A 114923-nucleotide genomic window follows, 5' to 3' on the forward strand; every position below is an offset into this window, starting at 1 on the left:
TTTTCAGGGTCTGCGGATCGCGGTGAATACCGAATATGAAGAGCTGTTTCAGGGCCTTATGGCCGCCGAACGTGCGCTGAAACCCGGTGGGCAGCTGGCCGTTGTCACCTTCCATTCCATCGAAGACCGGATGGTCAAACGGTTCTTTCAGTCGCGCGCGGGCAAAACAGGGCGTGCGAACCGCTATGCGCCCGAGATGGAACAGGACCAACCGCAATTCACACTGAAGACCCGCAAGGCCGTAGGGCCCGACGAACAGGAATTGCAGGAAAACCCGCGCGCGCGCTCGGCCAAGCTGCGTGTTGCGATCCGCACCGATGCTCCGGCGGGGGAAATTGAGGCCCGCGCCATTGGAATGCCTCAACTGGGGGGAAGGGCAAGATGAAGAGTGTTTTGTATGTGTTGACTGCTCTGTCCGTGTTCGGATTGGCGCTTTGGGCCTATCAGGAGAATTATCGGACCCAACAGGTGGTGAAGGAAACGCAATCCCTGCAACGCGAGATCGGCATGGCGCAGGTGCGGTTGGCGGTCTTGAACGCAGAATGGGCCTATTTGAACCGCCCCGACCGGCTGCGAGAACTGGCGGACCTGAATTTTGAACGCCTTGGTCTGTTGCCATTGCGGGCCGAACAGTTCGGGCGCGCCGATCAGATTGCCTTTGCCGAAGACCCGGACCTGCCCATCGTTGACCCGATTGAATTGCAGGCCATCACCGACATTCAGGCCTTGGGCGAGGTGCAGATCCCATGACACGCACGCCCCTTCGTCCACTGGCCCGTATCCTTGACGCCCGCGCCCGTGGCGAAAACCCAAAGGCGATCGAGCGTGAAAACATTCGCAAGCGCCACGAAGACATGAAAGACCGCGCCCGCGCCCGCGCCGAAGGGCGTCTGCTGGTGCTGGGGCTGTTCTTCTTCTGCGCATTCTCGGTGGTTGGCGTCCGCATGGGCATGTTGGCAACGTCCGAGGTGCAGGAACCACTGGCCAATGCGCCGGGGGCCGCGATTGCCATGCAACGCGCCAATATCGTCGACCGCGAAGGGCGCATTCTGGCCACCAACCTTGATACCTATTCCGTCTACGCGCAGCCGCCACTGATGATCGATCCGATTGCGGCAGCAGATCAGCTGGTCGCGATCTTCCCCGATCTGGATAAAGAGCGTCTGGTCAAGGATTTCACTGGCAAGCGCAAGTTCCTGTGGATCAAGAAACGCATTTCGCCCGAACAGAAACAGGCCGTGCACGACATTGGCGATCCCGGTATCCTGTTTGGCCCGCGCGAGATGCGCCTCTATCCCAACGGCAAGCTGGCCGCTCATATCCTCGGCGGGTCCGGCTTTGGTCGCGAGGGCGTCAGCGCCGCCGAGGTGATCGGTGTGGCCGGGGTGGAAAAGCAGTTTGACGACTATCTGCGCGACCCGGCCAACGGCAACAAGCCACTGCAACTGTCGCTGGACCTGACCATTCAGGCCGCGGTCGAACAGGTGCTCTACGGCGGTATGAAGATCATGAACGCCAAAGGCGCATCGGCGGTTCTGATGAATGCGCATACGGGCGAGGTTGTGTCCGCCGCCTCGCTACCCTCATTCGATCCTAATGATCGCCCACGCCCGCCGACCTCGGGGTTTGATCCCTCGGACAGCCCGCTGTTCAACCGCTATGTGCAGGGCGTGTACGAACTGGGTTCGGTCTTCAAGATTTTCACCGCCGCGCAGGCGGTTGAACTTGGGCTGGTAAACTCGAACACCATCATCGATACATCCGGCCCGATGAAGATCGGGCGCTTCCCGATCGGAGAGTTCAACGGCAAGAATTACGGCAAGATCAGCGTGGCGGATGTGATCGTCCACAGCTCGAACCGTGGCACCGGGCGTCTGGCGTTGCAGATCGGCGCGCAGCGCCAACAGGATTTTCTGAATGCGCTCGGCATGTTCGACCCGACCCCGTTCGAGATTGTCGAGGCCACGGGCGGTGTGCCGCTGAAGCCAAAGAAATGGGGCGAGTTGAGCACTGTGACCATTTCCTACGGCCATGGCCTGTCAACCAGCCCGATGCATCTGGCGGCGGGATATGCGGCGATTGCCAATGGCGGGCACTATGTCAGCCCGACCATCCTGCGCCAGAACGGTCCACAATATGGCCCCCGCGTGATGTCGCAGGGAACCGCGCGTCAGGCGCAGAAGATGCTGCGCAAAGTGGTGACGGATGGCACCGCCAGCTTTGGCGAGGTGAAAGGGTATGACGTGGCTGGCAAGACCGGCACGGCAGACAAGCCCAAGCCACGCGGCGGGTATTACGAAGACAAGGTCATCGCCACTTTCGCAACGCTCTTCCCGGCCTACGATCCGAAATATGTTCTGATCGTCACGCTGGATGAACCTTCAATCGTGGCTTACGGCGAAAAACGCCGCACCGCAGGCTGGACAGCAGTGCCTGTTGCTGCCGAACTTATCGGTCGCGTGGCACCTCTGCTGGGCTTGCGTCCCCGGCTTGAGCCTGAGGCGGGCGCTGCTATAACGCTGACCTCAAACTAGGCTGTCCGGCAAGAGGTGGGTCATGGGCACAAGGACAAAGAAACTCAGCCAACTGGCCCTGACCGCGCGAGGCGGGGTTAACCCCGAGATCACCGGTCTGGCCGTTGACAGCCGCGAGGTGAAAGACGGTTTCCTGTTTGCAGCTCTTCCCGGCACGCGGGTTCATGGCGGCACGTTCATTCAATACGCCCTGCGTATGGGGGCCGCCGCCATCCTGACCGATGCCGAAGGGGCGAATATCGCAACAACTGAACTTGCGGCGTCGGATGCGGCGCTGGTGGTTGTCGAAGACCCGCGTCAGGCACTGGCCGGGGCCGCCGCCCTATGGTTCGGTGCGATGCCGCAGACGATTGTCGCGGTCACGGGAACCAACGGTAAAACCTCGGTTGCCACCTTTGTGCGCCAGATCTGGACCGAACTGGGCCATGCCGCCGTCAACCTTGGGACAACCGGTGTCGAAGGGGCATGGACCGCACCGCTGGCCCATACCACTCCCGAGCCAATCACCCTGCATCGCTGTATGGCGGAAGCCGCCGAAAACGGCGTGACCCACGCCGCGATGGAGGCCTCGTCCCACGGCCTCGAACAGCGCCGCCTGGATGGCGTGCACCTGACCGCTGCCGGGTTTTCGAACTTCACGCAGGATCATCTGGATTACCACGAGACTTTTGAAGCGTATTTCGCAGCCAAGGCCGGGTTGTTCGACCGGGTTCTGCCGCAGGATGGCACGGCTGTTATCAACCTGAGCGATCCCAAGGGGTCTCGGGTCCGCCGGATCGCCGAGGCACGCAGTCAATCGGTGCTGACCGTCGGGTTGGGCGACGCCGATCTGTGCCTGATCAACCAGCGGTTCGATGCTACCGGGCAGGATCTGCGATTTGCGTGGCAGGGCCGGACCTTCCAGACCCGCCTGAACCTGATCGGAGGGTTCCAGGCCGAAAACATCCTGCTGGCCTGCGGGCTGGTGATTGCCGCGGGCGACAGCCCCGAACGGGTTTTTGAAACGCTGCCGCATCTGACCACCGTGCGCGGGCGTATGCAGCTGGCCGCAACCCGCGAAAACGGCGCGACGGTTTTTGTGGATTACGCGCACACCCCCGACGCCGTGGCCACCGCTCTCAAGGCGCTGCGTCCGCATGTGATGGGTCGTTTGATCGCCATTGTCGGCGCGGGCGGCGACCGCGATGCCACGAAACGCCCGCTGATGGGAAAGGCAGCTGCCAACCACGCAGATATGGTTTTCGTCACCGACGACAACCCACGCAGCGAAGACCCCGCCGCCATACGCGCCGCTGTCATGGCAGGTGCGCTCGAGGCAGCGGGCGACGTCAGCGTGACCGAGGTCGGCGACCGCGCCGAAGCCATTCTGCGCGGCATCGATGCCCTGCAACCCGGCGACGCACTGCTGATTGCGGGCAAGGGCCACGAAACCGGGCAGGTCGTCGGCGATCAGGTGCTGCCCTTCGATGATGCCGAACAGGCCAGCATTTCCGTCGCCGCGCTGGACGGGAGGGTCGCATGACGCTCTGGACAGCATCCGAGGCTGCTCAGGCAACGGGTGGACGGGTCACAACGGACTGGACCGCTGATGGTGTCTCCATCGACACGCGCACCCTTCAACCCGGTGATCTGTTTGTTGCGCTGAAAGCGGCGCGGGACGGGCATGAGTTCGTGGCCCAAGCGCTTGAGAAAGGCGCGGGCGCGGCTTTGGTCTCGCATATTCCCGACAACGTATCGCCAGACGCACCACTGCTGATCGTTGATGATGTGCAGGCGGCGCTCGAGGCTTTGGGGCAGGCAGCACGCGCCAGAACGAATGCACGTGTGGTAGGGGTGACCGGCAGTGTCGGTAAGACGTCGACCAAGGAAATGCTGGCCGTGATCCTTGAAACGCAAGGCAAAACCCATGCCAGCGTGGCCAGTTACAACAACCACTGGGGCGTTCCGCTGACCCTTGCACGGATGCCGCGCGACACTGAATTCGCGGTGATCGAGATTGGCATGAACCATCCGGGCGAGATTGCCCCGCTGGCCCGACAGGCCCGCCCGCATGTGGCGCTGGTTACAACCGTGGCGGCGGTGCATCTGGAAGCCTTCGAGTCAGTCGCTGGCATCGCCCATGAAAAAGCAGCGATCTTTGAAGGGCTCGAACCCGGAGGCGCGGCAATCGTCAACGCGGATATCGAGCACGCGGACATCCTGCGCCAAACGGCGCTTGGGCAGGGGGCCGGGATCGTGGATTTCGGCCAAGGCGCAACGGATTACCGGCTGACCGACGTTCAGCAGGGGGCGAACACCGTGACTGCCGAAGCTGCCGTTGGTGATCAGGTACTCCGCTTTGCGGTGAACTCTGCCGGTACGCATTTCGCCATGAACGCGCTGGGGGCCTTGGCTGCCTGCGTGGAACTGGGTGTCGATCTGGATGACGCTATCGCGGGGCTGCGTGCATGGTCCCCGGTCAAGGGGCGCGGTGTACGGGAAAGCATTCTTCTGCCCGGCGGCGGGCAGATCGAACTGCTGGATGACAGCTATAACGCCAACCCGACCTCGATGGAGGCCGCGCTGGACGTGCTCGCCGCCTCACAAGGCAAACGCCGCATCGCCTTTCTGGGCGATATGAAAGAGCTCGGCACGCAGGAAGAGGCGATGCACGCCGCCATGGCCGATGCCAATGCGATGGCGCATGTCGATCAGGTGCATTGTATCGGCCCGTTGATGCGGGCACTGCACCACGCGCTGCCTCCGGCGAAACGCGGCCTCTGGTCTGAAACCAGCACCGAGATGGCCGAACGGTTGCCTTCGCTGGTCAGGGACGGCGATACTGTGCTGGCCAAGGGCTCTCTCAGCATGGGATTGGCCTCGATTGTTGACGGTCTGCGCAAAATGGGGCAAGGGGGCGCGCTTGATGGGTGATCACGCCCATGCGCCTCGTGTGAGAAAGGTATTGTCATGCTGTACTGGTTGACCGCCCTGTCGGATGGCGGGGATTTCTGGAACCTCTTCCGGTATATCACCTTCCGCGCAGGCGGTGCCTTCATGACGGCACTGATCTTTGGGTTCATCTTCGGAAAACCGCTGATCAACGTACTGCGCAGAAAGCAGGGCAAGGGCCAGCCGATCCGCAATGATGGCCCCGAGGGGCATTTTTCCAAGGCAGGCACGCCAACAATGGGCGGTTTGCTGATTGTCGGGGCTCTTGTGACCTCGACCCTTGTCTGGGCGCGTCTGGATAACCCTTATGTCTGGATGGTGCTTTTCGTGACCCTGTCTTATGCGGCCATCGGATTCGCGGATGACTATGCCAAGGTGTCGAAACAGAACACCAAGGGCGTACCGGGGCGGATGCGCCTCGCATTGGGCGTGATTATTGCCGTGCTGGCTTCGCTTTGGGCGACGTTGCACCACCCCGAAGCGTTGCAGAACCAGCTGGCCGTGCCGGTGTTCAAGGACACGCTGGTCAATCTGGGCATCTTCTATATTCCGTTTGCGATTGTCGTGATCGTAGGGGCCGCCAACGCAGTAAACCTGACCGACGGTCTGGACGGGCTGGCCATCATGCCAGCGATGATCGCCGCCTCGACGCTGGGCGTGATTGCCTATGCGGTGGGCCGCGTCGACTTTACCGAATATCTCGACGTGCATTACGTGCCGGGCACCGGTGAGATCTTTATCTTTACCTCAGCGCTCTTTGGTGCGGGTCTGGGGTTCCTTTGGTACAACGCCCCCCCGGCGGCGGTCTTCATGGGCGACACCGGATCGCTGGCGCTGGGCGGCGCGCTGGGCGCCATTGCCGTTGCCACCAAGCACGAGCTGGTTCTGGCCGTCGTCGGCGGGCTGTTCGTGGTCGAGGCGCTGAGCGTGATCATTCAGGTCCTCTACTTCAAACGCACCGGCAAACGGGTCTTCCTGATGGCCCCGATCCATCACCATTATGAGAAAAAAGGCTGGGCCGAGCCGACCATCGTCATCCGCTTCTGGATCATCTCGCTGATCCTGGCGATGATCGGTCTTGCAACGCTGAAGGTGCGGTGACCAACCGCCGAATTGTTTTGTCAGGATGTTCCAGCGGAGGTAAGTCAACCCTGCTGCAGGAAATGGCGAAACGTGGCTACGCAACGGTTCCTGAACCTGGTCGACGTGTGGTCAGGGCCGAGCAGGATAGCGGTGGGAACGCGTTACCGTGGAATGACCCCGAGGCGTTTTGCAGAAAGGTGATCGGCACGGCTTTTGACGACATGGCCCATGCTCCAGCTGGTCTGGTTCTGTTTGACAGGTCGGCGCTGGATGCTCTGATCTGGTTCGAGCGCACGGGCACAAATCTTGAAAATGCACTGCGTGATAAGATTCTGCGGCTTGACTATGATTGCCGGGTGTTCCTGTTTCCACCATGGCCTGAAATCTATGTTCAGGACAGCGAGCGACAGCATGATCTGTCTGACGCTCTTGCGGAATATGAAGCTTTGTGCGACCGCTTACCGAAACTTGGTTTCCAGACAGTCCTTGTCCCGAAACGGCCCGTGGTCGAGCGGGCAGACTGGCTTGAAGCGCAGCTAGGCAAAGGACACATGAAATGATCCCGGTCAAAGGCTTTTCAGGGCAGAAAGTTGCGGTTCTGGGATTGGGCCGGTCCGGTCTTGCAACCGCACGCGCCTTGCGCGCAGGCGGGGCGGAACCGGTCTGCTGGGATGACAACCCCACAGCCCGCGCCAACGCCGAGGGCGAAGGGTTCTCCTGTGCCGACCTGCGCAAACAGGGGGCGTTTGACACCATTGCCACGCTCATCGTTTCACCGGGCATTCCGCATCTTTATCCCGAACCCAACCCCGTGGTTGCCGCAGCTTTGGATGCAGGCGTGCCGGTCGACAATGATATCGGCCTGTTCTTCCGCTCTTTTGCGGGGCCGGAATGGAGCAACTATGACACTCCGCCACGGGTCATCGCGGTCACCGGCTCGAACGGGAAATCCACCACCGCGGCGCTGATCCATCACATCCTGACCGAGGCCGGGCGCGAGGCGCAGTTGGCCGGAAATATAGGGCGCGGTGTTTTGGATATCGATCCGGGTGGCGATGGCTCGGTCGTGGTGCTGGAACTTTCCAGCTATCAGACGGAACTGGCCCGTGCGCTGACCCCGGATGTGGCGGTGTTCACCAACCTTTCGCCAGATCACCTGGATCGCCACGGTGGCATGGGCGGATACTTCGCGGCCAAACGAAGGTTGTTTGCCGAAGGCGGCCCGGACCGCGCGATCGTTGGCATCGATGAAACCGAAGGCGCCTTTCTGGCTGGCCAGCTGGCCGAAGGGCCGGCGGATGATCGGGTGATCCGTATCTCGGTAACGCGAAAGCTGACCGGGCCGGGATGGCAGGTCTTCGCGCGCAAGGGGTTTTTGTCGGAATACCGCAAAGGGCGGCAGGCCGGGTCTATCGACCTGCGCGCGATCAAAGGCCTTCCCGGTGCCCACAACCACCAGAACGCCTGTGCGGCTTATGCGGCCTGCCGGTCGCTGGGCCTAGCGCCGCGCGTGATCGAGGATGCGCTGCACGCGTTCCCGGGCCTGCCGCACCGCAGCCAGATCATCGCCGAGGCGGACGGGGTAACCTATGTCAACGACTCCAAGGCGACCAATGTCGATAGCGCCCTGAAGGCGCTGACTGCGTTCAAACAGATCCGCTGGATCTGTGGCGGGCTTGAGAAAGAAGGCGGCGTCGCAGCCCTGAACGCAGCAGCGGATCAAGTGATAAAAGCCTATGTCATCGGTCGTGAGGCGGCGGGCTTTGCGATGCAGCTGACGGTCGACGCGCAGGTCTGTACCACGATGGAGGCAGCAGTGGCGCATGCCATGGCGGAAGCCCAGGCGGGGGAGACCGTTCTGCTCGCTCCGGCGGCGGCAAGTTTCGATCAATATGACAATTTCGAACAGCGTGGCGACGACTTCACGGCGCAGGTGCAAAAACGGCTGTGCTAAGGCCGCACCTGCAACAGCCCGCCGGTAGATGTGGACATTTTTCAATCAGATTGACACTTTGTGGGAATTGAGGTTGCGTCACCTCCAGGTCAATAAAGAGGAAGCGGAAATGTCTGCACGCAAAATTCTCTCCATCCTTCCCGTCGTTGCGCTGGCCGGGGCCTGCGCCAATAGCGGGGCGAATTATGTTCCTATCATCGACGGGCCTGTGGGTCCGAACTACCAGTCCGATCTGGCCAATTGTCAGGCGCTGGCCCGGTCTCGCCCGACGCTGGACAGCAACACCGCGGGCGCTGCCGCCATCGGCGCGGCTGGTGCGGCGGCAACCACAGCGATTATCGACAACAGCGCCAGCGATCTGGGCCGTGCGGCGGCCGCCGGTGCTCTGGTCGGTGTGGGTGCCAGCGCGATCAGCAACACCCAGAACCAGGAAGTGATCGTGCGCAACTGCATGCGCGGTCGCGGGTATAACGTCGTCGGCTAATGCCGCGCAAAACGGAAGTGTAGGTTAAATCTTGGCGGCAATGGCAACACCTGCGGCATGGCCTGATGACCACGCCCATTGAAAGTTGTAGCCGCCCAGCCACCCGGTGACATCCACCGCTTCGCCAATCGCATAGAGGCCAGGGACATCCTTGGCCTCCATCGTTTTCGACGACAGATCATCGGTATCTATTCCGCCCAACGTCACCTCGGCGGTGCGGTACCCTTCGGTTCCCGACGGTACCAGCCGCCAGTCAGACAGGGCCGCGACCAGATCAGACAGTTTCGCGTCCGATTGATCGGCCAGATTGCCGGACATCGGGATGATTTGGCTTAAATACTCGACCAGCCGGGACGGCAGATGCCGCGCCAGTTCCGTTGTCAGCGCCTTGCGCCCTGCATTTTGCCGTTGTGCGCGCAGCAGATCGAACAGGGGCAGTTCGGGGATCAGGTTCACGCCGATCTCCTCGCCTTCGCGCCAATAGGAGGACAGCTGTAAAACGGACGGTCCGCTGAGGCCGCGATGCGTGAACAGCAGCGCTTCGTCAAAACTTGTGCGGTCATTCGACAGCCGCACGGGCAGGGAAACACCGGACAGGTCCTTGAACCGGCCATCCGAAAAGGTGAACGGCACCAGCGCCGCTCGGGTGTCGGTCACCCGCAGGCCAAACTGCCGGGCAATGTCATAGGCCAGCCCGGTCGCGCCCATCTTGGGGATGGATTTGCCCCCCGTGGCCAGCACCAGATTGGCGCAGGTCAGATGCAGGCGCTGCCCCTCACGCTCGACCTCCAGCGCGAATCCGGTGTCCTCCTTGCGCAGATCACGCAGCGCGGTCTGCACCCAAAACTCGGCGCCGGTGCGGCTCATCTCGTCCAGCAACATCTGGATGATCTGCTTCGAGGAGCCGTCGCAGAACAACTGCCCCAGCGTTTTCTCATGCCATTTGATGCCGTGCCGGTTCACCAGGTCAACAAAATCCCACTGCGTAAACCGGGCCAGCGCGGATTTGCAGAAATGCGGGTTTTGCGACAGGAAGTTGCCCGGCCCCGCATACATGTTGGTAAAATTGCACCGCCCTCCGCCCGAGATGCGGATTTTCTCGCCCGGCGCCTTGGCGTGGTCGATTACCAGCACCCGCCCACCGCAACGGGCCGCACACATCATGCCTGCCGCTCCGGCGCCCAATATGATCGTATCGAACCTCATGCACCGCCCTTGGCGTGGATTTTCGGCGATGACAAGGGTGAAACCCGGCGCACCGGGCCTGAGGCAAAGGATTTAGTTGTCAGGTGAATGATTCCCGGAAAATCGGGGCCTGCGGGCGGTGACACCCTTGCACGGGGGCCGGTTTGGGCTGGTTGTCGGGATTATGCGCGCGCGTCGCGGGGCGGGGTTGGAAGGGTGCAGATCACAGAAAACCACGCTCTGGTCCGGTCAAATTGCGGCACCGTTCAGGTTGTGCAGGGCACCTGGTCCCGCCAAATGTTGGGCCACCGAACAGGGTGGCGACTGGCTTGACCGGCTGAAACGGTGCGGGCCGGGCAACGTTCGGATACTTTTTGGAGAATCGATTTCCGGAACCAGTCAGCCGAAACTGTGTCGGGCCATCCGCTTGGTTCAAAAGTATCGGGCCGGTTCAATGCCAAAGGCTTGACCGGGATCAGCCCTCGCGCACTCCTAACGGGAAGTCTTGCCGCATCAGCCCGTCTTGCCCGCCAAGCACCAAGCGCCACAGGTGCCGGGTAAATTGGCCAAATTACACCGAAAAATATGTTCAAAAATAAAAATATGTCGACGGAAGTTCACTAAAACAATACAATAACCCTTATTATTTTGAACTTAACGCATTTTAGAAACCAAATCTCATCAGCGGGCCGATTTATGCCTCGTGATTTCCATTCAGGCCCGTGGCCCGTCCCGCGCAATGCAGCGCCATTCACACCCGTCGGCTGCATTTGCAATCGCAACACGCCTTTGATGCGTGCCAGCCTGCCTGTTTTCGGGGTGGCACATTTCAACAAGTTAAAGAGTTCCGAGACACGATCATGGGTATTAATCTGAATTTGAACAATCCAGGCGACCTTCCCAAGGCGCGGCTCAGGGCGATCCTGTTCCTTGATGCATGTGATTACTCTGCCGCCGTCCGCGAGGACGAGCTGGAAACGCTGGCCAGAATCCGCCGCGATCTGAACTGCGTCAGCGATCTGGTTAACAGCTTTCGGGGCCGGGTGACCGGCCTGACCGGTGACGGGCTGTGCGCCGTCTTTCCAAGTGCGCGTGCCGCCGTCGAAACTGCGCTGGGGATGCAGGATGTCCTGACCCATGCCCCCGACCGGTACGCCAAGGGGTATCGAATTGGGATACATCTTGGCGACACGTTCGAGGTTGACCAACAGATCATCGGTGACGCCGTGAATACGGCAGCCCGGATCGAAAGCGTCGGCTCATCCGGCGAGGTTCTGGTCTCAAGTGTTGTGCGCAATGCGCTGCGCGGACGACAGGATTTCCTGTTCAACTCGATCGGGCGGCCCAATCTCAAGAATATCGGTGCCACGCTCGAACTGTTCAAAGTGGCCCGCGCAACCATCGACGTCCCCTATGAGAAGGACGGAAAAGCACAGCCGGTTCCCGTTCCCACCAATCCAACAGCCTTCCGGTCCGAGCAGATGTCGTTCTCCGTACCGCGCCCGAATTTCGTGATAGGTCTGTTGTCTCCGGATGTCGGTGGCAGTTCCGAAACCGCGACATTCGTGTCCAACATCGTCGCGGAACAGCTGTCCAAATCCCTTACCGAAACCGAAGCGCTCGAGGTTCAGGATTACCGGGTGCCGCAGGTCGCGCTTCCAAAGGAACCACTGTCGGCTGGACCTGATCTTTTCCTTCAGTGTCGCGCTTCGACCTGTGGCAGCATGTTACAAGTGTCCGCCACCGCAATGCGGTCGGAAGACAGAAAAGTGATCTGGAGCCAGAATGTGGTGGCGGATCAGGGTGACTTTCTGGGGCAAAACTGCTCGGGACTGACATCGTTCATCAGCTATGCCACCGACGCTTTGCTGACGGCTTTGCTGAACGGGCGTCACATGCGCGATCCGGCCTCCCATCACGCGGCGAAAACCGCCGTTGCCGCCGTGCATCACCTGCTGACCATGACCGGGCCGGGGCTGGACCAGCTCGAGGCGGATATTCTGGCGGCTTACGAGCTTGATCCCAAGCCGGTCTACCTTGCGTGGCTGGCCTATGTCACGACCTTCAAGGTCGGCGAACGGTACGGAACCTGGGATGCTACACTTGAAGCGCAGGCGCGAGATCTGGCCCGCCGCGCGGTCGCGGCTGACCCGGACAACGGCACTGTTCTGGGCCTTGTCGCCCACGTGCATTCCTACGTGTTCCGAGAGTTTTCGGTGGCGCAGGATCTTGTCGACCGCGCGCTCGAGCTCAGCCCTTATCGGGCGATGAGTTGGGATTCAGCAGCCATGCTCTATTGCTACACGGATCGCCCCGCGCTGGCGGTGGAAGCCGCGCAGAAGGCACGGCTTATCGGACGGCACAGCCCGTACCGGCACCTGTTTGACGGGGCAGGATGTGTCGCCGCGCTGGTCAATGGCGAGTTCGAGAAATCCATCAGGTTCGGCGAATCCGTGATGGAGGTTCAGCCGCAGTTCAAAACCGTCATGCGCTATCTGGCTGCGGCTTACGGGCACGCAGGTGACCGGCAGCGAGGCGAGTTCGCCTTGCAGCGGCTGACCAATCTGGAACCGGACATGTCGCTGGCCTGCATCCAGCAGGACCGGTTCCCGGTGCCAACACGGTTCAGCGCGCAACTGATGGAAAGCGGCCTGTCCCGGATCGGATTGCCGCAACACGCTTGAAGTAGGGGAAAAAGTAGGGGGTTTACTTATGTCTTACGTGTCCACGCTCAATGATTTTGGCATGATGGCCCGACGTGGAGAGCTGATTTCTTGCAAGGTGGTGAAATTGATGAACCTTGCCGGAACCGGTGGTCTCGGTGCCTCACCGGGGGACAATCGAAAGGCGTTGGACAATCTCATTTACGACGCGCAGAGGGAAAGCTTCATCGATTACCTCAATGCCATTCATGATCTGGATCCCGAGTTGCTGGATATTGAAAAACTGCGCGAGCTTACCGAGTTCATGCAGAACGAAGAATTCATCGACCCCTTCAGGTCTGACAGCCGTGTAAAAGGTGCGAAAGACGAAGAGATCGGGAAACGCTCTGCCCTCGGCGCGGCGTCTGTCACGATGAGCGCATCTTCGGCATTCGCACTGAACCGAAACCGCAACAGAAACCGCAATCGGAACAGAAACCGAAACCGAAACAGAAATCGCAATCGTAACCGGAACCGCAGCGATTTTGACGTCGGCGGCAGCGATGCTTCCTTCGGCTGGCGCGAGATGCGCGATCTGTGCCGGATCGGTATGCTGCCCGCATCCGGACTGCTGGGCAAAATCTGGGAAAACATCGATCTTCTGCCGCCACCGGGCCCTGACGAAAGCATGAAGGAAACCGAATACCTGCTGATCCTGCAAGGGCGGCTAAAGTGGTCAAATCAGGCGACACGGCGCGAAGAAATCGTGGCGCAGGCTGGCTTTGGTATTGATGACTATCTCAGCCCGCTGGGCATTGACGAGCAGGGTGGCTTTGATGCGACACGTGCGCTGATGACGATCCTGCTGGAACTGACGAATGAAATCGGCCTGACCTACAAGAACCGCTTCAGCCGACCCAGACCCAATATCATCCAGCCGCTGATCCGGCCCTTTATCCCGGTGCCTTTTCATGCGGCTTACCCCTCGAACCACTCCTACCAATCCTTCGCGATTGCCGAACTGTTCTCGCGGCTGATCCCTGAACATCCGGGCACTGTCGCTTTGTTCCACCGCGCCCAGCGGATTGCTGAAAACCGCGAATGGGCTGGTCTGCACTACCCAAGCGACACAGCCGCCGGACGAAGTCTGGCCAGAAAAACCGTGGCTTACCTGACCGAGGTTCTGGACGAACTGATGGACGAAGCACAAGACGAATGGCTGGGTTAAGGATCAACGCGAGGTGACGAAATGACCGCAGGAAACGAAGACTACGCACGATATTACTATCTCTGGCATCTGGTCGCGATCAAAGCCTTGACCGTCAAGGCGCCCCCGCCCGCTGACGGAGAGACCTGCCCGGAAATCGACAGCGCGATCTGGGATTTCACAGGCCCTGCTCTGGCCGAGGCGAAGATCGCCCTGATCGACATGGGCGTGGCCCCGCATCACCCAAACCTGAAAGCGCCGGACACCGGACCGGTTCCGGCGGACAGGGTCATTCGGGACGAAGCCCTTGATCTGGCCAGCCACCCGTTCGGTGTCAAATACATCGACCGGTCGGCCGTTGGGGCAGGGGCAGAACATATCGAAGAACATGTGCAACATCTGTCGGGCATTCAGAACCCATTGGGCATTCCGGGCCTGACGTCGCAGGAACAGCGGGTGATTGCCGGATTGAGATCGGGTTTTGGCGTCAAGCGTTACATCGATGCTTATGATGATCGCTATGCCGGGCACGGCACCAGCTGTGCCGGGCTGGCCTGCGGAACCAGCTTTGCAGCGGATCAATTCGGCAATACCGGCAATATCGCGGCGTATTACGGGGTTGATCCCAAAAGCAGGGTTATTCCGATCACGACGTCGATCTCACCCAGCCCGGAAGAGTTGATTGCGGCGTTTCTTTATGCTCATGAAAAGGATGTTCATGTCATCCTGTTTCCGCGCGACATAGCGAACCCGGACCATTGGCCCGGGTATGATGACCGTCCTGCCACTGTTACCGAACCGTTCTATCCGGGTCTGGACAGGCACGAAAAGACACGCCTGCACGAGACGATGCGCGATGAACCCGACGGTGACGCGCGCGATATTTCAGTGGCGTGGTCGGCGCTCCACAAGGTCGTCGAATGGGTCAGCACGAAAATTCCGGTGGTCTGCGCGGCTGGCAATGACGGTCGAAGTGAATTGATTTACCCCGCCAGCCTGTCCGGTGATCCAGCCAACGGGATCATTTCCGTGGGGGCCGTCAACTATAATGGCTACCGGTCCGGGTATTCGAACTATTCTGCTGATCTGACCGTGTCCGCCCCCTCGGATGACGGTGAGATCTACAACCGCTATCAAATTCGTCTGGACCGTGATGCAGCCTCGGCCACTGACTTCCATCTGGAAAACCCGAAACATCACCTGAAACGCGACGGCAGTGGTGACGCGATCCCGATTGTCGAATTCGCGCCTCAACGGTTGGTGACCTTGGATGTGCCGGGCCCGCGGGGCTATGTCGAAGGCAGCCTTGCCGCGGCGGTCAAAACCCGAAAAAAGGCGGTGGACGATCCTGCCGGGCTGTATACTGAATTCGGCGGCACTTCGGGGGCTTCGGCCCTTGTTGCCGGGGCAATAGCGATGATGCAGCGAAAGTCGCCCAATGTTCTCAATGGGGTGCAGATCAAAGCCATCTTCAAGAACCTCGAAACATCTGCAACGCGTTTCGACAACACCCACTGGTATTGGTCCTCTGCCGCAGGAACCCTGCAAGCTGACGCGATCAACGGTTACACGCCGCCCCCCAGGGCCGAACTGTTCGGTGTGGCGGGGTTGCTGGATGTGCCGCTGCTGCTAAGCAAGGTCTGATGCCCACCTCCTCCCGTCCGGTGGTCGTTGTAAAACGGCTGACCGGCGATCCGGGCGTGCGGCGCGGGTCTTGGGCGGGAAATCCCGATTTGCTCCTGAACAGGCTGGCCTGATCGCCAAATTGCATGTAGACTCTCAGCCAGATCCCGAAAACGGGGCGTTAACGAGGCAGAGAGTGGCGGTATCTCATGACTGAGATGGTGTATGGCGCGGTCCAGGACCAGCGCGGAGAACCGATTCTACCGAAATGGTGGCGTACTATCGATCGCTGGACGATGTCCTGCGTTCTGATCCTGTTTACCATCGGGTTGTTGCTGGGGCTGGCCTCTTCACCGCCACTGGCCGGCCGCAACGGGTTCGACCCTTTCCATTATGTCGAGCGTCAGGCCTTGTTCGGCGGATTGGCGCTGATCGCGATGCTGCTGACTTCGATGATGTCTCCAACCTTGGTGCGGCGTCTGGCCGTTCTGGGTTTTCTGGGGGCCTTCGTCGCTCTGGTCTTCCTGCCGGTGTTTGGAACGGATTTCGGCAAGGGTGCGGTGCGTTGGTATTCGCTGGGCTTTGCCTCGCTGCAACCGTCCGAGTTTCTGAAACCCGGCTTTGTCGTCGTGGCCGCATGGCTGCTGGCGGCCTCACAGGAAATCAATGGCCCTCCGGGGCGGTTGTGGTCCTTTGCGCTCTGCATGGCCATCGTGGCCATGCTGGTGATGCAACCCGATTTCGGTCAGGCCTGCCTGATCCTGTTCGGCTGGGGCGTCATGTATTTCGTAGCCGGGGCCCCGATGCTGCTGTTGCTGGGCATGGCCGGTGTTGTCGTTCTGGGCGGGATGCTGGCCTATTCGAATTCTGAACACTTTGCCCGCCGCATCGACGGCTTTCTGAATCAAGAGGTCGATCCGACCACCCAGCTGGGCTATGCCACCAATGCCATCCGCGAGGGCGGCTTGTTCGGCGTCGGCGTGGGGGAGGGGCAGGTGAAATGGTCGCTGCCCGATGCCCATACCGATTTCATCATCGCCGTCGCGGCCGAGGAATACGGCCTGATCCTTGTCATGATCATCATTGCGCTATACGCGCTGATCGTCGTGCGCTCGCTGCTGCGGCTGATGCGCGAACGCGACATGTTCATTCGTCTGGCCGGTACCGGTCTGGCCTGCATGTTTGGCGTTCAGGCGATGATCAACATGGGTGTTGCTGTACGTCTGCTGCCGGCCAAGGGCATGACTTTGCCGTTCGTCAGCTATGGCGGCTCGTCCCTGATTGCTGGCGGTATTGCCGTTGGCATGCTGCTGGCCTTCACCCGAAACCGCCCACAGGGCGAACTAGGCGATATTCTGCGCGGACGAGGATAATGGGGAACCCTTACCTGTTGATTGCGGCTGGCGGCACCGGGGGCCATATGTTCCCCGCTCAGGCGCTGGCCGAGGCGATGCTGCACACGGGCTGGCGCGTGCGCCTGTCCACCGACCCGCGCGGTGCGCGCTATACCGGTGGCTTTCCCCATTCGACCGAAATTGTCGAGGCGTCCTCGGCCACCTTCGCCCGTGGCGGTCTGGCGGCAAAGGCGATGGTTGGCCCGATTATCGCTGGTGGTGTCACCAGCATGGTCTTCCAGATGATGCGCGACAAACCCGATGTTGTCGTGGGCTTTGGCGGTTATCCGTCGATCCCGGCGCTGGGCGCCGCGACCCTGCTGAAAATACCGCGGATGATCCATGAACAGAACGGGGTACTGGGCCGCGTGAACCAGCTGTTTGCAACCCGCGTTGCACAGGTGGCCTGCGGCGTCTGGCCGACGGATTTGCCCGAAGGCGCGCATGGCATCCACACCGGCAACCCGGTGCGTGCCGCGGTTCTGGACCGCGCCGCCGCCGGGTATATCCCGCCGGGTGATTACCCGATGTCGGTTCTGGTGATGGGCGGCTCGCAGGGTGCGCGCATCCTCAGCGATATGGTGCCCGGAGCGATTGCCGCGCTGCCCGAAGACCTCCGCGCGCATATCCGTGTCTCGCATCAGGCGCGGGATGAAGATGGCGAACGGGTCAGCGCATTTTACCAAGACCATGGTATCCGCGCCGACGTTCAGCCCTTCTTCGATGACATTCCCCGCCGCATGTCGGATGCGCAGCTGGTGATCTCGCGCTCGGGCGCGTCCAGCGTGGCCGATATCTCGGTCATCGGTCGTCCTTCGATCCTGATCCCGTTTGCTGCTGCCGCCGGGGATCATCAGACCGCCAACGCGCGCGGGCTGGTGCAGGCCGGCGGGGCCATCATGATCCCGGAAAATGCGCTTGACGTTCCCACGCTGACACAGCAAATCACCACGGTTCTTACGAACCCCGAAGCCGCACAGAAAATGGCCCATGGCGCTCTGTCGGTCGGGGCGCCCGATGCCACCCAGCGTCTGGTCGCTCTGGTCGAGCAGCTGGCGCAGAAGGAGACCACATGAACCCAGCAACCAAACTGCCGCAGGACGTAGGGCCGATCCACTTCGTGGGCATCGGCGGGATTGGCATGTCGGGTATCGCCGAGGTGCTGCTCAATCTGGGGTATCAGGTGCAGGGCTCGGACCTGAAGGCCTCGAAGATCACCGACCGGCTGGCCAGTTTGGGGGCCGAGATTTTCGTCGGCCAGCGCGCCGAAAACCTTGAAAACGCGGCCGTTGTGGTTGTCTCGACCGCGATTAAACCGGGCAACCCGGAGCTGGACCAAGCCCGCGCCCGAGGGCTGCCGGTTGTCCGCCGCGCCGACATGCTGGCCGAACTGATGCGCCTGCGCTCGAACATTGCCATTGCCGGAACACACGGCAAGACCACCACGACGACCATGATGGCCGAACTGATGGTGGCAGGCGATTTCGATCCGACCGTGATCAATGGCGGCATCATCCACGCCTATGGATCGAACGCGCGGATGGGGCAGGGCGAATGGATGGTGGTCGAAGCCGACGAGAGCGATGGCTCGTTCAACCGCCTGCCCGCAACCATTGCCATTGTCACCAATATCGACCCCGAGCATATGGAACATTGGGGTGATTTCGACAGGCTGCGCGACGGCTTTTACGAATTCGTCTCGAACCTGCCATTCTACGGTCTGGCCGTCTGCTGCACCGATCATGCCGAGGTTCAGGCCCTTGTCGGCCGCATCACCGACCGCCGTGTGCGAACCTATGGGTTCAACGCGCAGGCGGATGTGCGGGCTGTGAACCTGACCTACAAAGGTGGCGTGGCGCATTTCGACATCCATCTGCAATACGAAGACAAGATGATCGAAGGCTGCACCCTGCCGATGCCCGGCGATCACAACGTCTCAAACGCGCTGTCCGCCGCTGCCGTCGCTCGTCATCTGGGTATGAAAGCTGCGGAAATCCGCGACGCGCTGGCCAATTTCGGCGGCGTCAACCGTCGCTTTACAAAGGTCGGAGAAATCGACGGTGTCACCATCATCGACGATTACGGCCACCACCCGGTCGAAATCGCCGCCGTTCTCAAGGCCGCCCGTCAGGCGACCGAAGGTCGCGTGATCGCCGTGCATCAGCCGCACCGCTATTCGCGCCTGTCCAACCTGTTTGACGATTTCTGCACCTGTTTCAACGACGCCGATGTCGTGGCCATTGCCGAGGTTTTTGCCGCTGGCGAAGACCTGGTCGAAGGCGCGTCACGCGACGATCTGGTGCAGGGCCTGATCCGTCACGGCCACCGCCACGCCCGCGCGCTGCTGGATGAAGACGACCTTGAACGCCTCGTCCGCGAACAGGCCCGTCCCGGCGATATGGTCGTCTGCCTCGGCGCCGGTACGATCAGCGCCTGGGCCAATGGCCTGCCCGAGAGATTGCAAAGAAAACAAGCTGTTTGACGCGTCATTTGTTTGTCGCACAACTTAAAAGTGTGATATTCTGACCGCAACAGTCGCGTGTCCTCGGAGGGGCGAATGGACTATTCGATGATCTTTGCAGCGCTTTGGGTGATCTGCGCCACCATCGTGGCAATGCTGCCGATGCGGCTGCAATTCCCGCCGGGGTTTGTCCTGTTGGTCTGCGCACCAGTGCTGGTCGTATGGCTTGGATATGTCCACGGCTGGTTCTGGTCGGTCGCGGCATTTGCCGGGTTCGTGTCGATGTTCCGCAACCCCATCCGGTATTACTGGCGCAAATTGACAGGGCGCGAGGTCGCAGAATGACGTGGTCTATCGCTCTGGCAGCCCTGTGGGGCATTGCCGCCAACGTTCTTGCGCTGATCCCCAGCACCGACAACCACTGGACGCGCGCCTATATCCTGATCATCGTGGGCATTCCCATCGTCGGCTATGTCACCTATGAAAATGGCCCCTGGATCGGGCTGCTGGTGCTGGCAATGGGCATGTCCGTGCTGCGCTGGCCGGTGATTTATCTGACCCGTTGGACAAAGGTGAAAATGCAGGGCATGAAGGCGGCCAAAGAATAACCGGCCAACTTCAGGAGGTCTGTCATGGCTACAATCGCCACATTTGCCTATCTGCCGCTTGTTTCCTTCGTTCTGGGTGCCGCTGCCGGGTTTACAGCGGGCCGCTGGCTTGGCCTGCGCAGCCTTCTGTGGCTGATCGGGCTGACATCCGCGGTTGGTCTGGGGCTGATCGTCGTGCTGGCCGGTGTCGGAACGGGTGAAGAAGACAAGGCGTTCGGCCCGCTGGTCTGGTTGACTGCCGGTGTACTCCCCTTCCTTTTTGCCGCAATCATGGGCGGGGTCGGTGGGCGCAGCCTGGCGGTGCGCGCGACTACATGACTCCGCTTCCCCCTGTTCTTCCCGATGTCCGGGGCCGCCTGGCCAAAGCGCGCAACCTGTCTGACCTCACATGGCTCCGCGTTGGTGGGCCGGCGGATTACCTGTTTCAACCTGCCGATATCGAAGACTTGCAGGCCTTCCTGCGCGATCTGCCGGATGGTGTGCCGGTCTTCCCGATGGGGGTCGGCTCGAACCTCATCGTGCGCGATGGTGGCTTGCGGGCCGTGGTGATCCGGCTGGGGCGCGGGTTCAACGCCATCTCGGTTGAGGGCAATACGGTCATCGCGGGCGCTGCCGCACTGGACGCGCATGTTGCGCGCAAGGCCGCGGATGCGGGTGTGGACCTGACCTTTCTGCGCACCATCCCCGGCTCGATCGGGGGCGCGGTGCGGATGAATGCGGGCTGTTACGGCAGCTACACGGCGGACGTGCTGCGCAAGGCCACCATTGTCACCCGGCAGGGCGACCTGCGGGACCTGACGACCGAGGATCTGAACTTTCGCTATCGCCAGTCCGACCTGCCCGAAGGCGCCGTTCTGATTTCGGCCACGTTCGAAGGCCCGTCCGGCGATCCCTATGACCTTCATGCCCGAATGGAAGCGCAACTGAAGAAGCGTGACGAAACCCAGCCCACCAAGGACCGCAGCGCCGGATCGACCTTCCGCAACCCGGCCGGTTTTTCCTCGACCGGGCAGGCTGATGACGTGCATGACCTCAAGGCGTGGAAAGTGATCGACGATGCCGGAATGCGCGGCGCGACACGCGGCGGGGCACAGATGAGCCCGAAACACTCGAACTTCCTGATCAATACCGGCACCGCCACCGCTGACGACCTCGAAGGTCTGGGCGAAGAGGTGCGAAAAAAGGTTTACGAAACAAGCGGCATCACGCTAGAGTGGGAAATCATGCGGGTCGGTGATCCGCTAAAAGAATAAAGCCCCGACCGTCAGACCAAAACAGGCAAATTCAGGCGACGGATCAAAGGCATAAACGCAGTACGGACCACCACATAAGGTCCGGGGACATTGAGGCGCACATTGGGTATGTCGAGCAGGACAAACCCCAAAGTGGCGGTATTGATGGGCGGCCCCTCGGCGGAACGCGAGGTGTCTCTCAGCTCTGGGCGCGAATGCGCGGCCGCCCTTGTGGGAGAAGGTATTGAAGTGGTCGAACTGGACGCAGGTCCCGACCTCTATGCGCGCCTGTTGGATATTCAGCCGGATGTGGTTTTCAACGCCCTGCATGGCCGCTGGGGCGAGGATGGCTGCGTGCAGGGGATGCTGGAATGGATGCGGATTCCCTATACCCATTCGGGTGTTCTGGCCTCGGCCCTTGCGATGGACAAGCAACGCAGCAAGGACGTCTATCAGGCCGAAGGTCTGCCCGTTGTCCCCAGTGTGATCGTCCCGCGTGCCGAGGTGACTCGCGCCCACGTGATGGAACCGCCCTATGTAGCCAAACCCAATAACGAAGGGTCCAGCGTCGGTATCTACATTGTCCACGAAAACGCCAATGGCCCGCCGCAGCTGTCCGAAGACATGCCCGACCAGATCATGGTCGAGAAATACGTGGCCGGACGCGAGCTGACCGTGACCGTGATGGGCGACCGCGCCCTGACCGTGACCGAGATCATGACCGATGGCGGCTGGTACGACTATGACGCCAAGTACAAACCCGGCGGATCATGGCACGTGGTCCCTGCCGATATCCCACAGGACATCTTTGATCGCTGCATGGATTATGCCCTGCGCGCGCATGATGCTTTGGGCTGCAGGGGCGTTAGCCGCACCGATTTTCGCTGGGATGACAGCGCGGGTGCTGATGGTTTGTTTCTGTTGGAAACCAACACCCAGCCGGGCATGACACCCACTTCGCTGGCCCCGGAACAAGCCGCGCATCTGGGCATGACATTTGGCCAGCTCTGCGCCTGGATGGTTGAGGACGCCTCATGCAACCGTTAATCGCCAGCCGCTCTCTGGAAATCCATCGCACCAAACCCCTTGCCGGGCCGGATGCCGATTTTGCCTCGGCCGATACGGAGCCGCATGACACCCAGCCCATTCTGCGTCTGCGCGGGGCGCGGGTGTTTTCCCGCACCGCACGCCGCAGTGATCCGGCCCCGTCGCGCCTCAGCTATCGTCTTCAGCGCTGGATGCTGACACCGGGTATCCGTCTGGGCGTCAAGCTTGGCCTGCCGATCTGCGCCATTGCCGCAGCAGTTGGCGTCTATTTTGCCTCTCAGGACCGGCGCGAAGCGCTTGGTACCTATATCGCCGATATTCGCACCTCGATTCAGGAACGCCCCGAGTTCATGGTCAACCTGATGGCCATCGACGGGGCAGGCACCAGCCTGTCCGATGATATCCGCGAGGTCGTGCCTCTGGATTTTCCGATCAGTTCCTGGGATCTGGATGTCGAACAGATGCGCGACACGATCACCGGGCTCGATCCGGTGAAATCGGCAACCGTACGCATCCGTCCGGGCGGCATCCTTCAGGTCAACGTGGTCGAGCGTCAGCCCGTGATTGTCTGGCGGACGCATGACGGGCTCGAACTGCTCGACGAGACCGGCGCGCATGTCAAGGAAACCACCTCTCGCAAGGACCATGCCGACCTGCCGCTGATCGCGGGCGCGGGTGCGGATGCCCATGTGGCGCAGGCGCTCGAGATCTTTCAGACCGCCCGCAGCCTGGGCAACCGTGTGCGCGGGCTGGTGCGCGTGGGTGAACGGCGCTGGGATCTGGTCCTGGACCGTGGCCAGCGCATCATGCTGCCGACCGAACGCCCGGTGCGCGCGCTGGAACGCGTGCTTGCGGTGAACGAAGTGCAGGACCTTCTGGAACGCGACGTGGCCGTGGTCGACATGCGCCTAGGCCAGCGTCCCACCATCCGAATGACCAAAGCCGCCAGCGAAGACTGGTGGAATACAAAAGTGACAATGAGTAACGGGCAGTAACGAGCATGATGACCGATCTTTATCAGTCCCAACGCGCCATGCGTCAGATGCGGCGCCAGGCATTGCAACGCGGTGTGATCGCGATTCTGGATGTGGGCAGTTCCAAGATTGCCTGCCTCGTTCTGCGTTTCGACGGATCGGGCCGGCTGAGTGAAGATAACACCATCGGCTCAATGGCGGGGCAGACGGGGTTTCGGGTGATCGGGGCCGCAACGACACGTTCGCGCGGCGTACAGTTTGGCGAAGTCACCGCCATGCAGGAAACCGAACGCGCCATCCGCACCGCCCTGCAAGCGGCGCAGAAGATGGCCGATATCCGTGTCGATCACGTCATCGCCTGTTTCTCGGGGGCCAACCCGCGCTCTTACGGGCTGGACGCGCAGGTCGATCTGGATGGCCAACTGGTGTCCGAGGCCGAAGTGGGCCGTGTTCTGAATGCCTGCGACGTGCCGGATTACGGCGACGGGCGTGAAGTGCTGCACGCACAGCCGGTCAACTTTGCGCTCGACAACCGCTCGGGCCTGATCGACCCGCGCGGGCAGATGGGCCAAAGCCTTGCGGTCGATATGCACATGCTGACCGTCGATGCGATGGCGATCCAGAACATCGTGCGCTGTATCAAACGCTGCGATCTGGAACTCGCCGGGATTGCAAACTCGGCCTATGTCTCGGGAATTTCCGCGCTGGTCGAGGATGAGCAGGAACTGGGCGCGGCCTGTATCGACATGGGCGGCGGCACCACCAGCGTTTCGATCTTCATGAAGAAACACATGATCTATGCCGATTGCGTGCGTATGGGCGGCGATCACGTGACCGCCGATATCTCGATGGGGCTGGGCGTGCCCGCGGCAGTGGCGGAACGGATCAAGACGTTCAATGGCGGCGTTCATGCGACCGGCGCTGATGACCGTGACATGATCGATATCGGCGGCGATACCGGTGACTGGGAACACGACCGCCGCACCGTCAGCCGGGCCGAGTTGATCGGCATCATGCGCCCGCGCGTCGAGGAAATCCTTGAAGAGGTCCGCGTGCGTCTGGATGCGGCCGGGTTTGAACACATGCCAAGCCAGCAGATCGTTCTGACCGGTGGCGGCAGTCAGATCATGGGGCTGGACGGTCTGGCGACCCGCATCCTTGGTCAACGCGTGCGTCTGGGTCGCCCGCTGCGGGTGCATGGCCTGCCGCAATCGGCGACAGGTCCGGCGTTCTCGTCCTCCGTGGGGCTCAGCCTGTTTGCGGCGCACCCGCAGGACGAATGGTGGGATTTCGAAATCCCGGTCGACACCTACGCCGCGCGCCCGTTCAAGCGGGCCGTTCGGTGGTTCCGTGACAACTGGTAGCCCCCTGTGCCGGGCCGCTTTGTGTGCGGCCCTGTTGCCGGGATGGGTTTCGGCCCAGACCATCATCACGCCTGAGGCATTTCTGGATGCCGCCGTCGGCAAAACGCTCACCTTCCATGAGATTCGCAGCAACGATCTGGTCGGGACCGAGCAGTTTCTGAACCGTCACATCTCGGTCTGGCGGCAAGAGGGGCAGGGCTGTGTCTATGGGCAGATCACCACGCCAAACGGTCAGATCTGCTTTCTCTATGACAACGATCCGGATGGTATTCCCGTCTGCTGGTGGCCCTTCCTGCACGAAGGCCGTCTGATGGTGCGTCTGGCCTCGTTTGCAGATGGCGAAATCCAGGAGGTGCGCAGCATCACCGAAACCAGCCTCAACTGTCCAAGTGCACCGCTCAGTTGAAAAATCCGGTTGCAGCGCGTCGATTTATCCCTCAAGATATCCACAAGGCCCGGCAGAGGCCTCGCGGCAGGACCTGAGCAGTTTTCCGCAGTGTAAATGATGGTCGACGAAAGCGTGACGAACGGCTGAGTCCTCGCGCCGGGGTCGTCTGGCTTGTGATGGTCGCCGCTGTTTCCGCTATATCTGGCAGTACCTGCGAAATGCCGCCGGTTTCTGCCTTATTTCCTCCATATTTTGTGGTGAATCGCGATTTTTGACGTGACCTTTTCGCATCAGCCCGCTAGAATCGAGCAAGGATAGGTAAGAAAAACACCGCTTTGGCGGAACATAAATACAGGCGGACAGAGCATGACATTGAATCTTTCGATGCCCGGGCAAGACGAACTGAAGCCTCGGATTACAGTATTTGGCGTTGGCGGTGCGGGCGGTAACGCTGTCAACAACATGATTGAAAAACAGCTGGACGGCGTCGATTTTGTCGTCGCCAACACCGACGCGCAGGCGCTGCAGCAAAGCCAGTCCTCGGCGCGGGTTCAACTGGGTGTGAAGGTCACCGAAGGTCTGGGGGCAGGGGCCCGTCCGGCCGTGGGTGCCGCAGCCGCCGAAGAAAGCATCGAACAGATCGTCGACCATCTGGCAGGCGCGCATATGTGCTTTATCACTGCGGGCATGGGCGGCGGCACCGGCACCGGCGCTGCTCCGATCATCGCGCAGGCCGCACGTGAACTGGGCGTGCTGACCGTGGGTGTCGTAACCAAGCCCTTCCAGTTCGAAGGTGCCAAGCGGATGCGTCAGGCCGAGGACGGTGTTGAGGCACTGCAAAGGGTCGTCGACACGCTGATCATAATTCCGAACCAGAACCTGTTCCGCCTCGCCAATGAAAAGACTACCTTTACCGAGGCGTTCTCGATGGCCGACGATGTCCTGTATCAGGGTGTCAAAGGCGTAACCGACCTGATGGTGCGTCCGGGCCTGATCAACCTCGACTTTGCGGATGTACGCGCCGTGATGGACGAGATGGGCAAAGCCATGATGGGCACCGGTGAGGCAACTGGCGAAGATCGCGCCATCCAAGCGGCGGAAAAAGCCATTGCAAACCCGCTGCTGGACGAAATCAGCCTCAAGGGCGCCAAAGGCGTGCTGATCAACATCACCGGTTCGCACGACCTGACCCTGTTCGAACTGGACGAAGCCGCCAACCGCATCCGCGAGGAAGTGGACCCCGAAGCGAACATCATCGTCGGCTCGACGCTGGATACCGCCATGGAAGGCGGTATGCGCGTGTCGGTTGTTGCAACCGGCATCGACGCCACCGAAAAAACGGCTGACATTCCGGTCGCGCGCCGCTCGATGTCCGAGCCGCTGACCCGCACCGTTTCGGCCGAAGAATACGGTCGCGAAGAAGCGCCCGCAGCCGCCGAAATGGCAGAGCCCGCGCCGCAGATGGAAGAAAACCGCGAACCTTCGCTGTTTGAAGCCGCGGAAGAGCCCGCCCAGCCGCAGTTCCAGCCGTTCGACGAGCGGGATGAGGACGATCTGCCGCCCCCGGCCTATCAGCCGCGCGTCGCCGAATTCGAGCCGCAGCCCGAGCATGTCGAACCGACACCCGAGGCTTTTGTTGCCCCGCGCGCGCCTGTCGCAGGCACCCCGTCGCCCGAAGCGCTCCAGCGTTTGCAGGCAGCGGTTCAGAAGGTTCCCACGGCAGCTCAGCGCGCCGCAGCGCCCCGCCCGCAAGCGACGGTTTCACATCACGAACCCGAAGAACGCTCGCGGTTTGGCTTCAATCGGCTGATCGACCGGATGACCGGGCACGCCTCTGACACACCGGCCCAACCGCCGCGTCAGCAGCCCGTTTTGCGCCAGTCCGAGGCCACGGCACCGATTCACGATGAGGCCGACCCGGATCAGGATCGTATCGAAATTCCGGCCTTCCTGCGCCGCCAGGCCAACTGATCGCGGTAACAAAATCCACTCATGGGGTCGCCATTTGGCGGCCCTAATTCGTTTTAAAACAGTGGCTTACGAATAGGTAAGCAGGGTTTTGCCGATCTGTTACATACATGTTTCATTCGGTTACAAAGAGTGAGTTGAGCCTTGACGCGGGCTTCCTTAACTGAGTGTCCAACACAGCCCCAGAAGGCTGGACACCACTCGCCGAGGCCCATTTTGCAACATACGCTCAAATCTCCGGTCACGTTTAAAGGCGTCGGGCTGCACAGCGGCAAGCCTGCGACCATGATCCTGAAACCGGCTGCAGCTGGTCATGGCATCTGGTTCAAACGGACGGATATCCATCTGGGCGATGCGATGATCCCGGCGATCTATCACGTGGTCGAACGGACCCCGCTTTGCACCCGTCTGGTGAATGACGCCGGGGTGTCGGTATCCACCATCGAACATATCATGGCTGCTCTGGCCGGGTGCGGCGTTCACAACGCACTGATTGAAATCGACGGCCCCGAAGTGCCGATCATGGACGGGTCTTCGATCGATTTCGTACGCGGTATCATGGCCCGAGGCGTGCGTCGTCAGGCCAGCCCGGTGCTGGCCTATGAGGTGCTGAAGACCGTCACCGCATCGCGTGAAGGGGCCAGCGCAAGCATCGCGCCCGCGGATGGGCTGATCATCGACTTTCACATCGATTTCGAAGACAGCGCAATCGGCAGCCAGACCAAGACACTGGATATGCGCAACGGGTCGTTCGCGCGCGAACTCAGCGATTGCCGCACGTTCTGCCGCCGCATTGATGTCGAAGCCATGCGCGAAAACGGTTTAGCCCTTGGCGGTACCCTGGATAACGCCGTGGTGGTGCAGGGCAGTGAGGTGCTGACACCCGGCGGGTTCCGCCGCGCCGACGAAGCCGTGCGCCACAAGATGCTGGATGCTCTGGGTGATCTCTACCTGGCAGGCGGGCCGATTCTGGGCCATTTCACGGGCGACAAGTCGGGTCATTCGCTGACCAACACATTGCTGCGCAATCTGTTTGAAACACCCGGTGCTGTGCGTCCGGTTCTGTGCACACCGGAACAGGCCGCGCGTCTGCCGGGGCAGGGCCTGATCGTAAACGAAATTCCCGAAGTCGCCTGATCAGATCAACTCTGACGACATTTGCGCCAGATGTTGCATAAGGCGTTTTGCACCGGAATTTTCTGTGCTAGACCATGGCTCAATTCGGGGCGAACCCCCTTAAGTAAGACGACAAGGATGGGCGGTATGGTTGGCAGCAAGGCGGCAGTCAGATTCGCAGGTGCGGTTCTTCTGGCAGCAGTTTTGACGGCATGTGGAAACGCAGGCGGCCTTTTTGGCAACAAGGGCGCGGACCGGGATCAGAATCTGGAAGGGTTCACACCGGAACAGATCTATACCCGTGGCGAATACGAACTGTCGCAGAATCGCTCGGATGACGCGGCCTGGTATTTCTCCGAGGTCGAGCGTCTGTATCCCTATTCCGACTGGGCCAAGCGTGCGCTGATCATGCAGGCGTTCTCGTTCCATTCCGACAAGAACTACGAAGAAAGCCGGGCCGCGGCCCAGCGGTATATCGACTTCTATCCAACGGACGAAGATGCGGCCTATGCCCAGTATTTGCTGGCGCTCAGCTATTATGACCAGATTGACGAGGTCGGGCGCGATCAGGGGCTGACCTTTCAGGCGCTGCAATCGCTGCGCACCGTGATCGAGGTTTATCCCGACAGCGAATATGCCACCTCGGCAGTGTTGAAATTCGATCTGGCCTTTGACCATCTGGCAGGCAAAGAGATGGAGATCGGGCGCTACTACCTGCGTCAGGATCACTTTGTTGCCGCCATCAACCGCTTCCGCGTCGTGGTCGAGGATTTCCAGACCACATCCCACACCGCCGAAGCGCTCTATCGTCTGGTCGAGGCTTATCTGTCCCTCGGCCTTCTGGATGAGGCGCAAACCGCAGGTGCCATCCTTGGCTACAACTACCAATCCTCGGAATGGTATGACGATGCCTACAAGCTGCTGACCTCACGCGGGCTCCAGCTCAAGAGCCGTGGCAACAACTGGCTCAGCACGATCTATCGTCAGACCATCAAGGGTGAGTGGTTGTAATCGCCATGGCATTAGGCTTGGGACGCTGAAGACCCGATGCTGCGCGCCCTTGATATCCGCGACATGCTGATCATCGACCGGCTGGAACTCAGTTTTCAGCCGGGCCTGAATGCGTTGACCGGCGAAACCGGCGCGGGCAAATCGATCCTTCTGGATTCTCTGGGGTTTGTTCTGGGCTGGCGCGGGCGGGCCGAACTGGTGCGGCAGGGTGCGGCGCAGGGCGAGGTTGTGGCCGAGTTCGAACTTTCCCCCGATCATCCCGCACATGCGATACTGGCCGAAGCGGGCTTGCCGGGCGGGGATGAGCTGATCCTGCGCCGGATCAACACCGCCGAGGGGCGCAAGACCGCCTGGGTCAATGACCGCCGCTGCTCGGGCGATGTGCTGCGGGCGCTGTCGGAAACCCTGATCGAACTGCATGGCCAGCATGATGACCGCGGGTTGCTGAACCCGCGTGGCCACCGGGCCATGCTGGACGATTTTGCCGGGGTCTCGGACCGGCTGACATCCGTTCGTGCGGCCTGGACCGACATGTCACGCGCCCGTAAGGCTCTGGCCGAGACCGAGGCCGCTCTGGCTGCCGTCCGAAGTGAGGAAGATTTCCTGCGCCACGCGGTTGCCGAGTTGGATCAGCTTGATCCTCAGCCTGGTGAGGATGCCGAACTTGATGCCCGCCGCCGCATGATGCAGGGGGCCGAGCGTATTCGCGATGATGTCGCCCGCGCCTACGCCCTGCTGTCCGGGGACGGTGCCGAAGGGGCGATGTCCGACGCTATCCGCTGGCTGGAAGGTGTGTCCGGCAACGCAGGCGGTCAGCTGGACGAGCCGATTGCCGCGCTGGGCCGCGCGATGATTGAACTGGGCGAGGCGCAGGATGGCGTGAACGCCTGCCTTCAGGCGCTGGACTTCAACCCCTCGGAACTGGAACAGGCCGAGGAACGCCTGTTTGCCATCCGCGCACTGGCTCGCAAACACGACGTGGCCCCGGATGATCTGGGCGCGTTTGCCGACACTCTGCGCACCCGCCTCAACCAGTTGGAAGCAGGCGATGCCGACCTAGCAGACAGACGTGCCGCCGTGGACGCGGCACAAAAGGCTTATGACACTGCCGCCACCGACCTCAGCGCGGCCCGCGCAGCTGCTGCAGGGCGGCTGGACGCTGCCGTCATGGCGGAACTGGCCCCGCTCAAGATGGAACGCGCTGTGTTCCGGACCGAACTCACCCCGGCTGAACCCGGCCCCGAAGGGACCGACGCGGTGGCCTTTACCGTGGCCACCAACCCCGGCGCGCCTGCCGGGCCGCTGAACAAGATCGCGTCAGGGGGTGAACTCAGCCGCTTCCTGCTGGCGCTCAAAGTGTGCCTGTCGGGCGATGACAGCGCCCGCACGATGATCTTTGACGAGATTGACCGCGGCGTCGGCGGGGCCACTGCCGACGCGGTCGGGCGCAGGCTCGCGTCATTGGCGCAAGGCGGGCAGGTGCTGGTTGTCACCCATTCCCCGCAGGTCGCCGCCCGTGCGGCGCATCACTGGCGGGTGCAGAAACAGGTCACGGACGGGCAAACCCTGTCCACCGTCATCCCTCTGGCCCAACCCGACCGGGTGGACGAGATTGCGCGCATGGTGGCGGGCGACACCATCACGGACGAGGCCCGCGCCGCCGCCCGGGCCCTGCTGCAGGCCTGATGCGCCCGTGGCACGAAATGGCCTCACACTGTCGCTATCTCACTTTTATTAGGGTGCTCCGTGGCTTACTAAGGGTTACGTGATGATCCCCGAGGGCCAATGACCCAGTCGACCCGCACCGTTCTGCGCAACCAGCTCAATCAGGCTCTGGCCGCGATCAGGGATGCGTGGCGGGTGATGCTGCGCCGGGGACCAAGCCAGATCCAGTTCTGGTTCATCGCGCTGGTCATCGGTATCGCTGCCGGTTTCATGGCGCTTGGATTCCGCAAGGCCATCCGCGCGTTGCAGGCCTATCTCTATGACACCGACGACGTTCTGCTGCTGCACAGCCATGCCGAGAAACTGCCGTGGTTCATGATCCTGATCATCCCGATCATCGGTGGGCTGGTCGTGGGCCTGATCCTGAACCGGTTCACCAATGACGGGCGCGTCAGGTCCGTCGCTGATGTGATCGAAGGGTCCGCCATCACCGACGGGCGGGTCGAGGTCAAGGCCGGCATCGCCTCGTTCTTTGCCTCGCTGATCACGCTCAGTTCGGGCGGGTCAACGGGCCGCGAAGGCCCCGTGGTGCATATGGCCGGGGTCATCTCCACCTGGGTCAGCAACCGCATCCATGCCGACGGGATCACGGGCCGTGACCTGCTGGGCTGTGCTGTCGCAGCCGCCGTATCAGCCAGCTTCAACGCCCCCATCGCCGGGGCCCTGTTCGCGCTCGAAGTTGTGCTGCGCCACTTCGCCGTGCATGCCTTTGCCCCGATCGTCATCGCTTCGGTCGCCGGAACGGTGATCAACCGGTTGGAATATGGCGACGTTACCGAGTTCACGCTGGAAACGCCCGGATCGCTGCAATTCTATGTCGAACTTCCCGCCTTCCTGATCCTTGGCCTGATCTGCGGCTTTGTCGCGCTGCTGCTGATGCGGTCAATCTTTTTTGCTGAAGATATCGGCAGCCATATCCAGAACCGCCTGTCCATTCCGGGCTGGCTGCGCCCGGCCGTGTCCGGCGGGATGCTGGGGCTGATGGCGATCTGGTTCCCGCATATCATCGGTGTCGGCTATCAGACCACGATCCGCGCCCTGACCGGTGATCTGGTGCTGACTACCGCGATCCTGTTTGCGGTGACCAAGACAGTGGCTGTGGCGATCACCATGGGCGGGCGCATGGGGGGCGGGGTGTTTTCACCGTCCCTGATGATCGGCGCGCTGACCGGGCTGGCGTTCGGACTGATCGCCACTGGGCTGCTGCCGGATGTGTCCGGCACGCATACGCTTTACGCCTTTGCCGGAATGGGCGCCGTGGCTGCTGCGGTGCTGGGCGCCCCGATCTCGACCACTCTGATCGTCTTTGAACTGACCGGAGACTGGCAGATCGGCCTTGCCGTGATGGTGACTGTATCCATATCCACCGCATTGGCGTCGCGCCTTGTGGACCGGTCGTTCTTCCTGACCCAGCTGGAACGCCGCGATGTCCACCTGGCCGCCGGGCCGCAGGCTTATCTGCTGGCGATGCTGCGCGCCGGGGCGGTGATGCGCCCTATCGGGGATGACCGCTCAATCACTGCGGACGAGGCGCACGCCCTGATCGAACAGGGCCTGTGCGTTCAGGCCAGCGCCACGCTCGAGGCCGCGATGCCCTATTTCGACCGTGACGACATACCCTGCATTCCGGTTATCGTTCTGGAACAGGACGGGTCCGAGACACCCGTCGGCGCGCTCTACCATGTCGACGCGCTCAAGGCGTACAACCGGGCCCTCGCAGCCACCGCGGCCGAGGAACATTCATAAGGCTCCCGCGACCGGGACAAGCGCTCCCGAAGCCTCCGTTGAAACCCTGTCCGGTGCCCTTAAATCTGTTCCACCTTCACCGAGTCCACCGGATAAAACGCCAGGTATCCCTTGATCTCGGCCACGGCGGAAACCGGGTCTTCATAACTCCAGACCGCATTTTCGGTCACCGAGGATTTGTTGACGATGGAAAAATGCGTCGCATCCCCCATGCGGGCGCAATGCGTCACCTTGTCGGTCTGGTCCAGAAATGCCATGGCAACATCGCCGCGCGGAAAGTAAATCACCGGAGCTTTGTCGCCTTCGTGCAGTTCCAGCGCGTTGCTCGTTTCGCCCAGAATCGCGCCGCCCGAACGGACAGTCCATTTGCCCGGCGCTTTTTGGATCGTGATCTCAGTCATTTCTATTCCTTCCGTCGACGTATTGGGGCCTCTCCTCTGCCCGTTCTATGTAACAGGCGGGTGTCAGATCGGCGCAGTTGCGGCATCCAACCACAGTTGCGCGTCATGTCCCAGCCTTGGGCGGATTTTTTCCGCGACGTCGCGATGATAGGCGTTCAGCCAGCGGCGTTCGTCAGGCGTCAACATATCAACCATGATCAGCCTGCGGTCAATTGGCACAAATGTCAGGGTGCGCCAGCACAGCATCGCGCGTTCCGCATCGCCACCGGGCAGGGCCGGGGCTTCTTCCACAACCACAAGGTTTTCGATGCGGATGCCAAAGGCCCCTTCGCGGTAATATCCCGGCTCATTCGACAGGATCATGCCGGGTAGCAAGGGGACATGGCTGACCTTCGACAGGCGCTGAGGCCCCTCATGCACGCTCAGATAGGCCCCGACGCCGTGTCCGACACCATGGTTGAAATCCTGCCCCGCCGCCCATAGCGGCGTGCGGGCCACGCATTCGATATCGCGCCCGGCCAGCCCTGCGGGCCAGCGCAGCATCGACATGGCAATCATGCCCTTCAGCACGCGGGTGAAGCAGGTCTTTTCCTCCGCCCCGACAGAGCCGATGGCAAGCGTCCGCGTGATATCGGTGGTGCCATCCAGATATTGTCCGCCACTGTCCAGCACCAGCAGATGACCGTCCTGCAACCGGCTGTCGGTCTCGTCCGTCACGCGGTAATGCATGATCGCGCCGTTCGGACCCGTCCCGGCAATGGTATCGAACGAGATATCCTGCAACACATTGTCCCTGCGGCGGTTTTCTTCCAGCCGCGTGACCACCTGCGTCTCGGACAGGCTGCCGGGGGGCTGTGCGTCCAGCCAGCACAGGGTTTCGACCACCGCCACCGCATCGCGCAAATGCGCCTCGGCGCTGCCCGCGATTTCGGCCGGGTTCTTGCAGGCCTTGGGCAGGGCACAGGGGTCGCCGCCATCCACCATGGCATCACCCAACGCGTCCGCCACGATCTGCGGCACCGTGCTCAGGTCCACCTGTACCGCACCGTCCAGCGCTGCCACCGCGCCCAGAAACTCCGCAGGGTGGCGCACCGTCACCTTCGGGTCCAGATGATCCTGCACCTCCAACAGTTTTGCCGCAGCCATGAACAGATCGACCCGGCCATCGTCATGCAGAATCGCAAACCCGTGGGCCACCGGATTATAGGCGATATCCGACCCCCGAATGTTCAGCAGCCACATGATCGAATCCGGCAATGTAATCACAGCGGCCTTTCGTCCGGCCTGCCGCAGGTCTGCGGCCAGTCGGGTAATCTTGCTGTCAGCGGTTTCGCCCGCAAACTCGATCGGATGCGCCTTGACCGCCTGCATCGGCGGTTCAGGCTGGTCCGCCCAAATGCGGTCCACCAGATTGCCGCAGCGCACCAGTTCGATACCTGTGCCCTCAAGCTCGCCAAGCGTGGACGAGATTTGCCCTGCCGCGTGCAACCACGGATCAAAGCCCACCTTACCACCACCGGGCAACTGCGCTTTCAACCATGTACTCAGGCTGATGTCAGGCCACGGCACCGGCGTGAACACATCCGCAACCTGCGCCTTGACCTGCGTGCGATACCGCCCGTCGATGAACACACCGGCCATGCCGGTCAGCGCAGCACAGAACCCGGCCGATCCCGTAAACCCGGTCAACCAGGCCAGACGCTCATCCCGCGGGGCCACATACTCGCCCTGGTGCGCATCCGACCGTGGGATCAGAAACCCGTCCAACCCTTCGTGCACCAGCTCCGCGCGCAACGCAGCCAGACGCGGCGGCCCCTGCTCGGGCCGCGCGGTCACCTCAAAGGACTGGAACATGCTACACCTCCCTCAGCCGGGCGGTCGATATCGCCGCCTTTTCATCTTTTGGGAAATACTCCCGCCGGAGGCAAGGCCAGCCTAGCTGACCTTCTTCATCCCCATCACCCGTGCCCGCGCGCGCGGATCACTGTCGAACAGGGCCGCCAGTTGTTCCGTCATCGCACCGGCCAGCTGTTCCACATCGGTGATCGTCACCGCACGGTCGTAATACCGGGTCACATCATGACCGATGCCAATCGCCAGCAGCTCGACCATCTTGCGCTTCTCCACCATGGCAATCACATCGCGCAGGTGCTTTTCCAGATAGTTGGCGGGGTTCACGCTCAGGGTTGAATCATCAACCGGAGCCCCATCCGAAATCACCATCAGAATCTTGCGCTGCTCGCGCCGCGCGATCATCCGGCGATGCGCCCATTCCAGCGCCTCACCGTCGATGTTTTCCTTCAGCAGGCCCTCTTTCATCATCAGGCCCAGATTGGGCCGCGCCCGCCGCCACGGCGCATCGGCGCCCTTGTAGATGATGTGGCGCAGGTCGTTCAGACGGCCGGGTTGCTGCGGGCGGCCATCGTTCAGCCATGCCTCGCGCGCCTGACCGCCTTTCCACGCCCGCGTGGTAAAGCCCAATATCTCGACTTTCACATTGCAGCGTTCCAGCGTCCGCGCCAGAACATCGGCGCAGATGGCGGCGATCGAAATCGGACGCCCCCGCATCGACCCCGAATTGTCCAGCAGCAGCGTGACAACCGTATCGCGGAACTCGGTATCCTTCTCGACCTTGAAACTCAGCGGAGTGGTGGGGTTCGCGACCACTCGTGCCAATCGGCCCGCGTCCAGAATGCCTTCCTCGCGGTCGAACTCCCAGCTGCGGTTCTGCTGCGCCTGCAGCCGACGTTGCAGCTTGTTGGCCAAACGGCTCACCGCGCCTTTCAGCGGTTCAAGCTGCTGATCCAAATAGGCCCGCAGACGTTCCAGCTCGGCCGGTTCCGCCAAATCCTCAGCGGCAATCTCTTCATCATGCGTGCTCAGATAGACCTTGTAATCCGGGTCCGCTTCGGATGCGGGCGGCGGGGCAGGCGGCTCCAGCGGCGCTTCGCCATCAGGCATCTCGGCCTCGTCACCCAGCTCATCCTCGGCCATCTCGTCCATCGAGACCTGCGCCTGAGATTGATCCTGCTGCTCTTCCTGCGTCTGCTCAGGCGTCGCATCCGCGTCCTGATCGTCCTGATCATCCTGACCGGTGCTGTCGGGATCGGGTTGTTCCTCGGCGTCGTCCTCGGCCTGATCTTCCTGCTCGTCGTCCAGCTCATCAGGGTCATCACCCAACTGGTCGCCATAGCCCAGATCCTTGATCATCTGCCGCGCGAACCTGGCGAACTCCGCCTGATCCGACAGCACGTCATCAAGGTTTTCCAACACGCCACCGGCCTGTTCCTCGATGAACCCGCGCCACAGGTTCATGATATTCTCGGCCGCAGGCGGCAGATCGCGCCCGGTGGCCAGATGCCGGATCAGATATCCCGCCGCCACCGACAAGGGCGCGTCGGCAGGCTGCTTGCACTGGTCATATCCGCGCCGGATCGCCTCATGCCCGATCTTGACGTCGATATTGCTGGCGGTGCCGGGCATATCCCGCGCGCCCATCGCCTCGCAGCGCGCCGTTTCCATCGCCTCGTACAAGTCCCGCGCCATATCCCCCGGAGGCGCATAGCGCGCATGGGTTGCGTCATCATGATACCGGCGCTGCAACGCCAAAGCGTCCGCCGTGCCGCGAGCCAGCAGAACCTCTTCCCGCGTCATACGCCGAGACACCTGCGGCAGCCGCATCGACTCGCCCGACAGGCCCGATGGATCGACGGTATAAGTTACCGACAGCTCAGGATCATCAGCCATGACCTTGGTGGCCTCGGCCAAGGCCTTCTTGAACGGATCGGCAGGGTTGTCGTTTGGTTTACTCATTCAAAAAACTGCTAGGTTTTGCGTTTCTGGGTATCTTGAAGCCAGTCTCTTGCACTTGTCAAAAAGTGAGTGCGAGATCCGACCAGTTACAGGATCCTCACGGGGGCCAAACTGCTCAAGCTCCTCGCTGGATACAGGTCGTTTCCACAGGCTTTGTAGGTCTTTCCATCCAGAACGATAGTTCATTTTTGCGAGTAACGTGTGAAACGCATTTGACGCTTTGGTTTCGTTTGCGGATTGGAGACCGTTCTTGCTATTGTACGCTGCCCAATAGTGAAAAACTGACCCACAACTGAGAGCGCCGAACGCGTCTCCACCGTCATGAGAAGATATGAAGTCCTCTTCCAAATAGGCATTTGGGTAACGGTTTTCAAATCTGACCGGTGTACAGCCAGCGCATACGGTCGCAATGAGCGCAGAGGTGATGCTTGCCTTAACCAAGGCTCGCGCTCGCGGCGCTCTCCGGCAGTTCCTCGTCAAAGCAGCGCTGATAGAACTCGGCCACGGTCTGACGTTCCAACTCGTCGCACTTGTTCAGGAACGACAGGCGGAACGCATAGCCCACGTTGCGGAAGATCTCGGCATTCTGCGCCCAGTTGATCACGGTCCGCGGGCTCATGACAGTGGACAGGTCGCCATTCATGAAGGCGGTCCGGGTCAGGTCGGCCACGGTGACCATCTGGCTGACGGTCTTGCGGCCCTCGGCGGTGTTGTAATGCGGCGCCTTCGACAGCACGATCATCGTCTCGGCATCATGGCTCAGATAGTTCAGGGTTGAGACCAGCGACCAGCGGTCCATCTGCGCCTGGTTGATCTGCTGGGTGCCGTGATACAGACCCGTGGTATCGCCCAGACCCACGGTGTTTGCAGTGGCAAACAGGCGGAAACACGGGTTCGGCGTGATGATCTCGTTCTGGTCCAGCAGAGTCAGCTTGCCGTCATGTTCCAGCACGCGCTGGATCACGAACATCACGTCGGCACGGCCCGCGTCATATTCGTCGAATACGATGGCGACGGGGTTGCGCAGGGCCCAGGGCAGGATGCCCTCGTGGAATTCGGTCACCTGCTTGCCATCGCGCAGTTTGATCGCGTCCTTGCCGATCAGGTCGATCCGGCTGATATGGCTGTCCAGGTTCACGCGCACGGCGGGCCAGTTCAGACGGGCGGCGACCTGCTCGATATGGGTCGATTTGCCGGTGCCGTGATAACCCTGAATCATCACCCGGCGATTATGGGCAAAACCCGCCAGGATCGCCAATGTCGTCTCGGGGTCAAACTTGTAGGTCGGGTCGATGACGGGCACTCGGTCGGTGGCTTCGGCAAACCCTTTGACCTTCATATCCGTCTCAATGCCAAATACGTCACGGACCGAGATATCTTCGGTGGGTTTTGCGTTTACATCGATCGATCCGTCAGCCATTCGCCTTGTCCTTATCCTTTGGCCCGCATTGCCGGGTTTGAACCCGTGTGTGGTGCAACATATTGCGGGCAAGGGCAAGGGAAAGCCGCCCGCTCGGAAAGGTGAGCAGGTTTTTCTTTCAAACTGGCCCTATCGACGCGCGGGTGATCCTCAACTGCGACGGGTACAAGGCACAGATCACGCCGCGTTTCTCAATGACAGCGCGGCCTGATCGGATGCAGATGCCGAACCATGTGTCCGAAATGCTGCATGCAGGTGGGCATTCGGCAAACTATATGTTGTGGAAAGTGACCTTATCAGACATATAAAATGGTCTTATGGGGCGTTTTATAAGTGATCGGGTGTTGGTGAAACGGGAATGCCGGGTGCGGCTCCGTCTGCAATGTTGCTCTGGGTCGAGTGATCAGCAGGCGTCGATATCTGCCAACATGGCCTTGGTGACGCCAGGTGGCATTTAGCGTTCTTCTCCATACGGCCAAGACAACGGGCCAGAACGATCTCATCGTCCAGAACACGACACAATCCGCGATCATCAGCGGATCGATGGTGTCGTTTGACGGGGGCGCGACTTTCCAGCCTTACACCTATCTGGGGCAAGGAAACTACCGCGGAACCGGGGAAACCGGAGAATTCATTCAGGTCGGCGGGCAAATCTACGCCTGGGATGCCAATAACCCAACCGGTCCGATGACCACTGGCAACTGGAAAATCACCCCGAGTGATCTGAACCCGACCGATCCGCCCTGTTTTGTTTCGGGCACCCTGATCGAAACGGATCGCGGCCCGCGCCCGGTCGAAGATCTGACCGTGGGCGACCGGGTTTGCGTAGCCGGCGGGACCCCGCTGCCCATCGAATGGATCGGCAAACGAACACTCAGCGCGCAAATCCTGCGCGTCTGGCCCCAATTCAACCCGGTCTGCATCCGGCGCGATGCGTTGGGCAAGGGCCTGCCGGACAGGGATCTTTACCTCTCTCCGCAACACCGGGTTGTGCTGGGGGGCTGGCGGGCCGAGCTTTATTTTGGCGCACCAAGCGTGTTCTGCGCGGCCATTCATCTGGTCAACGATGATACCATCCGGCAAGTGACCACGGGCGAGGCGGTGACATATTATCACATCGCCTGCGCCGAACATGTGATCCTCACATCGCACGGTCTGCAAAGCGAAAGCCTGTTTCCGGGTGACATGGCGCTGAAATCACTGCATCGCGACGATGTCGAGGAACTGCGCGCGCTCTTTCCGGGGTTGCTTTCAGACGCAGGACCGCCCCCCCAAACGCGCCTAAGCTGCCTGACCGGGCGCGAGGCACGCGCGTTGCGAGACGTTTTCGCAGATTAGTCCCGCGTTGCGGAAATCGTGGCGCCACTGATAGGCGCGCGTGCCCTGACCATACCTCGCTGTTGGCCGCTATGATGCAGTAGTTGCTAATCAGGGACCAATCAAACATGGATTGACGTCTTCATCCGCCGGGGATCACACCGGCATGGCACAGGTTTCAAGACCCGCTCAACCCACCCATTGCCCAATCGGCATGGGTCTCGATAACACTGGCCACGGCCAGCGCCTTTTCCGCGATATCCTCCGGAGTGTCCTCGGCGAACGCAATGCGGGTCACCCTGTCGTGCATCGCTTCCGAGGTGTAAAACTCAAAGGCCCGCGTATTGCCGGGGCTGTTCCAGAATGCGGTAATCCAGATCGAGTCCCGCCCCGGAATACAATATGCACACCAATCGCGCCACAGACGCAGCACCAATTCGGTATCCGGGCTTGCGGCGACCTGTTCGAACAGCGACTCCAGCGGCCATCCTGCCAGGGCGAACATGCAAAGCGTATCGTCCATGCAGCCGCGTTCCCGTTCCATTTCGCGTTTCAGATATGCACGCTGGAACCGGTCCAGAACCTGCCATTCCTCGGGCGACCAGTTCTTCGGGTTGCCGGTTTCAAACCGGTTCAGGCTCACCTCCAGCCCAACGCTGGCGGGGTCTTCGTCCACGGCCAGAATCTCAAGGATCCGGGGCAGCAGGTACCCCCATGTGTCGCGGGCTATCCCCGCAGGATCACAAGCGGCAAAGAACCAGTCCTGAACGTAATGCAGGGGAAGCTCGGAAATGGGCGATGTAAAGAAATCCGCCTCAATATCGGCGTCCATGCAGCAGCCTTCGCAAACCTCGATACTGCTCGGCTTTGGATAGGCGAAAACCCTGTAGGCTTCGCTGACGATGTCAGAAAACGGATGATCCGGCGGGATCTTGGCTTTTGGCGGTTTCTGCTCTTTGCGTGCCACGGTGCTTGCATCCAACACGGTTATTTCGGGGCAGGGGCCCGTCGGTATCACTCCTGAACGCTACGAAACCCGGATCGTTGCGTAAAGCTGTGGTCGCGTGGTCAAAGCGAAAACCAAAGCTCGTCCTTGCGAAAACCACCTTTCACAAGGCGATCCGCTTTCAACACATCCGGAAACTCGTCCTCCCAGTCGCGGAACCTGTCATTTGTCACGATACGCGCCCTGCTGTCCCGCGCGGCCTGCAAGATCAGCGGATCTGCCGGCGTGCCTTTGGGCGCGACCATGACCCGCTTGGCCCGCAAGCCCAGGGCGCGGCTCAGCGCCCGGTCGTTCATGTATTCCCCTTCAACCTTGTACCCGACATTCGCATCGAACACGACGCCCGGTTTGAACCCGGCTTGCTTCAGACTGGCCAGAACCTGCCGCAACGTCGCCAGATCCGGGGCGCCGTCTTTCCAGTGCATCACGTTTGACCCGTCCACGATGATCCATGTGTTGGCCCTGCGCCAGTCGAACCAAGCCCGGATCAAAAGGATCGTACTGGCGAACACACAAAGCAGGGACAAAAGGAACAGCCAGTCCATCTCGGTCGGATAGAACTGCGCCACGACCAGCCCGAAAAGAGAGGCAAGCAACAGTAAGAAAGGCATACGCACAGTGGACGCTCCGGGAAAAGCTCTGGTTCTATACCCTGCCACTATCGCGGGAATTGAAACAGGTTTCCAGACAGCATCCTCACAATCGTTTCAAACTGTGTAAACAGCTGGCGACTGACGGTGACCTTACTTGAAATTCCGGCTGTCCTTGATCTGGTCCCAGGCCCAGACGACCTCTTGCAGCTGCTCTTCCTGCGACCGGTCGCCGCCATTCATGTCCGGATGCAGCACCTTGATCAGCTTCTTGTAAGCTTTGCGCACTTCGGCCTTGGTCCAGCTGTCATTGGCCTCCAGAATCTCGATTGCGCGGCGTTCAGTGGGGGGCAGGCGACGTCCACCTCCACCCGAGGTGCGCCCCTTGTTCTGCGTGCTGTTGGCGCCCAGTACCTGATGCGGGTCCTCAATGCCCAGACGGGCCCAGGCGCGCGCCTCCGGGTCTCCCATCGGCTTGGTCTCACGTTCCCAAACCTTGTCCTTCGAGCGTTGCGCGTTCAGCTCGGCCTCGGTGGTGCCGTCGAAGAAATTCCACTTCTGGTTATACTCGCGCACGTGCTGCTGGCAGAACCAGAAATAGTCATCCAGCACATCCGGTGCCTTGGGGGCGCGGAACTTGCCCGGCTCGTCACACCCGTCGTGATCGCAGATCCGGACCGAGGTCTCGGACGCGCCCGACATGCCCCGGCGCCCACGCGGGTTCTTTTTCTTGGCGCTGGAAACGGACATATCGAATCCGAAGGGGTCTGATTTCGCCATGCTCTATCCTCACGAACGCATCTTTTCGACTCGGAGGCAGCAGTTTAGTCTAAGCAGCCGAAAGTAGAAGAGGGGGGCGGCAAAAATTTTGCCGCTGAGCAAAAAAATGAGCGTGACCGACGAAATCCGAACCTGCCTGCAAGCCGCCTTTGACCCGCATGAACTTGACGTGATCGACGACAGCGAAAGCCATCGCGGCCATGCAGGCCACAGGGAAGGCGGCGAAAGCCATTTCAACGTCCGCATCCGCGCCGCCGCATTCGCCGGTCAATCCCGCGTCGCCCGCCACCGGGCCGTGCACAAGGCGCTGGGCGATATCGTGCCCCGCATCCACGCGCTGGCGCTGGATATCGGAACCTGACGCTGCGCCCTATTCTGCGCTCATCTGCGCGGATGGGGTCGAGGCCGAGATCGCATATTCCTCATCCGTCATGACGTCTTCGACCCCTTCGAACAGAGGCGTCGACAGGTAACGCTCGCCCGTATCCGGCAGCATCACCAGCATGACCGATCCCGGCGCTGCGGTTTCGGCCAGCTTCATCGCCACCGCAAAGGTCGACCCGCCCGAGATGCCGGTGAATATCCCCTCTTCCGAGGCAAGGCGGCGTGACCATTCAATCCCTTGCGGCCCCGGAACAGGGATCAGCTGGTCGTTATAGGCGTTGTCGATGGCTTCCTGAAGGACCCATGGAATGAAATCCGGCGTCCAGCCCTGAATCGGGTGCGGCTCAAAATTGGGGTGGCTTTCGGTGGGCTGGTGATCGTCGTTGCGCGTGTTTACATAGCCTGATGACACGATGGCGGCATTTGCCGGTTCGGTCAGGATGATTTTCGTATCGGGCCGCTCTTTGCGCAACACCCGTGATACTCCGGCGACCGTGCCACCGGTGCCATAGCCCGTCACCCAGTAATCCAGCTGCTTGCCTTCGAAATCCGCAAGGATTTCCCGCGCGGTCGTATTCTCGTGAATATCGGCATTGGCGGCAGTCTCGAACTGGCTGGCCAGAAACCACCCGTTTTCCTCGGCCAGTTCCTTGGCCTTGGTATACATGCCGAACCCCTTTTGTGCCTTGGGGGTCAGAACAACCTTCGCGCCCAGAAAGCGCATCAGCTTGCGCCGCTCGACCGAAAAGCTTTCGGCCATCGTCACAACCAGCGGATATCCCTTGGCCGCACAGACCATGGCAAGCCCGATCCCGGTATTGCCCGATGTCGCCTCGACAACCGTCTGACCGGGTTTCAGCCGCCCATCCCGTTCTGCCGCCTCGATGATATTCAGCGCCAGCCTGTCCTTGACGGACCCTGCCGGGTTGAACGCTTCGAACTTCACATAAACGGTCACATGCTCCGGCGCGATCCGGTTGATCCGGATACAGGGCGTGTCGCCGACTGTATCAAGGATGCTGTCATACAGGCGTGCCCGCCCCTGTGTCTGCCGAATACCCATTTCAAAGTCCCTCCCGGTTGTCCGGTTAACATGCCACAGATTTCGCTGGGTTGATAAGCACATATCGCGCCCGCAGCGCCAAACCTGCCCGCGGGCGGGCTGCTCAAACTGCGATGCACACCGTGTTGCAGGTGTAACCGCACGTCAAACCCTGATCCGTCTCAGGCGTCTTTCTTGTCGCCCGCGGTATCCGTGTCCTGGTCAACCTGTTCCCGGCTTTTCAACGACAAGGGCGGCTCATTCGCGTCTTCCGAAATTGGTTTCGGCGCGGCCACCACACCGGGGCCGGGGATCGGTTGGGCCAATGGGGTGTCGTCAAACTCGGGTACGTCTCCGATCACCGACGCATCGACTTCCTCGGCCACGACCCGCCGGAACACCAGCACATTGCGCCAGTTTGTGGTCGATCCGGTCAGGCCCGAGCGTTCCTCGCTGGGCAGCAGCTCGGCGCGCTGGTATTCCCAGCCGTCCTGCGCCATCTGGTTCAGAACCTGTTCGACCGAGACCGCAAAGCGGCCCTCGGCCGTTTTCACGCCCTTGGCTTTCACGCCCTTTTGCGGCGCGGGGACGACCTTGTATTCAAAAAGCTGCATCAAGTGTTCCTAAATACCTGTTCACGCCAACTTACCACGCTGACCCCCGGGTGAAAGAGCCGTCGCCCGACCGTCGGTTTTCAGCCCTGATTATTGCCGCCAGCCTGTGCCGCCTTGGTCACAACCGACAGGCACAGCTCGGTCGCCACTGCCATGTCCTGTACCGATATCCACTCCAGCGGCCCGTGAATGCACTGCATTCCGGTGAACAGGTTGGGGCAGGGGGTGCCGAACTCGGTCAGGCGCGACCCGTCGGTGCCGCCGCGGATCGGGACCGACAGCGGCTCGATCCCCAGCTCGCGGCAGGCGTCGCGCGCCAGATCAACCGGTGTCATGTCGTTTTCCAGCCAATAGCGCATGTTCCTGTACTGGTGGCTGATATCGCAGGTGATGGTCGCGCGCGGTTCCGTGGCCTGCACGGCCGCACAGACCTGCCGCACGATGTCACGTTGCGCCTCAAGGCCCTCCATCTCGAAATCGCGCAGGATCAGCTTGATTTCCATCTCGGACGACCCGCCGCTCATGTCGGTGACATGGATGAACCCGTCGCGGCCATCGGTTGTTTCCGGTGTCATGGTGGCCTGCGGCAAGGTCTGCACGATCTTTGCCGCCAGATGGGTCGCGTTCACCATCTTGTCCTTGGCCAGTCCGGGGTGGATTGATACCCCCTCGATCCGGATCACGGCACGGTCGGCCGAAAAGCTTTCATATTCGATCTCGCCCACTTCGGCACCGTCCAGAGTATATGCGAAATCCGCCCCCAGATCCTTGGGCAGCTGTTCGGTAACGCCGCGCCCGATTTCTTCATCCGGGGTAAAGGCAATGCGGATAGGCCCGTGCGGGATATCCGGGTTTTCGATCAGATGCCGGGCCATAGTCATTAGGATCGACACCCCGGCCTTGTCATCCGCGCCCAGCAGGGTGGTGCCCGATGCCGTGATCAGATCATGTCCGATCTTTTCGGCCAGATAGGGGTTCTCGTCCGGAGACAGCACCAGATCCGGGTCGTCCGGAAAGGAAATGTCGCCACCGTTATACCCCTTGATCACCCGCGGCTTGACGCCCGTTGCATTGAACTGGGGGGCCGTATCCACATGCGCAAGAAAGCCTACCGTCGGGCCGGGTGCGGTGCCGGGGATGGTCGCGACGACCACGCTGTCACCTGTCAGCGTCACATCGCTGGCGCCGATCTCGGTCAGTTCCTGCTTCAGCAGGTTCAGCATGTCGAACTGTATCTGTGTGCTCGGCGTGGTCGCCGAGGTCTCGTCGCTCTGACTGTCGATCGCCGCGTAACGCACCAGCCGATCTTCGAGTTCCTGATCAAATCTGTTCTGCATGATACCTCACCTCTCTGGGTCGGAAGAAAGGGTGCAATCACAGGCGAAGTCAAGCCGATGAGCTGACCCCATTTCTTAAGAAATCGTGGAAATCTGATTGTACAAACCTGACAATTGCCACTGGCAGGCTTGTACAAAATGTAAGGTTCAGGAACTCAGCTTCTTGCTGACCAAATCGTTAACGGCCTTCGGGTTGGCCTTGCCGCCGGTCGCTTTCATCACCTGACCCACGAACCACCCCGCCAGTTTCGGGTTCACCTTGGCCTTCTCGACCTGCGCCGGGTTGGCCGCGATGATCTCGTCCAAAGCGGCCTCGATCGCGCCGGTGTCGGTGACCTGTTTCATTCCGCGATCCTCGACGATCTGCGCCGGGTCACCGCCTTCGGTATAGACGATTTCAAACAAGTCCTTGGCGATCTTGCCCGAGATGGCATCCGAGGAAATCAGGTCGATGATCCCACCCAGCTGCGTCGGAGAAACAGGCGAGTCGGTGATATCGTGGTCTTCTTTTTTCAAGCGGCCAAACAGTTCGTTGATGACCCAGTTCGCGGCCAGCTTACCGTTGCGGCCTTTGGCGACCTCTTCGAAATAGGCGGCGCTTTCCACTTCGGCGGTCAGGACTGAGGCGTCGTAGTCGGTCAGGCCGAACGCTTCGATGAACCGCGCTTTTTTCTCGTCGGGCAGTTCCGGCAGTTTGGCCGCGATGTCATCGACCCACGCCTGTTCAATCTCCAACGGCAGCAGGTCGGGGTCTGGGAAATAGCGGTAGTCGTGCGCTTCTTCCTTGGATCGTTGGGACCGGGTCTCGTTCCTATCAGGATCGTAACCACGAGTTTCCTGTTCGACCTCGCCACCAGCCTCAACGATGCCGATCTGACGGCGGGCTTCGACCTCGATTGCCTGTTGGATAAAGCGCATCGAGTTCATGTTCTTGATCTCGCAGCGCGTGCCAAGATGCGAGAAGTCCTGCGTTTCCTGGTATTTCTCGTACGCGCCCGGCAAGCAGATCGAGACATTCACGTCCGCCCGCAGATTGCCGTTCTGCATGTTGCCATCAGAGGTGCCCAAATAGCGCAGAATCTGGCGCAGTTTGGCGATATAGGCGGCGGCCTCTTCGGGGCCACGGATGTCAGGACGGCTGACAATCTCCATCAGCGCGACACCAGTGCGATTGAAATCGATGAACGACATGTTCGGATCCATGTCGTGGATGGACTTGCCTGCGTCCTGCTCCAGATGGATGCGTTCGATCCGAACGCGGCGCGCGGTGCCGTCGCCCATTTCCACCAACACTTCGCCTTCGCCTACAATGGGGTGGTAGAGTTGCGAAATCTGATAACCCTGCGGATTGTCAGGGTAGAAATAGTTTTTGCGGTCGAAGGCTGATTTCAGGTTGATATCCGCCTTCAGACCCAAACCCGTGCGTACCGCCTGCTCAACGCAGTATTCGTTGATCACCGGCAGCATGCCTGGCATTGCGCTGTCCACAAAGGCCACGTTCGAGTTCGGCTCGGCCCCGAATTGGGTGGACGCGCCGGAAAACAGCTTGGCATTGGATGAGACCTGAGCGTGCACCTCCATCCCGATCACCAGTTCCCAATCGTGCTTGGCCCCGGCAATGGTTTTGGGTGTGGGCATTTCGTATGTCAGGTCGAGCATGGCGCGCCTCATTTCCGCAGAAGTCTAAGCCTGCGTATTAGGCCCGGCGGGGCCTAGGGGCAAGGGGGAATCCTGACGCGTTCAGTTCTTGGAAAACTGCAGACCGGACGATGTAAAGGTTACATCCTTGCCGCTGCGCAATTCATCCCGGAACAAATCCGAGATAGCGCGCAGCGCGTCGCGCTGACCGCGCGCAGCAAACCGCTCGGGCGAGTTGATGCGGACCGAGTTGTTGAACCCGTTGGCGGCATGGGCCCAGATCAGGGGGTGAAGCTCGGTCAGGTGATCGCGGATCAGCCAGTTTGCGGTGTCGCGCATCTGAGCGCGGACATTGTCTGCCTTTTCGTTCAGCCCGTGACCATTCTGAATGGTGATTGCACAATAGGCCGACAACATATTGATCATCTGCTGGTCAGGGCGCAGACCGACGATATCGCGCAATCCTTCAAGGAAATACTCGACATCGACCTGTGCGCAGGCCTCTTCGTCCAAAGCGATGGCATCGAATTGCACCCACGTATATCCACCAGCGCCCCAGATATCCTGTGTCCGGACGGCATTGCGCAAGGCCTGCAATTCCAGTTCCGCGTAGCTGCCGAACCACCGGGGTAAAAGATGGCTGCCCATCGCGCGCATGTGACGCTGATTGCGCGGATCCAGCGTGATCAGACGCTCGTACTCATCGGCAACGCGGGCGTTTGATTTGCGCTGCCCGGCCAACAGGGCACAACCGGCGGCCGCAATCAGAGGGCTGTCCGGTGCATCCGCCTTGCACTTGGGCAGGATCGCAGCGGCCCGGTCGAAATGAGCGGCACAGCGCGAACGGTGCAAGGGTGGAAGGGCCGTGTCCGTGGCGTTCCCGCGCCAGGCCCAGGCCAGGTCGATATGGGCCAGCGCCACAACGGCAGCGATCATCGGATCACCGGGGTTGTCTGACAACTCGCCTTCCAGTTCCGAAATACCACCCAGCAAATCGTAATCGGATATGGCCTTGCCGTCCGACAGCGCATGTTCCGCAGCCAGAACCACGTCAGATCTGGCCCCGAACGCCAAAAGATCGGCAATCGGCATACCATCCGACACGGCGGCACGATCCTGATCCGCCGCACGCATCTCATCGGACAATTCGGTCCAGCGATCCTGTCTGGCCAGATAGCGCCCATGTTCGATTGTTGAGTGTCCAATCAGATTGTCGCAATTCGACGTTGCAACAGGAATGTTGAGCTGCCCATGTTCAGGCAGGGCAGCAGCCAACGCGGATTTCGTTGCGCACAGATCTTCTGAGGCGTCCGTGGGATTGGATGATGGCTGGGCAAACAGCGCCCTTATCGACCGAAACATGGTAAAACTCAAAACTGTAAAAACACTTAACTGAGTCCGAATTCTGGCGCGGTCTTGGGTTCAATTCAAGTAATTTGCTTAATAAACTTTGTTTTTTGTGTCCAATGAGCCCGTAGATCACGCAGTGTTTCAGAAAACAGTGAAATGATGACGGTCTACGCGAAAACCTGCCTGTTTTAGAATGGTTTCCAGATTCCGATGCGGTGGCAGAGACTCATCTGGCAGCCGGATTCGTTTCTCGGATTTCAGGACGATGGATACGCGAACGGAAAAGTCCCACCGGGTGTCAAATCGGAAATGGTCGATATCCCGCATTGGGATATCGCCCTGCCGATTGCCCGTGAACCAGCGTACGGCATCCCGGTCCAGCTGCACGCCAGCGCTGGTATTCTGGATCACGTCCCAGATCGCGGGGAGAGTGGCAAGAGACAGCAGGCCGACAACCCACCAAGCCGCGTCGAACAGGATGACCAGCGCCAGCAGGGTCGCGTAGACACTGGCCAGAATGACCAGTGTTCGTGTGTTCCGGTTGCGGCGGGTAAAGCTGTAGGGTGTCATGTGCCGAGGATGCGGGATACCATTTCCGTCGTGTCGCGCGACAGGTTCGGTGTTTCTGCAATGCGAGAAAGCTGCGTGCGCATCTGGCCCTGACGCTCGGCGTCATACCGTTTCCAGGTCTGAAAAGCTGAACACATCCGTGCCGTGGTTTGCGGGTTCACAGGATCAAGGCGGATCAGCCAATCGGCCAGCAGGCTGTACCCGGCACCATCCGGCTGGTGGAACCCTGCGTGGTTCATCGCCAAGGCCCCCATGACAGCGCGGAACCGGTTCGGGTTCTTCCAGTTGAAATCGGGATGCCCGGTCAATGCCTTTGCCGTTTCCGGTGTCGCCTCGGGTGCGGCCATGGTCACCTGCAAGCCAAACCATTTGTCCATGACCAGCCGATCATGCTGCCATTGGTCATAGAAGGCGGTCAGTTGGGCCTCGCCCTTGCGGGCACGCAACAGGCAGGACAGGGCTGTCAGTTGCAGGGTCATGTTATCCGCTTTGGTATACACAGCGGCCGCCATTGCCCCTCCGTCCAGACGAGAGGTCAGCGCCAATGCCGCACTGCCAAGGGCGCGTTTTCCGGATTGCTGGGCATCCGGGCTGTAGGGGCCATCAACCAACGCCTCGCTGTGCAGGCGGGGCAGCAGATCCTGCACATGCTGTGCCGTGGCCTGCCGCAGCGTTTCGACCGCCGACCAGATTGCCATCGGATCGGGCGTTTGACCGTGTTCATGCAATGCCGCAGCCAGTTCGGATTGCGTCGGCAGCCCAAGCATCAAGGCGCGATAGGCCGGGTCCAGCGTGTCGTCGCGCAGCACGGCCAGCAGCCCGTCAAGGTAATCGGCGTCCGGGGTTGCCTCGTCCAAGATCATCCGCAGCAAGGTGTTTTGCGCCAGCGATCTGCCAGCCTGCCAGCGGTTGAACGGATCTGTGTCATGCGCCAGCAGAAACGCGCGTTCGGCGTTTGAATGATCGTGTTCCAGGATGACCGGTGCCGAAAAATCGCGCAGGATCGAAGCTGTGGGCCTTGTCGCAAGCCCCGTGAACTGAAAACTTTGCTCGGCCTCTGTCAGTTCCAGCACTTCGGTCGTGCGGACCTCATCCCCGTTTGGTCCCAGCAGGCCAACGGCGACCGGGATCACCTGCGGCAGTTTCTCTGCCTGACCCGGTGTGGGATCGGTGCGCTGTTTCAGTGTCAGGGTAAAGGTCCCGTCGGCCCAATCTTCAAATACGGTCAAACGCGGCGTGCCCGACTGGCTGTACCAGCGTTTAAACTGGGTCAGGTCGCGGCCTGTAGTGTCTTCGAACACTTTCAGCCAATCCTCGATCGTGCAGGCCTGCCCGTCATGGCGGTCAAAATAGAGGTCCAGCGCCTTTGCATAGGCCTCATCCCCGACCAGCCGCTTTAACATGCCGATGACTTCGGCACCTTTTTCGTAAACCGTGGCCGTGTAGAAATTGTTGATTTCCTGAAAGCTTTCGGGTCGTACCGGGTGCGAGAGCGGGCCGTTATCCTCGGGGAATTGCCGCGCGCGCAGGTCTATGGCGTCGTGTATGCGTTTCACAGGGCCCGAGCGCATGTCGGATGTGAACTGTGCATCGCGGAAGACGGTCAGGCCTTCTTTCAGACACAGCTGGAACCAGTCGCGGCAGGTGATGCGGTTGCCTGTCCAGTTGTGGAAATACTCATGCGCGATGATCGCCTCGATCCGTTCGAAATTGGCATCGGTCGAGGTTTCAGGACTGGCCAGAACAGCCGAAGAGTTAAAGATGTTCAGCCCCTTGTTTTCCATCGCGCCCATGTTGAAGTCATCGACGGCGACGATGTTGAAGACGTCCAGATCGTATTCCCGGCCATAGACATCTTCGTCCCATTTCATGGACTTCTTCAGCGCCTCCATGCCGAAGGCGCACTTGCCTTCATCCCCCGGACGCACCCACAGGTTTAACTCAACATCCCGGCCTGATCTGGTGGTGAACCGATCAGGATGGGCCACAAGATCCCCAGCGACAAGCGCAAACAGATAGGCAGGCTTGGGCCACGGGTCGGTCCATTCGGCCCATCCTTCGCCCTTGCCCGAGGGGTTGCCGTTCGACAGAAGAACCGGCAGGTCGCCATTGATGCGCACGGTAAAGGTGGACATGACATCGGGGCGATCCGGATAATATGTGATCTTGCGGAAACCTTCCGCCTCGCACTGGGTGCAATACATGCCGTTCGACATATAAAGCCCCTCCAACGCCGTGTTGTTGCCCGGATCGATCTCAACCTCGGCTTCCCAGAGGAACGGGGCGTCGGGAACACCGGCGGTCAGGCCCTTGTCCGTGACGTCAGGCGAAACTTCGGATCCGTTGATGGACGCGCGGATCAGGTTCAGATCTTCGCCGTGCAGGAAAAAGGTGCGATCGGTCGCGTCGGGATTTGGACGAAACGCGATACGCGACGTGACCCGTGTTGCATGTGCGGACAGATCGAAGGTCAGGTGTACGCTGTCCAGCAGATAACCAAACGGAGTGTAGTCTTTCAGGAAGATCGTGGTGGGGGCAGCGTCGCGCATGGGGGCCTCGCATCGGTTCGTGTCTGGCGCGACGTTAGGGGCATCGTTCCAGAGCTGCAACTGGCCCCCGCCATTCCCTTGTTGTTTTTGAAACAGCTTCCCTTCGATCCGAATAACCCTAACGCAAAGTCGAAAGTTGCCTATCGGAAACTTTCGGCCTAAGTCACTTACGCATACAATGGCACACAATCGCGGGAGAGCAGGAAGATGAGTGGCAGACAAACCCTGAGCGGGCTGCAGATCGATCCAATACTGGCAGAGTTTATCGAGACGCGGGCATTGCCGGGTACGGGTGTGTCGGCGCAGGATTTCTGGGCGGGTCTGGCGCGACTGGTGTCTGAACTGGGGCCGAAGAACCGCGCGCTTCTGGCCAAGCGCGCCGAGATTCAAGGGCGCATCGACAGCTGGCATATTGCGCGCGAGGGTCAGAGCATTGATCCCACTGACTATCGGGCTTTTCTGAAGGAAATCGGTTATTTGGTCGAGGAAGGCGACGGGTTTCAGATCGACACGACACATGTCGACCCCGAGATTGCGCTGACGCCGGGCCCGCAGCTGGTTGTGCCGATCACCAACGCGCGCTTTGCGCTGAACGCGGCGAACGCGCGATGGGGCAGCCTGTATGATGCGCTTTATGGCACCGATGCGATAGGCGATCTGCCAACAGGTGGTGGGTATGATGCGGCGCGCGGTGCGCGGGTGATAGCCTGGGCAAAAGCCTTTCTGGATGACGCCGTGCCTCTGGCTGGTGGGTCTTGGGCCAATGTGTCGGGACTGCATGTTGAAGAAGGTGTTCTTTCCCCGGCACTGGCAAACCCTGCTCAATTTGTTGGTTTCGGTGGCGCGGCAGACAAGCCGGATTTTGTGCTTCTGAAAAACAATGGTCTGCATATTCAGATCATGATCGATCCGACTGGCGCCATCGGCGCCACTGATCGCGCAGGTATCGCCGATGTCCGGCTGGAATCCGCCCTTTCAACGATTATGGACTGCGAGGACTCGGTCGCTTGTGTTGATGCGGCGGATAAGGTCGTTGCCTATGGCAACTGGCTGGGTCTGATGAAGGGTGATCTGACCGAAGACGTCACCAAGGGCGACACCACGTTTACCCGCAAGCTGGCAGAGGATCTGACTTTCACCACACCGACAGGTGAGCAGGCGACCCTGAAAGGCCGGTCGCTGATGCTGGTGCGGAATGTCGGCCACCTGATGACGAACCCGGCCGTTCTGGACGCCGAAGGGCGCGAGATTGGCGAAGGGTTGATGGACGCACTCTGCACCACTCTGATCGCAATGCATGACCTGCAACGGGATGGGGGGAACTCGGTCGAAGGGTCGGTTTATGTTGTGAAGCCCAAGATGCACGGGCCGGAAGAGGTTGCCTTTGCGGTCGAGATTTTCGACATGGTCGAAGACATTCTGGGTCTGCCGCGCAACACCGTAAAGCTGGGGATCATGGATGAGGAGCGCCGCACGTCGGTAAACCTGAAAGAGTGCATTCGCGCCGCGAAATCGCGCGTCGCCTTTATCAACACCGGTTTCCTGGACCGGACGGGGGATGAGATTCATACCTCGATGGAGGCCGGGCCGATGCTGCCCAAGGGCGACATCAAGAACACGCCCTGGATTGCGTCTTATGAAGACCGCAATGTCGATATCGGTTTGGCCTGTGGCCTGAAAGGCAAGGCGCAGATTGGCAAAGGCATGTGGGCGATGCCGGACCGGATGGGCGACATGCTTGAGGCCAAGATCGGTCACCCGCTGGCTGGTGCGACCTGCGCCTGGGTGCCGTCGCCCACAGCTGCGACGCTGCACGCCACACATTACCATAAGGTCAACGTACTGGCCCGTCAGGACGAGATCGCAGCGGCGGGTGCCCGAGGAACACTTGACGATTTGCTGACCATTCCCTTGCTGGGGGGCCGCAACCTTGGTGACGCAGAAATCTCGCGCGAGGTCGAGAATAATGCACAAGGCATTCTGGGCTATGTCGTGCGTTGGGTCGATCAGGGCGTGGGATGCTCCAAAGTCCCCGACATCAATGACATCGGGTTGATGGAAGACCGTGCGACCTGCCGAATTTCGTCTCAGGCACTGGCCAACTGGTTGCATCATGGCATTGTCGACGAAGCACAGGTGATGGCTGCGATGCAGAAAATGGCGGCTGTTGTGGACCGCCAGAATGCAAGTGATCCGGGTTATGTCCCGATGGCGCCGGGCTTTAACGGAATCGCTTTTCAGGCGGCTTGTGACCTTGTGTTCAAAGGTCGTGTGCAGCCCTCGGGCTACACCGAGCCGGTCCTGCACGCGCGCCGTCTGGAATTGAAGGCGGCCACAGCGTAAAACGAAGGGGGCGATCCGCCCCCTTTCTTCTTTCGACATGCAGACACAGGAATGCACATGGAAGTTTCCCTTCGCAAAGCCCGCACCATTATCCGCAAAGCGCTTGAGAAAGGCCGCGAGATGGAGCTTAAGCCACTTTCGGTGGTTGTTCTGGACGCAGGCGGCCACGTCATCGCGTTCGAGCGTGAGGATGATGCAGCACCGGGCCGCTTTGCGATTGCGCATGGCAAGGCATATGGCTCTGTCATGCTGGGAATGGCGGGCACGGCACAGATGCAACGGGCCGAGGCGCAAGCCTACTTTATGGCGGCGGTAAACGGAGTGTATGGCGGGCAGGTCGTACCAGTTCCGGGCGGGGTCTTGCTGCGGGGTCGAAAAGGGGACGTGATCGGTGCCGTTGGGGTAACCGGCGACACGTCAGAAAACGATGCTGCCGTTGCGATGGCGGGAATTGAGGCCGCCGGGTTGGACGGCGAGATTTAAGTCCGACCATTGAGAGCAGCTCCGTCAAAGCAATGACTTGGCGCATGTTTCCGACTTGAAGTTTTAGGCGGGGAAAACGAGCCGTGACTTGACTGATCGCGGGGGGTATTTGTGCACCCCTGAACACGTCCCTGCGCTGTCACGCAGGAGGTGTATTCTTGCACGACTGTGAAGCTGCGGTTAGCTTCCTTTTCAAGGGGATGTATAACAAGGAAAGCGGAATGTCTCGACCCGTTGTTGGTATTATCGGCAACTCATACCTCATGAACGATCAATACCCGACCCATGCAGGGGGGACGATGAATTCGGACGCTGTGGCGAACGTATCGGGATGTTTGCCGCTGCTGATCCCCGCCGATCCCCGTTATGTGTCGGTTGAGGAGTTGCTGGAGGTTTGCGACGGCTTTCTTCTGACCGGCGGTCGCCCCAATGTGCATCCCGAAGAATATGGTGAACCGGCTACCGAGGCGCATGGAGAGTTTGACCGCGCGCGTGACGCGATCACCCTGCCGCTGGTTCGGGCCTGTGTGGAACGGGGTCAGCCGTTTCTGGGCATTTGCCGCGGATTTCAAGAGGTCAACGTGGCCATGGGCGGAACACTCTATCCGGAAATTCGTGATCTGCCGGGGCGGATGAACCACCGGATGCCGCCCGATGGTACACTTGAGGAAAAATTTGCGCTGCGCCACGTGGTGAAACTGACGGAAAACGGTGTGTTCCACGACTTGTTTGGTGCGCAGGAGGTCATGACAAACACGCTGCACGGGCAGGGGATCAAGTGCATCGGACAGCGTGTGGTGATCGATGGGCATGCGCCGGACGGAACGCCCGAGGCGATCTACATCAAGGACGCGCCCGGATTTACGCTGTCCGTGCAATGGCATCCCGAATGGGATGCGATCAACGACCCGGTTTCACGCCCCTTGTTCGAAGCCTTCGGCATGGCTGTGCGGGGATGGGCGGCGGGGATTGCCTGTCAGGCAGTTCAGAAATCAGCCTGACTTGGGCACCGGACCGTGCGGGCGCGCGACGGACCGGTGCAGGGGAAGGTGAATGGCAATCAGACCAGCAGGTTGAACTGATTGACCAGCGGCAGGCTGCGCGCGCGGTTTCCCGTCAAATCAAACAGGGCGTTGCCCAGTGCGGGCATCGAGGGGGGCGTGCCGGGCTCACCAGCGCCGCCCATATGGCGGTTGGTTTCCAGAACGCGCACCTCGACTTGTGGCGCGGAATGCATGCGAAGGGCGTCATAGTCGGGGAAATTGAACTGCTCGACTTCCCCGTCGGCAAAGGTAATCTCGCCGAAACACGCGGCTGACAGGCCATACATCATGCCGCCAAACATCTGCGCCTTGACGTTTTCCGGGTCCAGCGCCAGCCCCATGTCGCAGGCGATCCAGGCCTTGTGGATGCGGATGGCACCGTTTTCGTCGACCACTTCGATAACCTGAGCCACCGGAGTGCCGAAGCTGTAGGTGAAGGCCACGCCACGGCCTACACCGTCAGGTGTTTTTCCGGTCCAGTTGGACATTTCCCTGACCGCCTCCAGACATCCTGCAGATGGGGCATGTTCGGTTCTCATCAGTTCTAGCCGGAAGTCCAGCGGGTCGCGCCCTGCGGCATGGGCCAATTCGTCCATGAAGGTCTCGTGGAAAAAGCCGTTGTGGCTGTTGCCGACCGAACGCCAGAAGCCCACCGGGACAGCCAGATCAGCGACGTGGCCGCTCATCCGGTAGTTTGGCACGGCGTAAGGCTGGTTGAAGAACCCTTCGACCAGCACTTTGTCGGGTCCGCCTCCGGGGAAGCCGGTGTAACGCTCGACCGCCTGTTGCGTGCAGGACTGCGATGCAACCTTGCCGTCAATAAGAACGGCCTTGCCGTCCTGAACAGCGCCGCGCATCCGGGCGATGGCGCCGGGGCGGAAGTAGTCGTGACGCATGTCTTCTTCGCGGCTCCAGGTTGTCTGGACCGGTGTGCCAGGCATGGCCATGGCGACCTTGGTGGCGATTTCTCCGAAATCCAGTTCGCCCCGGCGGCCAAACCCTCCCCCCAGATAGGTGGTGTGAATCTGAACAGCCTCAGTGTCCAGATTTGCGGTATTCGCAGCGCGAAAACGGATCAGCGTCGGGGCCTGATTGCCGCACCACAGTTCCAGAGCGTTTCCGGTATAGAGCGCGGTGGCATTCATCGGCTCCATCGTGGCGTGCGCCAGATAGGGCACTTGGTATTCGGCAGTGACCTCGGTTGCGCCATCCGGCGTCACGCTGACATCGCCATCATCGCGCATGGTCGAGTTCGGCGCTTCGTCAAACGCCTCGGCAATCTTTGAGAAAATGCCATCGGTATCAGGTGGATATGGCGCATCGCCCCAGTCGATCTCAACAGCCTCAACCGCCTGATTGGCCAGCCATGTGTTGTTCGCGATCACGGCAACACCTGTGCCCAGATCAACAACCTTCTCGACCCCGGGCATGGATATTGCAGCACTGTCGTCAAAGCTGTTCATCGCGCCGCCAAGTTTGGGGTTCATGCGCACGGCAGCAAATTTCATACCGGGCAGGCGAACATCGATGCCAAACTCGGCAGTGCCTGTCACTTTGCCCACCATGTCCAGTCGCGGTTGTGTCCGTCCCAGATAACGCCATTCGGACGGGTCTCGCAAAGGTACCTCGACGGGTTCCAGTCCGTCCGCTTCCACTGCAAGATCGGTATAAGCGATCTTGTCACCGTTTGGCGTGATGACATGGCCTGAAGCTGTTTTCAGATCCGAGGGGTCGATACCCAACCGATCAGCGGCGGCGCGTTTCAGCGTTTCACGGGCCGAAGCACCGGCTTGCCGCATCCTCTCGAACCCGTCCTTCATCGAGGTGGAGCCGCCTGTGACTTGCAGGCTAAGGGCCTTGCCAAGAACCCCCAGAGCTTCACCTAAGTTGTGTTGGAAGTCCGAGATGTCGTAGCCCTTGTTTGGCAGTCCCTCGCCCATCATGGCTGAGTTGTAATAGGCGGCGGCTGCTGGACCGTGCAGAACGGTGATCTGATCCAGATCGACGTCCAGTTCTTCGGCGATCAGCGCGGCCCACGTGGTTTTCACGCCCTGTCCCATCTCGGCACGGGGCGCGAACAGGGTGATGCCATTCTGATCGATCAGCACGAAGGGGTTCAGGGCCGCTTCACCTTCTTTCGGTTTCAGCGGGTTGGGGGCAGGGCGGGTGACATAATACGCGCCAAAGGCGACGCCACCGACGATCGCGGCCGAGCCGATCAGGAACGTGCGGCGGATAATTTTGCCAACAGAAGCCATCTCTTACGCCTCCTTCAACTTCGATGCTGCGTCGTGGATCGCGGCCCGGATGCGGGGGTAGGTGCCACAGCGGCACAGGTTTCCCTGCATCGCCTCATCGATCTCTGCGTCCGTGGGCGCAGGGTTTTCCGCAAGCAGGGCAGCGGCCTGCATGATCTGGCCCGACTGGCAATAGCCACATTGCGCCACCTGATGATCAGCCCAGGATTGCTGGATAGTAGCCAGTGCTTCTGGCGTGCCAACGCCTTCGATTGTGGTCACGTCACCCCAGACATCCGACAGCGCCACTTGGCACGAGCGTACCGCCTCGCCATCGATATGAACTGTACAGGCGCCGCAAGCGGCGACGCCACAGCCAAACTTGGTGCCGGTCAGGCCAACCTCATCCCTCAGAACCCAAAGCAGGGGAACATCATCCGGCAGGTCGATCTGGTGAGGAATTCCGTTAATCTTTAGGGCTGTCGCCATGGCGCACCTTTTGTAACTGTGGCAGGTTCTGACATAATGGTTGTAAAGTGTCAGTCTGTCAATTGACAAATTAAACAAAAAATGTCAGAGATTTGCGCATGAAAGATACGAGTGACGAATCCCGGCAGAAAGCGATCCTAGCATCTGCTTTTCAGGCCTTTTCCGCATACGGGTTCCGCAAGACCTCGATGGATGACATTGCGCGCGGTGCGGGGATGTCACGGCCAGCGGTTTATCTGTATTACAGGAACAAGGAAGCGATCGTTCGCAAGCTGACTGAACGACATTACGAGGAAAAGTCCGCAGCGGTGGCCGAGGCGCTGAACGGTGAAGGCTCGGTTTCGGACATTGCCAGAAAGGCGATCCACGCCCAGACCGAGGGCATGGCTGCGATTTTGGCGTCGCCGCATGGGCTTGAGATGCTGGACACGACCAAATCCATGGCCATCGACATTGTCGAACGGGGCGAAGGTGAACTAACCGCGCTTTATGCCGAATGGCTGAGGCGAGAGCAGGGTGCTGGCCGCGTTCGTCTGTTCGACACGCCTGAAGAAACGGCGAAAACACTTACGGTCACGCTGAAGGCGATCAAGCTGACTGCGTCAGACGCCGAGGAATTTGAAAGGCGCACCAACCAGTTGGCGGCCCTGATCGGGGCCGGGCTGGAAATCAGGTAACGCGCTGCCGGGTTTTGTACTCGGGCGTGTCCCAAAGCTTGTTCTGCATGACATCCGCCAGAATCCCGACTGCACGCTCGACATCGCTTTCATCGATATACAGTGGCGTGAAACCAAACCGCATTGTGTCAGGTGCTCGGAAATCTCCGACGACACCACGCGCGATCAGCGCTTGCATCGCGGCGTAGCCGTCCTTGAAGCGGAATGAAACCTGACTGCCACGCTGCTCGGGCGCGCGCGGACTGTCCAATTGCAAGTCTGGGCAGGTCGCCTCGACCTGACGAATGAAAAGCTCGGTCAATTCAATGGATTTGGCGCGCACATCCGCCATGTCGGCCATATCCCAGATGTCCATGGCCGCCGAAAGTGCGGTCATTTGGATGATCGGAGGTGTTCCCACGCGCATACGCTCAATCCCGCTTCCGGGGCGATAGTCCAGGTCAAAGGCAAAGGGCGCTTCGTGCCCCAGCCAACCAGACAGGGCCGGGCGCACACTATCTGCAAGTCGGGGCGCAACATAAATAAACGCGGGCGCACCGGGGCCGCCATTGAGGTATTTATAAGTACACCCGACTGCGAAATCTGCATTGCACCCTGCAAGGTCAACGGGGATGGCCCCTGCGGAATGCGCCAGATCCCAAACCGTCACGACACCGTTGGCGTGGGCCAGTTCCGTCAGTGCCTTCATGTCGTGCATCCGGCCCGTGCGGTAATCCACTTCGGTCAGCATCAGGACTGCGACCTCTTCGGTGATTGCATCTGCGACGTCCTGCGGGTCGACGACGCGCAGTTCGTATGCGCTCCCAAGGGATCGCAGCAGGCCATCGACCATGTACAGGTCTGACGGAAAGTTCCCATTGTCAGAAAGCACAACCTTGCGGGCCGGGTTCAGTTCAAGGGCAGAGGACACGGCCTGATAAACCTTGATCGACAGGGTATCGCCGGTCACGACGCTGCCTGGCTCGGCTCCGATCAGGCGGCCAATTCGATCTCCAAGCCCTGTGGGAAGGCCCATCCAACCGGCTTTGTTCCAGCCGGTGATCAGCATTTGCCCCCATTCCTCGGTCAGCATGTTCTGCACACGAGACGCAGCCGTTTTAGGCAGCGGGCCCAAAGAGTTGCCGTCCAGATAAATCACGCCCTCGGGCAGGTCGAACATGGCTTTGGTTGCTGCAAAATCGGTCATGAAAGCTCACTCACTTGTGTGGTCGTCTTTTGTTGCATTTGGGGTAGCCGATCCTGACATGTCTGTCTATCGATGCGACATACTGGTCTTTTGCTAATCTGGCCGAAAAACGGTAGGACGTCGGTCAGAAGCGACATATACCCGACACTGTCGTCGTTCATGAGGGCTTAGAATGCGCTGGATAGATGTACCGCCAGTTTGGTTGATCGCTTTTGCGGTGCTGGCAAGGGCACAAGCCAGATACATGGCGCTGGGCCTGTCACTTGAGAGCGGCCTGACCGACCTTCTCAGTGGCGTTCTGATCGGCGGTGGCGTTCTGATGGCCGTTCTGGCCATTGTCGAGTTTCGCCGCCATAAAACAACCGTCATTCCCCATGAGACACCGACCGCGATGGTGCAAACGGGCATCTACAAACGCAGTCGAAACCCGATCTACGTCGGAGACGTACTGATTCTTGCGGGTTTGATTCTGCGGTTTGACGCCGTGTTGTCACTGGTTTTGGTTCCGTTCTTCGTCTGGGTGCTGGAGCGCCGGTTCATCCTGCCGGAAGAAGACCGCCTGCGCCGACAATTCCGCACCGATTTCGCACGCTATGAACGCAAGACGCGGCGTTGGATCTAAAGTGGCTGATCTTGTGATGTCACGTAAAAAATGCTGCGCTTGCGAAATAATGTTGCGCAGGATACATCTTTGCTTAACAAAGAATACCGACCACCCGCTCGGACAGAGTAAAAATTAGGGGGACTGCCAGTGAAGATAGGCACGCCAAAGGAAATACTGGACGGTGAGAACCGGGTTGCAATGACGCCCGACTCGGCCGTGCAATTGCAGAAACTGGGCTATGAGTGCCTGATCGAGAAAGGCGCGGGCGCGGCTGCCGGTTTTTCGGATGCCGCATACGAGGCCGTAGGCGTTGAGGTGGTCAAGACCGCAGCGTCGCTGTGGAAGACTGCGGATATCATTGCCAAGGTTCGGATCCCGACTGAGGCCGAACTGAAACGGTTGACCAAGGGCAAGACCCTGATTTCGTTCTTCAATCCTGCGGGCAACGAAGAAGGAATGGAGCTGGCCAAATCCAAGGGCGCCAACGTGATCGCCATGGAGATGGTGCCACGCATCTCGCGCGCGCAGAAGATGGACGCGCTGTCGTCGATGGCAAATATCGCAGGCTATCGCGCCGTGATCGAGGCAGGCAACAACTTTGGCCGTTTCTTCACCGGCCAGGTGACCGCCGCCGGTAAAGTTCCTCCTGCCAAGGTGCTGATCGTTGGGGCCGGTGTGGCCGGTCTGGCCGCAATCGGGACGTCCACGTCGCTGGGCGCGATCACCTACGCGTTCGACGTGCGCCCTGAAGTGGCCGAACAGGTCGAATCGATGGGGGCTGAGTTCGTCTATCTGGACTTCGAAGAAGAGCAGCAGGACGGCGCGGCCACAGGCGGGTATGCCTCGGTCCAGTCGGAAGAATTCCGCAACGCCCAGCTGGCCAAGTTCCGCGAACTTGCGCCCGAGATGGACATCGTTATCACCACCGCACTGATCCCCAACCGTCCGGCGCCCAAGCTGTGGCTAGAGGATATGGTCAAGGCGATGAAGCCGGGTTCGGTCATCATCGACCTTGCAGCCGAGCGTGGCGGTAACGTCGAAGGCACCGTGCCGGATGAGAAAGTTGTCACCAACAATGGCGTGACCATAATCGGTTATACCGACTTCCCCAGCCGGATGGCGGCGCAATCCTCGTCGCTTTATGCAACCAACATCCGTCACATGATGACCGATCTGACGCCCGAAAAGGACGGTCAGATCAATCACAACATGGAAGACGATGTGATCCGCGGCGCGACCGTGACGCATGAAGGTGAAATCACCTTCCCGCCACCGCCGCCCAAGATTCAGGCGATTGCGGCGCAGAAAAAGCCCGAGGTCAAGGAACTGACCCCGGAAGAGAAAAAGGCGCAGGAGATTGCGGCCTTCAAGGCGCAGACCAAGCAGCAGTTCACGTTGTTGGGTGTTGGTGGCGCGCTGATGCTGCTGGTGGGGCTGGTTGCCCCGGCCAGCTTCATGCAGCATTTCATCGTCTTCGTGCTGGCCATATTCGTGGGCTTCCAGGTGATCTGGAATGTCTCGCACAGCCTGCATACGCCGCTGATGGCGATCACCAACGCGATCTCGTCGATCATCATCGTTGGGGCCTTGATGCAGATCGGATCGGGGTCGTTCCTGGTCATTCTGCTGGCGGCACTGTCTGTCTTCATGGCCGGGATCAACATCTTCGGCGGCTTCCTCGTAACCCGGCGCATGCTCGCCATGTTCCAGAAATCTTAAGGAGGCCGGGCACATGGAATTTGGCTTCACCACTGCCGCCTACGTTGTTGCGGCTGTTTTGTTCATCCTTTCCCTTGGCGGGTTGTCGAACCAGGAAAGCGCCAAGCGCGCGGTCTGGTACGGCATCGTCGGTATGGCGTTGGCGGTCTTTGCCACGCTGGTTGGCCCCGGGTCTGGCCTGTGGCTTTTGTCGATCCTGCTGATCATTGGCGGCGGTCTGATCGGTCAATACGTGGCGCAGCGCGTCCAGATGACCGAGATGCCGCAACTTGTGGCCGCGATGCATTCGCTGGTCGGTCTGGCCGCGGTGTTTGTGGGTTTCAATGCGCATTTTGAGATCGGCAACGTGGCGCAGGTCCTGGCGATTGCGGATACGGCAAAAGAGGCGGATCTGCATGATCTGGGCACCTTTGCCAAACTGATCGCCAAGAAGACACCGGCCGAGCTGGCAATCCTTCATGTAGAGCTGTTCCTGGGCATCTTTATCGGTGCGATCACCTTTACCGGTTCGGTCGTGGCCTATGGCAAGCTGGCGGGCAAAGTGACCTCGGCTGCGACAAAGCTGCCCGGTGGTCATGCGCTGAACGCAGCGGCTGCGGGTCTCTCGCTGATCTGCTTGATCTGGTATACCTCGTCCGGTGGGCTGCTGCCGCTGATCCTGATGACCCTGGCCGCGCTGTTCATTGGTTATCACCTGATCATGGGCATCGGTGGCGCGGACATGCCGGTGGTTGTGTCGATGCTGAACAGCTATTCGGGCTGGGCCGCGGCGGCTATTGGTTTCTCGCTGGGCAATGACTTGCTGATCGTGGTCGGTGCGCTGGTGGGCTCAAGCGGTGCAATCCTGTCCTACATCATGTGCAAGGCGATGAACCGTCACTTTGTCAGCGTGATTCTGGGCGGCTTTGGTGGCCCGCAGGGTGAACAGATGGCCGTTGAGGGCGAGCAGGTGGCCATCGAGGCGGATGGCGTTGCTGCAGCCCTGAACGATGCCGACAGCGTTATCATCATTCCCGGTTATGGTATGGCGGTGGCGCAGGCACAGCAATCGGTCAGTGAACTGGTCCGTAAGCTGCGCGCCAAGGGTAAAGAGGTGCGTTTTGCGATCCACCCGGTCGCGGGCCGTTTGCCGGGCCATATGAACGTGCTGCTGGCCGAGGCGAAGGTGCCCTATGATATCGTTCTGGAAATGGACGAGATCAATGACGACTTCCCGGATACGGATGTGGCCATCGTCATCGGCTCGAATGACATCGTGAACCCTGCGGCGCAGGAAGATCCCAACAGCCCGATTGCCGGTATGCCGGTTCTGGAATGCTGGAAGGCCAAGCAGGTCTTCGTGTCCAAACGCGGTCAGGGTACAGGGTATTCGGGTATCGAAAACCCGCTGTTCTTTAAGGAAAATACCCGCATGTTCTATGGCGACGCCAAAGCATCGCTGGACAAGCTGCTGCCGATGATCGATTGATCCACCGGTCTGATCCAATTGCAAAGGGCGCCTTTGGGCGCCCTTTTCTTTACTTGTACTATTGGGGGCTTTGCCCCCAAACCCCCAGGATATTTATGGCCAGATGAAGCGGGCGGGTTGTGGTATAATAGACATGCGTATTGTTGGAGCGAAGCATGGAGAAAGTGAACGGTATAGGGGGCGTATTTTTTCGGGCCAGTGATCCCGAGGCATTAAGCCGCTGGTACGAAGAACATCTGGGCGTAAACCACTATGATCCGGTGCCCTGGAAGCAACGCGAAGGGTATACGGTGTTTGCGCCGTTCGCGAAAGACACTGAGTATTTCGGAAACCCGGATCAGCAATGGATGATCAATTTTCGGGTCGACGATCTGGGCGCGATGATACAGCAGCTTGAAGCTGCCGGAATCGCTGTTGAGACCCGCCCCGACTGGGACAGTGAGATCGGAAAGTTCGCGCGGCTTCACGATCCGGAAGGAAATCCGATCGAGCTGTGGCAGCCAAATCAATGAGATAGTCGGTTTGTATACCTTTGTATTCGTGTAAGTATATGAAATAAAATAAGAATTGATGTATCCGAGTTGTGACGTATAGTGCGGACACCGCTATCGGAGCCTCGGAATGACGCCAATCGATGATCACCCGCTGCGCTATGCGCTGGCAAATGAACTTCATGCCCGCCCGTTTCCGGCCGCCGATACGCCGTGCACGGTCGCCTTTCTTGCGATCAAGAAGCCTGAAGCAGCCGTCGCTCGGGACCGCAGTCAGGATATTGCCCATCTGATCGATCTGCTTGACCGACATGGGGCGCAACATCCGCAGCCGGGGGCCACGCATTATGCCGGGCAGATAGGACGCCATTGGCTGAAATGGGAGCAGCACACTGAGTTTGTCACGTATACGGCGATTGTGCCGAACGTCAGCGGCCGTCCCTTCAACCCGGCTGATTTCGAAGTTTTTCCCCCGGATTGGCTGATGGCCAGCCCGGGCCAGAGGATCACCTCGCTGCTGATGCGGGTGGTGCCGCGCCCGGAAGATGCGGCTGTAAAGGTCGCTCTGGCTGATTGGTTCGAACCTGAAAGTCTGGCGGTGTCGCGGGTGTTGGATGCTTCGGCAATTTGCGCCAGTGATTTCCGTATCGACCCGGCTGGTCACATGCGTTTTGCTTTGTTCGTGACCGAAGGCACGGGCACGCGCCGCACAGGGCGTATCATCCAGCGGCTGTGCGAGATCGAGACATACAAGGCGATGTCGATGCTTGGCTTTGCCCGCGTCAAACAATTGGCCCCCCGGATCGAGGAACTGGATGCCCAGCTGGCGAAGCTGATGGTTGAAATGACGGATGACACCACCCCACCAGATGCGCTGTTGCCTCAATTGCTGGCCATATCGACCGAGCTCGAGACCATATCGGCCCGCAGTTCGTTCCGATTTGGGGCAACCGGCGCTTACGAGGCGCTGGTGAACCAGCGGATCGATGTCCTGCGCGAGGAAAGGTTCGAAGGCGGCCAAAGCTTTGCCGATTTCATGATGCGCCGTTATGACCCTGCGATCCGTACCGTGAAATCAACCGAACGCCGCCTGCAGGCGCTGTCTGACCGGGCGATCCGTGCGGGTGAGTTGCTGCGCACAAGGGTGGACGTCGAGCGGAGTGCACAAAATCAGGCCCTGTTGGAAAGTATGGATCGTCGGGCCGATCTTGCCTTGCGCTTGCAACACACGGTCGAGGGGCTTTCTGTGGTGGCCATCAGTTATTATGCGGTCTCACTGGTTGGCTATCTTCTGTATCCGTTGACGGCCACCGGTATAAGCAAGGGAACGCTGACGGCGGCGGCGACGATCCCGGTAGTGGCGGGCGTATGGTTCGCCGTTCGGCGCATCCGCAAACGCCTGGGGTAAGCTGCAATTGCCAATTTGCGCCCAACCTGTAGAACGGGTGGGGCGGGCAGACAGCACGAGGTTCTCTGTTGATTGGTGTTTTCTCGGCATGGCGGGCAGTTGCGGCCATGTTCATCCTGAACGGGGCCTTGTTTGGCATCTGGGCCTCGCGCATTCCGGCCGTGCGCGACCGGTTGGATTTGTCTCATGACGCGTTGGGGTACGGGTTGTTGTTCATGGCGGCCGGGGCCGTCTGTTCCTTTCCGGTCACAGGGCGGTTGACGGATCGGAATGGCGCTGTTGCGATTACCCGGATTGTGGCCGTTCTGTACACGCTGTCGCTGGTTCTGCTTGCTGTGGCTGGCGGGTTTTGGGCGCTGGCGTTTTGTTTGTTTGTTTTCGGCGCGTTCCACGGATCGATGGATGTGGCAATGAATGCCTGGGCCGCCGAAGTCGAGCAGGCTTATGACAAACCCGTAATGTCATCATTCCACGCCATGTGGAGCCTTGGGGCCGGTCTTGGCGCGCTCAGCGGATATGTGGCTGTTCAGATGGGGCTGACGGTTCTGGTGCACTTCCTAGTGGCGGGTGGCGCGGTTGTCGCCTTCGCGCTGGCCTTGTCGTGGGTGCGCTGGACGTCGAAACGGTCCGATCGGCCGCAAAGCTCGGTTTTTGCTTTGCCCTCGGGCGCGCTGATACTGGTCGGATTCGCCGCCATGTGTGGTGCATTGGGTGAAGGCGCCGTCGCAGACTGGAGCGCGATTTTCCTGCGAGACGTGTCCGGTGCGCCCGAAAGTGTTGCCGCATTGGGCTATGCCGTGTTTTCCGTGGCGATGGTTGCGTTTCGACTTGCAGGTGCTGTTGTCATCACTTGGTTTGGTCCTGCCGCCACGGCTCGGTTTGGCGGGATCTGCGCGGCACTGGGCGTTTTCGTTGTGGTTTCTTCGGTCGTGCCCTTGCCCGCATTGGCGGGGTTTGCGCTGATGGGTATAGGGTATGCGGTGATCATGCCGCTGGCGTTCAGCCGTGCAGCCAGCGATCCGCATGTGCCGCCGGGGCAAGCCATCGCGAGTGTAGCTACGCTGGGATATGGCGGGCTGTTGATTGGGCCGCCGCTGATCGGATTTTTGGCGGAACTGTTCGGCCTGCGTCTGGCGTTTGCCGTGCTGTTGCCATTGGCCGTTCTCATCGTGCTGTTGGCCGGCGCGCTGAAGCGCGCCGACTGAACTTTTTTCAGCGTCCGCGAATGCGGGGATCCAGCGCGTCGCGCAGACCATCGCCCAGATAGTTGACGCTCAGCACTGTCAGCGAGATTGCCAGACCGGGCCAGAATACACGCTCGGGGTATTGCTGAAGATAGTCGACACCATCAAACAACAGGCGGCCCCATGTCGGGAAGTCGGGCGGGAAGCCCAACCCAAGGAAGGACAGCGCGCTTTCGGTGATGATCGCCGTGGCAATCCCCAGTGTTGCCGACACCATGATTGGTGACAGAACGTTCGGCAGAATATGCCGCGTGATGATCTGACTGTTGCTGGTGCCGATGGAGCGTGCGGCCAAAACGAATTCACGTTCCTTGATGGCCAGCACGTCACCGCGCACGATCCGTGCAGTCGGCATCCATGAGGTGATGCCGATGGCGCAGACGATCAGGATGAAAATCCCGCGCTCCAGCCCAAAAGCCGCTGACAGAGGCTCGCGGAACAGAAGCATCATAACCAGCAACAACGGCAGCAAGGGCAGGGCAAGAAACAGATCGGTCAGGCGCATCAGCGGCCCATCGAGCCGTCTGAAGAATCCTGCCAGAACGCCGATGAACGAACCCAGGAACAGCGCCAGCAACATCGCGGTTATGCCAACCGAGACTGAGGTTTGACCACCCGACATCATGCGCGCAAGAATGTCGCGACCCAATTGGTCGGTGCCAAAGGGATGCGCCCAACTGGGCCCCTGATTGCGCGACCGGATATCGATCTGGGTTGGATCAATGCTCCACAGATACGGGCCCAGATAGACACCGGCAACGATGATGATAAACAGGATCGCCCCGACCATTGCGCCTTTGTGGGTCTTGAACTGATCCCAAACATCGCGCCATTGGCTGCGGGGAGGGGTGGCCAGTTCTTCCATCACGTCGGCTGTCGGCAAGGCGGTTGAAGCTGGTGCAAGTCCTTCGTCCGGGACCAGCGTATCGGTACGATCATGATCAGTCATATCGAATCCTCGGGTCCAGAATGCCATAAAGTACGTCAGCGATCAGGTTGAACAACACGATCAGTACGGCGAAAATAAAGGTCAGGGTTTGCACCATCGGCAGATCATTGGCCTGAATCGCGCCGATCAGCAACTGCCCGATTCCGTTCACCTTGAACACCTGCTCGGTGATGATGGCGCCACCAAAGATGGACGGAATACCCAGCGCGATCACGGTGACCACCGGGATCATCGAGTTTCGCAGGACGTGAACCATGACCACGGTATATTCGCTGAGACCCTTGGCGCGGGCGGTGCGAACGTAATCCTGATTGAGGTTATCCAGCATGGACGCGCGCATGAACCGGCTGAGCTGCGCGGTGATCTGCAAGGCCAGAACCATGACCGGCATGATCATCTGTTTGAGCTGCACAACAAAACTGTCCCAGCTGTTGACCACCAGCGTGGTGTCATAGATCGACGGGAACCAGCCCAACTGAACCGAAAAGATCACGATTACCAGCACGCCCGAGAAAAACGGCGGGACCGAGAAGCCGACCATTGACACGAAGGTACCCATCTGGTCGAACCAGGAATATTGGCGGTAAGCCGAGTAGATGCCGATGGGCAGCGCGATCAGGATGGCGACCACATAGGCGGTGCCGACAACCCACAAGGTCTGCGGGATACGCTGAACAACTATGTCCATGACCGGCGAGCGGGTCTGCCATGAAATCACGCGCAGGTCGCCTTCGGAGAAGGTTGTACCGAATACAGAGTCGACCAATACCTGTGGTTCTATCCAGAAGAACTGCACGATCCATTTCCAGAACCGGATATGCATCGGCTGGCCGAGGCCAAGCGCCTCGCGCATCTTCTCTTTGACTTCCGGGGGAACGGTGAGTGGAACCTGTGCCATCGGGTCGCCAGGGGCAAGCTCGAGCAGCAGGAAGATGACGAGGCTGATGAACAGCAGTGTGGGCACGGCCAACACCAGTCGTCTGATTGTAAAGTTGAGCATTCAAAGGCGCCTTTGTTGATGCGTCTTCTTGTTGGAGCGGCCTGCAAATGACCGCGCCCCGAAGATCGGGGCGCGGCTTGGCAGGTTTAACGCTTAGGACCCGGTCTTGCGGTACCAGTCCGCAACGTTCCAAAGCTCGCTGTCCCAAGTGTTCAGGATCACGCCACCCAATGTGTTGGAATGTGCAGAGACCCGTCCACGATCAACCAGCGGAACCACGACATAGCTGTCCTTGGTCAGCATATCGTTGAGTTTACGGGCAATTTCGCCACGCTTTTCAAGCTCGCCAGTGCGGCCCAGTTCGGCCACCAACTTGTCGTACTCGGCATCACAATAGCGGTTGATGTTCTCGCCCTGCCACTGGCTTTCCGGTTTGGGTGCTTTGTCGCAGGTGTGCTGCGCAAGATAGCTTTCCGGATCGGTGCCATCGAAGTTGTTGGCGTACATTTCAACGTCTGCATAGAAACGCTGGAACGTGTCCGGGCTGCCCGGGTCACCACCAAAGAAGACCGACGCGTTGATGTTGCGCAGCTCGGTTTCGACACCGATCTGGCTCCACCATTCCTTGATCAGCGCCTGGAAGTCCTGACGAACGGCGTTGGTCGAGGTTTGATAGACCAGCGACAGTCTTACACCATCCTTGGCGCGGACACCGTCAGCACCTTTCACCCAACCGGCTTCTTCCAGCATCTGGTTCGCGCCGTCGATGTCCTGTGTCAGACATTCGGTGTTGTCGCTTGCGTACAATGCCGGGGCCGGTACCAGGTTGCAGGTCGGGCGACCGGCTTGGCCGTAGCCAATCTCAACCAGCAGATCACGGTCGATTGCCATCGACAGTGCCTTGCGAACCGCCAGTTCCGACAAGGCCGGGTGCGGATGTTTTGCGGTTGAACGTTCACCTTCAGGCAGGCTGGGGGACGGATCCGTCATGTTCATTTCGATCCGTTCAACCAAGGTCCCGAACGCCGCGATCGGAGTACCCTTGCCGCCTTCTTTCATTTGCTCGATGACTTCGGGCGCCAGTTGCAGGTTCCACGCATAGTCGAATTCGCCGGTTTCCATCACAGCACGGCCAGCCGCTGTCGCATCACCGCCACCTTTGAAGGTCAGCGTGGCAAAAGCGGGCTTGTTCGGGTCACGATAGTTCGGGTTGGCCGACATGGTGATCACGTCGTTTGGCTTGAATTCGTCCACCACAAACGGGCCGGTTCCGATCGGGCCAAAGTTCTGATCTGTACATTCGGGCGCCTTGGAGCCCATGCAGTTCTGAAACTGGGCCATCTGGATAATTGGCGACTGGCCACCCATGAATGGGCCATAGGGGTTCGGCTTTGGTTCGGCAAAGTTGACCTTGATGGTCAGATCGTCGATTGCCTCGACGCTTTCGACGCCTTCAAACTTGGCAAGCTGGGCGCAACCACCTTCCGGATGCATGCAATAGTCGGCGGTGAATTTCACGTCGGCCGACGTCACGGGCGATCCATCGGACCAGACCAAACCGGATTTCAGTTTCCACGTGATCGATTTCAGATCCGACGAAACACCACCGTTTTCCACGGTCGGGATATCCTCGGCGAGATAGGCTACAAGGTTCCCGTCTTGGTCATAGCGACCGAGCGGCTCAATCACCAACGAAGCCGATTCGATATCTTTGGTGCCCGAGGACAGGTACGGGTTCAGGATCGACGGAGCCTGCCAGTAAATGATGCTGACATTGCCGTCCGATCCACGCTCGGCCATAGCCACAGGGGCCATCGCCGTGCTTGCAATCGCACCAAGCAAAAGGGTTTTGATTTTCATAAGTTACTCCCAAGTTGGACACGTTCGTGTCTCGATTATCTCCGCAAGGCCTGCGGGTTTGGCGTTGCCGCCCCAAGGTAAGGTTCTGATCAAAAAAGATAATAGCGCTAACGATTTCGGTCTGCGCCGCCTCCCCAGGTCGGTTACATGGCGTATCGAAACAGAACCTGAGAAAAATGCAAGTAGTGCCGTCGCGAAAATGTGTAATGGGTTTGACTTTTCCCGGCGGCCCGCCTTAGCGTTCGGAATTCAGAAAAAGAATACCGTCGTCAAGGGAGCGCGCGCGTGCTGGATCAGCCTATTGCACAGATTAAAAAACTGCGGGTGGAGTTTCAGACGAAGGATGGCCCCGTTGTCGGTGTTGAGGATGTCTCGTTCGAGGTCAAACCGGGTGAAACCGTTTGTATCGTTGGCGAATCGGGGTCTGGAAAATCGGTTTCGTCGCTGTCGCTGATGCGGCTGGTCGAGTTCGGTGGGGGTGAAATCGCGGGTGGTGAACTTCTGTTTGATCGCCGCGATGGGGGCGAGATGGACCTGTCCAAAGCCGATCCGGATCTGATGAAACAGATTCGCGGCAACGAGATCGGGATGATTTTTCAGGAGCCGATGACGGCGCTGAACCCAGTTTTTACCGTTGGTCGCCAGTTGACCGAAGGTCTGCGCATCCACAAGCAGATGTCGAAGTCACAGGCCGAGGACCGGGCGCTTGAGTTGTTGCGCCAGGTTCGTATCCCCGAGCCTGAGCGTCGTTTGAAACAGTACCCGCATGAGCTGTCGGGCGGGATGCGCCAACGTGTCGTCATCGCAATGGCGATGGCCTGCGAACCCCGCTTGCTGATCGCGGATGAACCCACCACGGCGCTAGACGTGACTATTCAGGCCGAGATCCTGGCCCTGATGGATCGCCTCAAGCGCGAAACCGGTACGGCGGTAATGTTCATCACCCATGACATGGCGGTTGTTGCGCAGATGGCTGACCGTGTTGTCGTCATGTATCGCGGCAACAAGGTCGAAGAGGGGACCGTCAGGGAAATCTTTGAAAACCCGCAGCATGATTACACCAAGGCGCTTTTGGCCGCAGTGCCGAAGTTGGGTGAAATGCAGGGCAAGTCGGCACCCGAACCGATGAAGTTGCTGGGTGTCGAGGGGCAGAAAATTGCACCCATCCCCGGAACCGAAGAAGTTTTGTTGACGGTAAAGAACCTGACCACGCGGTTTCCTGTCAAAGGTGGTCTTCTGCGGCGCACGATCTCGAACGTTCATGCGGTCGAGGATGTGTCATTCACACTGAACAAAGGTCAGACACTCAGCCTTGTGGGCGAATCCGGGTGCGGAAAGTCCTCGGCCGGGCGTTCGATCCTGCGGCTGGTCGAGCCGATGGCGGGCGAGGTCAATCTGGACGGTGTCGATATCATGAAGCTGGACCCGTCCGGCCTGCGCAAGGCGCGGCTGGACATGCAGATGATCTTTCAGGACCCGTTCGCCTCGCTGAACCCACAGATGCAGCTGGTCGATCAGGTTGCCGAGCCGATGCGCAACTATGGCGTGGCGTCGGGATCCGAATTGCAGGACCGCGTCGCGCAATTGTTCGACAAGGTGCAGCTGCCGCGCAGCTTCATGCGTCGTTTCCCGCATGAAATGTCCGGGGGACAGCGTCAGCGGATCGCGATTGCCCGCGCACTGGCCCTGAACCCCAAGCTGATCATCGCGGATGAGGCGGTCTCGGCCCTCGACGTGTCGGTTCAGGCGCAGGTTCTGAACCTGATGATGGAGCTGCAGTCCGATCTGGGGCTGTCCTATCTGTTCATCAGTCATGACATGGCCGTGGTTGAACGTGTCAGCCACTATGTCGGCGTTATGTATCTGGGCCGCATTGTGGAACTGGGCCCGCGTGCACGTGTGTTTGAAAACCCGCAACACCCCTATACGCAGGCGTTGATGAAGGCAGTTCCAAATGCTGACCCAAACAAGCGAAAGACTGAAAAAGACCTGAACTTCAAACCGATCCCGTCACCGATCCACCCTGTCGACTACAAACCGGAACCCTCGCAATATCAAGAGGTTGAACCGGGTCACTTTATCCTGACCACAGACAGTGGGTACTGACACGATGGCCAAGCGCCTGACGCCGCTTGAGATCATGACCAAGCTGATCTCATTCCCAACCGTGAGTCGTGACACCAACCTGCCGTTGGTCGACTGGGTGGACGAATACCTGCAAAGCCATGGGATCACGTCGCACCGCTGGCCTGATCCGGATCAGCCGCATAAGGCGGCGATCTTTGCGCATGTTGGCCCTTTGGAAGAAGGCGCAGTTGTGCTGTCCGGGCACACGGATGTCGTACCGGTTGACGGGCAACCCTGGGACACCGACCCCTTCACCGTGACCGAGGAGGACGGCAAATATTTCGGGCGCGGCACCTGTGACATGAAGGGATTTGATGCGCTTGCCATCTGGGCGCTGGTCGAGGCGCATTACGCACGTGTGAAACGACCGCTCCAACTTGCGCTGAGTTTTGATGAGGAAGTCGGGTGTACCGGGGCGCCGCCGATGATCGAGGCGATGCAGGGCGTTCTTCCCAAAGGCTCGGCGGTGGTTGTGGGCGAACCATCGATGATGCAGGCGGTGACGGGTCACAAGGGTGGGTTCGGCTTTGACACCCATATGGTCGGGTTCGAAGTTCACAGCTCGATCATGCACACAGGCGTCAACGCCATCATGGCGGCGGCCCCGTTGATCGACTGGGCCAACCAACAGAACGCGCGAAACATGGCGGCGCAACCCAGTACCGTTGCTGCCGTGTTCGATCCACCCTGGACAACCTGCCACGTCGGTATGATTGAAGGCGGAACAGCCCATAACATTACCGCCAAAGACTGCCGGTTCATGATGGATTTCCGGACTGTGCCCGATGAAACGCAGGCCCAATGGCGCGATGCCTATTTCGAACAGGTTCGGCACATTGAGGCTCAGATGCAGGCCGTTCACCCGGATACCCGCATCGAACTGACTGAAAACTTCGCGATTCCGGGGTTGATCCCGGAAGAGGATGGTGAAGCCGAAGCTCTGGTGCGCGCCCTGACCGGAGACAACGCAAGCCATGTGGTCAGTTACGGGACCGAGGCAGGCCAATTTCAGGAGGCCGGGTATTCTGCCGTGATATGCGGACCCGGAGACATAGCACAGGCCCATCAGCCGAATGAGTTCATTACGATTGAACAATTCGAAGCCGGTCATAAATTCATGCAGCGATTGGTTGAAAAACTATGCGTCTAGCCCGGTGTAATACGGTGCCAGCGGTTGAGAGAAAGGTCTTGAGATGCCCGTGAAAAACAGACTTGCGGAAATGCATGGCGAGATCACCGAATGGCGTCGCCACCTGCACGCCCATCCGGAGTTGATGTATGACGTCCATGAAACTGCGGCGTTTGTCGCTGCCCGTCTGAAAGAATTCGGAGTGGACGAGATCACTCCGGGCGTTGGCAAAACGGGCGTTGTCGGGGTGATCAAAGGGCGCACGGATACGCAGGGGCGCGTCATCGGCCTGCGTGCAGACATGGACGCGCTTCCGATTGAAGAGGCGACAGGGCTGGACTATGCCTCGACCGTGTCGGGCAAGATGCACGCCTGTGGACATGACGGGCATACTTCGATGCTGCTTGGGGCCGCGCAGTACCTTTCCGAAACGCGCAATTTCGATGGCACCGTAGTTCTGATCTTTCAGCCTGCCGAGGAAGGCGGGGCCGGCGGTCTGGCCATGTGTCAGGACGGGTTGATGGACCGCTGGGGCATTCACGAGGTCTATGGCATGCACAATATGCCCGGTCTTCCGGTGGGAGAGTTCGCAATTCGACCCGGTGCGTTGCTGGCCTCGTCCGATGAGTTTGAAATCACCGTCACTGGCAAGGGCGGACACGCCGCTGCACCGCATGAGGCGGTGGATACAACGCTGGTGGCCTCGCACATCGTTGTTGCCTTGCAATCGGTTGTGTCCCGGACCGTTGACCCGATCAAGCGAGTTGTCCTCACCGTTGGGACGTTTGTGACGGACAGCGTAGCGTCGAACGTGATCGCTCATACGGTTCGTTTGCAGGGAACCGTGCGGACACTTGACCCCGAGTATCGCACAATCGCCGAAGAACGCGTGCGCCGGATCGCCGAGGATACGGCCTCGGCCTTTGGCGCGAAGGCGGAGGTTATCTGGACACCGGGATACCCGGTGACAGTGAATTCCGAGGCCGAAACAGGCTATGCAGCCGAGGCGGCAGCTGCGGTTGCGGGCAAGGTCAACGACAGCACGGACCCGATCATGCCGTCCGAAGATTTTGCCTATATGCTTGAAGAACGCCCCGGCGCGTACATCTTTATCGGGAACGGGGACACGGCCATGTGCCACCACCCGCAATACAACTTTGACGACGACGCGATCCCCGCCGGTTGCAGCTGGTTTGCCGAGCTTGTGGAACGACGATTGCCCGTCGCATGAAACAGGGAGAATGACATGCCGATCAAGAACCGTCTCGCAGAGATGCATTATGAGATCACCGGTTGGCGGCGTGACATTCACCAACACCCGGAAATTCTGTACGACACCCACCGCACCAGCGCGCTGGTTGCGGAAAAGCTGAACGAGTTTGGTTGCGACGAGGTCGTGACCGGCATCGGTCGTACCGGAGTCGTCGGCGTCATTCGCGGCAAAAGCGACACGCGGGGCCGCGTGATTGGCTTGCGGGCCGATATGGATGCCCTGCCGATGCAGGAACAGACCGGGTTGGACTATGCCTCGGAAATACCGAATGCGATGCATGCCTGCGGTCATGACGGCCATACGGCGATGGTTTTGGGGGCCGCCAAGTATCTGGCGGAAACCCGCAACTTTGATGGCACGGCAATCGTGATCTTTCAGCCTGCCGAAGAGGGTGGGAATGGTGCCGAGGCCATGTGCAAGGACGGTCTGATGGATCGGTTCGGCATTCAGGAAGTCTATGCGATGCACAATGTGCCGGGTGTTCCTACCGGGCAGTTTGCCATTCGTTCGGGCCCGTTGCTGGCAGCGGCGGACGAGTTTGACATCCATCTTGAAGGGCGCGGCGGCCACGCGGCAAAACCTCATCAGACGATTGATACAACGGTTATGCTGTCGCAACTGATCGTGGCGTTGCAGACGATTGTGTCGCGCAACGCGGACCCGATTTTGCAGGCCGTGCTGTCTGTGACCTCGGTTGAGACGTCCTCGAAAGCGTTCAACGTGATCCCGCAATCAGCGCGGATACGCGGCACCGTTCGGACCCATTCCAACGAGTTGCGCGACCTGATCGAACAACGGCTGAAGGAAGTCTCGGAAGGGACCGCTGCAACATTTGGCGGGTCTGTGAACGTCACTTATTCGCGGGGTGTTCCAGTGACGATCAATGCCGAAGCCCAGACGGGATATGCAGCAGAGGCTGCGGTGTCGGTTGGGGGCAGTTGCATTGAAGCGCCGATGGTGATGGGGGGCGAGGATTTCTCGTTCATGCTGGAAGAGAGGCCCGGGGCATTCATCGTCTTGGGCAACGGTGACAGTGCCGGACTGCACCACCCCGAATACAATTTCAATGACGAGATCATCCCCATTGGGTGCTCGTGGTTTGCGGAAATGGTCGAGCGCCGGATGCCGGCGGCGTGACCTGAATCAGGAGAGAGAAAAGACATGCCAGTCAAGAACCGCTTTGCCGAATTGCAGAATGAAATCACGGAATGGCGAAGGGATCTTCACGAAAATCCAGAGATCCTGTTTGAGACCCACCGCACCAGCGCGAAGGTGGCCGAGAAGCTGAAGGAGTTCGGATGCGATGAGGTTGTAACCGGTATCGGACGTACCGGCGTTGTGGGGGTGATCAAAGGCAAGTCGGACAGTAAGGGAAAGGTGATCGGCCTGCGCGCAGATATGGATGCATTGCCGATACATGAGGCGACGGGGTTGGACTATGCCTCGAAAACGCCGGGTGCGATGCATGCCTGTGGTCATGACGGGCACACCGCGATGTTGCTGGGGGCGGCAAAGTACCTGTCGGAAACCCGCAACTTTGACGGCACCGTTGTCGTGATCTTCCAACCTGCTGAAGAAGGGGGCGGCGGGGGGCGCGAAATGTGCGAAGACGGCATGATGGACCGCTGGAACATTCAGGAAGTCTACGGCATGCATAACTGGCCGGGACAGCCTGTCGGCAAGTTCGCAATCCGACCGGGGTCGTTCTTTGCGGCAACCGATCAGTTCGACATCACCTTTGAGGGTCGCGGCGGACATGCGGCCAAACCGCATGAGACCGTGGATACCACAGTTCTGGCAGCGCAGGCTGTCCTTACGTTGCAAACGATTTCTTCGCGCAATGCCGACCCGATTGATCAGGTTGTGGTGTCAGTGACATCGTTCGAGACGTCATCCAAGGCATTCAATGTGATCCCTCAGACCGTGCAGATCAAAGGCACGGTGCGCACCATGAGCAAGGGCATGCGGGATCTGGCTGAAAAGCGGATCAACGAGATTTGCAACGGTGTTGCGGCCACGTTTGGCGGCACCGCTGACGTGACCTACATTCGTGGATATCCGGTGATGGTGAACAGCGACGAGCAAACAGAGTTTGCGGCGGACGTGGCCCGGTCGGTGTCCGGTGATTGCGACGAGGCACCTTTGGTCATGGGGGGCGAAGATTTTGCCTTCATGCTGGAGGAACGCCCAGGCGCTTATATTCTTGTGGGCAACGGTGACACCGCAATGGTTCATCACCCGGAATACAATTTCAACGACGAAGCCATTCCGGCCGGATGCAGCTGGTGGGCGGAGATTGTCGAACAGCGGATGCCAGCTGCCTGATGGAGAGGGTGGGGGCTCTGCCCCCACACCCCCGGGATATTTCTAGCCAGATGAAGCGGGATCCTCTGCTTGCAGATCAAGCACCGTGCAGAGGGTTTCGACGACGGCATCCAAGGCGGTCGATTGCGTATTGACGCAGGATTGTGCAGCCCTTCGGGCCGCTTGAAGGGCATTCTGGTCCGACAACCAATGTGAAACGGCCTCAGAGAGGTCAGCGGATGTCTGGACCTCGACAGCGCCCTTGGCGTCGATCAGCGGGGCAAAGGTTTCTGCAAAGTTGAAATACCCCGGGCCGGTGATCACGGCGGCCCCGACCTGTGCCGGTTCAAATGGGTTGTGTCCGCCAATTTCTTTCAGTGACCCCCCAAGGAAAACGATCGGGCAAAGCGCGTACCAGGTTCCGGTTTCGCCCAGTGTGTCGGCAACATACACCTGCGTCGTATCTGTGATCGGTGCGTTTTTTGACCGGAAGGACGCCTTGAGCCCCGCGTTGTTCAGAAGTTCTGCAACCTCACCGCGTCGTTCGGGGTGGCGTGGGATCAGAAGCAGCAGAAGGTCGGGCCAATGCTGCAACAATGCTTTGTGGGCTGCCAGAACGCTGTCTTCTTCTCCGGCATGGGTGGAACTGGCGATCCAGACCGGTCTGGCGGCTAATTGCGCGCGAATGTCATCCAGCGTGTTCTGGTCCACAGGCAGAGGATCGGACATGGCCTTGAGGTTGGTGCCGGGCTGCACGCGTTGGGCAGGGGCACCCATGGCAATCAGGTCGGCAGCTGTTTTGTCGTTTTGCGTCAGGAACAGGCGAAACTTATTCAGAATAAACCTTGCCGTTTTAGGGCGCTTCTTCCATCCGGCGACAGATTTGTCCGACAATCGAGCATTCAGCAGAGCCAGTGGAATGTCGCGCCCTGCGCTTTCGACAATCAGCCGCGGCCAGATCTCGCTTTCGACGAAGATCCCGGCATCGGGTTGCCAATGGTCCAGAAAGCGTTGGACCGAGTTGGCTGTGTCAAGCGGCGGGTACTGGTGCCGGGTGCGGGGCGGCAAGCGCTTTTCGATCAGGGCCGCTGAGGTTGGCGTGCCTGAGGTGATCAGAAACTCGGTTTTGGGAAGGCGGTCGGCCAGCCGATTGATCAGAGTGAGGACCGACAGGCTTTCGCCGACACTGGCGGCGTGGAACCAGATCAACTGCCCTGCGGGGCGGGGCATACTGGCATGGCCAAGACGCTCCTGTTGGCGATTGGCTGGTACACCGGCAGCCTCAAGTTTCTTTCGGACGGTTCTCCAGACCAGAGGTGCGGCCAGAGAGATCAGGGCGCAGTACAGATGGTACAGCGCTGTGGGGCGGTCTTTGTGATCCGGCATGTATCAGCCGCCTGTATGGCTCATGTGGCGGCTCATTCGGCCATCGACTGACTGGCGGGAATAGTCGAAGTCGTGACCTTTTGGTTTCAGGTTGATCGCCGCGCGGATGGCATCTTCAAGCGGCTGTTCGGTGTCGGGGTAATCCCGCAATGCGCCGCGCAGATCCGCCATGTCCTCCTGCCCCAGACACATATAGAGTTCACCGGTGCAGGTCAGGCGCACGCGGTTGCAGCTTTCGCAGAAATTGTGAGACAGGGGCGTGATGAAGCCGATCTTCTGACCGGTTTCTTCCAGCCTGATATAGCGGGCCGGACCGCCAGTGCGTTCAGCCAGATCCGTGATCGAGTAATGGTTTTCGTACTCTTTGCGCACATCCTTGAGCGACCAGTACTGATCCAGTCGATCCTCGTTGCCGATATCGCCCATCGGCATGACCTCGATCCAGGTCAGGTCCATATCACGCTCGGCGCACCATTCGGTGATCTTGGGCAGTTCGGGTTCGTTGAATCCCTTGAGTGCAACAGCGTTGATCTTGATCCGCAGCCCTGCCTTTTGCGCCGCGTCGATGCCGTTCAGTACCTGTTTGAGGCGGCCCCAACGCGTGACTTTTGCAAATTTGTCGTCATCCAGCGTATCCAGGGAAACATTCACGCGGCGCACACCGGCGGCATAAAGATCTTCGGAAAAGCGATGCAACTGCGAACCGTTTGTCGTCAGCGTCAGCTCTTTCAACGCACCGCTGTCCAAGTGGCGGGTCATGGCGTTGAAGAAGGTCATGATATCACGACGAACCAAAGGCTCACCGCCGGTAATGCGCAGTTTCTCGACGCCCATTCTTACAAAGGCCGAGCACATGCGATCCAGCTCTTCCAGCGTAAGAAGGTCTTTCTTGGGCAGAAAGGTCATGTTTTCGGACATGCAGTAGACGCAACGAAAATCACAGCGGTCCGTGACGGAGACGCGGAGATACGTGATAGCGCGGGCAAACGGGTCGATGAGCGGAGCAGACATGCGACATAGGTAAAGCTGTAACCTGCCTGCGACAAGTGCGAACTGCGCTTTGCACTGGATCACACCCGCATGGGGTTGTAGTTTCCGGGCATGAAAAAGGCATTTGTTTTTCTATGCGTTGTTTTGACCGGGTGCGACACTGTCCGGGCAACGACGGAACGTGTGTTCGGGTCGGGGGACGAGGCGGCTGTGGCCGTATCGGATGTCGAAACTGCGCCAGTTGTCGCTGAGGAAGTTCTTCAGCCCGAGCCTGTTGCGGCACGCCCCAGTTGGGTCGGGGCCAAAACAACCATTGCCGGGCTTGGTGATCCGACCACACCAGGGCGCTGGATGCAGACGCCGCTGGTCGATAGCGAGGTAACGGCGCGGGTTGTTGTGCCCAGAACCGGCGCGCAGGCCTATATCACCCTGGTTCCTGCCGCAGGCCCGGAAAGTAGCGGCAGCCGCTTGTCGCTGGATGCCATGCGGGCCCTTCTGGTGCCATTAGACGAACTGGTCGAAGTCGCGGTCTATGCCGACTGACTTTTCAGGTATTTGGCTGCTTCGCGGCGGGCGAACGGTTTCATGGCATCGCCATGTCTGTCCATAAACGCGATCACACGTTCGGGGTCGTGTTTGGACAGTTCACGCAGCCACCAGGCAATTGATTTCTGAATGAACCAGTCGCGGTCAGGGACATATCCGGCGGCCCAGCCGAGGATACGGTCGCGGCGTTGCAGGTCTTCGGGCTTGGGGTGGTTCTGTTTGGTCCAGGGCAGGGTTGCTACAAGAGCCGCGCGCCGGGTCCACATGTGATCGGACTGTGTCCACTGTTCGATGGCATTCAGCCTCTCGGGGTTGGCCATCAGTCGTTTTTGCATCGCCATGCAGGCATGATCGGCGACGGCCCAGGCGTCAAAATCCGGTAGCCAGCTTTGAAGTAGGTCCCAAACCTGATCGTCGGGCCTGATACGGGCCTGGGTTAGAAGCTTGGCCGCGGCAAGGCGCCCTTCGTGGATATCGGTTTGCCACAGCGCCTGGGCCAGCGCGACGCGTTTGTTCACATCCAGCTCTTGCCGCCATGCTTTGGTCAGATCGTTGAGAACCGGATTGGCGACACCCAGATAGACGCGATCCGCCTTGTGATAACTGGCCATCTGACCCGCACGTTCCGGGTCGGCATGGGCTTTGATCTGATCAAGAAAAGGGGTCAGCATTGGGGTCAGACCGGAACGCCTGTTGGCTTGCCGTCAATCGTCTGGCTGTTTTTTTCGGCCCAATAAGACCGGATGTCGCCGTCCGTCTTGCCATCGACCCACTTCTGCATCGTGTCGCGGTCGGACTGGAATTCCATGAACGGCACTGCATACCCGCAAGAGGTCTGAACCATTTCAATCGTCTGGTCGTAGATCTGCCGGGCGCTGCGGTGGTTGGGGAAGAGATTGGCCAGTTCGGCCCAGCCCTCATCTCCGACGTGCAGAGTGCGGGCCGTTCCATATGTGCGCAGGATCAGTGGGCGCGTGGTGAAGGCGCACCACATCAGTGTCATCCTGTTGACCTGCAAAAGATGCCCCGCAGTTTCGTTGCCGCTGCCGGTCAGGTTCATCCAGACGATGCGGTTTGGTCCGACCACCCGCAGCGAGTCCATACCTTTGGGTGAGATATTGACCTTTCCCTCGGACCCGGCGGTGCCGACGAAGAACATATGCTGATCTTCGATGAACTTTTGATGCGCGTCATCAAGCCGGGGAAACTGCTTGGCCATAATTCACTCCACCGTTACCGACTTTGCCAAATTGCGCGGCTGATCCACATCCGTGCCCTTGGCCACCGCCGTGTGGTAGGCCAGCAACTGTGCGGGAACCGAATAGAGGATCGGCGCAAGACTGGTGTGAATATGTGGCATCCGGATCGTGCTCCAGACTCCGTCTCCGGCCTCGTCAATTCCATCATCATCAGACACTAGGATCACTTTGCCTTTGCGCGCCATCACTTCCTGCATGTTTGACACGGTCTTGTCGAACACTGTGTCACGGGGTGCCATGACGACAACAGGCATATGCTTGTCGATCAGGGCGATGGGTCCGTGTTTCAACTCGCCCGATGCATACCCTTCGGCGTGTATATAGCTGATTTCCTTGAGCTTCAGCGCCCCTTCCATTGCCAGAGGATACATCAGGCCACGGCCCAGGAACAGAACGTCGCGCGCTTCGGACAGGCGTTGGGCTGCTTTGCGGATCGCCCGGTTCTGATCCAGTGCCGTGTTCAGCACGGTCGGTAACCCACGCAGCGCAGCGGTGTGATCGGCGATTTCCTCATCGGTCAGAGTGCCGCGGTCGGCCGCTGCCTTGAGCGCCAGCATCAGTAGAACACTTAGTTGACAGGTGAAGGCCTTGGTCGAAGCCACACCGATTTCAACGCCAGCATGGATCGGCAGGGCGATATCGCTTTCCCGAGCAATCGAACTTTCAGGGACATTGACGACAGAAACGATCTTGTCCGCCTTGCCCTCGCAATAGCGCAGCGCGGCCAGGGTGTCCGCGGTTTCTCCTGACTGGCTGACAAACAGCGCCAGTGTGCGACCCGTGATCGGAGGTTCGCGATAGCGAAACTCGCTGGCGATATCGACCTCGACCGGCATCTTGGCCAGTTGTTCGAACCAGTATTTCGCGGTCAGGCAGGCGTAAAACGCGGTGCCGCAGGCGACCATGGTCAGGCGGTCCAGCTTGCTGAAATCCAGCTCGGCGTTGGGGAACACCACTCGATCACCGCCTGTGGGCAGGTAGGATCGGATGGCCTCGGCCACAACGATAGGTTGTTCAGCGATTTCCTTGGCCATGAAATGTTTATGTTCGCCCTTGTCGGCGCGCGCATGATCCAGCTTGATCTTGCGCTTTTCCCGGTTGGCCAGTTCACCGGCCTCGTTGCGGATTTCCAGTGATGTTCGGGTCAGAACCGCGCGATCACCTTCCTCAAGATAAGTGATCTGGTTGGTCAGTGGCGCAAGGGCAATGGCGTCCGAACCCACATACATCTCACCATCCCCGTGGCCGATGGCCAGGGGTGATCCTTTGCGGGCGGCTATAATCAGGTCGTCCTCACCATCGAACAGGAACGCAAGGGCGAAAGCACCTTCCAACTTGTCGATGGTCTTGAAGGCGGCCTCGACCGGGGACATGCCTGTGTTGAGGTGATGTTCCGTCATCAGCGCGACGGTTTCCGTGTCGGTTTCGGTTTTGAAGGCGACACCGTGTTTGGCCAGTTCGGCCCTCAGGTCGCGGTAGTTTTCGACAATTCCGTTGTGAACCACGGCCACCGGGCCCGCCTTGTGGGGATGCGCGTTGTTGACGGAAGGCGCACCATGTGTGGCCCATCGGGTGTGACCAATGCCGGATTTACCGGGCAGCGGATCATGCACCAACAGATCGCTGAGGTTGACCAGTTTGCCGACCGCACGCCGACGACCCAGGACACCGTCATTAACGGTTGCAATCCCGGCGCTGTCATAGCCGCGATATTCCAGCCGTTTCAGGGCTTCTACCAGAATAGGGGCCGCTTCATGCTGGCCCAAGACACCTACAATTCCACACATATCTCAGGCCTCGTTATCGCGGCGAGCCTTCTTCGCCTTCAACATATCAAACAGTTTTCGCGCGTAGCCGGGTTTGTTTTCCTGCTTGGCGCGCGCCACGGCCAACGCCTCGGGCGCTACGTCTTTGGTCACCACGGTGCCTGTCGCTGTCATTGCGCCATCGCCCACAGTGACTGGGGCCACGAGCATGGTGTTGGAGCCGATAAAGACATTCGCACCAATGGTGGTTTTGTGCTTCATCACGCCATCATAGTTGCAGGTGATTGTTCCCGCGCCGATATTCGTCGCAGCACCCACTGATGCGTCCCCGATATAGCTGAGGTGGTTGACCTTCGCGCCTTCGGCGATTTCTGCATTCTTGATCTCGACGAAATTGCCAACCCGCGTGTTTTCGGCCAGTTCCGCACCGGGGCGCAGCCGCGCGTAGGGGCCGACAATGGCGCCGCGACTGACATGGCACCCTTCCAGATGGGAAAAGGCCCGGATGGTTGCACCGCTTTCGACGGTCACTCCGGGGCCGAAGACCACGTTGGGTTCGATTACTGTGTCACGCCCAATCACAGTGTCTGCGGACAAGTATACCGTATCCGGTGCCATCAATGTGACACCCATATCCAGCAGTTCTGCCCGCGCGCGCGCCTGAAACACCGCGTCGGCGGCGGCCAGATCAGCGCGTGAGTTCACGCCCAGCGTCTGGGCCTCGTCACAGGCGACGGCGGTTACGTTCAGACCGCGGTTGCGGGCGATCTCAACTACGTCTGTCAGGTAGTATTCACCTGAGGCATTGTTGTTTTCAACGGCGTCAATCAGCGAAAAAAGCAACTGGGCATTACAAGCTAAAAGGCCCGAGTTGCAAAATGTTATGGCGCGCTCTTCATCTGATGCGTCTTTGAATTCGACAATGCGTTCCAACGTGTCGCCATTCATGACCAACCGGCCATAGCGGGCCGGATCAGCCGCATCGAACCCAAGGATGACCAGGTCATTTTGGGATCGAGCCTCGACCATCCGTTCCAGCGTGTCGGGTTGTAAAAACGGGGTGTCGCCGAAAAGAACCACGATATCACCGTCGAACCCTTCCAGTGCTGTCCTGGCCTGACCGACCGCATGGGCCGTACCCAACTGTTCTTCCTGAACGGCTATCCGGGCATCTTCGTCTTCGTCCTGAGCAACCTTTGCTACAGCCTCGAACCCGTGGCCGGTAACGATCACCGTACGTTCGGGCGACAGGACAGACCCGGCGCGCATCGCGTGAACAAGCATCGGAGCCTGAGCGATGGGATGCAGGACTTTGGGAAGATCCGAATTCATCCTGGTGCCTTTTCCGGCGGCAAGGATGACAAGGGCAATGGTCATGAAATCGTTTTCTCTTTGTGTTTTGTTGCCGACCGTTTTATCCGCTGAGGGCAAAGGCGCAAGCTGTTCGGCCATCAAACAAGATTGCCGATTGAAACAGGACACGGCGAAAACCTGCCGAAACAGGAGGCAACATGCGGACCGTCATCTTCGATCTGGACGGCACATTGGCGGATACATCGGGCGATTTGCTGACAGCGGCGAACCATTGTTTTCGCGAAATGGGGTATGGTGATGTCCTGGTTCATGGGCAGGATGCAGGCATCGCGCTGCGTGGCGGTCGCATGATGTTAACCCAAGGGCTGAAACGCGTCGGAGCTTACGATGAGGACACCGTTCAGGCCTATTACCCGGTTCTGCTTGAGGCTTATGCGCAGGATATCGACACCCACACAAGTTTCTATCCGGGAGCGTTGCAGGCCGTCGAGATGCTGAGTAACGCGGGCTACGGTGTCGGCATTTGCACCAACAAGCCGGAACATCTGGCCGAATTGTTACTGACACGCATGGGAGTGCGGGATCGTTTTGCCTCGTTGGTCGGGGCGGATACGCTGCCAGTGCGCAAGCCGGACCCGGCCCCTCTGCGCGAGGCTGCGCGACGGGCCGGGGGGGATCCGGCTTGGTGCGTGCTGATCGGAGACTCGGATACCGACCGCAATACCGCCCGAGCGGCAGGGGTCCCATCGGTTTTGGTGACTTTCGGACCGTCAGGAGAGGACATGGCAGCGCTGGAGCCCGAAGCCCTGCTGCATCACTTTGACGACTTGCCTGATCTTGTGCCTGATCTGATCGGTGCGGCAGCCTGAAACCTTGACCGGAACCTGTCGGAGATCCAGAAAAAGACCATGACGGAAACATTCACTGGTAATTTCACACAGCAGGAACCCCTTCCAGACGACGCTATCGAGGCAGCGCTGGCTGTTCTGCGTCACGGGCGGCTGCATCGCTATAACGTGGTCCCCGGTGAGTTGGGGGAAACGGCCCTGCTAGAGCAGGAATTTGCTGCACAGATGGGGTCCAAGTATTGCCTGGCGGTTTCCTCTGGCGGGTATGCGCTTGCCACCGCGTTGCGGGCCGTCGGTGTGCAGCCGGGCGACCCGGTTCTGACCAACGCGTTCACTCTGGCCCCGGTGCCGGGATCAATTGCCTCGGTCGGGGCGCGTGCGATCTTTGTCGGCGTCTCCGAAAACCTGACCATCGATCTGGAGGATCTTGAGGGCAAACTGGATCAGGCCCGTGTCCTGATGCTCAGCCATATGCGCGGGCATCTGTGCGACATGGATCGTCTGATGCAGATGTGTGACGCGGCAGGCGTTATCGTGATCGAGGATTGCGCACACACGATGGGCGCGGCTTGGCGCGGTCAGTTGTCGGGACGGCAGGGCGCGGTCGGGTGTTATTCCTGCCAGACCTATAAGCACGTAAACTCGGGCGAGGGCGGTTTGCTGGTTACTGATGACGCGGAACTGGCGGCCAAGGCTACAATGCTGTCGGGCTCATACATGCTGTATGAACGCCATCTGGCGGCGCCGGGACCTGAAGTGTTCGAGCGGATAAAGTACACCACACCCAATGTGTCCGGTCGCATGGACAATTTGCGTGCCGCCATCCTGCGCCCTCAGTTGCGGGATCTGGACCGGCAGGTGAAACGGTGGAACGAGCGCTATCGCGAGATCGAGACCGGGCTGCGCGGCACTCCGGGCCTGACGATAGTCGAGCGACCCGAAGAGGAAACCTATGTCGGGTCTTCGATCCAGTTCCTGCTTTTGGATTGGTCGCCTGAGCGGATAGCGGACGTTATCAGCCGCTGCGCCGCGCGTGGGGTCGAGATCAAATGGTTTGGCGGGGCTGAGCCAACAGGGTTCACGTCGCGCTATGACAGCTGGAGATATTTCGAAAGCGAACGGATGCCGGAAAGTGACCGTGTTCTGGCAGGCATCATGGATATGCGTGTGCCGCTGACCTTTTCGCTGGAGGATTGCCGAGTGATCGCGCGCATCATCCGAGCCGAAGTGGGCGCAGTTTATCAATCCTAGCCAAACAGAGTGCGCTTTCAGCGCACGCTCGACCCTTGAGAGCGCCGCCCGGTCCGGGCGGCGTTTTGTGTTTTGGTCCAGGCTTTCACAAAGATTGACCGGAGACAGATTCGCTGTTAGAGATTTATTGAACACTTGTTCATTAATGCGGAGGGAGGACACAGATGTTCATGGCCACGATGAAGTTTGATCTGGGTGAGGATGTGAACGCCCTGCGCGAGATGGTACATCGGTGGGCGCAGGAGCGCGTCAAGCCGATGGCGGCTGAGATTGATGCCAAGAACAGCTTTCCGAATGAACTGTGGAAAGAAATGGGAGAGCTTGGTCTTTTGGGTGTCACCGTGCCAGAAGAATACGGCGGTGCGGGCATGTCCTATTTGGCGCATACAATTGCTGTCGAAGAGGTCGCGCGCGCCTCGGCCTCGGTTTCGCTGTCTTATGGGGCGCATTCCAATCTGTGTGTGAACCAGATCAAGCTGAACGGTACGAAAGAGCAAAAACAGAAATACCTGCCGCGCCTGGTCTCGGGCGAACATGTAGGCGCGCTGGCAATGTCGGAACCTTCCGCAGGTTCGGACGTGGTGTCGATGAAGCTGCGGGCGGAAAAACGCAACGACCATTACCGCCTGAACGGCAACAAGTACTGGATCACAAACGGGCCGGACGCGGATACACTGGTGGTTTATGCCAAGACGGACCCCGATGCCGGATCAAAAGGCATTACCGCATTTCTGATTGAAAAAGAGATGAAGGGTTTTTCGACCTCGCCCCATTTCGACAAGCTGGGGATGCGCGGGTCGAACACGGCTGAACTGATCTTTGAAGATGTCGAAGTGCCGTTCGAGAACGTGTTGGGAGAAGAGGGCAAGGGCGTAGCCGTGCTCATGTCAGGTCTGGATTATGAGCGCGTGGTTCTGGCCGGGATCGGCACCGGCATCATGGCCGCCTGTCTGGATGAGGTGATGCCGTATCTGGCCGAGCGCAAGCAATTCGGCAAACCGATTGGCAGCTTCCAACTGATGCAGGGCAAGATTGCCGACATGTATACCGCGATGAACTCGGCGCGGGCCTATGTCTATGAGGTGGCTAAGGCCTGTGATCGTGGGGACGTCACCCGGCAGGATGCAGCGGCGTGCTGTCTTTACGCATCCGAACAGGCGATGGTTCAGGCGCATCAGGCGGTTCAGGCGCTGGGCGGGGCAGGGTTTCTGTCTGACGCACCGGTTAGCCGGATCTTCCGGGACGCCAAGCTGATGGAGATCGGCGCAGGCACCAGCGAGATTCGACGGATGCTGATCGGCCGGGAAATGATGAACGAAATGCGCTGAATGAAGACGCCCCGCAGACGAGGTTACAGCGGGGCGTTTCGATCAAAGGATCAGAAGCGATGAACGTAGGATATACCGACCAGCCAAGGGTCGATGTTCGCAGTGCCAATATCGGCTCCGTTCAGCGTGACGTCCGAGTCGATGTCGAACCAGCGTACATTCAGACGGACCGCACCTTTGTCGGTGATCATGTAGTCGAGACCGGCTTGCAGCGAAACGCCGAAGGAATCATCGACCTTGAGGTTGCCAAGGGCAGATTGCTCGTCAAAGAAGATGGTATAGTTCAGACCGGCACCGACATAGGGCTTCCAGGCGCTATTGGTCGGGAAGTGATAGTTCAGCGACAAGGTGGGCGGCAGATGCTTGACGCTGCCAGCGTCCACGCTTCCGCCCAAGGTGACGTTATGTTTGAACGGGGTCGCGGCCAGCAGCTCGATCCCCAGGTTGTCCTGGATGAAATACTCGGCGGTGAAGATCGGGCGCGTATCCGAGTCGATATCGGCGCTCAGGCCGGCCAGTGTTCCGTTGTTGGATTTCGGGTCCAGGTACCCCACACCGATGCCGAGCGTCCAATCCCCCTGAGATTGGGCAAACGCAGGAGCAGCCAGAGCCACCAACGCGGTGGAAAGGGTCAATGCGGCGAGTTTCTTGGTCATTGTCTTGCCTTTGGTTCTGTTGATGACCTTGGTGTTGCAGCGATTGGAACTGCCCACTCTGATCTGCATCAAGTTTATGTGAAGGAGTTGGGTGCAGTTGAACCGAGAAGTGCAGGAAATATAGGGAAAATTCGCCGTGCTAACCGCTGAGCGCATACCGGGTTTGCGCCCGGATGGAGGCTGGGATCTGCCGGACAGGCTGAACATGGCGCAGCAGTGCCTGCGGCATGCGGGGGACCGGGTCGCGCTGATCGATTTGACCGGACCTGACCCGCAGCACATCAGCTTTGCGCAGCTGTCGCAAATGACAGACGGAATAGCCCGCGCATTATTGCGCCATGTGAAGCCCGGTGATCGCGTCGGAGTGTTGCTGAGCCAGTCGCCATGGTGTGCGGCGGCCCATCTGGCGATCTGGAAGATCGGGGCTGTGTCGGTCCCTTTGTTCAAACTGTTCAAGCAGGACGCGCTGCGGTCGCGGGTCAGTGACGCAGGTGCCGGGATTGTACTGACCGACGCCGAAGGGGCTGATCTGTTGGGTGATCTGGCCACGCCCTTGATTGCAGCGGAAATTGGCGAAGACGGTCCCGCTGTACCATTTGCCGCGACCGGCCCTGACGATCCGGCTGTGTTGATCTATACCTCGGGCACAACCGGCAGCCCGAAGGGCGCGCTGCATGGGCACCGGGTTCTGACCGGTCATTTGCCAGGGGTTTCGATCAGCCATAATCACTTGCGCGAAGGCGATTGTCTTTGGACCCCGGCGGATTGGGCGTGGATCGGCGGGTTGTTCGACGTGCTGATGCCGGGTCTTGCGCTGGGCATTCCTGTTGTCGCGGCACGGCTTGAGAAATTCACCCCCGAGGCCTGCGCTGACATCATCGCGCGTGGCGGGGTACGGAACGTCTTTTTCCCACCAACGGCGCTGCGAATGCTCAAGGCAGCAGATCAGGTGATCCCCGGTCTGCGCTCGGTCGCGTCCGGGGGTGAACCGCTGGGTGCCGAAATGCTGGCATGGGGACAGAAGGCCTTTGGTCTGACGATCAACGAGTTTTACGGCCAGACCGAGTGCAACATGGTCGTATCCTCCTGCGCCGAGGATTTCCCTGTGCGCCCCGGCTGTATCGGCCAACCGGTGCCGGGGCATGAGGTTGCGGTGATTGATGAGGACGGAAACCCGACCGGGGACGAGGGCGACGTCGCCATCCGGCGCGGCTCGGCCTCGATGCTGCTGGAATACTGGAACCGCCCCGAAGCGACCGCAGACAAGTTTCGCGGCGACTGGCTGATCACCGGCGACCGCGGCGTGTGGGAGGGCGACTATCTGCGATTTGTCGGTCGGGACGATGACGTGATCACGTCCGCTGGGTATCGCATCGGTCCCGCCGAGATCGAGGATTGCCTGCTGACCCACCCAGCCGTGGCGACTGTGGGTGTGGTCGGAAAACCCGACCCGCTGCGGACTGAGATCGTGAAGGCTTATGTGGTGTTGAAGCCGGGTGCTGAGGCGGCGGAGCAGGAGTTGCAGGACTGGGTCAAAGACCGTCTGGCGCATTATTCGTATCCGCGCGAGGTGGCGTTTCTGGAGGAGCTGCCGATGACGGTGACGGGGAAGGTGATCCGAAAGGAACTGAAGGCGCGGGCGGCGGGGGAATTGAAATGAATAAGATTCTGCGGCGTCTGTCAGGGTTAAAGTGCCCTAAATGTGGGGTGCCGCAGCCCTTGAGTGTTTTGAACACTATGGTTGGCAGTGAGGAGTACGTGCCAGCTGTAAGGTGTGGTAACTGCGAAGCTTGGCTGCGCGTTAAGTCCAAGAATGGGGTTTTTCATTTCTTACTATTGCTTTTTCTGATGACGCTGCCTTTGCCATTCTTGGCACTGGATGAGATTAGTATCAATTTGAACAACCCTGAAGGGCTGTTCAATTGGCCCCTCTCGTCTTCTGCAAAGAGCGTAATCTTCTACATAATTTACTTCGCAGTGGTGGTCTTGCCCATAAGTAATCGGGCATTGAAGGTGGATATCTACAAATGAAACTCACATCCAAAGCCATGCCCGGCTCCGAGGGCTTCAAGACAAACCGCACCGCTCATCTCGATGCGCTGGCGCAAATCTCTGCTGCTGCCGAAGCAGCCCGCATGGGCGGGGGCGAGAAATCCCGCGCGCGGCATGAATCCCGAGGCAAGATGTTGCCGCGCAGGCGGGTGGCGAACCTGCTTGATCCGGGGTCGCCGTTCCTTGAAATCGGGGCGACAGCGGCACATGGGATGTATGGCGATGCAGCACCTTGTGCCGGGGTCATCGCGGGGATTGGCCGGGTGCAGGGGCGCGAAGTCATGGTGGTGTGTAACGATGCCACCGTGAAGGGTGGCACCTATTATCCGATGACCGTCAAGAAGCACCTGCGCGCGCAGGAGATTGCCGAGGAAAACCATCTGCCCTGCATCTATCTGGTCGACAGCGGCGGCGCGAACCTGCCCAATCAGGATGAGGTGTTCCCCGACCGCGACCATTTTGGCCGTATTTTCTACAATCAGGCGCGGATGAGCGCGAAGGGTATCCCTCAGATTGCCGTGGTGATGGGATCATGCACGGCGGGTGGGGCCTATGTACCTGCGATGTCCGATGTGACGATCATCGTAAAGGAACAGGGCACGATCTTTCTGGCAGGGCCACCATTGGTCAAAGCTGCAACGGGTGAGGTTGTTAGCGCCGAGGATCTGGGTGGCGGCGATGTGCACACACGCCTGTCGGGTGTGGCGGATTATCTGGCCGAAGATGATGCACATGCGCTGGCATTGGCGCGGCGGGCTGTCGGGTCATTGGGGGGTGCCGGGCTGAAGCCCGGCCTACTGTTCGAAGCACCCGAGGAGCCAGCTTATGATCCGGATGAAATTCTGGGTGTCGTTCCCGCCGACTTGCGCACGCCCTATGACATCCGTGAAGTGATCGCACGGCTGGTCGATGGCTCTCGGTTTGATGAGTTCAAACCCCGCTTTGGCGAGACACTGGTCACCGGCTTTGCCCATGTCAAAGGGTGCCCAGTCGGGATCATTGCCAACAATGGCGTGCTGTTCTCGGAGGCTGCGCAAAAGGGCGCGCATTTTGTCGAGCTGTGTTCGCAGCGCAAAACGCCCCTGGTCTTCCTGCAGAACATCACCGGCTTTATGGTAGGCCGCAAATACGAGAACGAAGGGATCGCCCGCCACGGCGCCAAGATGGTGACGGCAGTTGCAACGACGAGCGTTCCCAAGATCACGATGCTGGTGGGCGGCTCGTTTGGGGCCGGGAACTATGGCATGGCAGGACGCGCCTATCAGCCAAGGTTTCTGTGGACATGGCCGAACTCTCGGATTTCGGTGATGGGGGGCGAGCAGGCCGCAGGCGTATTGGCGACAGTCAGGCGCGATGGGATCGAACGACAGGGCGGCACCTGGTCGGCCGAGGAAGAGGCCGAATTCAAACGTCCGACGCTGGAGATGTTCGAAGAGCAATCGCACCCGCTTTATGCCTCGGCCCGTCTCTGGGATGACGGCATCATCGACCCGCGCAAAAGTCGCGATGTGCTCGCCTTGTCTCTGAGCGCCGCACTGAACGCCCCGATAGAGGAGACACGTTTCGGCGTGTTCAGGATGTAAGATGAACGTTTCATTGAATGACGTCATGGCACGCTATCCGGGTGCCCAGACTTTCAAGTTTGGTGACAATGCCCGGCTGAGTGCTGAGCTGCTGGCATTGGTACGATCAGGGCGGAAAACGGCAACCTGTGGTGCGTTGCGCGACTATCCCGAAGGCAGCCCTGACACTCCTGTGGTCGGTCGGAGGGATATTGCGATGGAATGGGATGATCGTCCGGCCTTGGTGATCGAAACGGTCGAGGTCTCGACCTGCCGATACTGCGACGTAACCGAGGATTTCGCGTTGGCAGAGGGCGAAAATGAAACGCTTGAGGGATGGAGAGAGGGTCATCGCCAGTATTTCGAACGCAATGGCGGATTTGATCCCGAGATGGTGCTGCTATGCGAGCGATTTCGACTTGTCGAAGATCTGGCGGTTGAGGGGTAAGCTATGTTCAACAAAATCCTGATTGCCAACCGGGGCGAGATTGCTTGCCGGGTTATGGAAACCGCTCAGAGGATGGGCGTATCTTGCGTTGCTGTTTATTCCGATGCGGACGCGGCGGCCAAGCATGTGCAGATGGCGGATGAGGCCATTCATATCGGCGGCCCCGCCCCGGCGGAAAGCTATCTGAAGGGCGATGTGATCATTCAGGCGGCGCTGGATACCGGCGCGCAGGCTATTCATCCCGGCTATGGATTCCTGTCAGAGAACCCCGATTTTGTCGACGCGGTCGAGGCCGCGGGTTTGACCTTTATCGGCCCATCAGAGGATGCGATCCGCAAAATGGGCCTCAAGGATGCGGCCAAGGTGTTGATGGAACAGGCTGGCGTGCCCGTGGTGCCCGGCTATCACGGCGACAATCAGGATCCCGAACACCTGGCGGGGGCGGCTGACGCCATCGGCTATCCGGTTCTGATCAAGGCCGTTGCGGGCGGTGGCGGCAAGGGAATGCGCCTTGTTGAACGGCCTCAGGATTTCGCCGCCGCGCTCGACAGCGCGCGGGGCGAGGCCAAGACCGCTTTTGGCAACGACGCCGTGCTGGTCGAGAAATTCGTGGCCAAACCCCGCCATATCGAAGTGCAGGTGTTTGGCGATGGTAAACATGCCGTGCATCTGTTCGAACGCGACTGCTCGTTGCAACGCCGCCATCAGAAGGTGATCGAAGAGGCTCCGGCGCCGGGTATGACGGCTGAGATGCGCGAGGCTATGGGTCAGGCTGGTGTGCGCGCCGCCGAGGCGATCGGGTATAAGGGCGCAGGCACGGTTGAATTCATTGTCGATGCCTCAGACGGGCTGCGCCCCGACAGGTTCTGGTTCATGGAGATGAACACGCGCCTACAGGTGGAACATCCGGTAACAGAGGCCATCACTGGCGTCGATCTGGTCGAATGGCAGTTGCGCGTTGCGGCAGGAGAGAGCCTTCCCAGGCAACAGGATGATCTGTCGATCTCGGGTCACGCATTCGAGGCCCGGCTTTATGCCGAGGATGTACCAAAAGGGTTCTTGCCGGCGACAGGTACATTGACCCATCTGGTTTTCCCGGCCAACTGCCGTGCGGATAGTGGCGTTCGCACAGGTGACACGATCAGCCCCTGGTATGACCCGATGATTGCCAAAGTGGTGGTGCATGGTCCGACCCGCGCGGTTGCGCTTGAGACGTTGCACCGAGTGCTGCGGGAGACCGAAGTGGCGGGCACCGTTACGAATCTCGCCTTTCTGGGAGCGCTGACCCGCCATGACGGATTTGCCTCGGGCGATGTGGATACGGGCCTGATCGGGCGCGATCTTGACGGGTTGGTGCGGGAATCGCCGACTTCGGCCACAACCGCAGTTGCGGCTGCTATGACCGCACTGGATTTGGTTAATGTCACGCCTGACACCGGGTTTTCGCTCTGGGCTCCGTTGCATCGGGCGGTGCAGCTGTCCGATCAGGGAGAGGTTCTTGATCTGGACGTGCAGGTCGACGGGCCGGATCGCCAGCTTTGGCAGCTGGGCGAACACCGTGTCGCGGCCGAGCGGATCTCGGGGCAGTGGACGCTGAACGGCGCACCGATGCCGCGGGTCGCTGTCAGCGGAACAACTTTGACCGTATTTACCGACTACGGTCACAGTTTCGACGTTATCGACCCGCTGGACCGGGATGCCAGCGCGACGGGTGACACCAACGTGATCGAGGCGCCGATGCCGGGTCTGGTCAAGGCAGTTTTTGCCACCGCGGGGCAGACCGTTCAGGAAGGCGACCGTTTGGCCATTCTGGAAGCGATGAAAATGGAGCATTCGTTGCTGGCCGCGCGCGATGGTGTGGTGGCCGAGGTGCTGGTCGAAGATGGCGCGCAGGTCGAGGCTGGGGCAGCTTTGGTGCGTTTGGAAGAAGAGTGATCTGTACCCGCGCGGCTTGACGTGGCACGGTCGCGCGATCCGTATTTGGAATGAGAACAAGCCATAAGGGGTTCTGACATGGGTGATCTGGTCGAAATCTACGAGGTTGGACCGCGCGACGGGCTACAAAACGAAACACGTGAGATACCGGTTGCCGACAAGGTGGCGCTGATCAATTGCCTCAGCCGCGCCGGGTTTCGACGGATCGAAGTTGCAAGCTTTGTCTCTCCCAAATGGGTGCCTCAAATGGCGGGGTCGGCGCAGGTTCTGGCCGGTATTACCCGCGCGGACGGCGTGCGCTACGCGGCGTTGACGCCGAATATGCGCGGATACGAGGATGCGCTGGCTGCCGAAGCGGATGAGATTGCCATTTTCGCGTCGGCTTCCGAGGGGTTTTCCAAGGCAAACATCAATGCCTCGATCGCCGAGTCAATCGAACGGTTCACGCCGATTCTCGAAGCGGCGCGTCATATCGACCTTCCGGTTCGCGGCTACGTCTCTTGCGTGACGGATTGCCCCTATGATGGCCCGACCCCGCCCGAGAAAGTCGCCGAAATTGCCGACCGGTTGTTTGCGTTGGGCTGTTACGAGGTGTCATTGGGGGACACGATCGGGCAAGGCACGCCAGACAAGATTGCGCATATGCTTCTGGCGGTTCGGGAAAGGGTTCCTGTGACGCGGCTTGCCGGGCATTTTCATGACACCAATGGGCGTGCAATCGACAATATCGATGCGGCACTTTCGCTGGGTGTGCGTGTGTTCGACGCGGCCGTGGGTGGGCTTGGCGGTTGCCCATATGCTCCGGGGGCTGCGGGTAATGTCGCGACTGAAACCGTTGCAGCGCATTTGCACCGGTTGGGCTATCAAACCGGTCTGGATATCGATGTGGTCGAAGAGGCCGCGCAGATGGCCAAGGCGTTGAGAGGCTAACATGTTCGAAACAATCTCGATTTCAGCAGACGAACGCGGTGTTGCCACGTTAACTCTGGACCGGGCGGAAAAGCACAACGCGCTCTCGGGTCAGATGATTGCCGAGCTGACACAGGCCGCGTCGCAACTGGGTCAGGATGGCACTGTCAGAGCGGTCGTTCTGGCTGCTGCGGGAAAGACGTTTTGCGCTGGTGGTGATCTGGGATGGATGCAGGACCAGATGGCGGCCGACAAGGCGACGCGGTTTGTCGAGGCGCGCAAGCTGGCCGAGATGTTGCAGGCGTTGAACACGATGCCCAAACCCCTGATCGGGGCGCTACAAGGCAACGCCTTTGGCGGAGGTGTTGGAATGGCGGCCGTGTGCGATGTCGCCATCGGTGTAGATAGTCTGAAGATGGGACTGACCGAGACCCGGCTTGGGCTGATCCCAGCGACAATCGGCCCTTATGTTATCGCTCGTATGGGTGAGGCGCGGGCACGGCGTGTATTCATGTCGGCCCGGTTGTTCGATGCGCCCGAAGCGGTTGATTTGGGATTGCTGGCAAAGGCTGTGCCTCCCGAGCAGCTTGCGGCTGCGATAGAAGATGAACTCCGGCCCTATCTTTCGTGCGCGCCGGGGGCAGTTGCATCTGCCAAGGCATTGGTTCGAACTCTGGGACCTCGTATTGATGATGCCACAATCGACCAGACCATCAACGAACTGGTCGAGCGCTGGGAAACGGAAGAGGCACGTGAAGGGATCGCGGCGTTCTTCGAAAAACGTAAACCTGCATGGAATAAGTAAGTTTACCGAGTTTCCGTAAGCCAATGCAAATCGCTCGTGATGCGATTCTATGCCGCGCTGTCAAGCGTATGTTTGATGGCAGAGGGGGCTGTGTTCGGTTGACCCTCTGACCCGGCGGGGATAGAGAATGTCCAGTCAACACGCCAATTGACGGCGCACCCGACAAGATGCGTGCGCAAGAAAGGAGCTATTCGTGGAAGACCTGCTGCGGGAGTATCTCCCGATTCTGGTGTTTCTGGCCGTTGCCGTAGGCCTTGGAATCGTCCTGATTCTTGCCGCCGTTGTACTGGCTGTCCGCAATCCCGACCCCGAAAAGGTCAGCGCATATGAATGTGGCTTCAATGCATTCGACGATGCGCGAATGAAATTTGACGTCCGATTCTATCTGGTCTCGATTCTCTTCATCATCTTTGATCTTGAGATCGCATTCCTGTTTCCCTGGGCTGTCGGGTTCCGCGATATCAGCGATGTCGGCTTCTGGTCGATGATGGTGTTTCTGGCCGTGCTGACCATCGGCTTTGCCTATGAGTGGAAGAAAGGGGCCCTGGAATGGGAGTGATGACCGGTGCAAATACCGCTGGCGTCGACAAAGAAGTCGCCACTCAGGCCCTGAATGCCGAGTTGCAGGACAAAGGTTTTCTGCTGACCTCGAGCGAGGATATTATCAACTGGGCCCGTACGGGTTCGCTGCATTGGATGACCTTTGGTCTGGCCTGCTGCGCGGTTGAAATGATGCACACTTCGATGCCGCGCTATGATGCGGAACGTTTCGGCATCGCGCCACGCGCCTCTCCGCGCCAATCTGACGTGATGATCGTGGCTGGCACGCTGACCAACAAGATGGCCCCTGCCTTGCGCAAGGTTTACGACCAAATGCCCGAGCCGCGCTATGTGATCTCGATGGGGTCCTGCGCGAATGGCGGTGGCTACTACCACTATTCCTATTCCGTCGTACGTGGCTGTGACCGGGTTGTTCCGGTGGATATTTATGTGCCCGGCTGCCCTCCGACCGCCGAGGCGCTGCTTTACGGTCTGCTACAGCTACAACGCAAAATCCGCCGCACCGGCACAATTGTACGCTGAGGGGAAGGGTAGATGAGCGAAGCACTCAAAGAACTCGGCACCCAGCTTGAACTGAAACGAGCCGATTGTGTTCTGTCCTGGGATGTGACCCATGGTGAGCTGAACGTCGATGTGGCGCCGTCGAACCTCGTGGAATTCGTAGAATTTCTGCGGTCGGACCAAAATTGCAAGTTCTCGACACTGGTGGATATCACCGGCGTCGATTACCCCGAACGCGCCAAGCGGTTCGACGTGGTGTATCACTTCCTTTCGATGTACCAGAACCAGCGCATCCGTCTGCGGGTTTCGATCCGCGAAGATGACATGGTGCCTTCGATAGTCGATATCCACCCCTCGGCCAACTGGTTCGAGCGTGAGGTGTTCGACATGTTCGGCATCCTGTTCTCGGGCCATCCAGACTTGCGGCGCATCCTGACGGATTATGGCTTCCGTGGCCATCCGCTGCGCAAGGATTTCCCGACCACGGGCTACACCGAGGTGCGTTATGACGAGGCGCAGAAACGCGTCGTCTACGAGCCGGTCAGTCTGGTGCAGGAGTACCGTCAGTTTGATTTCATGTCCCCATGGGAAGGTGCGAACTACATTCTGCCAGGGGATGAGAAACAGGAGACCGAATAATGGGTGGCATCTGGTGGCTGATCCTGTCTGCGCTGACCATCATTCCGATGGTGAAGATTTTGCCGTTCTTCGGGATCAACAAATACTGGTGCCTGCTGTGTCTGGTTCCCTTTGGCACGATCGCATTGCTGTGGTGGGTCGGGCTGAAACTGCAAGAGTTGGAGCGCCGCTGAGATGATAGGTGAGTTGATCATTCTGGGCGCGTTTGGGGTTCTACTGGCCGGGTCTGCGGTCAAGGCGGTCGAGGCCGAAAAGGTCCGGGTTCGGGCCGAAGCAAAGAAGAAACGAGGGCGTTGATGGACGGCTCAAGATATGATGACGGCAGCACGGACGCGCTGAGCGGCGAGCAGAAGATCCGCAACTTCAACATCAACTTTGGCCCGCAACACCCCGCGGCGCATGGAGTTTTGCGTCTGGTGCTCGAGTTGGACGGCGAGATTGTCGAACGTTGCGACCCGCATATCGGCCTGCTGCATCGTGGCACCGAAAAGCTGATGGAAAGCCGGACGTATCTGCAAAACCTGCCGTATTTCGACCGTCTGGACTATGTGGCACCGATGAACCAGGAACATGCCTGGTGTCTGGCCATCGAAAAGCTGACCGGGGTCGAGGTGCCGCGCCGGGGTTCGCTGATCCGGGTGCTGTATTCCGAGATCGGGCGCATTCTGAACCACCTGCTGAACGTGACGACACAGGCGATGGATGTGGGCGCTCTGACCCCACCGCTGTGGGGTTTTGAAGAACGCGAAAAGCTGATGGTGTTTTATGAGCGTGCCTGTGGCGCCCGCCTGCACGCCGCTTATTTCCGCCCCGGTGGTGTCCATCAGGACCTGCCGCCCGAACTGCTGGACGATATCGAGGCCTGGAGTCACGAATTCCCAAGCGTTCTTGATGACATTGACGGGCTGCTGACCGAAAACCGCATCTTCAAGCAGCGCAACGCCGATATCGGCGTGGTGACCGAGGATGACATCCAGAAATACGGCTTCTCGGGCGTGATGGTGCGTGGATCGGGTCTGGCCTGGGACCTGCGTCGCGCGCAGCCCTACGAGTGCTATGATGAGTTTGAATTCCAGATTCCCGTCGGCAAGAACGGCGATTGCTATGACCGCTATCTTGTCCGCATGGAGGAAATGCGCCAGTCGCTGCTGATCATCCGTCAGGCCATCGCCAAAATCCGCGAGTGTCCCGGTGACGTTCTGGCCCGCGGCAAGATCACTCCACCGAAACGCTCGGACATGAAGACCTCGATGGAGAGCCTGATCCATCACTTCAAGCTGTATACCGAAGGCTTCCACGTGCCTGCCGGTGAGGTCTATGCTGCCGTCGAAGCCCCCAAGGGCGAGTTCGGCGTCTATCTGGTCGCCGACGGCACCAACAAACCCTACCGCGCCAAACTGCGCGCGCCGGGTTTCCTGCACCTGCAAGCCATGGACCACGTTGCCAAGGGCCACCAACTGGCCGACGTCGCCGCAATCATCGGCACCATGGACGTCGTATTTGGAGAGATTGACCGCTAATGCTCCGCCGTCTTCACCCCGAACAACCCGATAGCTTTGCCTTCACCACTGCCAACCAGCAATGGGCCGAAGCGCAGATCACCAAATACCCCGAAGGCCGTCAGGCCAGCGCGGTCATTCCGCTTCTGTGGCGCGCGCAGGAACAAGAGGGATGGCTGAGCCGTCCGGCGATTGAATCCGTCGCCGACATGCTGGGTATGGCCTATATCCGTGTGCTTGAGGTTGCTTCGTTTTACTTCATGTTCCAACTGCAACCCGTTGGGTCGGCTGCGCATATTCAGGTTTGTGGTACGACCTCCTGCATGATCTGCGGAGCAGAGGACCTGATTGCGGTCTGTAAGGAAAAGATCTCGGCGAAACCGCACGAACTGTCGGCTGATGGCAAGCTGAGTTGGGAAGAGGTCGAATGCCTTGGCTCCTGCACCAATGCGCCGATGGCGCAGATCGGCAAGGATTACTACGAAGACCTGACCGCCGAGAGCTTTGGCAAGATCCTCGATGATCTGGTGGCGGGGAAAGTTCCGACGCCGGGCCCACAAAACGGACGTTATGCTGCTGAACCGCTCAAAGGGCTGACCAGTCTGACCGATCATGAGGCCGGAAAGGCCCGGTATAACGCCAGCGTCGAACTGGCCACCGGTATTGGCGATACGGTCAAGCGCATCGACGGGACCGAGGTTCCGATCCTCACCCCTTGGTTGGGCAAGGATGGCAAGGCGGCAGCGACAAAAGCGGCACCGAAGCCGCCCAAAGCGCCAGCCCCGGCGAAACCTGCTGCGAAACAGGCCGCTGAGGCGAAGGCAGCGAAAGAGGACCAGCCCGAAACACTGGCAGGCGCGCGCGACGGCAAGGCAGATAACCTGAAACTGTTGAAAGGCGTAGGCCCCAAGCTGGAGCAGACGCTGAACGAGCTGGGCTTCTTCCACTATGATCAGATCGCTGCCTGGACACCGGAACAGGTCGCCTGGGTCGATGCACGGTTGAAGTTCAAGGGCCGGATCGAACGCGATGGCTGGATTGAACAGGCAGCCAAGCTTGCGGCGGGTGAGGAAACCGAATTTGCCAAACGTGCCAAGGAAGATGGCACCTACAAAGACTAAACGGGTGCCCTATCCGGGCATCGGGGGATGATGGACAAGGACAAGGATCAGGCTATAGCCCGAAAGGGCCGACATATCGGCATCGTCATTGCGGTGACGATGGTGATCTGGCTTGCCATGAACCTGTTCATTGGCCCTGCGCTGGGTTTAACGGCCCGGCACGCGCTGCTGTTTGATTTTGCCGCTCTGGCGGCATTCATTTATGCGGGTGTGAACATTTTTCAACTCTGGCGCATGCGTCAGGACAGCTGAAGGTAACGAATGATGCTGAAGGATCAGGACCGGATCTTTACCAACATCTACGGGATGCACGAACGCACGCTGAAAGGCGCGCAAGCCCGCGGGCATTGGGACGGCACAGCTGGCCTGATTGAAAAGGGCCGGGACTGGATCATTCAGACAATGAAGGATTCGGGGCTGCGCGGACGCGGCGGTGCGGGCTTCCCAACTGGCCTGAAATGGTCGTTCATGCCAAAGGAAAGCGACGGTCGCCCTTCCTATCTGGTTGTGAATGCAGATGAATCCGAGCCCGGCACCTGCAAAGACCGTGAGATCATGCGCCATGATCCCCACACGTTGATTGAAGGGTGTCTGATCGCCTCTTTCGCGATGAACGCACATACCTGCTATATTTACCTGCGCGGCGAATACATCCGCGAGCGTGAGGCATTGCAGGCTGCGATTGATGAGGCCTATGACGCGGGGCTTCTTGGCAAAAATGCCGCTGGTTCGGGCTGGGATTTCGATCTTTTCCTTCATCACGGGGCTGGGGCCTATATTTGTGGCGAGGAAACCGCCCTGATTGAAAGCCTTGAGGGCAAAAAGGGCATGCCGCGGATGAAACCTCCGTTCCCGGCGGGTGCCGGGCTGTACGGATGTCCGACCACTGTGAACAACGTGGAATCCATCGCGGTGGTGCCGACCATTCTGCGTCGGGGTGCGGATTGGTTCGCTGGATTTGGTCGCCAGAACAACGCCGGTACCAAGCTGTTTGCGATCTCGGGCCACGTGAACAACCCATGTGTCGTCGAAGAGGCGATGTCGATCCCGTTCGAACAGCTGATCGAAACCCATTGCGGCGGCATTCGCGGCGGGTGGGATAATCTTCTGGCGGTTATCCCTGGTGGGTCCTCGGTTCCCTGCGTGCGCGGTGAAAACATGCGCGACGCGATCATGGATTTCGATTACCTGCGCAATGATCTGGGGTCGGGTCTGGGTACGGCAGCGGTGATTGTGATGGACAAATCCACCGACATCATCAAGGCGATCTGGCGCCTGTCGAAGTTTTACAAGCATGAAAGCTGTGGCCAGTGTACGCCGTGTCGCGAAGGCACCGGCTGGATGATGCGTGTGATGGATCGTCTGGTGCGTGGCGAGGCTGAACTGGAAGAGATCGACATGTTGTTTGACGTGACCAAACAGGTCGAAGGACACACTATCTGCGCTTTGGGCGATGCGGCCGCCTGGCCGATCCAAGGCCTGATCCGCAATTTCCGGGAAGAGATCGAAGACCGCATCAAGGCTCAGAAATCGGGCCGTATGGGTGCGATGGCAGCGGAGTGAACGAAGATGGAAGTGTTTGCTGAATATAGCCACGCGATTGCGTCGGTTGTGCTATTCACGCTGGTTGTATTGTTTCTGGCGCCGTTTTCGGCACTGGCCAAACAAGCCAAAGGGCTGGCACCCGGTGCGACACCCGAGCAGGACTATGCCGACAAGGCGTATCGTCTGAACCGGGCCTATCTGAATGGAACGGAAACACTTCCTGCGTTTGTGACTGTCATAACAGCGGCGATTTTGCTGGGCGTCAGCCCGTTCTGGGTAAACCTGCTGGCCTCAGTGGCGTTGGTTGCGCGCTTGGCGATGCTGGTTGTGCACCTGAAAGGGATTGGCAAGCCAAGCAGCGGTCCGCGGACAATTCTGTATGTGATCGGCTGGGTGTGCATGGTCGTGATCGGGCTTATGGCATTGGTGGCGGCGTTTTGATGGCGACGCAGCGGAACAGAAAACAAAGAGGGAAAGTATGAAGGCCCCCAAAGCCCTTATTGTTGTGTTGGCGCTGGCTGGTGTTTCTGCATGCGGTCTGGTGAAGCCGTCGGCAGACCGGCTTTTGTTCGACGGCAAGTCGTTCAGGGCCAAGGCGAAGGTGGTCAACAAGAAAACCTCGCCCGCGGACTTTACGGTTGTCGTCAAAGGCGTCTCTGCTTCACTCGATGGTGCGCGCGAGGCCGGACGTCATGAAGGTACCAAATTCTGCATCCAGAACTTCGGATCGTCTCGGATTGCTTGGAAGGTGGGTCCGGATACTGACCCGCAGAACCTCAGCGTCAGCAATGATCAACTGACATTTGCAGGAACCTGCCAGCGGCCATGACCGGTGTTTTTCCATATCTTCGGTGGGCGGGCAGGGTGTTATTGCCTAGCAGCGGCAAACCGCTTCGTCTTGGACAGTCCAAGACGAAAGGAAAACCCATGTCTGTTGTAAAACTAGTTGCCCTCGCATCGCTGATGGCCTTGCCGACGGTGACAGAAGCAAAGCCGCCCTTGAGGGATGTCAAAGAGATCGACAACGAACTCTACTACATCGCCATTGCAAATGAGATTTCCGAGTTCTGCCCGTCGATCAGCGGGCGGCGATTGAAAGCGATCAGTGTGATGTGGGGACTGCGGTCCAAAGCGAATAATCTGGGGTACTCGGACACGGAAATCCGCTCCTATGTCGAGTCGGATGCTGAAAAGGATCGGATGCGGACCAAGGGCGAGGCTTATCTGGCGAATAACGGCGTGTCCTACGACAACCCCAAAACATTCTGCTCTCTGGGGCAGAAAGAAATCCAAAGAAACAGCGCCATTGGCGTTTATTTGAGAGCGAATTGAGAGCCATGTCTGACCTCCGCAAGATCAATATCGACGGGCAGGAAATCGAAGTCGATGGTGCGATGACCCTGATACAGGCTTGTGAACAAGCCGGGGTCGAGGTACCGCGTTTCTGCTATCACGAGCGTCTGTCGATTGCGGGAAACTGCCGGATGTGTCTGGTTGAGGTAGTGGGCGGTCCGCCGAAACCGGCTGCCTCGTGCGCGATGCAGGTGCGCGATCTGCGCCCGGGGCCGGAAGGGCAGCCGCCGGTAGTCAAGACGAACTCTCCCATGGTCAAGAAGGCCCGCGAAGGGGTGATGGAGTTCCTGCTGATCAACCATCCATTGGATTGCCCGATCTGTGATCAGGGCGGAGAGTGCGATCTTCAGGACCAGGCGATGGCTTATGGCCTGTCCGGTTCGCGGTTCAAGGAAGCCAAACGCGCGGTTGATGATCTGGATCTGGGACCGCTTGTGGGCACCGCAATGACCCGCTGTATCAGTTGCACCCGCTGCGTGCGCTTCACCACCGAAGTCGCCGGGATCACTCAGATGGGTCAGACAGGGCGCGGTGAGGATGCCGAGATCACCTCGTATCTGAACCAGACGCTGGATTCGAACCTGCAGGGCAACATTATCGACCTGTGCCCGGTTGGGGCACTGACCTCGAAACCTTATGCGTTTACCGCCCGCCCGTGGGAATTGACCAAGACCGAAAGCATCGACGTCATGGACGCGCTGGGATCGAACATTCGTGTCGATACCAAAGGGCGCGAGGTGATGCGCTTCCTTCCTCGCAATCATGACGGAGTGAATGAAGAGTGGATCAGCGACAAAACCCGCTTTGTCTGGGACGGGTTGCGGCGTCAGCGACTGGACAAGCCTTACATCCGCGAAAACGGTAAGCTGCGCCCGGCCTCATGGTCCGAAGCACTTACCAAGGCCGCAGAAGCGCTGAAAGGTGCTGAGAAGCCAGCCGGTATCGTCGGTGATCTGGTACCGGTTGAGGCCGCATTCGCATTGAAACAGATGATCGAAGGGCAAGGCGGAGTTGTTGAGTGCCGCACCGATGGGGCCAAGCTTCCGGCCGGGAACCGTGGCGCATATGCCGGGACCGCCGCGATTGAAGACATCGATACGGCCGAGCGTATTCTTCTGATTGGCACCAACCCGCGCGATGAAGCACCGGTTTTGAACGCGCGTATCCGCAAGGCGTGGGCGCACGGGGCCGAAGTCGCTTTGGTAGGTCCAGCGGTCGATCTGACTTATGCGTACCATCATGTGGGCGATGACCGCGCGGCGCTGCAAAAGGTTGTCGACATGGGGGGCGACGATGAAATCAGGGGCAAACGCTCGCTGGTCATCATCGGGCAGGGAGCGCTGCAGGAGGCGGATGGTGCCGCTGTTCTGGCTGCCGCGCAAACAATTGCCGCAAATACGGAAAGCGGCCTGATCATTCTGCATACTGCGGCGTCGCGCGTGGGCGCGATGGATGTGGACGCCACAAACGCAGGCGGCATGGAAGCGATCAATGCTGCGGATGTGATCTATAACCTTGGTGCGGATGAGGTCGAAATCGGCGAAGGCGCGTTTGTGATCTACCAGGGCAGCCACGGAGATCGGGGCGCACACCGCGCAGATGTGATCCTGCCGGGCGCGGCCTATACTGAGGAAAACGGTATGTTCGTGAATACGGAAGGCCGTCCGCAACTGGCGATGCGTGCCGGGTTTGCGCCGGGTGAGGCCAAGGAAAACTGGGCCATCCTTCGTGCGCTGTCGGCTGAACTGGGGGCGACGCTCCCCTATGACTCGCTGGCGCAGTTGCGCACAGCCTTGATCGAGGCGGTCCCCCATCTGGCCCGCATCGACGAGGTGATCGAGAACGAGGTTCAAGCGCTTGAGGCCGGATCTTTGGGCCAGGCGACCTTCCGCAACGCGATCAAGGATTTCTATCTGACCAACCCGATCGCACGGGCCTCGCAACTGATGGCCGAGCTGTCGGCGCAGGCGCAGGTCCGCAAAGCCGAGAAGATTGCGGCGGAATGAACCATAGCAGTTTCATATCGCAAGCCAGCGCTGTGGTTGGGTCGCACCTGACTGCGCCGGAAATGTGCGGGAAACGAAAGAAAAAGGGTGGCGCTATGGCGGCAGATGCTGTTTACACCAACGCGCCGACCCAGCCGCAGTTTGCGCAGGCATCTGGCCTTTGCATCGCGCGCGAAAAACGGAATACCCACGGTGTGAGGACCAATGGCTGAATTCTTTAACACCCCCGGCGGAATAGCCATCATCATTCTGGCGCAAGTGCTTGCTGTTGTTGCCTTTGTGATGATCTCGCTGTTGTTCCTTGTTTATGGCGACCGCAAAATCTGGGCCGCTGTCCAGATGCGCCGCGGGCCCAACGTGGTCGGCGTCTACGGTCTGCTGCAATCGGTGGCGGATGCGTTGAAATACGTCGTCAAAGAGGTCGTTATCCCCGCAGGAGCCGACCGCACGGTTTTCATACTCGCGCCGCTCACCTCTTTCGTGCTGGCGATGATCGCCTGGGCGGTGATCCCGTTCAACGATGGCTGGGTCCTGTCGGATATCAACGTCGCAATCCTCTATGTCTTCGCCGTATCCTCGCTTGAGGTTTATGGCGTGATCATGGGCGGTTGGGCGTCGAACTCAAAGTACCCGTTCCTCGGCTCGTTGCGCTCTGCCGCGCAGATGATTTCGTACGAGGTCTCCATCGGCCTGATCATCATCGGTGTGATCATCTCGACCGGGTCGATGAACTTTGGCGATATCGTGCGGGCGCAGGATGGGTCGTTCGGGTTCTTCAGCTGGTACTGGCTGCCGCACTTCCCGATGGTCTTCCTGTTCTTCATCTCGGCGCTGGCTGAGACAAACCGGCCTCCGTTTGACTTGCCCGAAGCGGAATCGGAGCTTGTGGCGGGTTATCAGGTCGAATACTCGGCCACGCCTTTCCTGCTGTTCATGGCGGGTGAATACATCGCAATTTTCCTGATGTGCGCGCTGACCTCGCTGCTGTTCTTCGGCGGCTGGCTGTCGCCGATCCCGGGCCTGCCCGATGGTGTTTTGTGGATGGTCGCCAAGATGGCGTTCTTCTTCTTCATCTTCGCGATGGTCAAGGCCATCACTCCCCGCTACCGCTATGACCAGCTGATGCGGCTGGGCTGGAAAGTGTTCCTGCCATTCTCGCTGGTCTGGGTGGTGTTCGTGGCCTTTGCGGCGAAATTCGACTGGTTCTGGGGCGCATTTGCCCGTTGGAGCGTAGGAGGCTGATATGGCAAACATCGATTACACCCGCGCTGCCAAATACTTCCTACTGCAGGATTTCTGGGTCGGAATGAAACTGGGTCTGAAGTATTTCTTCGCTCCCAAAGCCACCGTGAACTACCCGCACGAAAAGGGCCCTCTGTCCCCGCGTTTCCGCGGTGAACACGCACTTCGCCGCTATCCGAATGGCGAAGAGCGCTGCATCGCCTGTAAACTGTGCGAGGCGGTCTGCCCGGCGCAGGCCATCACCATCGACGCCGAACCGCGAGAAGACGGCAGCCGCCGCACCACGCGCTATGACATCGACATGACCAAGTGCATCTATTGCGGCTTCTGTCAGGAAGCATGCCCGGTTGATGCCATCGTCGAAGGCCCGAACTTTGAATTCGCCACGGAAACCCGGGAAGAGCTGTTCTACGACAAGGAAAAACTCCTGTCGAATGGCGAACGCTGGGAAGCCGAGATCGCGCGCAATCTGGAACTGGACGCTCCGTACCGATGACTGACAGCCCGACAAATCCGTTCGAGCTGATGATGAAGCAGGCTCAGGACATGGCCAAGGCGATGAACCCGGCGATGGAAAGCTTCTCGCCCAAAGGGTTCGAGGCGCTGTGGCCGACGATGCCGAAAGAGGTCATGGAGATGATGTTCGGCAACACCGTCAACAAAGACGGGCTGGATGCCAAGACCCGCCTGCTGCTGACGCTGGCCGGACTGACCTGTCAGGGCGCGCAGGCGGATTCGGCGGTGCGCCAAACCGTGCGCCACGCGCTGGAAGCGGGTGCCAAGAAACAAGAGATCGTGGAAACGATCGGTCAGATGTCGGTCTTTGCCGGCATCCCGGCCATGACCCGCGCGCTGGATCTGGCGCAAGAGGTCATGGGCGACAACGAGGATGAGGATCAATGACCGTCTTTGCCTTCTACCTGTTTGCCATCAGCGCCATCACCGGCGGGCTGTTCACGGTGATCAGCCGCCAGCCGGTGCACTCGGTCCTGTGGCTGATCCTGGCGTTTCTGTCCTCGGCAGGGCTGTTCGTGCTGCTGGGGGCCGAGTTCGTGGCGATGCTGCTGGTCATCGTCTATGTCGGCGCGGTCGCGGTTCTGTTCCTCTTCGTGGTGATGATGCTGGACGTGGATTTTGCCGAGCTCAAGGCCGAAATGGCGCGCTATATGCCGCTGGCCCTGCTGATTGGTCTGATCATCCTGATGCAGTTTGTCATGGCCTTCGGGGCATGGGACAGCGCGCAGGGCGCGGCGGCCAATCTGGCGCAACCCGTTCCAGCGGACCGCCACAACACCGAGGCGCTCGGCGTCATTCTTTATGATCAATACTTCCTTCTGTTCCAACTGGCGGGCCTGATCCTGCTGGTGGCCATGATCGGCGCCATCGTTCTGACTCTGCGCCACCGCAAGGACATCAAGCGTCAGGACATCATAGGCCAGATGATGCGCGACCCGGCCAAGGCGATGGAATTGAAGGACGTGAAACCGGGGCAGGGGTTGTGAGAGGCGAACTCTTGAAAGTTTTAGCCATGACGGCTTGTCTTGCGCTAGCTCCGGCGTCGCTGTTGGCGTGTGAGAGTGCGCCGCAGAACGAGGGTTACAAGTTAAAACGAATGAACTCCGATTGCAGCTTTGTAAATGGCGGTAGAGGGCAATTCGAAACGTTCTCCGGAGAAGCCGTAGTCAATATTGGCAATGGACGCATTGGACAACGTGTGAATGCCGGAGACGGTTGCAGCCCGAAACAAAGCCTGTTCTTTCAAAACTGCGGCAGCGGAGAAGGTATCGTTATCTATGGAGAATATAGGCCGACCAACATCGCCGGTTACGTGCCAAGTTCTATTGATCTGATACAAAAGCCAGAAGGTCCCATCGGACTAACCTCTGAGACAACAGTAGCCGAACTGAAGCAGATTGCATCCGAACATCGATATTCATTCACGAAAGATATCCGGAAGTTCTTTGCTCGAACCAAAAACCACAAACGTATCGACTACACCTGCGGCTGCAAACTCTACTACCCCGACTCGCCAGGAGCGAAGCTATGATCGGACTTGAACACTATCTTACGGTCGCGGCGACGCTGTTCGTCATCGGCATCTTCGGTCTCTTCCTGAACCGCAAGAACGTCATCATCCTGCTGATGAGCATCGAACTGATGCTGCTGGCGGTGAATATCAACCTCGTGGCGTTCTCCAGTTTCCTCGGCGATCTGGTCGGGCAGGTCTTCACGCTGTTCGTGCTGACCGTCGCGGCGGCTGAGGCGGCGATTGGTCTGGCCATTCTGGTCTGCTTCTTCCGCAACCGCGGCACCATCGCGGTTGAAGACGTCAATATGATGAAGGGGTAAGGGAACATGGAAACCACCATCCTCTTTGCCCCGCTGGTGGGCGCGCTGCTCTGCGGGTTTGGCTGGAGATTCATTGGCGAGAAGGCCGCCATGTGGACGGCCACGGGCCTGCTGTTTCTGGCTTGTCTGCTGTCCTGGATCGTGTTCTTCACATTCGACGGCCACACGCAGCAGATCGAGATCATGCGCTGGATCGAAAGCGGCTCGCTTTCGACAAGCTGGGCCATCCGTCTGGACCGACTGACGGCAATCATGCTGATCGTGGTGACGACCGTCTCGGCGCTCGTGCACCTGTACAGCTTCGGCTACATGGACCACGATCCGCAATGGCGCGAAGGCGAAAGCTATAAACCGCGCTTCTTTGCCTATCTGTCCTTCTTCACCTTTGCCATGCTGATGCTGGTGACGGCGGATAATCTGGTGCAGATGTTCTTTGGCTGGGAGGGCGTCGGCGTCGCTTCATACCTGCTGATCGGGTTCTATTATCGCAAGCCTTCGGCCAACGCGGCGGCGATCAAGGCCTTTGTGGTCAACCGGGTCGGCGACTTTGGGTTTGCTCTGGGCATCTTCGCGCTGTTCTTCCTGACCGACAGTATCAATTTCTCGGACATCTTCGCCTCTGCCCCTGCCCTGGCCGAAGAAAAGCTGCATTTCCTGTGGGGGGAATGGACCGCGATCGAAGTGATCTGCGTTCTGCTGTTCATCGGTGCGATGGGTAAATCGGCGCAGTTGATCCTGCACACATGGTTGCCGGACGCGATGGAAGGCCCGACGCCTGTGTCAGCGCTGATCCACGCTGCGACCATGGTGACCGCAGGTGTCTTTTTGGTCTGCCGCATGTCCCCGCTGATGGAGTTCGCACCGGGCGCAACAGGGTTCATCACTGTTCTTGGGGCCTCGACTGCGTTTTTTGCGGCCACTGTTGGTCTGGTTCAAACCGATATCAAACGTGTCATCGCGTATTCGACCTGTTCCCAGTTGGGCTACATGTTTGTGGCGGCGGGCGTCGGCATGTATTCGGCGGCGATGTTCCACCTGTTCACGCATGCCTTCTTCAAGGCGCTGTTGTTCCTTGGGGCCGGTTCCGTGATCCACGCGATGCATCACGAACAGGAGATGACCGAATATGGCGGTCTGCGCAAAAAGATCCCCTATACCTTCTGGGCGATGATGATCGGCACTTTGGCGATTACCGGTGTTGGCATCCCGCTGACCACCTTTGGTTTTGCCGGTTTCCTGTCAAAAGACGCAATTATCGAAAGCGCCTATGCGGGCGGATCAAGCTATGGCTTCTGGTTGCTGGTCGTCGCTGCCGCGTTCACCTCGTTCTACAGCTGGCGTCTGATCTTCCTGACGTTCTATGGTGAGCCGCGCGGCGACAAGCACACGCATGATCACGCACATGAAAGCCCGATGGTGATGTTGGTGCCGCTGGGAGTTCTGTCGCTGGGTGCGGTATTCGCGGGCATGATCTGGTACGGAAACTTCTTTGGCCATGCGGACAAGGTTGGCAAATTCTACGGTATTCCGGTTGCAGAAGCTTCAGAGCATGCCGAGGCCGGTGATCACGCGGCGGCGGATGCGTCGCACGGTGAGGACAGCCATGCGGATGAAAGCCATGCGGCTGACAGCCATGCTGATGAAGGTCATGGTGAGAAGGATGTCAAGGGTGGCGATCATCACTATGTCTTTGCGGGCGAGCCGGGTGAAGGTGCGCTTTATATGGCGCCGGACAACCACATTCTGGACGATGCGCATGCGGCCCCGAAATGGGTCAAGGTTTCACCCTTCGTCGCCATGTTGCTTGGCTTTGTCGTGGCCTATTGGTTCTACATCGTGAACACATCGCTGCCGGCACGTCTGGCCGCAAATCAGCGTCCGCTGTACCTGTTCTTGCTGAACAAATGGTATTTCGACGAAATCTACGACGCGATCTTTGTCAAACCCACTATCGCTCTTGGCCGGTTCCTGTGGAAACGCGGTGACGGCAACACGATTGACGGCTTCCTGAACGGGGTTGCAATGGGCGTTGTTCCCTTCTTCACCCGCCTCGCAGGCAAGGCGCAGACCGGGTACATCTTTACTTACGCCTTCTGGATGGTTTTGGGCATTGCGGCCCTTGTCACCTGGATGTCGATCGGCGGAGGCGCACACTAATGGACAATATCCTATCTATTGTCACCTTTATCCCCGCCATCGCAGCAGGCATTCTGGCGCTGTTCCTGCACGGCAGCGACGTCGCAGCGCAGCGCAACGCCAAGTGGATTGCATTGCTGGCGACAACTGTGACGTTTCTGGTGTCAATTGGCATCTACACAGGCTTTGATCCTTCGAACACCGGCTTCCAGATGGTGGAAGAGGGTGAATGGCTGATGGGTCTGAAATACAAGATGGGTGTGGATGGCATCAGCGTTCTGTTCGTGTTGCTGACCACCTTCATCATGCCGCTGACCATTCTGGCCAGCTGGAATGTGACAGACCGCGTCAAGGAATACATGATTGCCTTCTTGCTGCTGGAAACGCTGATGCTGGGCGTGTTCATGGCGCTGGATCTTGTGCTGTTCTACCTGTTCTTCGAGGCGGGTCTGATCCCGATGTTTCTGATCATCGGTATCTGGGGCGGCAAGGATCGTATCTATGCCAGCTTCAAGTTTTTCCTTTACACCTTCCTTGGCTCGGTACTGATGCTGGTGGCCATGGTCGCGATGTATGCTGACGCGGGCACCACGGATATCGAAGCTCTGATGGCCCATCAGTTCGCATCCGAGAGTTTCAGCGTGTTGGGTGTCTATGTCACCGGCGGTATGCAGACGTTGATGTTCCTGGCCTTCTTTGCATCTTTTGCGGTGAAAATGCCGATGTGGCCGGTGCACACCTGGTTGCCCGATGCGCACGTTCAGGCGCCGACGGCGGGCTCGGTTGTGCTGGCGGCGATCCTGTTGAAGATGGGCGGCTACGGCTTTCTGCGGTTCAGCCTGCCGATGTTCCCGGTTGGCTCGGCGGTGATGACTGATCTTGTGCTGTGGATGTCAGCCATAGCGGTTGTCTACACCTCGCTGGTGGCATTGGTGCAGGAAGACATGAAAAAGCTGATCGCGTATTCCTCTGTCGCGCATATGGGCTTTGTCACGATGGGCATCTTTGCTGCGAACCAGCAAGGCATTGACGGCGCGATTTTCCAGATGCTGAGCCACGGGTTTATTTCGGCCGCGCTCTTCCTCTGTGTCGGCGTGATCTATGACCGGATGCACACCCGCGATATCGATGCCTATGGCGGTCTGGTCATCCGGATGCCCGCCTATGCACTGGTCTTCATGCTGTTCACCATGGCCAATGTCGGACTGCCGGGCACCAGCGGGTTTGTTGGTGAGTTCCTGACACTCATGGGCACATTTCAGGTCAACACCTGGGTGACTGCAGTTGCGGCGACCGGTGTGATCTTTTCGGCAGCCTACGCGCTGTGGCTCTATCGCCGGGTCGTGTTTGGGGACCTGATCAAGGAAAGCCTGAAGGCGATGACCGACATGAGCTCTCGCGAGCGGCTGATTTTTGCCCCGCTGATCGTAATGACGATCCTGTTGGGGGTCTACCCGTCGCTGGTGACCGATGTGATCGGGCAATCGACGACGGCACTCATTTCGAACTATGACACGGCTCTGGCCGCGGCTGAGGCTGCGACCCAGACTGCCGCTTCGCATTAAGGGAGCTTTGGAGACATGATCCAGGCTGATCTGACAATTATCCTGCCGGAAATCGTTCTGGCGATCTATGCGATGGTGGCTCTGTTGGGGGCAGTCTACACGTCGAAAGACGGGCTGGCTTCGGTTCTGGTCTGGACCACGGCGGGCCTGATGGCGGTCCTGGCGATCTGGATCGCCACCCAGGGCAGTGGCACCAACGTGGCCTTCAACGGCATGTTCGTAGATGACGGGTTCGCGCGTTTTGCCAAAGTTGCCATCCTTTTGTCGGCAGGTGCCGTTCTGGTGATGAGCCAGGAATACATGGCGCGCCGGGGTCTTCTGCGCTTTGAATATCCGCTGCTGGTGGCGCTTGCTGCCGTTGGTATGATGATGATGGTCAGCGCGGGCGATCTGATGTCTCTTTACATGGGGCTCGAGCTGCAATCCCTTGCGCTGTATGTTGTTGCCGCGCTGCGTCGTGACAGTGCGAAATCAACCGAAGCAGGGCTGAAATACTTTGTTCTGGGCGCTCTCAGTTCAGGTCTGCTGCTGTATGGTGCGTCGCTGGTCTATGGGTTCACCGGCACGACACTGTTCTCGGGCATTATTCAGACGGTCCATCATGGGGACGTCTCGGTTGGTCTGTTGTTTGGCCTGATCTTCCTGATCTCGGGTCTGGCATTCAAGGTGTCGGCGGTTCCGTTCCATATGTGGACGCCAGATGTCTATGAAGGGTCGCCGACGCCAATTACGGCTTTCTTTGCCACCGCGCCGAAAGTCGCAGCAATGGCCTTGTTTGCACGTCTTCTGCATGACGCCTTCGGAGGCGTGGTCAAAGACTGGCAGCAAGTGATTGTTTTGCTGTCGGTGCTGTCGATGCTGCTGGGGGCGGTTGCCGCAATTGGTCAGCGCGACATCAAGCGACTGATGGCGTTCTCGTCGATTGCCCATATGGGCTATGCGCTGATCGGTCTGGCGGCTGGTACCGAGTTGGGTATTCAGGCGATGCTGATGTATCTGGCGATTTACGTGACCATGAACATTGGCACGTTTGCGTTTATCCTGATGATGGAACGCGACGGCAAACCCGTCACTGACATTGATGCGCTGCGCCAGTATTCCAAACGTGATCCGGGCAAGGCCCTTGCTGTTCTGATCCTGATGTTCTCGCTTGCCGGTGTCCCACCGATGCTGGGTTTCTTTGCGAAGTTTGGTGTTTGGCGGGCTGGTGTAAGTGCCGATTTGACCGGCCTTGTTGTGGTCTCAGCCATCGCATCGGTAATTGGCGCCTTCTATTACCTGCGGATCGTGTTCTACATGTATTTCGGGGCCGAGAACGAGGACCCGATCGAAACGCGGTCGACACCCGTTCTATGGGTCGCCCTGATGGGATCCGCGGCGCTGATGCTGATCGGGGTCTTCTATCAGTTCGGGATCGAGGGCGCGGCCGCTGCCGCGGCGGCGACTCTTGTCAACTGAACGTTTTGCACAATCTGAGAGAGGGGCTCGGTCGCGTGACCGGGCCTTTTTGATATGACCAAGTGGCCACAAGGCTATGGTCTGCACGAAGTGCAGGAAGTCGATAGCACGCTCAACGAAGCGGCGCGGATTGCCCCCAATGCCCGTGGTCCTGTCTGGATCATGGCGCATCATCAGACGGCTGCGCGTGGACGACGCGGACGGTCATGGGCCAACCCCATGGGCAACCTTGCAGCGACCCTTCTGATGCGCCCCGAAGGTGCGCCAGAACAGGCGGCACTGCGCAGTTTTGTTGCGGCATTAGCCCTGTTTGACGCTTGTGTCTCTGTGACGGGGCGTGCCGCGGGGTTGTCGTTGAAATGGCCCAATGACGTACTACTGAACGGAGGTAAGCTTGCTGGTATTTTGCTGGAAAGCGCCGGTCAGGGGCG

Annotated in this window: 109 protein-coding genes (2 of these 109 only partly in view); 81 read left to right on the top strand and 28 right to left on the bottom strand. The window is 59.5% G+C overall.

Translation table 11 applies throughout. From position 1 onward, the window contains the following. The 9 genes from rsmH to ACR0D9_RS00930 form a co-directional block, all read left to right on the top strand. Positions 1–385, top strand: the end of a protein-coding gene (gene rsmH, locus ACR0D9_RS00890; protein ID WP_480537413.1) for a 16S rRNA (cytosine(1402)-N(4))-methyltransferase RsmH. The gene continues 608 nt to the left of window position 1, outside the view; only the last 385 of its 993 coding nucleotides appear in the window; its start codon lies off the left edge, out of view; the stop codon is at positions 383–385. After that, a complete protein-coding gene (ftsL, locus tag ACR0D9_RS00895) occupies positions 382–750 on the top strand; it encodes a cell division protein FtsL (protein ID WP_209504535.1) in 369 nt (122 codons plus the stop codon). Before rsmH ends, ftsL begins: the two co-directional genes overlap by 4 nt. Further along, the gene (locus ACR0D9_RS00900) at positions 747–2534 is read left to right on the top strand and encodes a peptidoglycan D,D-transpeptidase FtsI family protein (protein ID WP_480537414.1); all 1788 of its coding nucleotides are present in this window, start codon (positions 747–749) and stop codon (positions 2532–2534) included. Before ftsL ends, ACR0D9_RS00900 begins: the two co-directional genes overlap by 4 nt. 22 nt (positions 2535–2556) lie before the next feature. Further along, positions 2557–4056 (top strand): UDP-N-acetylmuramoyl-L-alanyl-D-glutamate--2,6-diaminopimelate ligase, encoded by a 1500-nt coding sequence (locus ACR0D9_RS00905; RefSeq protein ID WP_480537415.1) that lies wholly within the window; start codon positions 2557–2559, stop codon positions 4054–4056. Continuing rightward, complete coding sequence (locus ACR0D9_RS00910) at positions 4053–5447, top strand: UDP-N-acetylmuramoyl-tripeptide--D-alanyl-D-alanine ligase (RefSeq protein WP_480537416.1); 1395 nt, start codon at positions 4053–4055, stop codon at positions 5445–5447. The genes ACR0D9_RS00905 and ACR0D9_RS00910 overlap by 4 nt, the downstream gene beginning before the upstream one ends. A 36-nt stretch (positions 5448–5483) precedes the next feature. After that, on the top strand, positions 5484–6566 hold the full coding sequence (mraY, locus tag ACR0D9_RS00915; RefSeq protein ID WP_267363338.1) for a phospho-N-acetylmuramoyl-pentapeptide-transferase: 1083 nt from the start codon (positions 5484–5486) through the stop codon (positions 6564–6566). Further along, positions 6563–7108, top strand: a complete 546-nt coding sequence (locus ACR0D9_RS00920) for an AAA family ATPase (protein ID WP_480481873.1) — start codon at positions 6563–6565, stop codon at positions 7106–7108. The genes mraY and ACR0D9_RS00920 overlap by 4 nt, the downstream gene beginning before the upstream one ends. Further along, positions 7105–8502 carry a UDP-N-acetylmuramoyl-L-alanine--D-glutamate ligase gene (murD, locus tag ACR0D9_RS00925; RefSeq protein ID WP_480537417.1) on the top strand — a complete coding sequence of 466 codons (1398 nt, stop codon included), beginning with the start codon at positions 7105–7107 and terminating at the stop codon, positions 8500–8502. The genes ACR0D9_RS00920 and murD overlap by 4 nt, the downstream gene beginning before the upstream one ends. A gap of 109 nt (positions 8503–8611) precedes the next feature. After that, positions 8612–8986, top strand: a complete 375-nt coding sequence (locus ACR0D9_RS00930) for a glycine zipper family protein (RefSeq protein WP_480475937.1) — start codon at positions 8612–8614, stop codon at positions 8984–8986. A gap of 24 nt (positions 8987–9010) precedes the next feature. Here ACR0D9_RS00930 and ACR0D9_RS00935 read toward each other — a convergent pair whose 3' ends face one another. After that, positions 9011–10192 (bottom strand): BaiN/RdsA family NAD(P)/FAD-dependent oxidoreductase, encoded by a 1182-nt coding sequence (locus ACR0D9_RS00935; protein WP_480537418.1) that lies wholly within the window; start codon positions 10190–10192, stop codon positions 9011–9013. An 839-nt stretch (positions 10193–11031) separates the two neighbouring features. On the opposite strand from ACR0D9_RS00935, the gene ACR0D9_RS00940 reads away from it, so the two are divergent. The 19 genes from ACR0D9_RS00940 to ACR0D9_RS01030 all read left to right on the top strand — a co-directional run bounded on the left by ACR0D9_RS00940 (position 11032) and on the right by ACR0D9_RS01030 (position 32677). Next, positions 11032–12855 (top strand): adenylate/guanylate cyclase domain-containing protein, encoded by a 1824-nt coding sequence (locus ACR0D9_RS00940; RefSeq protein ID WP_480537419.1) that lies wholly within the window; start codon positions 11032–11034, stop codon positions 12853–12855. A gap of 28 nt (positions 12856–12883) precedes the next feature. Beyond that, a complete protein-coding gene (locus ACR0D9_RS00945) occupies positions 12884–14041 on the top strand; it encodes a phosphatase PAP2 family protein (protein WP_480537420.1) in 1158 nt (385 codons plus the stop codon). A 21-nt stretch (positions 14042–14062) separates the two neighbouring features. Next, positions 14063–15664 carry a S8 family serine peptidase gene (locus ACR0D9_RS00950; protein WP_480537421.1) on the top strand — a complete coding sequence of 534 codons (1602 nt, stop codon included), beginning with the start codon at positions 14063–14065 and terminating at the stop codon, positions 15662–15664. Between the two features lie 188 nt (positions 15665–15852). Beyond that, a complete protein-coding gene (ftsW, locus tag ACR0D9_RS00955; protein WP_209504524.1) occupies positions 15853–17016 on the top strand; it encodes a putative lipid II flippase FtsW in 1164 nt (387 codons plus the stop codon). Next, positions 17016–18113 (top strand): UDP-N-acetylglucosamine--N-acetylmuramyl-(pentapeptide) pyrophosphoryl-undecaprenol N-acetylglucosamine transferase, encoded by a 1098-nt coding sequence (locus tag ACR0D9_RS00960; protein WP_480537422.1) that lies wholly within the window; start codon positions 17016–17018, stop codon positions 18111–18113. The genes ftsW and ACR0D9_RS00960 overlap by 1 nt, the downstream gene beginning before the upstream one ends. After that, the gene (murC, locus tag ACR0D9_RS00965; RefSeq protein WP_480537423.1) at positions 18110–19519 is read left to right on the top strand and encodes a UDP-N-acetylmuramate--L-alanine ligase; all 1410 of its coding nucleotides are present in this window, start codon (positions 18110–18112) and stop codon (positions 19517–19519) included. The genes ACR0D9_RS00960 and murC overlap by 4 nt, the downstream gene beginning before the upstream one ends. Positions 19520–19594: 75 nt before the next feature. Next, on the top strand, positions 19595–19843 hold the full coding sequence (locus ACR0D9_RS00970; RefSeq protein ID WP_480537424.1) for a DUF2484 family protein: 249 nt from the start codon (positions 19595–19597) through the stop codon (positions 19841–19843). Further along, entirely contained in the window at positions 19840–20106 is a 267-nt protein-coding gene (locus tag ACR0D9_RS00975) for a DUF2484 family protein (protein ID WP_209504520.1), read from the top strand. The genes ACR0D9_RS00970 and ACR0D9_RS00975 overlap by 4 nt, the downstream gene beginning before the upstream one ends. Before the next feature lie 24 nt (positions 20107–20130). Then, a complete protein-coding gene (locus ACR0D9_RS00980; RefSeq protein ID WP_209504519.1) occupies positions 20131–20424 on the top strand; it encodes a hypothetical protein in 294 nt (97 codons plus the stop codon). After that, positions 20421–21359 (top strand): UDP-N-acetylmuramate dehydrogenase, encoded by a 939-nt coding sequence (gene murB, locus ACR0D9_RS00985; protein WP_480481851.1) that lies wholly within the window; start codon positions 20421–20423, stop codon positions 21357–21359. The genes ACR0D9_RS00980 and murB overlap by 4 nt, the downstream gene beginning before the upstream one ends. Before the next feature lie 108 nt (positions 21360–21467). Then, positions 21468–22385 (top strand): D-alanine--D-alanine ligase, encoded by a 918-nt coding sequence (locus tag ACR0D9_RS00990; RefSeq protein WP_245222549.1) that lies wholly within the window; start codon positions 21468–21470, stop codon positions 22383–22385. Continuing rightward, the gene (locus ACR0D9_RS00995) at positions 22373–23380 is read left to right on the top strand and encodes a cell division protein FtsQ/DivIB (RefSeq protein ID WP_267363880.1); all 1008 of its coding nucleotides are present in this window, start codon (positions 22373–22375) and stop codon (positions 23378–23380) included. The genes ACR0D9_RS00990 and ACR0D9_RS00995 overlap by 13 nt, the downstream gene beginning before the upstream one ends. A gap of 8 nt (positions 23381–23388) precedes the next feature. After that, positions 23389–24723 carry a cell division protein FtsA gene (gene ftsA / locus ACR0D9_RS01000; RefSeq protein ID WP_209504922.1) on the top strand — a complete coding sequence of 445 codons (1335 nt, stop codon included), beginning with the start codon at positions 23389–23391 and terminating at the stop codon, positions 24721–24723. Further along, positions 24710–25129: a hypothetical protein gene (locus tag ACR0D9_RS01005; protein WP_480481847.1), complete on the top strand. Its 420-nt coding sequence runs from the start codon at positions 24710–24712 to the stop codon at positions 25127–25129. Before ftsA ends, ACR0D9_RS01005 begins: the two co-directional genes overlap by 14 nt. Before the next feature lie 348 nt (positions 25130–25477). Beyond that, the gene (ftsZ, locus tag ACR0D9_RS01010) at positions 25478–27082 is read left to right on the top strand and encodes a cell division protein FtsZ (protein ID WP_480537425.1); all 1605 of its coding nucleotides are present in this window, start codon (positions 25478–25480) and stop codon (positions 27080–27082) included. A gap of 213 nt (positions 27083–27295) precedes the next feature. Then, entirely contained in the window at positions 27296–28216 is a 921-nt protein-coding gene (gene lpxC, locus ACR0D9_RS01015) for a UDP-3-O-acyl-N-acetylglucosamine deacetylase (protein ID WP_267363883.1), read from the top strand. Positions 28217–28342: 126 nt separating this feature from the next. Then, a complete protein-coding gene (locus tag ACR0D9_RS01020; protein WP_267363885.1) occupies positions 28343–29206 on the top strand; it encodes an outer membrane protein assembly factor BamD in 864 nt (287 codons plus the stop codon). A 36-nt stretch (positions 29207–29242) separates the two neighbouring features. Next, a complete protein-coding gene (gene recN, locus ACR0D9_RS01025; RefSeq protein ID WP_480486279.1) occupies positions 29243–30892 on the top strand; it encodes a DNA repair protein RecN in 1650 nt (549 codons plus the stop codon). 99 nt (positions 30893–30991) lie between these two features. Then, the gene (locus ACR0D9_RS01030) at positions 30992–32677 is read left to right on the top strand and encodes a chloride channel protein (RefSeq protein WP_480537426.1); all 1686 of its coding nucleotides are present in this window, start codon (positions 30992–30994) and stop codon (positions 32675–32677) included. 59 nt (positions 32678–32736) lie between these two features. On the opposite strand, the gene ACR0D9_RS01035 is transcribed toward ACR0D9_RS01030, so the two are convergent. The 4 genes from ACR0D9_RS01035 to cobS form a co-directional block, all read right to left on the bottom strand. Continuing rightward, a complete protein-coding gene (locus ACR0D9_RS01035) occupies positions 32737–33078 on the bottom strand; it encodes a DUF427 domain-containing protein (protein ID WP_209504510.1) in 342 nt (113 codons plus the stop codon). Between the two features lie 63 nt (positions 33079–33141). Further along, positions 33142–34932, bottom strand: coding sequence for an aminopeptidase P family protein (locus ACR0D9_RS01040; protein WP_480537427.1), 1791 nt, complete (start codon positions 34930–34932; stop codon positions 33142–33144). 81 nt (positions 34933–35013) lie between these two features. After that, entirely contained in the window at positions 35014–36891 is a 1878-nt protein-coding gene (gene cobT, locus ACR0D9_RS01045) for a cobaltochelatase subunit CobT (RefSeq protein ID WP_480537428.1), read from the bottom strand. 433 nt (positions 36892–37324) lie between these two features. Beyond that, positions 37325–38311, bottom strand: coding sequence for a cobaltochelatase subunit CobS (gene cobS / locus ACR0D9_RS01050; protein WP_209504507.1), 987 nt, complete (start codon positions 38309–38311; stop codon positions 37325–37327). A gap of 101 nt (positions 38312–38412) precedes the next feature. On the opposite strand from cobS, the gene ACR0D9_RS01055 reads away from it, so the two are divergent. Both ACR0D9_RS01055 and ACR0D9_RS01060 read left to right on the top strand, forming a co-directional pair. Further along, positions 38413–38619 carry a hypothetical protein gene (locus ACR0D9_RS01055; RefSeq protein WP_480492676.1) on the top strand — a complete coding sequence of 69 codons (207 nt, stop codon included), beginning with the start codon at positions 38413–38415 and terminating at the stop codon, positions 38617–38619. A gap of 139 nt (positions 38620–38758) precedes the next feature. Beyond that, positions 38759–39649, top strand: coding sequence for a Hint domain-containing protein (locus ACR0D9_RS01060; RefSeq protein ID WP_480537429.1), 891 nt, complete (start codon positions 38759–38761; stop codon positions 39647–39649). Between the two features lie 157 nt (positions 39650–39806). Here ACR0D9_RS01060 and ACR0D9_RS01065 read toward each other — a convergent pair whose 3' ends face one another. The 3 genes from ACR0D9_RS01065 to ACR0D9_RS01075 all read right to left on the bottom strand — a co-directional run bounded on the left by ACR0D9_RS01065 (position 39807) and on the right by ACR0D9_RS01075 (position 42004). Further along, positions 39807–40595, bottom strand: a complete 789-nt coding sequence (locus ACR0D9_RS01065) for a hypothetical protein (protein WP_480537430.1) — start codon at positions 40593–40595, stop codon at positions 39807–39809. 101 nt (positions 40596–40696) lie between these two features. After that, positions 40697–41245 (bottom strand): NYN domain-containing protein, encoded by a 549-nt coding sequence (locus ACR0D9_RS01070; protein ID WP_480506273.1) that lies wholly within the window; start codon positions 41243–41245, stop codon positions 40697–40699. A gap of 132 nt (positions 41246–41377) precedes the next feature. Further along, positions 41378–42004, bottom strand: a complete 627-nt coding sequence (locus tag ACR0D9_RS01075) for a J domain-containing protein (RefSeq protein ID WP_480506274.1) — start codon at positions 42002–42004, stop codon at positions 41378–41380. Between the two features lie 106 nt (positions 42005–42110). On the opposite strand from ACR0D9_RS01075, the gene ACR0D9_RS01080 reads away from it, so the two are divergent. Further along, entirely contained in the window at positions 42111–42365 is a 255-nt protein-coding gene (locus ACR0D9_RS01080; protein WP_267365906.1) for a BolA family protein, read from the top strand. Positions 42366–42374: 9 nt separating this feature from the next. Here the strand turns inward: ACR0D9_RS01080 and ACR0D9_RS01085 are convergent, their stop codons facing one another. From ACR0D9_RS01085 to pepN, 7 genes are all read right to left on the bottom strand, one after another. Beyond that, on the bottom strand, positions 42375–43451 hold the full coding sequence (locus ACR0D9_RS01085; RefSeq protein ID WP_480486268.1) for a PLP-dependent cysteine synthase family protein: 1077 nt from the start codon (positions 43449–43451) through the stop codon (positions 42375–42377). A gap of 161 nt (positions 43452–43612) precedes the next feature. Further along, the gene (locus ACR0D9_RS01090) at positions 43613–44044 is read right to left on the bottom strand and encodes a DUF4177 domain-containing protein (protein ID WP_480486266.1); all 432 of its coding nucleotides are present in this window, start codon (positions 44042–44044) and stop codon (positions 43613–43615) included. Positions 44045–44124: 80 nt separating this feature from the next. Further along, positions 44125–45381 (bottom strand): peptidase T, encoded by a 1257-nt coding sequence (gene pepT, locus ACR0D9_RS01095; protein WP_480537431.1) that lies wholly within the window; start codon positions 45379–45381, stop codon positions 44125–44127. Between the two features lie 147 nt (positions 45382–45528). Then, entirely contained in the window at positions 45529–47040 is a 1512-nt protein-coding gene (gatB, locus tag ACR0D9_RS01100; RefSeq protein WP_480537432.1) for an Asp-tRNA(Asn)/Glu-tRNA(Gln) amidotransferase subunit GatB, read from the bottom strand. An 81-nt stretch (positions 47041–47121) separates the two neighbouring features. Beyond that, the gene (locus ACR0D9_RS01105) at positions 47122–48381 is read right to left on the bottom strand and encodes a hypothetical protein (RefSeq protein ID WP_480537433.1); all 1260 of its coding nucleotides are present in this window, start codon (positions 48379–48381) and stop codon (positions 47122–47124) included. A 129-nt stretch (positions 48382–48510) separates the two neighbouring features. Further along, a complete protein-coding gene (locus ACR0D9_RS01110) occupies positions 48511–48939 on the bottom strand; it encodes a hypothetical protein (RefSeq protein ID WP_480537434.1) in 429 nt (142 codons plus the stop codon). Continuing rightward, positions 48936–51488, bottom strand: coding sequence for an aminopeptidase N (gene pepN / locus ACR0D9_RS01115; protein ID WP_480537435.1), 2553 nt, complete (start codon positions 51486–51488; stop codon positions 48936–48938). Before pepN ends, ACR0D9_RS01110 begins: the two co-directional genes overlap by 4 nt. Before the next feature lie 207 nt (positions 51489–51695). Between pepN and ACR0D9_RS01120 the strand changes: the two genes are divergently transcribed. The 3 genes from ACR0D9_RS01120 to ACR0D9_RS01130 all read left to right on the top strand — a co-directional run bounded on the left by ACR0D9_RS01120 (position 51696) and on the right by ACR0D9_RS01130 (position 55315). Further along, the gene (locus ACR0D9_RS01120; protein WP_480537436.1) at positions 51696–53831 is read left to right on the top strand and encodes a malate synthase G; all 2136 of its coding nucleotides are present in this window, start codon (positions 51696–51698) and stop codon (positions 53829–53831) included. Between the two features lie 57 nt (positions 53832–53888). Beyond that, positions 53889–54314 carry a GlcG/HbpS family heme-binding protein gene (locus tag ACR0D9_RS01125; RefSeq protein WP_480481817.1) on the top strand — a complete coding sequence of 142 codons (426 nt, stop codon included), beginning with the start codon at positions 53889–53891 and terminating at the stop codon, positions 54312–54314. 221 nt (positions 54315–54535) lie between these two features. Further along, entirely contained in the window at positions 54536–55315 is a 780-nt protein-coding gene (locus ACR0D9_RS01130) for a gamma-glutamyl-gamma-aminobutyrate hydrolase family protein (protein ID WP_480476009.1), read from the top strand. A 59-nt stretch (positions 55316–55374) separates the two neighbouring features. On the opposite strand, the gene ACR0D9_RS01135 is transcribed toward ACR0D9_RS01130, so the two are convergent. Further along, on the bottom strand, positions 55375–57615 hold the full coding sequence (locus tag ACR0D9_RS01135; protein ID WP_480537437.1) for a xanthine dehydrogenase family protein molybdopterin-binding subunit: 2241 nt from the start codon (positions 57613–57615) through the stop codon (positions 55375–55377). A 3-nt stretch (positions 57616–57618) separates the two neighbouring features. Then, positions 57619–58083, bottom strand: coding sequence for a (2Fe-2S)-binding protein (locus tag ACR0D9_RS01140; RefSeq protein WP_267364287.1), 465 nt, complete (start codon positions 58081–58083; stop codon positions 57619–57621). A 98-nt stretch (positions 58084–58181) separates the two neighbouring features. Between ACR0D9_RS01140 and ACR0D9_RS01145 the strand changes: the two genes are divergently transcribed. Then, positions 58182–58760: a TetR/AcrR family transcriptional regulator gene (locus tag ACR0D9_RS01145; RefSeq protein ID WP_480537438.1), complete on the top strand. Its 579-nt coding sequence runs from the start codon at positions 58182–58184 to the stop codon at positions 58758–58760. On the opposite strand, the gene kynU is transcribed toward ACR0D9_RS01145, so the two are convergent. Further along, a complete protein-coding gene (gene kynU / locus ACR0D9_RS01150; protein ID WP_480537439.1) occupies positions 58753–59946 on the bottom strand; it encodes a kynureninase in 1194 nt (397 codons plus the stop codon). The genes ACR0D9_RS01145 and kynU overlap by 8 nt on opposite strands. 172 nt (positions 59947–60118) lie before the next feature. Here kynU and ACR0D9_RS01155 point away from each other — a divergent pair, with 172 nt between their 5' ends. The 6 genes from ACR0D9_RS01155 to ACR0D9_RS01180 all read left to right on the top strand — a co-directional run bounded on the left by ACR0D9_RS01155 (position 60119) and on the right by ACR0D9_RS01180 (position 66841). After that, positions 60119–60568 (top strand): methyltransferase family protein, encoded by a 450-nt coding sequence (locus ACR0D9_RS01155; RefSeq protein WP_480537440.1) that lies wholly within the window; start codon positions 60119–60121, stop codon positions 60566–60568. A gap of 129 nt (positions 60569–60697) precedes the next feature. Next, positions 60698–62269 (top strand): Re/Si-specific NAD(P)(+) transhydrogenase subunit alpha, encoded by a 1572-nt coding sequence (locus ACR0D9_RS01160; RefSeq protein ID WP_267364292.1) that lies wholly within the window; start codon positions 60698–60700, stop codon positions 62267–62269. Positions 62270–62282: 13 nt separating this feature from the next. Then, on the top strand, positions 62283–63737 hold the full coding sequence (locus ACR0D9_RS01165) for an NAD(P)(+) transhydrogenase (Re/Si-specific) subunit beta (RefSeq protein WP_209504484.1): 1455 nt from the start codon (positions 62283–62285) through the stop codon (positions 63735–63737). Between the two features lie 155 nt (positions 63738–63892). After that, complete coding sequence (locus ACR0D9_RS01170) at positions 63893–64249, top strand: VOC family protein (RefSeq protein WP_209504483.1); 357 nt, start codon at positions 63893–63895, stop codon at positions 64247–64249. Between the two features lie 109 nt (positions 64250–64358). Then, entirely contained in the window at positions 64359–65636 is a 1278-nt protein-coding gene (locus ACR0D9_RS01175) for a DUF3422 family protein (RefSeq protein ID WP_480537441.1), read from the top strand. A 68-nt stretch (positions 65637–65704) separates the two neighbouring features. After that, positions 65705–66841 (top strand): MFS transporter, encoded by a 1137-nt coding sequence (locus ACR0D9_RS01180; RefSeq protein WP_480481808.1) that lies wholly within the window; start codon positions 65705–65707, stop codon positions 66839–66841. A gap of 7 nt (positions 66842–66848) precedes the next feature. Here ACR0D9_RS01180 and ACR0D9_RS01185 read toward each other — a convergent pair whose 3' ends face one another. The 3 genes from ACR0D9_RS01185 to ACR0D9_RS01195 form a co-directional block, all read right to left on the bottom strand. Further along, positions 66849–67829, bottom strand: a complete 981-nt coding sequence (locus tag ACR0D9_RS01185) for an ABC transporter permease (RefSeq protein ID WP_267366742.1) — start codon at positions 67827–67829, stop codon at positions 66849–66851. Then, the gene (locus ACR0D9_RS01190) at positions 67822–68829 is read right to left on the bottom strand and encodes an ABC transporter permease (protein ID WP_209504480.1); all 1008 of its coding nucleotides are present in this window, start codon (positions 68827–68829) and stop codon (positions 67822–67824) included. Before ACR0D9_RS01190 ends, ACR0D9_RS01185 begins: the two co-directional genes overlap by 8 nt. 93 nt (positions 68830–68922) lie before the next feature. After that, positions 68923–70629 (bottom strand): peptide ABC transporter substrate-binding protein, encoded by a 1707-nt coding sequence (locus tag ACR0D9_RS01195; protein ID WP_480486243.1) that lies wholly within the window; start codon positions 70627–70629, stop codon positions 68923–68925. 285 nt (positions 70630–70914) lie between these two features. On the opposite strand from ACR0D9_RS01195, the gene ACR0D9_RS01200 reads away from it, so the two are divergent. From ACR0D9_RS01200 to ACR0D9_RS01220, 5 genes are read left to right on the top strand one after another with little or no spacing between them, the layout of a single operon-like run. Continuing rightward, on the top strand, positions 70915–72735 hold the full coding sequence (locus tag ACR0D9_RS01200) for an ABC transporter ATP-binding protein (RefSeq protein WP_480537442.1): 1821 nt from the start codon (positions 70915–70917) through the stop codon (positions 72733–72735). Between the two features lie 4 nt (positions 72736–72739). Further along, positions 72740–73906: an acetylornithine deacetylase gene (gene argE / locus ACR0D9_RS01205; protein WP_480537443.1), complete on the top strand. Its 1167-nt coding sequence runs from the start codon at positions 72740–72742 to the stop codon at positions 73904–73906. Between the two features lie 43 nt (positions 73907–73949). After that, complete coding sequence (locus ACR0D9_RS01210; RefSeq protein ID WP_267362903.1) at positions 73950–75116, top strand: M20 aminoacylase family protein; 1167 nt, start codon at positions 73950–73952, stop codon at positions 75114–75116. Between the two features lie 15 nt (positions 75117–75131). Then, positions 75132–76295: a M20 aminoacylase family protein gene (locus tag ACR0D9_RS01215; RefSeq protein ID WP_480537444.1), complete on the top strand. Its 1164-nt coding sequence runs from the start codon at positions 75132–75134 to the stop codon at positions 76293–76295. Between the two features lie 24 nt (positions 76296–76319). Further along, positions 76320–77483: a M20 aminoacylase family protein gene (locus ACR0D9_RS01220; RefSeq protein WP_267362899.1), complete on the top strand. Its 1164-nt coding sequence runs from the start codon at positions 76320–76322 to the stop codon at positions 77481–77483. A 42-nt stretch (positions 77484–77525) separates the two neighbouring features. Here the strand turns inward: ACR0D9_RS01220 and ACR0D9_RS01225 are convergent, their stop codons facing one another. Together ACR0D9_RS01225 and moaA are read right to left on the bottom strand one after the other, a co-directional pair. Further along, positions 77526–78848, bottom strand: coding sequence for a 3-deoxy-D-manno-octulosonic acid transferase (locus tag ACR0D9_RS01225; RefSeq protein ID WP_480486238.1), 1323 nt, complete (start codon positions 78846–78848; stop codon positions 77526–77528). A gap of 3 nt (positions 78849–78851) precedes the next feature. Continuing rightward, positions 78852–79859 carry a GTP 3',8-cyclase MoaA gene (gene moaA / locus ACR0D9_RS01230; protein ID WP_480486236.1) on the bottom strand — a complete coding sequence of 336 codons (1008 nt, stop codon included), beginning with the start codon at positions 79857–79859 and terminating at the stop codon, positions 78852–78854. A 90-nt stretch (positions 79860–79949) separates the two neighbouring features. On the opposite strand from moaA, the gene ACR0D9_RS01235 reads away from it, so the two are divergent. Further along, positions 79950–80381, top strand: coding sequence for a hypothetical protein (locus tag ACR0D9_RS01235; RefSeq protein WP_209597710.1), 432 nt, complete (start codon positions 79950–79952; stop codon positions 80379–80381). On the opposite strand, the gene ACR0D9_RS01240 is transcribed toward ACR0D9_RS01235, so the two are convergent. Genes ACR0D9_RS01240 through glmU form a run of 4 tightly spaced genes read right to left on the bottom strand, consistent with a single transcriptional unit; the run spans position 80369 to position 84786 of the window. After that, a complete protein-coding gene (locus ACR0D9_RS01240; protein WP_480486234.1) occupies positions 80369–81055 on the bottom strand; it encodes a DNA alkylation repair protein in 687 nt (228 codons plus the stop codon). The two genes, ACR0D9_RS01235 and ACR0D9_RS01240, sit on opposite strands and share 13 nt — an antisense overlap. Positions 81056–81060: 5 nt before the next feature. Beyond that, a complete protein-coding gene (locus tag ACR0D9_RS01245; protein WP_209597707.1) occupies positions 81061–81603 on the bottom strand; it encodes a pyridoxamine 5'-phosphate oxidase family protein in 543 nt (180 codons plus the stop codon). A 3-nt stretch (positions 81604–81606) separates the two neighbouring features. Then, positions 81607–83430 carry a glutamine--fructose-6-phosphate transaminase (isomerizing) gene (gene glmS, locus ACR0D9_RS01250; RefSeq protein WP_480486231.1) on the bottom strand — a complete coding sequence of 608 codons (1824 nt, stop codon included), beginning with the start codon at positions 83428–83430 and terminating at the stop codon, positions 81607–81609. 3 nt (positions 83431–83433) lie between these two features. Further along, positions 83434–84786, bottom strand: coding sequence for a bifunctional UDP-N-acetylglucosamine diphosphorylase/glucosamine-1-phosphate N-acetyltransferase GlmU (gene glmU / locus ACR0D9_RS01255; RefSeq protein WP_480537445.1), 1353 nt, complete (start codon positions 84784–84786; stop codon positions 83434–83436). 134 nt (positions 84787–84920) lie between these two features. Between glmU and ACR0D9_RS01260 the strand changes: the two genes are divergently transcribed. The 3 genes from ACR0D9_RS01260 (at position 84921) to ACR0D9_RS01270 (ending at position 88150) form a co-directional block, all read left to right on the top strand. Continuing rightward, complete coding sequence (locus ACR0D9_RS01260; protein ID WP_480486227.1) at positions 84921–85592, top strand: HAD-IA family hydrolase; 672 nt, start codon at positions 84921–84923, stop codon at positions 85590–85592. Between the two features lie 39 nt (positions 85593–85631). Next, on the top strand, positions 85632–86822 hold the full coding sequence (locus ACR0D9_RS01265; RefSeq protein ID WP_480486225.1) for a DegT/DnrJ/EryC1/StrS family aminotransferase: 1191 nt from the start codon (positions 85632–85634) through the stop codon (positions 86820–86822). A 164-nt stretch (positions 86823–86986) separates the two neighbouring features. Beyond that, on the top strand, positions 86987–88150 hold the full coding sequence (locus ACR0D9_RS01270; protein WP_480537446.1) for an isovaleryl-CoA dehydrogenase: 1164 nt from the start codon (positions 86987–86989) through the stop codon (positions 88148–88150). A gap of 50 nt (positions 88151–88200) precedes the next feature. Here ACR0D9_RS01270 and ACR0D9_RS01275 read toward each other — a convergent pair whose 3' ends face one another. Beyond that, a complete protein-coding gene (locus ACR0D9_RS01275; protein WP_209504463.1) occupies positions 88201–88806 on the bottom strand; it encodes an OmpW/AlkL family protein in 606 nt (201 codons plus the stop codon). 136 nt (positions 88807–88942) lie between these two features. On the opposite strand from ACR0D9_RS01275, the gene ACR0D9_RS01280 reads away from it, so the two are divergent. The 31 genes from ACR0D9_RS01280 to ACR0D9_RS01430 form a co-directional block, all read left to right on the top strand. Further along, the gene (locus ACR0D9_RS01280; protein WP_480537447.1) at positions 88943–90466 is read left to right on the top strand and encodes an AMP-binding protein; all 1524 of its coding nucleotides are present in this window, start codon (positions 88943–88945) and stop codon (positions 90464–90466) included. Beyond that, positions 90463–90837, top strand: coding sequence for a hypothetical protein (locus ACR0D9_RS01285; protein WP_480481792.1), 375 nt, complete (start codon positions 90463–90465; stop codon positions 90835–90837). The genes ACR0D9_RS01280 and ACR0D9_RS01285 overlap by 4 nt, the downstream gene beginning before the upstream one ends. After that, entirely contained in the window at positions 90834–92441 is a 1608-nt protein-coding gene (locus ACR0D9_RS01290) for a carboxyl transferase domain-containing protein (protein WP_480537448.1), read from the top strand. Before ACR0D9_RS01285 ends, ACR0D9_RS01290 begins: the two co-directional genes overlap by 4 nt. Position 92442: 1 nt before the next feature. Beyond that, positions 92443–92868, top strand: coding sequence for an ASCH domain-containing protein (locus ACR0D9_RS01295; RefSeq protein ID WP_480537449.1), 426 nt, complete (start codon positions 92443–92445; stop codon positions 92866–92868). A 3-nt stretch (positions 92869–92871) separates the two neighbouring features. After that, positions 92872–94803: an acetyl/propionyl/methylcrotonyl-CoA carboxylase subunit alpha gene (locus ACR0D9_RS01300; RefSeq protein WP_480537450.1), complete on the top strand. Its 1932-nt coding sequence runs from the start codon at positions 92872–92874 to the stop codon at positions 94801–94803. A 78-nt stretch (positions 94804–94881) separates the two neighbouring features. Next, complete coding sequence (locus ACR0D9_RS01305; RefSeq protein ID WP_480476073.1) at positions 94882–95733, top strand: hydroxymethylglutaryl-CoA lyase; 852 nt, start codon at positions 94882–94884, stop codon at positions 95731–95733. 1 nt (position 95734) lies between these two features. After that, positions 95735–96517 carry a crotonase/enoyl-CoA hydratase family protein gene (locus tag ACR0D9_RS01310; protein ID WP_480476075.1) on the top strand — a complete coding sequence of 261 codons (783 nt, stop codon included), beginning with the start codon at positions 95735–95737 and terminating at the stop codon, positions 96515–96517. 193 nt (positions 96518–96710) lie between these two features. After that, a complete protein-coding gene (locus ACR0D9_RS01315; protein WP_209504455.1) occupies positions 96711–97076 on the top strand; it encodes an NADH-quinone oxidoreductase subunit A in 366 nt (121 codons plus the stop codon). Continuing rightward, the gene (locus ACR0D9_RS01320; protein WP_209504454.1) at positions 97067–97600 is read left to right on the top strand and encodes a NuoB/complex I 20 kDa subunit family protein; all 534 of its coding nucleotides are present in this window, start codon (positions 97067–97069) and stop codon (positions 97598–97600) included. The genes ACR0D9_RS01315 and ACR0D9_RS01320 overlap by 10 nt, the downstream gene beginning before the upstream one ends. A 12-nt stretch (positions 97601–97612) precedes the next feature. Beyond that, entirely contained in the window at positions 97613–98218 is a 606-nt protein-coding gene (locus tag ACR0D9_RS01325) for an NADH-quinone oxidoreductase subunit C (RefSeq protein ID WP_267362853.1), read from the top strand. Then, a complete protein-coding gene (locus ACR0D9_RS01330; RefSeq protein ID WP_010442775.1) occupies positions 98218–98391 on the top strand; it encodes a hypothetical protein in 174 nt (57 codons plus the stop codon). Before ACR0D9_RS01325 ends, ACR0D9_RS01330 begins: the two co-directional genes overlap by 1 nt. Before the next feature lies 1 nt (position 98392). Continuing rightward, on the top strand, positions 98393–98515 hold the full coding sequence (locus tag ACR0D9_RS01335) for a hypothetical protein (protein ID WP_267362849.1): 123 nt from the start codon (positions 98393–98395) through the stop codon (positions 98513–98515). Beyond that, positions 98515–99738, top strand: coding sequence for an NADH-quinone oxidoreductase subunit D (locus ACR0D9_RS01340; RefSeq protein WP_171631140.1), 1224 nt, complete (start codon positions 98515–98517; stop codon positions 99736–99738). Before ACR0D9_RS01335 ends, ACR0D9_RS01340 begins: the two co-directional genes overlap by 1 nt. Continuing rightward, on the top strand, positions 99738–100838 hold the full coding sequence (nuoE, locus tag ACR0D9_RS01345; RefSeq protein WP_480481786.1) for an NADH-quinone oxidoreductase subunit NuoE: 1101 nt from the start codon (positions 99738–99740) through the stop codon (positions 100836–100838). The genes ACR0D9_RS01340 and nuoE overlap by 1 nt, the downstream gene beginning before the upstream one ends. A 30-nt stretch (positions 100839–100868) precedes the next feature. Then, entirely contained in the window at positions 100869–101090 is a 222-nt protein-coding gene (locus tag ACR0D9_RS01350) for a DUF5337 domain-containing protein (RefSeq protein WP_209598087.1), read from the top strand. Positions 101091–101102: 12 nt separating this feature from the next. Further along, entirely contained in the window at positions 101103–102401 is a 1299-nt protein-coding gene (gene nuoF, locus ACR0D9_RS01355) for an NADH-quinone oxidoreductase subunit NuoF (RefSeq protein ID WP_209504919.1), read from the top strand. A gap of 6 nt (positions 102402–102407) precedes the next feature. Beyond that, on the top strand, positions 102408–102824 hold the full coding sequence (locus ACR0D9_RS01360; RefSeq protein ID WP_480481785.1) for an MAPEG family protein: 417 nt from the start codon (positions 102408–102410) through the stop codon (positions 102822–102824). Positions 102825–102861: 37 nt separating this feature from the next. Next, positions 102862–103212 carry a hypothetical protein gene (locus ACR0D9_RS01365; protein WP_267362834.1) on the top strand — a complete coding sequence of 117 codons (351 nt, stop codon included), beginning with the start codon at positions 102862–102864 and terminating at the stop codon, positions 103210–103212. Between the two features lie 98 nt (positions 103213–103310). Further along, on the top strand, positions 103311–103715 hold the full coding sequence (locus ACR0D9_RS01370) for a DUF5333 domain-containing protein (protein ID WP_480481784.1): 405 nt from the start codon (positions 103311–103313) through the stop codon (positions 103713–103715). 5 nt (positions 103716–103720) lie between these two features. Next, the gene (nuoG, locus tag ACR0D9_RS01375) at positions 103721–105742 is read left to right on the top strand and encodes an NADH-quinone oxidoreductase subunit NuoG (protein WP_480537451.1); all 2022 of its coding nucleotides are present in this window, start codon (positions 103721–103723) and stop codon (positions 105740–105742) included. Then, positions 105739–105954: a hypothetical protein gene (locus ACR0D9_RS01380; protein ID WP_480486205.1), complete on the top strand. Its 216-nt coding sequence runs from the start codon at positions 105739–105741 to the stop codon at positions 105952–105954. Before nuoG ends, ACR0D9_RS01380 begins: the two co-directional genes overlap by 4 nt. Further along, complete coding sequence (nuoH, locus tag ACR0D9_RS01385) at positions 105947–106984, top strand: NADH-quinone oxidoreductase subunit NuoH (protein ID WP_117868407.1); 1038 nt, start codon at positions 105947–105949, stop codon at positions 106982–106984. Before ACR0D9_RS01380 ends, nuoH begins: the two co-directional genes overlap by 8 nt. 1 nt (position 106985) lies before the next feature. Next, positions 106986–107480: an NADH-quinone oxidoreductase subunit NuoI gene (gene nuoI, locus ACR0D9_RS01390; protein ID WP_267362826.1), complete on the top strand. Its 495-nt coding sequence runs from the start codon at positions 106986–106988 to the stop codon at positions 107478–107480. Next, positions 107477–107887, top strand: coding sequence for a carboxymuconolactone decarboxylase family protein (locus ACR0D9_RS01395; protein WP_152458579.1), 411 nt, complete (start codon positions 107477–107479; stop codon positions 107885–107887). Before nuoI ends, ACR0D9_RS01395 begins: the two co-directional genes overlap by 4 nt. Then, on the top strand, positions 107884–108486 hold the full coding sequence (locus tag ACR0D9_RS01400; RefSeq protein ID WP_480506312.1) for an NADH-quinone oxidoreductase subunit J: 603 nt from the start codon (positions 107884–107886) through the stop codon (positions 108484–108486). Before ACR0D9_RS01395 ends, ACR0D9_RS01400 begins: the two co-directional genes overlap by 4 nt. Before the next feature lie 11 nt (positions 108487–108497). Continuing rightward, a complete protein-coding gene (locus ACR0D9_RS01405) occupies positions 108498–109031 on the top strand; it encodes a hypothetical protein (protein WP_480537452.1) in 534 nt (177 codons plus the stop codon). After that, the gene (gene nuoK / locus ACR0D9_RS01410; RefSeq protein WP_005984024.1) at positions 109028–109333 is read left to right on the top strand and encodes an NADH-quinone oxidoreductase subunit NuoK; all 306 of its coding nucleotides are present in this window, start codon (positions 109028–109030) and stop codon (positions 109331–109333) included. Before ACR0D9_RS01405 ends, nuoK begins: the two co-directional genes overlap by 4 nt. 6 nt (positions 109334–109339) lie before the next feature. Then, a complete protein-coding gene (gene nuoL, locus ACR0D9_RS01415; RefSeq protein ID WP_480537453.1) occupies positions 109340–111490 on the top strand; it encodes an NADH-quinone oxidoreductase subunit L in 2151 nt (716 codons plus the stop codon). After that, positions 111490–113034 carry an NADH-quinone oxidoreductase subunit M gene (locus ACR0D9_RS01420; RefSeq protein ID WP_480486200.1) on the top strand — a complete coding sequence of 515 codons (1545 nt, stop codon included), beginning with the start codon at positions 111490–111492 and terminating at the stop codon, positions 113032–113034. The genes nuoL and ACR0D9_RS01420 overlap by 1 nt, the downstream gene beginning before the upstream one ends. 15 nt (positions 113035–113049) lie before the next feature. Continuing rightward, on the top strand, positions 113050–114492 hold the full coding sequence (gene nuoN, locus ACR0D9_RS01425) for an NADH-quinone oxidoreductase subunit NuoN (RefSeq protein ID WP_480476104.1): 1443 nt from the start codon (positions 113050–113052) through the stop codon (positions 114490–114492). Between the two features lie 54 nt (positions 114493–114546). Beyond that, a protein-coding gene (locus ACR0D9_RS01430) for a biotin--[acetyl-CoA-carboxylase] ligase (RefSeq protein ID WP_480486199.1) crosses the window boundary here: on the top strand, positions 114547–114923 show its 5' portion. 373 nt of this gene lie beyond the right edge of the window; the window shows 377 of its 750 coding nt (coding positions 1–377); the start codon lies at positions 114547–114549; the stop codon falls past the right edge of the window.

It is taken from the genome of Ruegeria sp. AK11, assembly GCF_056541095.1.

Bases quoted from the DNA above. Each gene is read 5' to 3' on its own strand.
- ftsL (WP_209504535.1), top strand. From the start codon at position 382: ATGAAGAGTGTTTTGTATGTGTTGACTGCTCTGTCCGTGTTCGGATTG.
- ACR0D9_RS00900 (WP_480537414.1), top strand. From the start codon at position 747: ATGACACGCACGCCCCTTCGTCCACTGGCCCGTATCCTTGACGCCCGC.
- ACR0D9_RS00905 (WP_480537415.1), top strand. From the start codon at position 2,557: ATGGGCACAAGGACAAAGAAACTCAGCCAACTGGCCCTGACCGCGCGA.
- ACR0D9_RS00910 (WP_480537416.1), top strand. From the start codon at position 4,053: ATGACGCTCTGGACAGCATCCGAGGCTGCTCAGGCAACGGGTGGACGG.
- mraY (WP_267363338.1), top strand. From the start codon at position 5,484: ATGCTGTACTGGTTGACCGCCCTGTCGGATGGCGGGGATTTCTGGAAC.
- murD (WP_480537417.1), top strand. From the start codon at position 7,105: ATGATCCCGGTCAAAGGCTTTTCAGGGCAGAAAGTTGCGGTTCTGGGA.
- ACR0D9_RS00930 (WP_480475937.1), top strand. From the start codon at position 8,612: ATGTCTGCACGCAAAATTCTCTCCATCCTTCCCGTCGTTGCGCTGGCC.
- ACR0D9_RS00935 (WP_480537418.1), bottom strand. From the start codon at position 10,192: ATGAGGTTCGATACGATCATATTGGGCGCCGGAGCGGCAGGCATGATG.
- ACR0D9_RS00940 (WP_480537419.1), top strand. From the start codon at position 11,032: ATGGGTATTAATCTGAATTTGAACAATCCAGGCGACCTTCCCAAGGCG.
- ACR0D9_RS00945 (WP_480537420.1), top strand. From the start codon at position 12,884: ATGTCTTACGTGTCCACGCTCAATGATTTTGGCATGATGGCCCGACGT.
- ACR0D9_RS00950 (WP_480537421.1), top strand. From the start codon at position 14,063: ATGACCGCAGGAAACGAAGACTACGCACGATATTACTATCTCTGGCAT.
- ftsW (WP_209504524.1), top strand. From the start codon at position 15,853: ATGACTGAGATGGTGTATGGCGCGGTCCAGGACCAGCGCGGAGAACCG.
- ACR0D9_RS00960 (WP_480537422.1), top strand. From the start codon at position 17,016: ATGGGGAACCCTTACCTGTTGATTGCGGCTGGCGGCACCGGGGGCCAT.
- murC (WP_480537423.1), top strand. From the start codon at position 18,110: ATGAACCCAGCAACCAAACTGCCGCAGGACGTAGGGCCGATCCACTTC.
- ACR0D9_RS00970 (WP_480537424.1), top strand. From the start codon at position 19,595: ATGGACTATTCGATGATCTTTGCAGCGCTTTGGGTGATCTGCGCCACC.
- ACR0D9_RS00975 (WP_209504520.1), top strand. From the start codon at position 19,840: ATGACGTGGTCTATCGCTCTGGCAGCCCTGTGGGGCATTGCCGCCAAC.
- ACR0D9_RS00980 (WP_209504519.1), top strand. From the start codon at position 20,131: ATGGCTACAATCGCCACATTTGCCTATCTGCCGCTTGTTTCCTTCGTT.
- murB (WP_480481851.1), top strand. From the start codon at position 20,421: ATGACTCCGCTTCCCCCTGTTCTTCCCGATGTCCGGGGCCGCCTGGCC.
- ACR0D9_RS00990 (WP_245222549.1), top strand. From the start codon at position 21,468: ATGTCGAGCAGGACAAACCCCAAAGTGGCGGTATTGATGGGCGGCCCC.
- ACR0D9_RS00995 (WP_267363880.1), top strand. From the start codon at position 22,373: ATGCAACCGTTAATCGCCAGCCGCTCTCTGGAAATCCATCGCACCAAA.
- ftsA (WP_209504922.1), top strand. From the start codon at position 23,389: ATGACCGATCTTTATCAGTCCCAACGCGCCATGCGTCAGATGCGGCGC.
- ftsZ (WP_480537425.1), top strand. From the start codon at position 25,478: ATGACATTGAATCTTTCGATGCCCGGGCAAGACGAACTGAAGCCTCGG.
- ACR0D9_RS01020 (WP_267363885.1), top strand. From the start codon at position 28,343: ATGGTTGGCAGCAAGGCGGCAGTCAGATTCGCAGGTGCGGTTCTTCTG.
- recN (WP_480486279.1), top strand. From the start codon at position 29,243: ATGCTGCGCGCCCTTGATATCCGCGACATGCTGATCATCGACCGGCTG.
- ACR0D9_RS01030 (WP_480537426.1), top strand. From the start codon at position 30,992: ATGACCCAGTCGACCCGCACCGTTCTGCGCAACCAGCTCAATCAGGCT.
- ACR0D9_RS01035 (WP_209504510.1), bottom strand. From the start codon at position 33,078: ATGACTGAGATCACGATCCAAAAAGCGCCGGGCAAATGGACTGTCCGT.
- ACR0D9_RS01040 (WP_480537427.1), bottom strand. From the start codon at position 34,932: ATGTTCCAGTCCTTTGAGGTGACCGCGCGGCCCGAGCAGGGGCCGCCG.
- cobT (WP_480537428.1), bottom strand. From the start codon at position 36,891: ATGAGTAAACCAAACGACAACCCTGCCGATCCGTTCAAGAAGGCCTTG.
- cobS (WP_209504507.1), bottom strand. From the start codon at position 38,311: ATGGCTGACGGATCGATCGATGTAAACGCAAAACCCACCGAAGATATC.
- ACR0D9_RS01070 (WP_480506273.1), bottom strand. From the start codon at position 41,245: ATGCCTTTCTTACTGTTGCTTGCCTCTCTTTTCGGGCTGGTCGTGGCG.
- ACR0D9_RS01075 (WP_480506274.1), bottom strand. From the start codon at position 42,004: ATGGCGAAATCAGACCCCTTCGGATTCGATATGTCCGTTTCCAGCGCC.
- ACR0D9_RS01080 (WP_267365906.1), top strand. From the start codon at position 42,111: ATGAGCGTGACCGACGAAATCCGAACCTGCCTGCAAGCCGCCTTTGAC.
- ACR0D9_RS01085 (WP_480486268.1), bottom strand. From the start codon at position 43,451: ATGGGTATTCGGCAGACACAGGGGCGGGCACGCCTGTATGACAGCATC.
- ACR0D9_RS01090 (WP_480486266.1), bottom strand. From the start codon at position 44,044: ATGCAGCTTTTTGAATACAAGGTCGTCCCCGCGCCGCAAAAGGGCGTG.
- pepT (WP_480537431.1), bottom strand. From the start codon at position 45,381: ATGCAGAACAGATTTGATCAGGAACTCGAAGATCGGCTGGTGCGTTAC.
- gatB (WP_480537432.1), bottom strand. From the start codon at position 47,040: ATGCTCGACCTGACATACGAAATGCCCACACCCAAAACCATTGCCGGG.
- ACR0D9_RS01105 (WP_480537433.1), bottom strand. From the start codon at position 48,381: ATGTTTCGGTCGATAAGGGCGCTGTTTGCCCAGCCATCATCCAATCCC.
- ACR0D9_RS01110 (WP_480537434.1), bottom strand. From the start codon at position 48,939: ATGACACCCTACAGCTTTACCCGCCGCAACCGGAACACACGAACACTG.
- pepN (WP_480537435.1), bottom strand. From the start codon at position 51,488: ATGCGCGACGCTGCCCCCACCACGATCTTCCTGAAAGACTACACTCCG.
- ACR0D9_RS01120 (WP_480537436.1), top strand. From the start codon at position 51,696: ATGAGTGGCAGACAAACCCTGAGCGGGCTGCAGATCGATCCAATACTG.
- ACR0D9_RS01125 (WP_480481817.1), top strand. From the start codon at position 53,889: ATGGAAGTTTCCCTTCGCAAAGCCCGCACCATTATCCGCAAAGCGCTT.
- ACR0D9_RS01130 (WP_480476009.1), top strand. From the start codon at position 54,536: ATGTCTCGACCCGTTGTTGGTATTATCGGCAACTCATACCTCATGAAC.
- ACR0D9_RS01135 (WP_480537437.1), bottom strand. From the start codon at position 57,615: ATGGCTTCTGTTGGCAAAATTATCCGCCGCACGTTCCTGATCGGCTCG.
- ACR0D9_RS01140 (WP_267364287.1), bottom strand. From the start codon at position 58,083: ATGGCGACAGCCCTAAAGATTAACGGAATTCCTCACCAGATCGACCTG.
- ACR0D9_RS01145 (WP_480537438.1), top strand. From the start codon at position 58,182: ATGAAAGATACGAGTGACGAATCCCGGCAGAAAGCGATCCTAGCATCT.
- kynU (WP_480537439.1), bottom strand. From the start codon at position 59,946: ATGACCGATTTTGCAGCAACCAAAGCCATGTTCGACCTGCCCGAGGGC.
- ACR0D9_RS01155 (WP_480537440.1), top strand. From the start codon at position 60,119: ATGCGCTGGATAGATGTACCGCCAGTTTGGTTGATCGCTTTTGCGGTG.
- ACR0D9_RS01165 (WP_209504484.1), top strand. From the start codon at position 62,283: ATGGAATTTGGCTTCACCACTGCCGCCTACGTTGTTGCGGCTGTTTTG.
- ACR0D9_RS01170 (WP_209504483.1), top strand. From the start codon at position 63,893: ATGGAGAAAGTGAACGGTATAGGGGGCGTATTTTTTCGGGCCAGTGAT.
- ACR0D9_RS01175 (WP_480537441.1), top strand. From the start codon at position 64,359: ATGACGCCAATCGATGATCACCCGCTGCGCTATGCGCTGGCAAATGAA.
- ACR0D9_RS01185 (WP_267366742.1), bottom strand. From the start codon at position 67,829: ATGACTGATCATGATCGTACCGATACGCTGGTCCCGGACGAAGGACTT.
- ACR0D9_RS01190 (WP_209504480.1), bottom strand. From the start codon at position 68,829: ATGCTCAACTTTACAATCAGACGACTGGTGTTGGCCGTGCCCACACTG.
- ACR0D9_RS01195 (WP_480486243.1), bottom strand. From the start codon at position 70,629: ATGAAAATCAAAACCCTTTTGCTTGGTGCGATTGCAAGCACGGCGATG.
- argE (WP_480537443.1), top strand. From the start codon at position 72,740: ATGGCCAAGCGCCTGACGCCGCTTGAGATCATGACCAAGCTGATCTCA.
- ACR0D9_RS01210 (WP_267362903.1), top strand. From the start codon at position 73,950: ATGCCCGTGAAAAACAGACTTGCGGAAATGCATGGCGAGATCACCGAA.
- ACR0D9_RS01215 (WP_480537444.1), top strand. From the start codon at position 75,132: ATGCCGATCAAGAACCGTCTCGCAGAGATGCATTATGAGATCACCGGT.
- ACR0D9_RS01220 (WP_267362899.1), top strand. From the start codon at position 76,320: ATGCCAGTCAAGAACCGCTTTGCCGAATTGCAGAATGAAATCACGGAA.
- ACR0D9_RS01225 (WP_480486238.1), bottom strand. From the start codon at position 78,848: ATGCCGGATCACAAAGACCGCCCCACAGCGCTGTACCATCTGTACTGC.
- moaA (WP_480486236.1), bottom strand. From the start codon at position 79,859: ATGTCTGCTCCGCTCATCGACCCGTTTGCCCGCGCTATCACGTATCTC.
- ACR0D9_RS01235 (WP_209597710.1), top strand. From the start codon at position 79,950: ATGAAAAAGGCATTTGTTTTTCTATGCGTTGTTTTGACCGGGTGCGAC.
- ACR0D9_RS01240 (WP_480486234.1), bottom strand. From the start codon at position 81,055: ATGCTGACCCCTTTTCTTGATCAGATCAAAGCCCATGCCGACCCGGAA.
- ACR0D9_RS01245 (WP_209597707.1), bottom strand. From the start codon at position 81,603: ATGGCCAAGCAGTTTCCCCGGCTTGATGACGCGCATCAAAAGTTCATC.
- glmS (WP_480486231.1), bottom strand. From the start codon at position 83,430: ATGTGTGGAATTGTAGGTGTCTTGGGCCAGCATGAAGCGGCCCCTATT.
- glmU (WP_480537445.1), bottom strand. From the start codon at position 84,786: ATGACCATTGCCCTTGTCATCCTTGCCGCCGGAAAAGGCACCAGGATG.
- ACR0D9_RS01260 (WP_480486227.1), top strand. From the start codon at position 84,921: ATGCGGACCGTCATCTTCGATCTGGACGGCACATTGGCGGATACATCG.
- ACR0D9_RS01265 (WP_480486225.1), top strand. From the start codon at position 85,632: ATGACGGAAACATTCACTGGTAATTTCACACAGCAGGAACCCCTTCCA.
- ACR0D9_RS01270 (WP_480537446.1), top strand. From the start codon at position 86,987: ATGTTCATGGCCACGATGAAGTTTGATCTGGGTGAGGATGTGAACGCC.
- ACR0D9_RS01275 (WP_209504463.1), bottom strand. From the start codon at position 88,806: ATGACCAAGAAACTCGCCGCATTGACCCTTTCCACCGCGTTGGTGGCT.
- ACR0D9_RS01285 (WP_480481792.1), top strand. From the start codon at position 90,463: ATGAATAAGATTCTGCGGCGTCTGTCAGGGTTAAAGTGCCCTAAATGT.
- ACR0D9_RS01290 (WP_480537448.1), top strand. From the start codon at position 90,834: ATGAAACTCACATCCAAAGCCATGCCCGGCTCCGAGGGCTTCAAGACA.
- ACR0D9_RS01295 (WP_480537449.1), top strand. From the start codon at position 92,443: ATGAACGTTTCATTGAATGACGTCATGGCACGCTATCCGGGTGCCCAG.
- ACR0D9_RS01300 (WP_480537450.1), top strand. From the start codon at position 92,872: ATGTTCAACAAAATCCTGATTGCCAACCGGGGCGAGATTGCTTGCCGG.
- ACR0D9_RS01305 (WP_480476073.1), top strand. From the start codon at position 94,882: ATGGGTGATCTGGTCGAAATCTACGAGGTTGGACCGCGCGACGGGCTA.
- ACR0D9_RS01310 (WP_480476075.1), top strand. From the start codon at position 95,735: ATGTTCGAAACAATCTCGATTTCAGCAGACGAACGCGGTGTTGCCACG.
- ACR0D9_RS01320 (WP_209504454.1), top strand. From the start codon at position 97,067: ATGGGAGTGATGACCGGTGCAAATACCGCTGGCGTCGACAAAGAAGTC.
- ACR0D9_RS01325 (WP_267362853.1), top strand. From the start codon at position 97,613: ATGAGCGAAGCACTCAAAGAACTCGGCACCCAGCTTGAACTGAAACGA.
- ACR0D9_RS01330 (WP_010442775.1), top strand. From the start codon at position 98,218: ATGGGTGGCATCTGGTGGCTGATCCTGTCTGCGCTGACCATCATTCCG.
- ACR0D9_RS01335 (WP_267362849.1), top strand. From the start codon at position 98,393: ATGATAGGTGAGTTGATCATTCTGGGCGCGTTTGGGGTTCTACTGGCC.
- ACR0D9_RS01340 (WP_171631140.1), top strand. From the start codon at position 98,515: ATGGACGGCTCAAGATATGATGACGGCAGCACGGACGCGCTGAGCGGC.
- nuoE (WP_480481786.1), top strand. From the start codon at position 99,738: ATGCTCCGCCGTCTTCACCCCGAACAACCCGATAGCTTTGCCTTCACC.
- ACR0D9_RS01350 (WP_209598087.1), top strand. From the start codon at position 100,869: ATGGACAAGGACAAGGATCAGGCTATAGCCCGAAAGGGCCGACATATC.
- nuoF (WP_209504919.1), top strand. From the start codon at position 101,103: ATGCTGAAGGATCAGGACCGGATCTTTACCAACATCTACGGGATGCAC.
- ACR0D9_RS01360 (WP_480481785.1), top strand. From the start codon at position 102,408: ATGGAAGTGTTTGCTGAATATAGCCACGCGATTGCGTCGGTTGTGCTA.
- ACR0D9_RS01365 (WP_267362834.1), top strand. From the start codon at position 102,862: ATGAAGGCCCCCAAAGCCCTTATTGTTGTGTTGGCGCTGGCTGGTGTT.
- ACR0D9_RS01370 (WP_480481784.1), top strand. From the start codon at position 103,311: ATGTCTGTTGTAAAACTAGTTGCCCTCGCATCGCTGATGGCCTTGCCG.
- nuoG (WP_480537451.1), top strand. From the start codon at position 103,721: ATGTCTGACCTCCGCAAGATCAATATCGACGGGCAGGAAATCGAAGTC.
- ACR0D9_RS01380 (WP_480486205.1), top strand. From the start codon at position 105,739: ATGAACCATAGCAGTTTCATATCGCAAGCCAGCGCTGTGGTTGGGTCG.
- nuoH (WP_117868407.1), top strand. From the start codon at position 105,947: ATGGCTGAATTCTTTAACACCCCCGGCGGAATAGCCATCATCATTCTG.
- nuoI (WP_267362826.1), top strand. From the start codon at position 106,986: ATGGCAAACATCGATTACACCCGCGCTGCCAAATACTTCCTACTGCAG.
- ACR0D9_RS01395 (WP_152458579.1), top strand. From the start codon at position 107,477: ATGACTGACAGCCCGACAAATCCGTTCGAGCTGATGATGAAGCAGGCT.
- ACR0D9_RS01400 (WP_480506312.1), top strand. From the start codon at position 107,884: ATGACCGTCTTTGCCTTCTACCTGTTTGCCATCAGCGCCATCACCGGC.
- nuoK (WP_005984024.1), top strand. From the start codon at position 109,028: ATGATCGGACTTGAACACTATCTTACGGTCGCGGCGACGCTGTTCGTC.
- nuoL (WP_480537453.1), top strand. From the start codon at position 109,340: ATGGAAACCACCATCCTCTTTGCCCCGCTGGTGGGCGCGCTGCTCTGC.
- ACR0D9_RS01420 (WP_480486200.1), top strand. From the start codon at position 111,490: ATGGACAATATCCTATCTATTGTCACCTTTATCCCCGCCATCGCAGCA.
- nuoN (WP_480476104.1), top strand. From the start codon at position 113,050: ATGATCCAGGCTGATCTGACAATTATCCTGCCGGAAATCGTTCTGGCG.